Raw genomic sequence first — 110,791 nt, 5'->3', positions numbered from 1 at the left:
AGGTCGTCGACGAGCGCCTCGACGCGCTGATGGACGAGCTGGCGGCGCGCTGGGCGGTGTGAGCCGCACTTGGTGAGCAGAAATGGTCGGGTGCCATGTGGCGACCCGACCATTTCTGCTCACGAAGCGCGCGCGGCTCAGGCGCGCGCGGACAGGACCGACGCGAGCGTCCCCATCGCCGTGCGCAGTTCGTCGTCGGTGACCACGAGCGGCGGGGCGAAGCGGATCGTCGAACCGTGGGTGTCCTTCACGAGCAGCCCGCGTTCGGCCAGGTCCTTCGAGATCTCCTTGCCGGTGCCGAGCGCCGGGTCGATGTCGATCCCTGCCCAGAGTCCGGCGACGCGGTGCGACACGACCCCCTTGCCGAGCAGGTCGTCGAGCAGTCCGCGCAGCAACGGTTCGCCGTCGAGGGCGCGCTGCTGGAACGTGCCCTCGCCGAGCATCGCCACGACCTCGGCGCCGACGGCCGCGGCGAGCGGGTTGCCACCGAAGGTCGAACCGTGCTCACCGGGACGCAGCACGCCGAGGACAGCGCGCGAGCCGACGACCGCGGACACCGGCACGATGCCGCCGCCGAGTGCCTTGCCGAGCGTGATGAGGTCGGGACGGACCCCGACGCGCTGCACGGCGAGGGTGTGGCCCGTGCGGCCGAGTCCGGACTGGATCTCGTCGGCGATGAACAGCGCACCGAACTCGTCGCAGACCTCCCGGACTTCCGGGAGGTACGACGGCGGCAGGATGACCACGCCGCCCTCGCCCTGGATGGGTTCGAGCAGCACGGCGACGACGGTGTCGTCCATCGCCGCGCGCAGGGCAGCGGCGTCGCCGTACGGCACGGTGCGGAAGCCCGGGGTGTACGGCCCGAAGTCGTTGCGCGCGTCGGGGTCGTCGGAGAACGAGATGATCGTGGTGGTGCGACCGTGGAAGTTCCCGGACGCCACGATGATCGTCGCGCGGTCCGCGGGGACCCCCTTGACGCGGTAGCCCCAGGCGCGGGACACCTTGATCGCGGACTCGACGGCCTCGGCACCGGTGTTCATCGGCAGGACCATCTCGGTCTCCGTCAACGCCGCCAGTGCCGTGGCGAACGGCCCGAGCTGGTCGTTCACGAACGCACGACTCGTGAGCGTCACCCGGTCGAGCTGCGCCCGGGCGGCGTCGAGCAGCCGCGGGTTGCCGTGGCCGAAGTTCACCGCGGAGTACGCGGCGAGCCCGTCCAGGTACTGCTTGCCGTCGACGTCGGTGACGGTCGCTCCGGCACCCGACGCGATGACGACGGGCAGCGGGCTGTAGTTGTGCGCGAGGGCGCGGTCCTCGACGGCGAGCGCCGCCGCGGTGTTGACCCCGAGCGACGCTGCCGCCGACATCAGCTGACCCCGAGCGAACGCGCGACCGAGGTGCCGGTGCCGACCGGGTGCAGGTCGAGCGTGCAGCACTTCACGCCGCCACCGCCGAGCAGCAGCTCGGACAGGTCGACGCCGATCGGGTTGTACCCCTTCTCCCTGAGCTGTTCGGCGAACCGAACAGCTCGCGCGGCGATCACGACGTTGTACCCGTCGGAGTAGGAGTTCAGGCCGAGGATCGCGGCGTCTTCCTCGGTCGCGATGATCGCGTCGGGGAAGCGCTCGCGCAGGATCGCCAGCGACGGCTCGTCGAAGGCGCTCTCGAGGTACGCGATGTTCGACCGGCCGGAAGCGTCGGGTTCCGGGTCGAGCACGGCGATGGCGGTGTCGAGGTGGTAGAAGCTCGGGTTGATGAGCTTCAGGGTGACGACCTCGCGGCCGTAGATCGTCGCGAGTTCGTCGTGCGAGGTGCTGTCCGACCGGAAGCCGGTGCCGGCGAAGATCGTGTTGCCGATGAGCAGGAAGTCACCCTCGCCCTCGTTGGTCTGCTCCGGCTCGGCGACGGTCAGGCCGGCCTGACGGAACCAGTCCATGTACGCCGGGCCCTCGGGCTGGCGCTCGGGGTACTGGAACTTCGCGCCGTAGGCGATGCCGTCGAGCACGAACCCGCCGTTGGCCGCGTAGACCATGTCCGGCAGGCCGTCGATGGGGTCGATGTACGAGATGTCGAAGCCGAGCTGCTCGTACACGTCGACGAGCGTCTGCCACTGGGCGACGGCCTTCGACGTGTCGGTCGGCTCCTCCGGGTGCATCCACGGGTTGATCCGGTAGCTCACCGTGTAGAAGTCCGGCTTGCACATCAGGATCGTCCGCTTGGTGGCGGTACGGGCCGGTGCATCGGTGGTCGAGGGTGCGGTGTTCGACATCAGTCCTCCTGAGAAGGGACCGGGGCCCGAGCCTGCCAGGAACCGAAACGGAACGAAGGAGAGGTGCTCCGGCGAGATGCAGGCTCACTCGCCGTAGCGGACCAGGTCGACGCCACTCGAAAGTCTGGCATGAACCGTCCGAAGAGTGCAGTCCCCCATCCGTCGGACCGTGACACCCGTTCGGGTGACGCACGTTTCGTGCGTCCGACCCGCCGACCTCGCAAGAAGTCCGCGTACGATGGGTGCAATGGATTCGCTCGACCACCGCATCCTGGATCAACTCCGGGACAACGCCCGCGCCGGCTACGGCGACATCGAGTCGGTGGTCGGACTCTCGGCATCGGCCGTCAAGCGCCGTGTCGACCGGCTCGTCGGCGACGGCGTCATCCAGGGCTTCACGATCAAGGTCGACCCCGCCGTCGAGGACCGCGGCACCGAGGCCTGGGTCGAGCTGTACTGCCGCGGCACGGTCTCCCCCGACGAGCTCCGTGCGCTGCTCGACACCGTGCCCGAGGTCATCGACGCCGGCACGGTCACGGGGAGCGCCGACGCCGTCGTGCACATGCGCTCGAAGGACCTGTCCGCGCTGGAGGAGGCGCTCGACAAGGTCCGCCTCGCACCGCAGGTGGACCACACGCGCTCCGCGATCGTGCTCTCCAAGCTGGTCAGTCGCGACACCGCGTAACGTCCCACGCATGGGACGGAAGGCGGTCTGGAGGCGCGGCTCGGCACCCACGGGATCGCGCCCGGCCCGGCAGCTGGTCACCGCTGCGAGCGTCGCCTACGTCGCGAACTGCCTCTGGGGCACGGCCGTCGCCGTCCGGTTGATCCGGACGAAGAAGCTCCGCGTCGTGCACCACGGCCTGTTCGTCGTGACGGCGACGCTCACCGGGGCCGCCGCGACGACGCCCTTGTGGACCCGGGACCGTTCGGCGCTGTTCCTGCTGCCCGCAGTCGTCCCGCTCGCGCTCGCGCCCCGCACGAACCCGCGCTCCGGAGCACACTGGAAGATCGCGGTGGCCGCCGCGCCGTCCTACCTGGGGGCGCTGCTGGTGCGGCGTCGACCGTGACGACGAGACACGAGGGGAAGCAGTGGAGCTCTTCGAGGCCATCCGACGCCGCCGGACCACGAACGGGGCGTTCCTGCCCGACCCGGTGTCCGAGGAGCACCAACGGCTGCTCATGGAGCTCGCCGGCCGGGCCCCGTCCCAGCTGAACAGCCAACCGTGGCGGTTCGTGCTGGTCGAGGAGCGCGACACGATCGACCGGGTCGCCGCGATCAGCGGCAGCTCGATGACCCGCACCATGGCCGAGGGGACGTTCTTCGAGCGGTACAAGCCGTACTTCCGGTTCTCGAAGGCCGAGATGGACGAGCGGCGCGACGGCATGCTGTTCGACAAGCTCCCCGGGCCGCTCCGGCCGTTCACGAAGCAGGTGTTCACGAAGCGCGGACAGCTGCTCATGAACACCCTCCGCGTGCCGCAGAGCCTGGGTGAGGAGAACCGGAAGCTCGTCGCCGGGTCGCCGCTGCTGCTCGGGGTGATGCTCGACCGCCACGAGTACCGGCAGCAGGAGCTGTCCGGCTTCTACTCGGTGTTCAGCATGGGCGCGGCGATGGAGAACATCTGGCTCGCGACGACCGAGCTCGGGCTGGGGATCCAGTTCGTGTCCTTCCCGATGGAGACGCCGGGCGCCTGGGCGGAGATCGAAGGGCTGCTCCGGGTGCCCGAGTCGCTCGAGCTCATGGCCGTCTACCGGATCGGGTACCTGCCGCCCGAACGGCGCCGCCCCGCGATCGACTGGACGTCGAGCGAGCGGAAGCGGCCATCGCAGTACGTGTTCCGCGGCACCTGCGACACCCCGCAGCAGGGGTGGGACGACGCGCCCGTCGCGGGCCACATCGAACCGGAGGCGACCACATCGTGACCGACACCCGACCCACCCAGAGCGCCCCGGGCCTCCCGGGAACCGCCCCGGCCTGCCGGGCCGTCCCTGGATCTCGCAGGACTGGCTCGACGTCGTCTTCGTGCACTGGCGCGTCGACGTGTCGGCGGTGGCCACGCTGCTGCCAGCCGGAACGCGACCCGACACGATGGCGCTCGACGGGACCGACGACGGGGTGACCACCTGGGTGGGCCTCATCGCGTTCCGGTTCGAGGACACCCGGTTCCCGCCGCTCGGGGCGCTGGGGCGGACCGGCTCGATCGGCGACTTCGTCGAGGTGAACGTCCGTGTCTACACGGTCGACGAGCAGGGCCAGCACGGTGTCGTGTTCCTGTCGCTCGACGCCGGCAAGCTGCTGCCGACCCTCGGCGCACGCGTGGCCACCGGGCTGCCGTACTGGTGGGCGGACGCCGAGTCGCGGAGCGGCGACGGCCGCGTCGGGTACGCGATGCGACGGCACGGGACGCACCTGCGGTCGATGCTCGACGTCCGCGTGGGCGAGGTACTGGACGAGCCAGGGCCGCTCGAGACGTTCCTGACCGCGCGGTGGGGCATGCACGTGCACCGGGCCGGGCGGACACGGTTCTGGCCGAACGAGCACGACGCGTGGCCGTTGCACCGGGCCTCGGTGGTGTCGCTGCGGGACGACCTGATCGGGGCCGCCGGGCTGCCGTTCGGGTTGACGGAGCTCGAGCCGGACTCGGTGCTCTACTCGGCGGGGGTCACGACGCGGTTCGGTCGGGGGCGGTGAGGCCGGACTCGGGCTCGTCGCGCGGAGCGCGGGCGGCTGCCCGGAACTGGTGAACGGCGACGACGGCACCGAACAACCCGAAGAAGGACCCGGCGACCCAGGCGACGGTCCGGTACTCCGGGAGGCCAGGCGCGGTGAACCCGATCACGGCGAGGGTCGTGCAGATCACCGCCACCGACGCCGAGGCCCACGCGACGACGAGGTGGTCGATGCGCGGGACGACGCGCGCGAACCGGAACGTCATCGGGATCCCGGCGATCGCGCCGAACACCAGGCCGGATGGAGTCCCGACCACCAGGCTCGCCACCGCGACGACCGCCGCGCTCGTCACTGCCACCACCACCCGGGTGACGTGGCAGCGCCACGAGGCCGCACGCGTCTGCTCGTCGTACGCGCGCCAGCCCGTCACGAGCAGCGCGACTGAACCCGTCCCGAACACGACCGCAGCGGCGATGCCGACGACGAGTGCGAAGACGCCCCCGAAGGCGATGCCGAGGGCGACGTGCGCGGCGGCGAGGAGCAGCTCGAGCACCGGGTAGAGCCAGACCTCGAGCAGCCGGTTCGGGGTGTTCAGGACCCAGCCGGGAGGGGCTTCCTCAGCGAGGTCGTCGCTCTCGGGGTCTCGGGTCTCCACGTGGCCATCATGGCCGGTCGGTGTGATCGTGGTTCGGTGGCCGCCGATCCGGGGGACACCGGCTGAGTGGTGCGCGGTCGGCCGCAGGTACAAGTGAGCCATGACTCGAGTGGCAGTGGTGACCGGTGGATCCGCAGGACTGGGGCGTGCGACCGTCCGGGAGCTCGCCGCGCGGGGTGGGACGTCGCCGTCCTCGCCCGTGGACGGGACGGCGTCGACGCCGCGGTCGCCGAGGTCGAGGCCGCTGGGCGTCGCGGGCTGGCCCTGGTCGCCGACGTGTCCGACCGCGAGGCCGTCGAGGCCGCGGCCGACCGCGTCGAGCAGGAACTCGGGCCGATCGACCTGTGGGTGAACGGCGTGATGGTCGGGGTGTTCGGCAAGTTCCTGGACACCGCGCCCGAGGACTTCGAGCGGGCGCTGAACGTGACCTACCTCGGCTTCGTCAACGGGACCCGCGCCGCGCTCTCCCGGATGGTGCCCCGCGGCCAGGGGCACGTCGTCCAGGTCGGCTCAGCACTCGGCTTCCGGGGCATCCCGCTGCAGGCCGCGTACTGCGGCGCGAAGCACGCGATCGTCGGGTTCACCGAGTCCGTCGTCTCCGAGCTGCTCGAACAGGGCAGCAAGGTGAAGGTGTCGCGGGTCGACATGCCCGCCCTCAACACGATCCAGTTCGGCTGGGTGAAGTCGAAGCTGCCGCACCACCCGCAGCCGGTCGCCCCGATCTTCCAGCCCGAGGTCGGTGCCCGCGCGATCGCTGCCGTGGCCGAACGGCCGCGCCGTCGCACCTGGGTTGGCGAGTCGACCGTCTACACGATCCTCGGCAACCGGATCAGCGGGCGTTTCGCCGACTGGTACGCCGCCAAGACGCTCGTCTCCGGGCAGCAGGCGCCGGACAAGGACGGGCAGGAGCTGCAGGACAACCTGTACGAGCCGGTGCCAGGCGACCACGGCGCGCACGGTGTGTTCGACGAGTCCGCGCACGCCTGGTCGCCGCAGACCTGGTGGGTGGAGCACCGCCGGATGGGCAACGGGATCATCGGAGCGGCACTCGGTGCGGCCGGGGCCGTCGCACTCGTGGCCGGACGACGACGATGAACCGCCGCGGATCGTCGGTGCGGGGTGCAGCCGTCGTCGAGCTGGTGTCGGGCTGGACTCGGCCTGTGGCACCTCGGCCGAGCGGCTCGTGGCCACGACCAGGCCGTGCTGCACGGTGTGCTCGGCGTCCGGCAGCTCGTGCAGGCAGCCCTCGTCGCACGCACGGGCTCCGGGAACGCGCACACGCTCAGCGCCGCCGTCGACGCGGTGCACGCCGTGACGATGGTGCCGCTCGCCCTCGACCCACGACGCCGCGGGTTCGCCCTGCAGCAGGTGTGGATCGCCACGGCGCTCACCGTCGCCGAGGTCGCCGTCGTCGGTCGGGGCGGCCGGCGCTGACGGCGGGCGGCGCTGACGGCGGCCGGCGCTGACGGCGGCCGGCGCTGACGGCGCTGACGTCTGTCGGGGGTGCTCGGTAGCGTCCGGGGCATGGGTACCACCTACTCCGTCGCGTCCTCGCTGGACGGCTTCGTCGCTGCACCGGACGACGACCTCGACTGGCTGCTGCAGTTCGGCTTCGAGCCGTTCCAGGAGCACCACGACCGGTTCTTCGCTGGCATCGGCGCGATCGTCATGGGCTCGACCACGTACGAGTGGCTGCTCGAGCACGACGACACCTGGGCGTACCCGGACCTGGCGACGTGGGTGTTCACCACGCGTGACCTGCCGGTGCCGGACGGCGCCGACGTCCACTTCGTGTCGGGCGAGGTCGCGGACCACCAGGCCGACCTCGAACGGGCCGCCGGCGAGCGCGACGTCTGGGTCGTCGGCGGCGGACTGCTCGCGGCGCAGTACCAGCAGGCCGGGCTGCTCGACGAGCTCCGCGTCACCGTGATGCCGGTGGCGCTCGGTGCCGGTGCGCCGCTGCTGCCGGTCGCGGCGCCGACCCCGGTGTTCGAGCTGGTCGGGACGACGCCGTTCACCGGCGGTGCCGTCGAGCTGCACTACCGGTCCGCAGCAACCCCGGCGTAGCGTCCGAGCCATGAGCGACAACGAGCAGACCGAGCCCGTCATGGACGGCGCCAACGAGGCCACGAACCACGAGAAGCTGCACGGCCTGATCGAACAGGTCGACCACGACCACCACGGCGAGGGCGCCGGAGCGATGGCCGACCACCTGCGTGACCGGATGGACGAGACCGGCGTCGAGGACGAAGAAGCAGGCGACACCGAGGACTGACCGAGCCGGCGCCACGCCGCACACTTCGTGAGCAGAAATGGTCGGGTCCGCCGCAGCGCACCCGACCATTTCTGCTCACCAAGCGGCAGGCCGTCAGACGCGCAGCTCCGAGAAGTCCGCGTCGACATCTCCGAACCGGTGAGCGGTGATCGAGACCGACTGTTCCCGGATGAACGGGAGCATCTCGATCAACCCGGCCTCGACCACCGGCGCGTCGTGGATCGCGACGTCGATGCTCGCTCCGAGGGCTTCCTCGAGCGCCAGGGCATCGCCACCGATGAGCCGGATCCGTGCCCCGGGGCCGCCGAACGCCGTGTGCACGGGTCGGTCCTGTCCCTGCGCGAGCATGTCCCCGAGGGCGTCGGCGGGCTCGGCGTCCTCATCGCTCGTCCAGTTCGCCTGGAACACGGCGCCGGACGACGCACGGGCGTGGAAATCCTGGTCGGACTCGACAAAGTGGTCGACGACGTCCAGCGGCGACCGACTCGAGGCCAGCAGCTGACTGAGCGGACCGGGCAACGGGCGGGCGGTGCTGAGCAGGACGTGGGCGCGGGCAGCCGTGGCGGCGACGAGCGCCCGGACCAGGTCACCCGCCGAGGCGTCCTCGGCCTGCCGCACGATGACGGACTGCGGTCGGTGGCGCAGCACGTTCCGCTGCACCACGAGCCCCGACAGGTCGTGCGACCCGCCGTACAGCTCCTCGCGCGCACGGACGTCGCTGAGCGCACCGGCCCGCACCTGGTCGAACTCCTCGAACGACAAGCCGCTGCGTGCGGCCTCGATCACCGAGGTCACGCGCGGCGGGAGACCGTGCAGCTGGATGCTCTTGTGCACCGTGCGCGGGACCGGCTCCACCGGCCGAGCGTCGCGACGTACATCGGTCCGCCCGCCTTCGTGCCGGTGCCCACCGACGACCGCTTCCAGCCGCCGAACGGCTGCCGACCGACGACCGCACCGGTGATGCCGCGGTTCACGTACAGGTTGCCGGCGCGCACACTCGCCAGCCAGTCCGCCACCTCGTCGGCGTCGAGCGAGTGGATCCCCGCCGTCAGGCCGTAGTCGGTGCCGTTCTGGATCGCGATCGCCTGCTCGAGCGTCTCGGCGCGCATGATGCCGAGCACCGGGCCGAAGTACTCGGTCTGGTGGAAGTCGCTGCCCGGGCGGACGCCGTCACGGATGCCGGGTGACCACAGCCGCCCGGAGTCGTCGAGGGCCGTCGGCTGCACGAGCCAGGACTCCCCCGGGCCGAGCTCGGTGAGCCCTTGCCGCAGCTTGCCCTCGGGCTCGGCGATGACCGGGCCGACCTGGGCGGTGGGGTCGTCGGGCCAGGCGACCCGGAGCGTGCGCGTGGCGTCGACGAGCTGCCGACGGAAGCGTTCGCTCTCGCCGACCATGCCGACCAGGACGACCAGGGACGCCGCCGAGCACTTCTGGCCGGCGTGGCCGAAGGCGGACTGCACGATGTCCTGCACCGCGAGGTCGATGTCGGCGCTCGGCGTGACGACGATCGCGTTCTTGCCGCTCGTCTCGGCGCTGAGCGGCAGACCGGCGCGCCACCACCGGAACGACCGCGCGGTGTCGGCCGAACCGGTCAGGATGATGCGGTCCACGGCGGGGTGCCCGACGAGGTCTCGACCGAGTTCGTCCTCGGCAAGGTCGACGAGCTGCAGCAACGAGTGCGGCACGCCGGCGTCCCAGAGCACGTCGGCCAGCAGCGCACCACTGCGCTTCGCCTCGGGTGCCGGCTTGAGCACGACTCCGCTGCCCGCGGCGAGCGCCGCCAGCACCCCACCGGCGGGGATCGCGACGGGGAAGTTCCACGGCGGCACGACGACGGTCAGGCGAGGCGGGACGTAGCGGGCACCCTCGACGTCGCCGAGGCGGCGGGCGCGCTCGGCGTAGTAGTGGGCGGCGTCGACGGCTTCGGTGACCTCGGTGTCGGCCTCGGAGAACGTCTTGCCGGTCTCCGCCGCCATCACCTCGATCAGGTCGGCGCGGCGGGTCTCGAGCTCGTGCCCGATCAGGTCGAGGAGCTCAGCACGGTCGGAGGGGTCCTGCCGCCCCCAGTTGACGCCCGCCTGAGCGGTGCGGGCCATGATCCGTTCGAGCTTGGAGCGGTCGGCCACCTTCGCCCCGCGGATCGTCTGCGCGCCGAGCTGCGAGCGCGGTACCCGGCGCAGGACGTCGAGCGCCCACGAACGGTTGGCGGGGACGGCGGGGTCGGTGTCCGCGGCGTTCCGGAACGCGTCGCGCAGGACGGGGTCGCCGAGTGCCAGGTGGCGGTCCTGGGTGCGGTGCGTCGCGTGCACCGGCTCGTCGAGGGCCGCGACCGACGCCAGGTACCGGCCGTGTTCGCGGTCGAACACGCTGGCGTCGTGGTCGATGTCGGACGCTGCGGCGATGAAGTTCTCGGGGCTCGAGCTCTCCTGCAGGCGGCGGGCGAGGTACGCGATCGCGGAGTCGAACTCGTCCGGCTGCACGACGGGCGTGTAGAGCAGGATCTGTCCGACGTCGGCTCGGACGGCGTCGGCGTGCGTCGATGCCATGCCGAGCAGCATCTCGACGTCGACCGCGTCGGTCACCCCGCGGCGCTGGGCGAGGACCCACGCGGTCGCCAGGTCGAACAGGTTGTGCCCGGCGACGCCGATGCGCACGGCGTCGGTGCGCTCCGGGGTCAACGCGGCGTCGAGCATCCGCAGGTAGGCGGTGTCGGTCTCGCGCTTGCTGCCCCAGGTGGCGAGCGGCCAGTCGTGCACGATCGCGTCGACGTGCTCCATCGCCAGGTTCGCGCCCTTGACGAGCCGCACCTTGATCGGTGCGCCACCCCGGGCACGGCGTTCCTGCGCCCACGTCGTCAGCGACTCGAGCGCCCCTGCGGCGTCGGGCAGGTAGGCCTGCAGCACGATGCCGGCCTGCAGCCCCGCGAACTCGTCGCGGTCGAGCAGGGTCCGGAACACCGCGAGGGTGACGTCGAGGTCGCGGTACTCCTCCATGTCGAGGTTGATGAACTTGGCCTGGCCACCGGACGCCAGCGGAGCGGCCGCGAGCCGGTACAACGGCACGAGCCGGTCGACGACCCGCTCGACCGTCTGGTCGAACGCCCACATCGACATCTGCGGCACGACCGAGCTGACCTTGATCGACACGTAGTCGACGTCGTCGCGGGCGAGCAGGTCCATCGTCCCCTGCAGCCGACGGTCGCTCTCGGCGCTGCCGAGCACGGCTTCGCCGAGCAGGTTCACGTTGAGCCGGGTACCCGGCCCACCGACCTTGGCGAGCGCCGGACCGAGCTTCGCCGTGCTCGCGTCGATCACCAGGTGGCCGGTCATCCGGCGCAGGATCCGGCGAGCGGTGGGGATGACCGCCCACGGCGCCATCGTCGCGAACCCACCGCCGAGCGTCACCGCGCCGCGCAGGTACCAGGCGAGGAAGTCGGGGACGTCGCGGCTGACCTGTTCGAGGTTGCGGGCGGCGACCCGGGGGTCTTCGGGGCGGATGACCTTGTCGACGAAGCTGCGCGTGAAGTCGAGCCCACGCTCATCGCGCAGGGCCTCGGCGAGACGGGCGGCACCGGCGTCCGGCTTCGCCCCGGCGGACGCCGCCAGCCACTTGCGGACCAGCGCAACGGCGTCGTCGGTGCAGTCCTGGAGGCGGGCGCTCGGCATGCTCCGATCGTATGCCGCACCTCCGACCTCACCTTGGAGCGCGCCGCACGTCGGCCAGGAGTCATCCGGACGGATGAAAGACGCGGCGGCGGGGTCGGTCGGCCCCCACGGTGGATACGCTGGTCGGCATGTCGACGCAGGGCAACGATGGCCACGACTGGGCGACGTGGGACGCCTACCACGACGTCTGGCGACGCCTCGACCGAGCGCTCGACCAGGCCGTCCAGGCGGGCGCCGGCATCTCCATCCCCGAGTTCGAGATCCTGATCGGGCTGCAGCGTGAGCCGGACCACCGGCTGCGCGTCCGCGACATCGCCGCCGGCATCGGTTGGGAGAAGTCGCGCGTCAGTCACCAGGTCACACGAATGGTCTCCCGTGGCTTGGTCGGACGCGCCGACTGCCCGACCGATGGGCGCGGCAGCTGGGTGGAGATGACCCCCGATGGCCGCCGCGCGGTGCTCGCCGGCATCCGCGCGCACACCGGTGCGCTGGAAGACCTGTTCTGGAGGCCCGTGGGGACCGACGCGGACACCCTCCGGTCCGTCAGCGCGCGCGTCCAGGACGCGATCGGCCCCGACGTGTCGGACGAGGCCGCCTCGGGCTAGCTGCCCCCGCACGTCCGCCGAGGTTCCACGACTCGCCGCACGGGGACCGCCGAGGTTCCACGGACGACGCTGTGCTGCGCCGAGGTTCCGAGATCTCGGAACCTCGGGAGCAGAGGCTTCGGGACGGGGACGGGGACGGGGACGAGCGGGGCGCGGGGGCGGACGGGCGGTCAGAGGTCGACGACGGCGAGGGCACCCTGTTCGCCGCGGAGCCGCACCTGCACGCTCGCGATGTCGTCGCGCGGGATGTCCGTCGACGCCGACAGTCCCTTCGCGTCCTCGCCGGCGGCCGTCCACGAGCCGACGATCTGCGCGGTGCCGTCGGACCGCACGACGACCAGGTCGTACATGACCGAGCCGTCCGCTGCCCACTCCTTGCCGCCGTACGAGCAACCCCAGTCGAAGCGGGTGCCCCACTGTTCACCGCTGACGGCCAGGTCCACGTCGAGTCCCTGGGCGCCGGTCATGTCGTAGCGGTCCGCGGTCGCCGATGCCGAGACGTCACGTCCGGCCTGCACCGATCCACGGTCCCCCGCCGTGCCGACGGCGAGTCCGCCCAGGACGGCAGCGACCACCGCGAGCCCTGCGGTGGCGGCGACCCAGACCCGGCGTCGGCGGCGACGGTGTCGAACGCGGTGCGCGACGGAGGCGAGGGTGCTCTCGGAACCGGTGTCGGGCCTCCCGTCCGGTTCGGCGATCTCGATCGCCTGGTCGGCCGGCAGCTTGGCGAGCAGACCGGGCAGGCCGACCAGCTCGGCGACGGCGGCCGTGCAACGGTCGCAGGTCTCCAGGTGCTGCTCGTACTCGAGCCGTTCGTCCGGGCTCAGGGACCCGAGCACGTACGCCGCGTCCCACTCTGCGTACCGGTCGTCGCTCATCGGGTCACTCCTCGTTCCTGCAGTGCGAGCCGCAGGGCTCGCAGCCCGTAGTGCAGCCGCGACTTCGCGGTGCCCTCGGGGATGTCGTGTCGTCGTGCGATCTCCGGCACCGTGTGGCCGAGCCAGTAGGCGTCCACGACCACGCGGCGGTGGTCCGGGGAGAGCGAGGCGAGCGCGTCGGCCACGACGATGCGGTCGAGCACGGCGTCGGTGCGGTCCGACTCGGCGCGGTCCACGGGGTGCTCGGTGCCGAACTCCCGGCGGTTCCGAGCCGATCGCGCGTCGTCGACGACGAGGTTGCGCGCCACGGTGAACAGCCAGGCGCGTGCACTGTCCGGCGCGCGTTCCAGCACCGCCGGTCGCTGCCAGGCACGGACCATGGTCTCCTGCACGACGTCCTCGACCGCCGAGCCGTCCCGCGTCAGGTGCCGGACGTACCGGGTGAGCGCGTCACCGTGCTCGCGGTACAGCGTCGCGAGCAGCTCGTCGGCGGAACGACTCGACACGGTCACTTCTGCAGGTCGAGGGAGAACTCGACGGAGCCCTTCCCGTCCACGGTGACGAAGCCGAGCGAGGGAGCCTTCACGCCGTAGTCGGCGAACGTGATCGGCACCGAGCCGGCGACCTGGACGGTGCCACCCGTGCCGACCGCCACCTGCGCATCGGCGGTGACGGCCTTCGTGACGCCGTGCAGGTCCATCGTGCCGGTCAGGGTGACGTCCTGCGTGCTGCCGTCGAGCGCCGTCGAGACGTCGACGGGCTTCGTCAGCGTGAACGTCGCCGTCGGGAACTCGTCCGTCTCCAGCGCGGTGTCCCGGAAGTATGCGTCGCGTGCGGACTCGGGGGTGGTGATCTTCGCGACCTGGACCGTGACCGTCGCCTTCGCGAGGGAGCCGCCGTCGACCTCGGCGGTGCCCTCGACGTCCTTCGTGCGTCCGACCACGTTCACATCATTCCCCTGCAGCACCTCGTGCACCCGGTAGCCGGCGTACGAGGTCTTCGTGCTGGTCCAGGTGCCGTCGGCGTCCGCCGCGTCGAGGCTGGCGGACGACGTCGCCTGCAGCGAGGGTGCGGCGGCGGCCTGTCCGTTGACGGTGTTCGCGTAGATGGACGGACCGGCGATGACAGCGGCGGCCGCGATGACCACGACGCCGGTGGAGATGCCGATGATGACCTTGGTGCGTGTGCGGAGTCCCATACCCGGTCAACGAGGTGGCAGTCTGGATCGTTCACCGTCGACGGGACGACGATGCCGAAGGAGGTCGATGCACGTGGAACTGGTCATGCTGCTGGCGGCCGTCGGCGTCTCGATCGGCACGATCGTCGTCGTGCTCCGACGTACCAGGGATGCCGGATGGGTCCGGGACGCACAGCTGACGATGAACGCGAGTCCAGGCTGGACGGTGGTCTCGCTGGTGTTCCACGGGCTCGGAGCCGCAACGGGGTTCGTCATCGGTTCGGTCTTCATCGCCGGCGGCCACCCGGCGGCCGGATGGGTGTTCCTGTGCTTCGGCGGGATGCTCGGTGTGCTCGTCGGAGTACAGATCTGGGTCGCACGACGGCCGTTCCCACCGGACCCACCGGTCGACGGCCCCGGTCGCTGAACGCGGGACGCGGTCGCTCGGCGCGCGAACGTCCCCGACACTAGAGGGGACAGCAACCGAGCCCGGCCGTGCTCGACTGCCCGCCCACCACCAGCAAGGAACGCACCAGATGCCCGAACTCCCCGTCGTGTTCGAAGTCGGCTCGCTGATCGCGATCGTCGCGATCCTGCTCGCCGACCTGCTCATCGTCGCGCGCCGGCCGCACGTGCCGACGCTGCGCGAGTCGGCGACGTGGGTGGGCGTCTACGTGGGGCTCGCGCTGGTCTTCGCGGTCCTGATGCTCGTGTTCGCGGGCGGCGACTCGGCGGGTGAGTTCCTGGCCGGTTGGCTCACCGAGTACAGCCTGAGCATCGACAACCTGTTCGTCTTCGTCATCATCATGGCGCGGTTCTCGGTGCCGAAGAAGATCCAGCAAGAGGTGCTGATGCTCGGCATCATCATCGCGCTCGTGCTGCGCGGCATCTTCATCCTCGTCGGTGCCCAGCTCATCGAGAACTTCTCGTGGATCTTCTACATCTTCGGCGCGTGGCTGATCTGGACGGCGATCCAGCAGCTCCGCGGCGAGGACGATGCCGACGACCAGAAGGACAGCTTCATCGTCCGGCTGCTCCGCCGTCGGGTGCGCCTCACCGACACGTTCGACGGCATGAAGTTCCGGACCACCCACGACGGCGTGCGGCACTTCACCCCGTTGCTCATCGTGCTGATCGCCATCGGCACCACCGACCTGCTGTTCGCACTCGACTCGATCCCCGCGATCTTCGGCATCACCGAGAGCCCGTTCATCGTGTTCACCGCGAACGTCTTCGCCCTGATGGGTCTGCGGCAGCTGTACTTCCTGCTCGGTGGACTGCTCGAGCGGCTCGTCTACCTGAAGTACGGGATCGCGGTGATCCTCGCGTTCATCGGTGTGAAGCTCGTCCTGCACGCACTGCACGACAACGAACTGCCGTTCCTGAACGGTGGCGAGCACATCGAGTGGGCGCCGGAGATCAACACGTGGGTCTCCTTGATCGTGATCATCGCCGCGATGGCGCTGTCGACCCTGGCCAGTGTCGTGCGGATGCGCCACGACGGCGTCGAGGCGAAGGACGAAGAACCCGCTCGCACCTCGGACTGACGGCGGCGATCAGATGTCGGCACTCGAGACGGAACGGTTGCGCCTGCGGCCGTGGCGGAGCACCGACGCCGCGTTCCACCGTCGGCTCTGGGCCGAACGGGATCCACGCGTGCCACTTCATCGACGACTCTCGGCCGACGGGCACCCAACCGTGTCCGACCTCGAGGAGTGGGCGCGCGGGTACGACCAGACGCCGGCGCCCGGTCTGCTCGTCGTCGAGCGCCGGGACACCGGTGCCGCCATCGGCTACTGCGGCCTCGTCGCGAACGGCGTCGGTGCGTCCGACGAACCCGAGCTGGCGTACGAGTTCCTGCAGGCGTCGTGGAACCACGGGTACGCCACGGAAGCATCCGGCGCGGTCATCGATGCGGCACGGGAGCACGGGTACCGCCACCTGGCGTCCACGGTCCGCGACTGGAACACCGCGTCGCTCCGGGTGCTCGGCAAGCTGGGCTTCGTCGACACCGGGCAGCGTGAGCGCGACCAGGAGCACGGCGACTCCGTGCTGCTGCGGAAGGTGCTCTGAGCGGCAGCAGGCCGGGTGCGGGAGCGTCCACCAGGTGTCCGTGCCAAGGTCGACGGGTGCACAACAACGACACCGTCGTGATCGCCGGCTGCGGCGACCTCGGGACCGAAGCCGGCCTCCGCTTCGCGCAGCAGGGACACCACGTGATCGGCCTCCGACGCCGCGCCGAACTGGTCCCGGCCCCGATCACCGGCCGCAGCGCCGACCTCCGCCACGAGGTCCCCGAGATCCCCGCCGACACCTCTGTCGTCGTCGTGGCCTTCGCCGCGGGCAGCCGTGACGTCGACGAGTACCGCGCCACCTACGTCGACGGCCTGCGGAACGTGCTCGACGGCATCGACGCCTCGGACGCCGATCCACGCCTGCTCGTCGTGTCGTCGACCGCGGTGTACGACGTCGACGACGGCAGCGAGGTCACCGAGGACACCCCGGCGCACGGTGCGACCCCGACCGCCGAGGTCCTGGTCGAGGCCGAGGCGCTACTGCGCGACCGTGCTCCCGACGCCGTGCTCGTGCGGCTGTCCGGTGTCTACGGTCCGGGCCGCGAGCGCCTGATCGACCAGGTCCGCTCCGGTTCTGCGCGGTTGGCTCCGGGTGCCTCGCCGCACACGAACCGGATCCACCGCGACGACGCCGCCGCGGCGCTCGTGCACCTGGCGACCGTGGAGGACCCGGCGCCGACGTACCTCGGCACCGACGACGAACCGAGCCGACTCGACGACGTGCTCCGGTTCCTGGCCGACGAGCTCGGCGTTCCCGAGCCCGTCACCGGTGACGGCGGTGCCCGGCAGTCCGGTGGTGACAAGCGCTTGTCGAACGCGCTGCTCCGGTCGACCGGCTGGGCGCCGCAGTACCCGACGTTCCGCGAGGGCTACCGCGCCGTGCTGGCCGGCGAGGGCGTCCGCCACCCCTGACGCCTGACGACGCGCGGTCACGGCCGGTTGACACCGCCTCCCGGCGCCGGTACAAATACCAGCATGGGGAATATCGGCGGCGTGGTCGCTGCGACCGGATCAGTGTCACTCGCGGACAAGGGGGCTGATCTGATCGTCGCGCTGGTCGCTGCCGTGATCATCGCCGTGTTCAGCCTCGCCGTCGGCGGGAAGGGCAAGTCCGCGAGCGGATCGGGGTCGCCGTTCCAGCAGGTCACGAACAACAGCGGGACGGTCGTCCAGGCCGGACGAGATGTACACGACGTGCACATCTACGACCAGCGGATGTCGATCCAGCAGAACGTGACCGTCCACGCACAGCAGGACCAGCCGAGTTCGGGAGCCGGCGACTGGTGGCCGTTCATCGTCGCAGCCGCTGTCGCCGCGATCGCTGCCCTCGGCTTCGTCTCGTACTCGAACCTCGCGTTCGGACTGCTGATCGGTGCAGCCGCTGGCGGCGCGGTCGGGCTCGTCGTCGCGTCGGCCCGATCAGCGAGACTCGGTGTGCTCGGCGACCGCCGGGTGATCCGCATCATCATCGTCGTCCTCGTCCTCGCGGCCGAGAGCGTGCTGATCGTCACGTTCGCACTGCACCGGACCGTGTGGGGCAGCCATCGCCTGAGCGACTTCCAGGCCCTCGCCGAGAGCGTCAGGGGCAACGACTCGCCCTGGTCGATCCAGTACCCCGCGGAGGTCGCCCAAGCCCTGCACGGGCCGGCAATCTGGTTGAGCGGTCTGCAGATCACCGTGGTCTTCCTGGCCGCACTCGTCGCGGTGCTCTTCGCGATCGTGCAGATCCTCGAATGGCAGAACATGCTCCGCATCGTCGGCGGCACGGTGTCCAGTCGAGCGTCAGCGCGCGCCGAATCGTTCGCCGAGGCGTCGGTCAAGTCCGACTTCGGGTACGTCCTGCTGCCCGCGCTCTTGGTGGCCGTCATGTGGATCGTGAACGCCTTGGCGAACGGAGACCTCGCCGGGGTGCTCCAGTAACGGCCGAACCGCACGCGCACCCCTTCTGCGACAGGACACCATGTGATCACCTGGTGTCGTGTCGCGAAACGGGTGCGGACCGCGGCGGGCCGGCACCCGCGACCCCTCAGTGCCCGCGGTGGTCCTGGATCGTGAGCCGCGGCCCGAACGACGGCTTCCGGAACCCGGAGCCGCCGATCAGCCGCACGACCCGCTCCCGGTGCCCCCGCCACGGCTCGAGCAGATCGAGCATCCCGTCGTCGTCCACCGGTCCCCCGGTCAGCGCCCACCCGACCAGCGCGGGGACGTGGAAGTCCCCGACGCTCGGCGAATCGGGGTCGCCGTGGGAGCGCTGCGCGGTCTCGGCAGCCGTCCACTTCCCGATGCCGGGGATCGACTGGAGCCGCGCCGACACGACCGAACCGCCGCGACCGAGCGTCAGCGTCCGTTCGAGCGCCGGAGCCACACGCACCGCGCGCATCACCGTCGCCGACCGTCCGGGCTCGATGCCGGCCCTGTGCCACTCCCAGCTCGGGATCCGCGCCCACTCGTCGGCCGTCGGCGGCACGATGAGACCGTCCGGCGCGGGCCCCGGCGCGGGCGTGCCGTACCGACGGAGCAGGTACCGCCACGCACCCCACGCCTGGCGCGAGGTCACCTTCTGCTCCATGATCGCCGGCACGAGCATCGCGACGACGGTGTTCGTCCGGAGCAGCCGGAGTCCGGGCTGCCGGTGTCGGGCGGCAGCGAGGAACGCGTGCCCGGAGACGTCGAACCCGTCCCAGTCGTCGCCGCGACCGAGCATCTCCGGCGCGTGCTCGACCGACCACGCAGCACCGTCGCCCCACGCCGAGACCGCGATGGTGTCGCCGGCCGGCCGGATCGCAACGGCAGCGGGGCCGGTGGGCGTCCGCAGGGCGAGCCACACGACCGACCCGACCACCTTGTAGGCGGGGTCGCCGGTGCCGCGCTGCAGGGGCCGCAGGGTCGACGCGACGTTCACCGGGCCTCCCGGTCGGTACACGGTGTCGACGCGAGACGCATCGACGGACGCACCAGGAGCGCCAGACGCGTCGCCGGACGCACCGGTGGACGCGTCGCCGGACGACGAGGCGGAGTCGAGCAGGGTCACACCGGGATGGTAATGCGCAACCACCGTCAGTCATGATGGTCGCAGTCCCCACGACCCCCACCCGCACCACCCGACGACGGAGTTCCCATGCGCATCGGCATCCTCACCTCCGGAGGCGACTGCCCCGGTCTGAACGCGGTCATCCGCGCGATCGTCCTCAAGGGCATCGCCATCCACGGCCACGAGTTCGTCGGGTTCCGGGACGGCTGGCGCGGCGTCGTCGACGGCGACATCGTCCCGCTCGGCCGCAAGGACATCCAGGGCATCGCCAAGCAGGGCGGCACGATCCTCGGCACCAGCCGCACGAACCCCTTCGAGGGCCCGAACGGCGGCGTCGAGAACATCTCGAAGACCCTGGACCGCCACGGCATCGACGCCATCGTCGCGATCGGTGGCGAAGGCACGCTCGCCGCGGCGAAGCGCCTGACCGACGCCGGGCTGAAGATCGTCGGCGTCCCGAAGACGGTCGACAACGACCTGGGCGCCACCGACTACACGTTCGGTTTCGACACCGCCGTCGCGATCGCGACCGAGGCGATGGACCGCCTCCGCACCACGGGCGAGTCGCACTCCCGCTGCATGGTCGCCGAGGTCATGGGGCGGCACGTGGGCTGGATCGCCCTGCACTCCGGCATGGCCGCTGGTGCGCACGCGATCCTGATCCCGGAGCAGAAGACGAGCATGGAGCAGATCGCGAAGTGGGTGCGTGCCGCCTACGACCGCGGGCGTGCACCGCTCGTCGTGGTGGCCGAGGGCTTCGTCCCCGACCACGAGGACAACGCGCACACCGAGCGCGGGCTCGACGCCTTCGGGCGTCCGCGGCTCGGTGGCATCGGTGAGCGCCTCGCGCCCCTCATCGAGGAGATGACGGGCATCGAGACGCGTGCCACGACCCTCGGGCACATCCAGCGCGGTGGCACGCCGACCGCGTACGACCGGGTGCTGTCGACGCGGCTCGGCCTTGCGGCCATCGACTCGGTGGTCGAGGAACGATGGGGCCGGATGGTCGCCCTGAAGGGCACCGACATCGTGCACGTCTCGTTCGACGAGGCGCTCGGCGAGCTGAAGACCGTGCCGCAGGCGCGGTTCGACGAAGCCGCCATCATGTTCGGGTAGGCGCTCGTCGGGGCGCTGGCCGAGGCGCTGGCCGAGGGCGTACCTGGCCGTTTCGGGCGTACCTGGTCGTTTCTTTCGACCCGGTACGCCCGGTTCGGTCAGGCATCGTGGCAGGCACAGCCGGGAGGCCCGGGGTAGCGTCCGGCGCATGACCCGCGCCGTAGTCGTGTCCAGTTCAGCCCCGCCCACCGTCGCCGACGTCGACCTGCCCGATCCGACCGAGGGCGAAGCCCTCGTCGACGTCACGTACTCGAGCGTCAACTACAAGGACGGCCTCGCCCTCGCCCGGAACCCCGGCGTCGCGCGGGTCGACCCGCTCGTGCCCGGCATCGACGTCGTCGGCACCGTGTCGGCGCTCGGACCGGGGGTGCACGACGTGTCGATCGGCGACCGCATCGTGCTGAACGGTGCCGGGCTCGGCGAGACCCGGCACGGGGGCTGGGCGCAGCACGCCGTGGTGCCGTCCGGTTCCCTCGTGGTCCTGCCCGAGGCGATCGAGGACTCGTTCGCGGCGGCGATCGGCACGGCGGGGTTCACAGCGATGCTCAGCGTGCTCGCGCTCGAACGGTTCGTCGAGCCCGGTGCCGGGCCGGTGCTCGTGACCGGTGCGTCCGGCGGGGTGGGGACGGTGGCGATCGCCCTGCTCGCCGCGCGCGGGTACGAGGTGACCGCGTCGACCGGACGGAGCACCAACGAGGCCTCGCTCCGGCGCCTCGGCGCGACCGAGGTCGTGGACCGGGGTGCCCTGTCCGAGCCCGGCAAGCCGATGCAGCGTGCCGCGTGGGCCGGCGCCGTGGACAGCGTCGGCGGGGCCACCCTGGCGAACGTGCTGGCCGGCACCCGGTGGGGCGGAGCCGTCACGGCGTGCGGGCTCGCGCAGGACTCCGCGCTGCCCACGACGGTGCTGCCGTTCATCCTGCGTGCGGTGTCGCTGCTCGGCATCAACTCGGTGGACGCCCCGTCCGAGCTCCGGCACCGGGCGTGGGAGCGGTTGGCGACCGACCTCGACCCGGCGCTGCTGGCGGATGTCACCCGGACCGTCACCCCCGAGCAGGCGATCGAGGTCGGCGCCGAGGTGGTCGCCGGTCGGGTGCACGGACGCACCGTGGTCGACGTGCGCGGCTGATGTTCTGGGATGCTGTTATTCCGCAAACGATTGCATATTGACACGTTAGGGTTTGGATACCAAACGTCCGTGACACGAGGAGTCCGTCATGCCGGTACCCAAGTCGACCGTCGAGAACTCGCCGCGCAAGCTGCTCCGCGACGTGGTCCTCGAGAAGATGTTGGCCGCGATCCAGGACGGCACGCTGCAGGCCGGCGAACGGCTCAACGACGACGAGTTGGTCCAGTGGCTCGGGGTCAGTCGCACGCCCATCCGTGAGGCGATCGCCAAGCTCGTCGACTACGGCTTGGTCGAGATGGAGGCGAACCGGTACACCCGGGTCGCGTCGCCCACCGCCAAGCAGTTCGACGACACCATCCAGGTGCTCGCCGGTGTCACGGAGCTCGCCGCCCGCTGGGCCGTCCCGAAGCTCGACGACGCCGCGGCCACACGCCTCGTCGACACGCTGGAAGCCCTGCGCACGGCCGCCGAGCAGGAGCGGGCCGGCGACGTCTCGACCCAGGTCGGCGCGGTCGTCACCCAGTTGATCGGTGCGGCGGACAACGACCTGCTGGTCCAGCTGTCGACCTCGCTGCTGCCCCGCGCGAACTTCCTCGCCCTGACCCACCAGAGCGGCATGTTCTGGGACGTCAAGCACTTCGTCGACCCGCTCCGAGCGGCGATCGCGAAGCGCGACGGCGAGGCAGCGGCCGCGGTGATCCGTTCGCTCAGCAGCACCGTCGAAGAGCACACCGTGCAGGCCCGCGCGTTCGTCGCCGAGGGCGGCGCGCTGGCGGACGGCACCGAACGGCGCTGACGTCGGCCACGATGGAATCGTGACCGACACCGACCAGTTCCGCGCCGCGGGCGCCCAGTTCCGTGCCGACGGCGTTCTGCTCCGTGCCGAGGGCGTCCGTGTGACGCGCTCCGGCCGCGACCTGCTGCACGACGTCGACCTGACCGTCCGCCGCGGCGAGCACTGGGCGCTCCTCGGACCGAACGGCGCCGGCAAGTCGACGCTGCTCGCGGTGCTCGGCGCGACGGGCCACCCCACGGCCGGCACGGTCGAGGTGCTCGGCCGGCGCCTCGGACGCGTCGACGTCCGCGAGCTCCGTGAGCACATCGGCCACGTCGACCCGCGGCACCGGATGCTCTCCCCGCTCACCGTGCTCGAGACGGTGCTGACGGGCCTGACCGGCACCACCGACCTCATGATGCGGTGGGACCCCACGGCCGATCAGGTCGCACGGGCCGAGCAGCACATCGCCGACGTCGGGCTCGCCGCACGACGCGACGCACGCTGGCCCGTGCTGTCCCAGGGCGAACGCGGACGGACCCTCATCGCACGGGCACTGATGTCCGAACCGCAGTTGCTGCTGCTCGACGAACCGGCGACCGGGCTCGACGTCGCCGCGCGCGAGCACCTGCTCGAGACGGTCGACGCCCTGCGGCACCGACACCCCGAGCTCGGCAGCGTCATGGTCACGCACCACCTCGAGGACCTGCCGGTGTCGACCTCGCACGCGATGCTGCTCCGTGACGGTGCCGTGGTGGCACAGGGCACCGCGGACGAGGTCATCACGTCGTCGGCGGTGTCGCACGCGTTCGACTTCCCGCTCGCGATCCTGCGCTCCGAGGGGCGCTGGGCAGCACGCCGTTCCGCCTGAGACGGCGCGGAGCCGGCGCGGGGGACGGACAGCCGTGTTGCGGCCGTACCGCCCGTGCTTGAATGGTCCCTCAGGTGTCTGCGGCCCGTGTCGGGGAGGGACCCGACGCCGGACGACGGTGTCAGGCCGCGCACTGTGACAAGGGGGAACACCATGACGACCACACCGCCGCCCTACCCGGGGTCCGAGCCGCAGCCGAACGCCGGCCCGCAGCAGCCCGGCCAGCAGCCCTGGGCGCAGCAGCAGCCCGGCCAGCAGCCGTACGCGCAGCCCGCTCACGCCGGAGCCCCGTACGCCCCGCCGCCCAAGCAGTCCCGTGGTAAGCGCGTCCTGATCTCGCTGCTCGGCGTCGTCGTCGCCGTGGTCGTCGCGTTCCTGGTCCGCCAGGCGCTCACCGCCGCGTTCAGCGACTCGACGGAGGAGAAGGTCTCGAAGGCCGTCGTGCAGATCCGCGAGCAGAGCGACCTGCCGAAGCAGGTCGACTCGGTGACCTCGTGGACGGGCGTCGAGGCCGAGGGCAACGCGATCCACTACGACTACACGGTGTCGTCCAGCGTCGACCCCGCCTCGATCACCGAGAGCGCCGTCCGCGATGCGGTCGGCCCGACGCTCTGCTCGAACAGCGACACGAAGGACCTCCTCGACGAGGGCGTCGACATGCGCTACACCTACGCGTTCGACGGCACCTCGAAGACGCTCGACACGACCTTCACCAAGGCCGACTGCTCCTGACCCGTCGAGGGTGGGGCGGTGCTGTCCCCTGTCCCGCCCTCGTCGGTCCGGTCGGTACGCGGTTGTGCGTGGTGCGGTGTGCACCGTACCTGGTGCGACGTGCTGGGCTGCGATGTGCACGGCTCTCGCCATGGCGCTGCCCACTGCGCCGACAGGTGACCGGGTTGCCCGCCGGTCGTCGGGTCCGTACCCGCCCCGGTCCGTCTACCGACGCACCGCCCGCTGCTCAGTCGACCAGGGTGACCTCCCAGTTGGTGCGCTGGACGACCGCGTCGAGTTCGCGGATCTCCTTCGCCAGGGCGTCGGCACGCGACCGGAGCTCGGCGGTCGGCAGCGCGGCGAACGTGCGGAGTTCGCTGCGGAGCTGTCGGTAGCCGCCGTTCGTGCCGGCCGTGGCGTCCGCCGCTCCGGTGACGAGCGCGTGCCGCAGCCGCAGGGCATCGCGTCGGGCGAGCAGTGCGGTGACGGTCTGCCCGGACGCCACGGTGGTGCTGGCGTTCGTCGCGTTGATGCGGGCGAGCAAGACCTCGAGCGCGTCGATCGACCGTTCGGCCTCGGCGAGGAGTTCGCGGGCGTCCTCGTCGGGCTCCTCACCCTCTTGGTAGCGGGCGTTCGCGGCGATGCGGCCGCGCAGTTGCTCGATGCGCTTCTGCAGGTCGGCGCGCTCGATGAGTGCCTCGGCGAGTTGCATGTGGCCAGTCAACCAGCCGAGGCCCCGGCACGGAGCACCGACCCCGACGCCGCCGCGGCGGCTACTGCCTACGCCGTCGCGGCGGCCGCTGCCTTCGCTGCTGCGGGCAGCGCGTCGAGGATCCGCCCGACGGCTCGCTCGTCGTGGGCGGCCGTGACGAACCAGGCCTCGAACACACTCGGCGGCAGGGTCACCCCGGCGTCGAGCATCGCGTGGAAGAACGGCGCGTACCGGAACACGTCCTGCGCCCGCACGTCGTCGTAGTTCCGCGGTGCGGTGTCCGTGAAGGCGAACGAGAACAGGTTGCCGGCGCGCTGCACGGTGTGGGCGACGCCCTCGGCCGACAGTGCGTCCGACGTTGCCGCGGAGATGACCGAGGCCGTGCGGTCCAGCGACTCGTACACCGACGGCGTCGCGGCCCGGAGCGTGGCGATGCCGGCGGCGACCGCGAGCGGGTTGCCGGACAGGGTGCCCGCTTGGTACACGGGGCCGAGCGGGGCGAGGAAGTCCATGACCTCGCGCCGGCCGCCGAGCGCGGCGAGGGGCATGCCGCCACCGATGACCTTGCCGAACGTGATCAGGTCGGGTTTCCACCCGGCGCCGTCGGGGACGACCTTCGACGCCTCGAGGCCCCACCACCCGGCCGACCCGACGCGGAACCCGGTCAGGACCTCGTCGACGATGAGCAGCGCCCCGTGCGCCTGCACGATCTGCGCGAGCGCACGGTTGAACCCGCGCTCGGGAGCGAGCACGCCCATGTTCGCGGCGGCGGCCTCGACGATGACGCCGGCGATGCGCTCGGAGTGCTCGTCGAACGCTCGGCGGACGGCATCGAGGTCGTTGTACGGCAGCACCAGGGTCTGCGCCGCGGTCTCCTCGGTGATGCCCGCGCTGCCCGGCAGGGCCAGGGTGGCGACACCCGATCCGGCCTCGGCGAGCAGGGAGTCGGAGTGCCCGTGGTAGTGCCCGGCGAACTTCACGAGCAGGTCGCGGCCGGTGTAGCCGCGGGCCAACCGGATCGCCGTCATCGTGGCCTCGGTGCCCGTCGACACCATGCGGAGCTTCTCGATGGGGCCGTCACCGTCCACCGACACCCGCTGCTTCACGAGCTCGGCGAGCTCGGTCTCGCCGGGGTCGAGGCGCCGAAGGACAGTCCCCGCGCGGCGGCCTGCTGCACGGCCTCGACGGTGCCGGGGTGCGCGTGTCCGAGGATCGCGGGACCCCACGACGCCACGAGGTCGACGTACTCGCGTCCCTCGGCGTCGGTGACGTACGCGCCCTTCGCCGACACCAGGAAGCGCGGGGTGCCGCCCACCGATCCGTAGGCACGGACGGGCGAGTTCACGCCGCCGGGGATCGCGTTCTTGGCGCGGCCGAACAGCTGGTCGTTCGTGGTCATTCGGGGGCCTTCCCGGTCGAGGCGATGCCGGCGACTGCGGCGGTGGTGCCGGAGGTGCGGAGACCGGCCTCCTGGTTGAGCTTCCGTGCGATGTCGACGGCGAAGTAGGTCAGGATCGCGTCGGCGCCGGCACGCTTGATGCCGATGAGCGACTCCATCGCGGCGGCGTCGCGGTCGATCCAGCCGTTCTGTGCGGCTGCCGTGATCATCGCGTACTCGCCGGAGATCTGGTAGGCCCAGACCGGCACGGGCGACGTCGCAGCGGTCTCGGCGAGCACGTCGAGGTAGCTCATCGCGGGCTTCACCATCACGACGTCGGCACCCTCGTCGACGTCGAGCGCGACCTCGCGCAGCCCCTGTCGACCGTTGGCGGCGTCGATCTGGTACGTCCGCCGGTCGCCGACGAGCGACGACGAAACGGCCTCGCGGAAGGGGCCGTAGAAGGCGGAGGCGTACTTGGCCGCGTAGGCCAGCAGCGCGGTGCCGGTGTGCCCGGCGACGTCGAGCGCGTCACGCGCGGCGGCGATCTGGCCGTCCATCATCCCGCTCAGGCACACCAGTTCGGCACCGGCTTCTGCCTGCGCGACCGCCATGTCGCGGTACCGCAGCAGGGTCGCGTCGTTGTCGACGGAGCCGTCCGCCGCCAGGACTCCGCAGTGACCGTGGTCGGTGAACTCGTCGAGGCACAGGTCGGACTGCACGACCAGGTCGTCGCCGACCTCTTCCCTCGCCACGCGGATGGCCACGTTGAGGATCCCGTCGGGGTCGGTCGCCCCGGATCCGGTCGCGTCCTTCGTGGTGGGCACGCCGAACAGGTTCACGCCGCCGATGCCCTGGCCGGCCGCCTCGACGAGTGCGCGACGGAACGAGTCGAGCGAGTGCTGCTGCACGCCCGGCATGCTCGAGATGTCGACGGCGTCGGTGGCGCCCTCGCGGATGAACATCGGCAGCACGAGCTCGGCTGGGTGCAGCCGGGTCTCGGCGACGAGCCGTCGCATCGCGGGGGTGGCGCGGAGTCGACGGGGCGGACCTGGGGGAAACGGCCGGTCACGGGTGGCCTTCCTGTTCGGGGGCGGTGGGGTTCAGGGCCTCGACGACGGCGTCGAGCAGGGCTTCTGCGGACCGGGTGGGTCCGACGACGTGGACCGGCAGTCCGGCCGCGCGCGCGTCGGCGGCGGTTCCGGGGCCGATGCAGGCCACGAGGGTGCGGGGGTCGAGCGGGGTCATCCGGCGGGCGATCTCGCGGGCGACGCTGCCGCTCGTCACGAGCACCGCGTCGGGCGCCGCGTCGAGGGTGATCGGCTCGTCGCCGGTCCCCACGGTACGGTACGCGACCACGTCGTCCACGTCGATGCCGCGGGCCCGCAGCCCGTCGACGAGAGTCGGCGCGGCGATCTCGGAGCGCGGGAAGAGCACGGTGCCGTCGGTGTCCGGCAGCGCGTCGACGAGGGCAGCGGCCGATGCCTGCTCCGGCACGAGGTCGACGACCCAGCCCGCAGCACGCGCGGCACGGGCGGTCGGCTCACCGACCACCGCCACACGCACACCGGACGGGAGGCCCGCCACACGTTCTGCGAGCACCGTCACGGCCGTCGCACTGGTCACCACCACCCACGCGTACCCGGCTCCGCGGGATCGGTCGCCGTTCACGAGCACCGGGCCGCCGTCCGGGTGCGAAGACTCGCCGTCCGCGAGCTCTCGAGGTTCCGAAGTGCCCCGGTGGACCGCCTCCGGATGCCGAGATCTCGGAACCTCGGGGAGGTGGGCGGCCGGGTGTGGAGCGGCCGGGTGGGCAGCCAAGCGGGCGACGGCACGGTCGAGCGGGCCGCCGTCGAGCGGCGGCTCGGTCGTGATGAGGGGGACGACCCGCGGGTCGAGCCCACGCTGCCGAGCCGCCGTCGCGACGCGCTCGCCCCACGCGCCACCCCGGGGGATGACGACGACGGGAGCGGGCGTGTCCGTGACGGGCTCTACTTCACCGAGTCGGCGAGGTCCGCCAGGTCGCCGGCACCGTTCTCGAGCAGCTCAGCGGCCACGCGGCCACCGACCTCGAGTGCTTCGGCGAGACGGTCCTGCGCGGATCCCTCGAGCACGGCAGCGTGCGACGCCGTGCGGTACTCGGCGCCGTCGGGGCTGTAGACGGTGGCGGAGACGAGCAGGAGCTCGGCGTCCACGACCGCGGTCGCACCGATCGGGGCGGAGCAGCCGGCCTCGAGCTTCGCCAGCACCTCGCGCTCGGCCGACACCGTCAGGCGGGTCGGGGCATGCTCGATCTTGCGCAGCGCGGCGAGCAGGTTCGTGTCGGTTTCGCCGGCACGGGTCTCGATCGCCAGCGCGCCCTGCCCCGGAGCGCTCGGCCAGAAACCGAGGTCGAGCAGTTCGGTGGCGGCCGAGAGCCGGTCGATGCGGGTGAGCCCGGCGGCGGCGAGCACGACGGCGTCGAGGTCGTCGTCCACCCGGCCCAGGCGGGTGTCGATGTTGCCGCGGATGTCGATGACGTCGAGGTCGGGGCGCTTCGCCTTGAGCTGCGCGACGCGACGCGGTGAGCCCGTGCCGACCTTCGCACCCTCGGGCAGGCTCTCGACGGTCGCGCCGTTCCGCGCCACGAGGACGTCGCGGGCATCGGCACGCTTCGGCACGGCAGCGATCGTCAGGCCCGGGTACGGCGCGGTCGGCAGGTCCTTGAGCGAGTGCACCAGGACGTCGACCTCGCCGGCGACCAGGGCTTCGCGCAGGGCGCTGGCGAACACACCGGTGCCCCCCAGTGACGCGAGCGAGGCGCGGTTCGTGTCGCCCTCGCTCGTGACCGTGACGAGCTCGACCGGACGACCGGCCGCCGCTGCCAGGCGGTCGGCGACGTCCTGCGACTGCGCGACCGCGAGCCGGCTGGCGCGGGTGCCCAGCCGGATCGGGGTCGGAGCGTCGGTCACGGGGCGACGCCGGCGGCAGCGGGCTTGAAGCCGGCGCGGACGTTCTCGCAGCAGCCCGGGCGGCAGACGTCGTACCAGGGACCGATGTCGGTCAGGTGCGGACGCTCACTGGTCGGGGTGCCGTTGACGCGCTCGAGCACCAGGTCGACGAGTCCGGAGACGTAGGCCGGGTCGACACCGGGGGTCTGCGTGCGGACCGACCAGAAGCCGAGCTCCTGCGCGGTCTCGGTGGCTTCCTCGTCGAGGTCCCACATGACCTCCATGTGGTCGCTCACGAAGCCGAGCGGGACGATGAGCACGGCGCGGGTCGAGCCGCCCTTGAGCTCCTCGTTCATGTAGTCGTTGATGTCGGGCTCGAGCCACGGCTGCGTCGGGGGGCCGGAGCGCGACTGGTACACGAGCTTCCAGGCGGGCTTGGACGTGCCCTGCAGGTGTGCGTGCTCGGGCTGCTCGAGCAGCTCCGCCCACGCCTGGTCGAGGACGACCTGCGCGACGGCGAGGTGCTGGGCCTCGTAGGCGCCGTGCTCGTCGAAGCCGCGGTAGTCCGGGCCGGACTTCGCAGCGTCGGTCGACGGGATCGAGTGGGTCGAGAACAGCACGTGCAGCTCGGTCGCGACCTCGAGCCCGTCGTTCTCGGCGATGGCCTTGGCCATGCCGTCACGGACGCCGTCGACGAACGGGCGGACGAAGCCGGGGTGGTCGAAGAACTGCCGGATCTTGTCGATCTCGATGGTGCCGAGCAGCCCCGTCTCGTCGAGCACGCGCGCGTAGTCCTCGCGGTACTGGCGGCAGCTCGAGAACGACGAGTAGGCGCTCGTGGCGATCGCGATGAGCTTGTTGTAGCCCTTGTCGGCGGCGTCGGTGAAGGCCTGCTCGAGGTAGGGCTCCCAGTTGCGGTTGCCCCAGAGCACCGGCATGTCGATGCCGCGCGATGCCAGCTCGGCCTCGAGCGCCGCCTTCAACGCGCGGTTCTGGGCGTTGATCGGGCTCACACCGCCGAAGTGCCGGTAGTGGTGCGCGACCTCTTCGAGCCGCTCGTCGGGGATGCCCCGGCCGCGGGTGACGTTGCGCAGGAAGGGGATGACGTCGTCCTGGCCCTCGGGGCCACCGAAGCCGGCGAGCAGGATCGCGTCGTACGCGGTCGAGACCTCGACGTGCTCCGGGCCGGAAGCGGCCGCGGGGGTGGCGGCGAGGACGGGCTGACCGTTCGTGATCAGGCTGGTGTCGGTCATGACAGCACCTCCGGGAGTTCGGCGGTCGTCACGCGACGACCCGTGAAGAAGGGGACCTCTTCGCGCACGTGCAGACGGGCCTCGGTGGCCCGGAGGTCGCGCATGAGGTCGACGAGGTCGACGAGCTCGGGGCTCTCGAGCGGCAGGATCCACTCGTAGTCGCTCAGGGCGAAGGTGGCGATGGTGTTCGTCAGGACGCGGCGGTACTTGGCGCCGGCGATCCCGTGGTCGCGCAGCATCTTCGAGCGCTCGTCCTCGGGCAGGAGGTACCACTCGAAGGAGCGGACGAAGGGGTACACCGTGATCCACGCCTCGGGGTCCTTGCCACGCAGGAACGCCGGGGTGTGCCGCTTGTTGAACTCGGCTTCGCGGTGCATCGCCATCACGTGCCACACCGGCTCGGTGTCCTGGAACAGCCCGGTGCGGCGGATCTCGCGCAGCACGGCCTGGATGACCTGCGCGTCGTCGCCGTGCAGCCAGATCATGACGTCGGCATCGGCACGGAAGCCGGAGACGTCGTAGAAGCCACGGACGGTCACCCCGCGCTCGGCGGCGGACGCGATCACGGCGTCGAGCTCGGCCACGGCGTCGTCACCGACGCGGTGGACCAGGCCGAGCGGCCTGCGGAACACGGCCCAGAGGGCGTACGCCGTCATGAGGTTGGGATCGATCCCCGTCGCGGGGTCGGTCTCGTGCGGAGAGGTGTGCGCGGTTGCAGGAGCGGGCGCGTCGGAACTCATGGGTCCTTTGTCCTATCGGTTGCCAGGGTTGTGGCCGCCCCGCACCCGGTGGACCGCGCTCGGGCGGTCTACCGCCGTCGGAGCACCATCACGACGATACCCCCGACCACCGCTACTCCGGCTGCGAGGCCGGCCAGGTACGGGACCGGCTTCTCGTCGATGCCGCGCTTGACCTTCGACGCCGCGATGCCGATCTGCTTCGGCACGTTGAGCTTGTCCTCGATCGCGTCGAGGGTGTCGAACAGCTGGGCGCGGGTCGCGGCGACGCGGTCTGCGAGATCGTCGTGCGGATCGGTCACGGTTCCTCCGTCGGTGGTGCGGCTGTCGGGGCTCAGAACCGGCCGCCGACGTCCGGCTTGCGGCTGCCGTACTGGCTCGGCGGAGTGGGCTTCTTGCCCATCCCCTTCACCGCGTTGATGTCGTTCTTGACGCTGTCGATCGTGCGCTTCGGCGTGATCGGCAGGCCCTTCTTCAGGCGCTTCCAGCCGATCCACCCGAGGACGGCGGCGACGATCAGCATCACCACGGCGATCACGATCGCTGCGAGCCAGGCCGGCATCACGGTCGCCAGGCCCATCACGGCGGCGGTCAGGAGCACGCCGATCGCGTAGAGCACGATGACGAGTGCACCGACCAGCAGGCCCGCGGCGAGCTCGAAGATCTTGGCCTTCGTGAGCATCTCGGCCTTGAGCAGGTCGATCTCACCCTTGACCAGGCCCTTGACGAGCTTCGGGACGTCGCCCACCAGACCGAACAGCGAACGCGACTTGCGGTCGCGGGTGTCGGTCATGAGGTGGTGGTGTCCTTCTTCTGGCCGACCTTGCGGACGGCCTTCTTGGTCGTCTCACCGATGAACTCGGCGACGTCCGGGGTCTTGTCGGCGATGAAGTCCTCAGCGACGTGCACGCCCTTCTGGACGCCGTTGCTGTTCCAGACCTTGCCGCTGACGGTCTTGATCTGCTCGTACCGCGCCCGTCCGGCTCGCGATCCCAGGACGTACCCGAGTGCGGCGCCGGCGACGAACAGGAGCTTTCCGCGCATGTGCGATTCCTCCGTTGGTTCAGTGTGCGGTGGTCATGCGCCGAACGGAATACGTCCGACGGTCTCACCAACAGTAGCCCCCGGGCGGTCTGGGGTCCGCTCAGGAATCCAGGATCTGTCCAGCGGCGGTGCGGGCGGCTGCGATGATCCCGGCCAGGCCCCGTCCGGTCGCGGCCTCGCCGATGCCGACGACCCCCGCTCCGAGACCGGCAGCGGTCAGGTCCGGACCGTGCCAGCGGACGCGCGCAGCGCCCACGACGTGCGTCGCCGTCAGGGGGACGCCGAGCAGCGTGGCCGCGTCGTGCAGCGCCCGGGTGCCGACGGGTCCGTCCGGGTCGACCGGGAGGCTCGTGGCCGCGTCGTCGGGACCGCTCGCGCCGTGCGCGCTGGTCGCGTCGGCGGGCGTCGCGTAGCTCAGGCGCAGCACGTGGCGGCCGGCAGCCGCCTCGGCGAGCCACGGCCACTTCACCGTCGCGTGCGTCAGGGCCTTCGCCGACACGGCCTGCGCGTCCGGGTGCACGAGCATCCCGGTTCCTCGGGGGCTGCGTCGAGCTCGGGCTGGTCGACGACGAGCGTGACGAGCTCGATCCCGGTCCGGTCCGGTGCCGCGGTGCGCTCGGGATCGGGCACCGACGACAGGGTGTGCTGCGCGGGCAGGCGTTCGACCGTGCCGTCGGCGGAGACGACCTCGACCGCGTGCGCCTCGATCCGGGTCGCCCGGGTGTGCAACCGGACGTCGACGCGGTAGGTCTCCATGTCGGCGACGAGTTCGTCCACGAGCCGGACGATCCCGCCCCGGATCCCCTGCACCGGGGTACCGGCGGCAGCACGGGCCCGGAGCGCCAGGACCGCGCGGGCCAGCGAACCTTCGCGGAGCAGTGCCGCGCGGAGGCCGGGAGCCACCCGCTCCGGATCGAGCTGGTCCGGGTGGGTGGAGTGCACCCCGCCGGCGATCGGGACGACCAGGTCGTCGAGGACCCGCTCCCCCATGCGCCGCCGGACGAGTTCGCCCAGGGACTCCGCCTTGGCGCCGACCGGTCCGGGCAGCAGCGAGTCCATCTGTGCGCGGAGCCCGCCCTTCTGCCCGACGACGGCGAGCACGTCGGCGGCCATCGGGGTGCTCGGGATGCCGAGGAGCCCGGTCGCGGGGATCGGCGACGTCCGGCCGTCACGGGTCATCAACCAGGCGCCGCGCGGGTCCGGGGCGACGACGTCGTTGCCGAGCCCGAGTTCGATCGCCAGGCGGCCGACGGCGTCCGTGCGGGTGGCGAACGAGTCCGCCGCCATGTCGAGGTCGAGGCCGCCGACCGTGTGCCGCCGGATCATGCCGCCCAGCACGCCGGACGACTCGACGAGCACGACGTCCGCGCCGCCCTTCGCCAGGTCACGAGCCGTGACGAGTCCGGCGATCCCGCCGCCGACCACGACGACGTCGGTCACGCGGCAGACCCGTCACCGAGCGAGTGGACGAGTTCGACGACACGCGTCAGCACTGTCGGGTCGGTCTCGGGCGGCACACCGTGGCCGAGGTTCACGACGTGGGCACGAGCGGCCCCGCCACGGCGGACGACTTCGCGCACGTGCGCTTCGAGGACCTCCCACGGGGCCGCGAGCATCGCCGGGTCGAGGTTGCCCTGCACGCTGACGCCGGTGCCGACGCGGCGGACGGCATCGTCGAGCGGGAGCCGCCAGTCGACCCCGACCGCGTCGACGCCGACCGTGTCGGTGCCGAGCGTGGTCATGTCGGCGAGGACCTCGCCGCTGCCGACGCCGAAGTGGATGCGCGGTACGCCCAGGTCGGCCACGTGGGACAGCGCCTGCGCCGAGTGCGGTGCGACGTACCGGACGTAGTCGGCGCGCGACAGGGATCCGACCCACGAGTCGAAGAGCTGTGCGGCCGAGGCCCCGGCGAGCACCTGGGCCCGGAGGAACGCCCCCGACACCTCAGCCGCCCAGGCCAGCAGCCGCGACCAGGTCTCCGGCTCAGCGTGCATGAGGGTGCGTGCGCGGATGTGGTCCTTCGACGGGCCGCCCTCGACCAGGTACGCGGCGAGCGTGAAGGGTGCGCCTGCGAATCCGATCAGCGGGATGTCGCCGAGTTGCTCGACCGTGCGGGCGACCGCCTGCCGGATCGGTTCGAGGGCCGCCGGGTCCAGCGGCTCGAGGGCGTCGACATCCGCCGCGGTGCGGATCGGCGAGCCGAGCACGGGGCCGCGACCGGGGACGATCTCGACGTCCACGCCCGCGAGCTTGATCGGCACGACGATGTCGCTGAAGAAGATACCGGCGTCCACCCCGTGCCGGCGGACGGGCTGCAGCGTGATCTCCGACGCCATCTCGGGGTCGAGGCACGCGTCGAGCATGGCCGTGCCCACCCGGAGCTCGCGGTACTCGGGCAACGACCGACCGGCCTGCCGCATGAACCACACCGGCAGTGTCTCCGGACGGTCACCCCGCAGGGCCCGGACGAGGCGGGACCCACTCGTCCGCCCTGATGCCAGGGGGTGGGAGTCGGGGAGGGATGTGGTCGTCACGTCGGTCACCGGATGATTGTCCCATCGAGCGCGTTACCATTGGCTACGTGCTCATCTGTCTCACGGCGTCGCATCGCAACGCCAGCTTCGACCTCTTGGAGCGACTGAGCATCGCTGCCCCGGCCGCAGCAGGCCACCTCGTGACGGATTCCGACGTCCTGGACGGCGCCGTCGTCCTCGCCACCTGCAACCGTTTCGAGGCCTACCTCGACATCGCCGGCGACGACCGCGACTCCGCCGTCGCCGCCACCGTGCAGGCCGTGGCCGCTGCGAGCGACCTGGACGCCACCGAACTGCGTGATTCGGTCAACGTGCTCGGCGGCAAGGACGTCGTGCAGCACTTGTTCGCCGTGTCGAGCGGGCTCGAGTCCGTCGTCGTCGGCGAGACCGAGATCTCCGGGCAGGTCCGCCGCTCGCTCGAGGACGCCCGGAGCAACGGCACCACCACCTCGGACCTCGAGCGGCTGTTCCAGGAAGCCGCCCACACCTCGCGCGGCGTCAAGACCCGCACCCGGATCGGCGCCGCCGGTCGTTCGCTCGTGCGCCTCGGCCTGCAGCTCGCGTCGTCGCGCGTCACCGACTGGGCCCACACCCGCGTGCTGCTGATCGGCACCGGGAGCTACGCGGCCACCACCATCGCGGCCCTGCGCGACCGCGGCGCCGCGCACATCCAGGTGTTCTCGCCCTCGGGCCGTGCCGCCTGGTTCGCCGCGAAGCACGACCTCGTCGCCGCCCGTGACCTGCGCCACGCGATCGGCACCAGCGACGTCGTGATCACCTGCACGTCGAGCGAGCTCCCGGTCGTCGCACCAGCCGACCTCGACGACGGCATCCGCCGCATCGTCATCGACCTCGGACTCCCCCGCAACGTCGACCCGGCCGCTGCCGGTGTGGACGGCGTCGAGCTGCTCGACCTCGAGACCATCAGCCTGCACGCCCCGATCTCCGAGCTGAACGCCGAGTCCGAGGCCCGTGCGATGGTCGACGACGCCGTGTCCCGCTTCCGGGCGCAGGCGCTCGAGCAGTCGACCACCCCGGCCCTCGTCGCGTTCCGCAAGCACGTGTTCGACATCCTCGACGACGAGATCGACCGCGCCAAGCGCCGCGGTGACGCCGACGGCGAGTCCGCCGAGCACACCGAGCGGGCCCTCCGGCACCTGGTCGGCGTCCTGCTGCACCGCCCGTCGGTCCGCGCCCGCGAGCTCGGCCGCGCCGGCCGTGGCGAGGAGTTCGTCGGGGCCATCGACGCCCTGTTCGGCGTGCGACCCGAGCCCGAGGCAGAGCTGCCGGCGCCCGTCGTCCCGCTCGCCGACCGCACCGCACTGGACCCGACCGTCTCGAAGCGCGCCGACGAGGCGGACGCGAGTTGAGCCTCCCGTCCGCTCCCGCGACCCTGCGTGTCAGCGCGCTCCTGCTGGTGCGGGACCGACGCGTCCTGATGGTGCGCGCGCGAGCGCGCGACGTGCTCTACCTGCCCGGCGGCAAGGCCGAGCCGCACGAGACCGACCTCGACGCCGCCATCCGCGAAGCACACGAGGAGACCGGCCTGCGGGTGACAGCCGATGACGTCGACCCGTTCGGTGTCGTCCTCGAGCCGGCCCACGGGCAGGCGCCCGGCACGATGGTCGCGATGACGCTGTTCCTGGTCCGACCAGGAGGCCCGTTGGACTCCGCCACGCCCGTCGCCTCGGCCGAGGTGGACGAGGTCGAGTGGGTCACCTCGGCGGACGCCGGTCGCTGCCCGCCAGCGGGCGTGGAGACGCTCCGCCGCCTGGTGGCGGCGGAGCGCATCGACTAGTCGTCAGGCCTGGTCCTTGTCGACGTAGTGGCCGGTCTCGCCGTCCTGCGTCGGTTCGGCCTCGCCGGGGATGTCCGACTCGACGTACTCGCCGTCGGGTCCGCTCGACTCCGGGCGGGCCTCGCCCGGGATGTCGCTCGCGACGAACTCGCCGACGGGCTCCGTCGTCGTGACGCGCTCCTCGCCGGGGATGTCGCTGTCCGTGAAGGCGCCTGCGCGGGTCTCGACCCCGTCCGCGCGGCCCTCGTCGCCACGTGCCTGTTCGTGCTTGCCCGTCATGTCCGACCTCCGCTGCTCGGGTTCCTTGCTCCGGAGTGTGCTCGCGGTCCCTGGATGCCGACCGAACCGCGGTCTCCCGGTGGTGGTTGCCTGTGCACCATGCAACGCAGCAGTCGATCGAAGTTCCTGCTCGCCGTCACCGGGCTCGTCGCAGTCGGGGCGTTGGCGGGTTGTGCCTCCGGCGGGGAACCCTCCGCTACCGAGACGGTGACCGCACCCGCGCCGTCGCCGTCCGCATCGTCGTCCTCGTCGGCGGCGTCGTCGTCCGCGACCCCGTCGTCCGGCTCGTCGGCGTCAGCCGGCACGGGTTCCGGGTCCTCCGGATCCGGGTCGTCGGGGTCCGGGTCGGCCGCTGGCAGTCGCTGTGCCGCGTCCTCGCTCGCCGCCAGCATCGAGCCGGGCAGCGGCGGTGCGGCCGGCAGCGTCATCGTGCACCTCGCCCTGCAGAACACCGGCTCGGCGACCTGCACCCTGCAGGGATGGCCGGGCGTCTCGTTCGTCGGCGGTGGCAACGGCAGTCAGATCGGTGCCGCGGCGACGCAGGAGAAGAGTTCACCGCACCCGACCGTGACCCTGGCCGCCGGGCAGACCGCCGTAGCGCCGCTCAAGATCGTCCAGGCCGGGAACTACTCGAAGGCCGACTGCTCGCCGAAGACCCCGGACGGCTTCCGCGTGTACCCGCCGGGATCCAAGCAGTCGCTGTTCGTGAAGGACGCCGACTTCCAGGCGTGCTCGTCCGCCGATGCGTCGCTGCTGTCCGTGCAGGCGCTCGTGCCGGAGGGGCAGGCGACGTCGTAGCGGATGATCAGCGGGTGGTGACCACGAGCTTCCCGGACCGTGCCCCGTCCTCCATGTCGCGGTGGGCCTGCACGATGTCCTCGAGCGGGTAGATCTTCGCGATCGGTACCGTTGTGCTCCCTGCTGCCACGGCGTCCAGGAAGCCCTGCAACACCGGTGCCGGCAGGTCGCTGGCTGCACCGGAGTACGCGGTGAGTCGGACCCCGTTGGGGATGACGTCCATCGGGTAGAAGTCGCGGATGGTCCAGACATCGGAGAGCATCCCGGTGAAGGACACGGTGCCGTGGACGGCGGTGGCCCGCAACGTGTCGGGCAGGGTGTCGGTACCGATGAGCTCCACGGCACCGTCGACACCGGCCGGTACGATCCGGCGGACCTCGTCGGCGATGCTTCCGGTGTCGATCACGACGTGGTCGGCGCCTGCGCGGTGCAGCCGCTCCGTACGGTCCGGGTTGCGACTGGTGGCGATGACGGTCATGCCCCGCTGCTTCGCCAGGACGATGCACGCGAGCCCGACCGACGAGGTGCCGCCACGGACCAGGAGCGTGTCGCCCGGCTGCGCGTCCACACCCACCGTGAGGGAGCCGTGCGCGGTCTGCAGCATCTCGGGGACGGCACCGATCGTGGCCCAGTCGAGGGTGCTCGTGAACGGCACGACGCTGCTGGCCGGAACGAGGGTGTACTCGGCGTAGCCGCCGTCGTGGTCGCGGCCCATCCCTCCCATCAGGGCGGCGACCTGCGTTCCGACCGCGCACTCGCCGCCGGGTGCTGCCACCACGGTCCCCACCGCTTCGATCCCGGGTACCCGCGGGAAACTCCCGAAGTGCCCCATGCCACGGCGGAAGTGCAGCTCGGATCGGTTCAGGCCGAAGGCCTCCACCCGGATCAGCACCAGACCCGGAGCGGGGATGGGTACCGGGACCTCACGCAGTCGGAGGACCTCGGGACCACCGGGCGCGTCGATGACCACGGCGCGCATCGTCGCCGTCATCGCGCACCCTCCAGCGCAGCCTGCAGCCGCCCGAGGGCGGCAGTCGCGGTGGCGATCGCTTCGATGTCAGCAGCGGCGAGCACGGTGTCCAGCGCCGCCTCGAATCGCTCCTGCGCCACGGCGACGGCGTCCCGACCCCGGAGTGAGAGGGTGCTGCGCACGCTGCGGCGGTCACCCGGATCCGTCGCTCGTTCGACGAGACCGTCGGCGGCGAGCCGGTCGAGGAGACGACTGGCGGCGGCGATCGACGTCCCGACCCCGGTCGCGACGTCCTGCACACGCGCTCCCGTCGGCGCCGCGTCGACGACGCGCAGGACCTCCAAGCGGGCCAGGCTCAACACGCCCTCCCCGCGCATCCGCCGCTCCACCGTGTTCCACAGATCGGTCTCGTGCCGTACCAGGGCGGTGAAGTACTCGCGGGCACGAGATCCTCGCTCGTTCCCGGCTGTCTCGCTGCGGGAGGTCGGTTGCATGCTCATGCGGCGATCCTACGCTCGTTGCTTGCTATGTAAAGTAGTCGGCTCACGCACGCTCGCTCCGTCGACAGGACCACCATGACCACCGACACCCACACCGCCATGCAGCGATTCGTCGAGTTCATCAACACCGGCGACGCGTCGATCGGCCGTCAGGTGATCTCACCCGACGCGGAGTTCCTCACGCCGTTCTCGCCGGAGCCGTTTCGTGGCCTCGAGGGGTACCTGCAGATCCTGGCGATCATGCGGAGCGCGTTCTCGGACGTCCAGTGGCGCATCGAGCGGCTCGTCGTCGAGGGCGACGCCGTCGCAGCGCGGTTCGAGCTCCGGGACACGCACGACGGCGACTTCCTCGGGACCGCCCCCACCGGGCTGCCGGTGGCCGTCCACGCGAGCAACTTCTACCGCTTCGCCGACGGCCTGATCGTCGACGAGGTCGGGCAGCCGGACCTGATGGGTCTGCTCGGTCAGGTCGGGGCACTCCCGCAGGCCCTCGAGGTGCACGACGTCGAGCCGCAGCCGCTGCGCTCGTTCGTGCTGCTCCGCTGAGCGGAACGACACCGCACCGACGTGGGACTGCGCCCGCCCGGATCAGCGGTGGGCGGGGGCGTGCACTGCCTCGAGCAGTTCGGTGCCCATGGTCCGCAACGCCTCGATGACCGCGAGGCGCCGCTGCAACGAGGCGTCGTCGAACGTCACCGTCACGGCGTAGCTGACCGACGAGCCCGGGCCGCGGAGGATCCCCGCCTCGGCGCGGACGCCGGTGCTCGATCCGGTGACCGCGACGACCTGCAACCCGTGGTCGAGCGCACGGTGCGCCAGGGGGTCGAGGCCGAACGAGCCGGCCACCAGGTTCAGGTCGCTCGCCAGCGACAGCCAGCCGAGCACCCGGTTCGACACCGCTTCGTCCACGACCTCACCGAGCGCAAGTCCGCGCATCACCCACGCGAGCTCACCCGTCGGGGCCACCGAGGCATCCGGGGCGTCGTCCGGACCACGACGGTCGCGCACCCGGTCGATCAGGGCGGTCCGCTCGATGCCGAGCGACTCCGCACGCTCGCGGACGGCGTCGATGCCGACCGTCGACAGCAGTGCGTTCATCGCCCAGGTGTCACCGGTGGCACCGACCAGGGTCGCCAGGTCGGGCACCTGCATCGTCGGTTCTTGCAGGAACTGCCACAGGCCAGCGCCGGTCGCGGTGTCCCGTGCCATGCGCTGGAGGCGGTCGCCGTGCAGGCGGCCGTCCTCGAGCTGCGCCGCGACCTCGATCAGCAGCAGGACCCGCCCGAGGCTCGCGACGGGCTGCACGACGGTGTCGTCGATCGCCAGCAGGGCCTTGCCGGTCGAGGTGTCGATCACCGACGCACTGACCCCGGCACCGTCGAGCGCGAGCGCGCCGAGGGCCTCGGTCGTGGCGCCGAAGCGGTCGTCGGGTCGACCGCTGTGCCGACCGCGTGCTCGACCGCCACCACCTGAGCGGTCCTCCGGCCGCCGACGGCGTGACGACCGAGCCGCGTCCGGCTCCACCATCACCAGATCGCGACGCGCTCGGCGGGGTCGAGGTACATCGCGTCCTTCTCGGTCACGCCGAACGTGTCGTAGTAGCCGTCGATGTTGCGGACGACCTGGTTGCACCGGAACTCGTTCGGCGAGTGCGGGTCGATCGACAGCAGGCGCGCGGCTTCCTCCGGACGGATCGCCATCTGCCACGCCTGCGCCCAGCTCAGGAAGAACCGCTCGGCACCGGTCAGGCCGTCGACGACCGGGGGCTCCTGGCCGTCGAGCGACAGCAGGTACGCCTTCCACGCGATCGACAGGCCACCGAGGTCGCCGATGTTCTCGCCGATCGTCAGGGCACCGTTGACGTGGCCGTCCGGCACCTCGGTCGGGACGAGCGCGTCGTACTGGGCGATGAGGGCCTTCGTGCGCTCCTCGAACGCCGTGCGGTCGGCCTCGGTCCACCAGTTCTCGAGCTTGCCGTCGCCGTCGTACTGCGAGCCCTGGTCGTCGAAGCCGTGCCCGATCTCGTGGCCGATGACGGCACCGATCGCACCGTAGTTGGCGGCGGCGTCGCGGTCGGCGTCGAAGAACGGGAACTGCAGGATCGCCGCGGGGAACACGATCTCGTTGAAACCGGGGTTGTAGTACGCGTTGATCGTCTGCGGGGTCATGAACCACTCGTCGCGGTCGATCGGCTTGCCGATCTTGCCGAGCTCGCGGTCGACCTGGAACGACGCGACGGCGCGGACGTTCGCGACGAGGTCGTCGGGCACGACCGGCAGCGCCGAGTAGTCGCGCCACTTGACCGGGTACCCGATCTTCGGCGTGAACTTGTCGAGCTTGTCGAGGGCACGCGCGCGGGTCTCGTCGGTCATCCAGTCGAGCGCCGTGATGCTCTGCCGGTACGCCTCGACCAGGTTGGCGACGAGGTCGTCCATCGTGGCCTTCGAGGTCTCGTCGAAGTGCTCCTGCACGTAGATCCGGCCGACGGCCTCGCCCATCGCGCCCTCCACCAGGGAGACGCCGCGCTTCCAGCGCTCGCGCTGCTTCGGCGCCCCGGTGAGTGCGGTGCCGTAGAACGAGAAGTTCGTGGCGGAGAACGCGCTCGTCAGGTACGCGGCCGAGCCACGGATGACCTGCCAGCGCAGCCAGTCCTTCCAGACCTCGAGCGGCTGGTCGCGCAGGAGCTCGGCAAGGCCCGTGATGAACGACGGCTCGCGGACCACGACGGTCTCGAACGCGCCGGCCGGTGCGTCGATGGCCTGCCACCACGTCTGCAGGTCGATGCCCTCGGCGAGCGCCGCGACCTCGGCCCAGGGCAGCTTGTTGTAGGTCTTCTGGCTGTCGCGGGTGGTGACGTTGTCCCAGTGCTTCGACGCCAGGGCCGTCTCGAGCGCGATGACGTGCTCGGTGCGGTCGCCGCCGTCCTCGAACCCGGCGAGCGGGAACATCGCCGCAACGAACTCGCGGTACTTCGTCCGGATGTCGGCGAAGCGCTCTTCACGGTAGTAGGACTCGTCGGGCAGGCCGAGACCGGACTGCTCGAGGAACACGACGTAGGACTCGGGGTCGCCCGGGTCGTTGTCGACGAAGAGCTGCAGGAAGCTCGGCAGTCCCAGCCGCTCGAAGCGTCCGACGGTGGCGATGAGCTCCGGCACGGACTCGATGGCCGTGATCTCGGCGAGGAGCGGCTCGATCGGCGCGGTGGCGAGCTCTTCGAGCCGTGCTTCGTCGGTGAAGGAGGAGAAGAGGTCACCGACCTTGCGCGCCTCGGTGCCGGGTGCGGCCTGCTGCGAGCGCTCGATGATCGCGCGGACGGCGAGTTCGGCGGCCTCCGCCAGCACCGTGAACGAGCCGTAGCGGGCCTTGTCGTCGGGGATCGGCGTCTCAGCGATCCAGGTGCCGTTCACGTGGCGGTACAGGTCGTCCTGGGGGCGCACCGCGGGGTCGAGTTCGTCAGTGTGGATGCCGGAGGCACGTGCGACGTCGGTCATGCCGTCCACGATAGCCACCGACGCCATGTTCGAGCGGAGTCAGTCGCGGTGGGCTGCGCGACCACGGAGGACCCGCGATGCACCGAGACCGGCGAGACCGGCGGTCAGCAGCGCGGCGGCGATCCCGATCGGCGTGCGCGGGTCGTTGCCCGTGTACGCGAGCTGCTGCACGGTGCCGCCGGTGATCCGACCAGCGGCGGCGTGCTGCGCGGCCGGGTGGGTCCCGGTGGACACCCCGGCGTCGGGTCCCTGCCCGGGCGTGGGCGCCGGGCGCGCCGGGATCCGTGGCAGGACCAGTCGCAGGGATCCCTGCTCGACGCCGTCGACACGCTGCCGTGCGACCACGGCGTCCTCGGGCAGGACCGAGCGCGGGACGACGAGTTCCCAGGTGCGCCCGGTCATCGTGGCGACGGGGTGGCCATCGGAACTCCGCAGCGGCTTGCCGTGGTCGTCCTCCAGCGAGACGACCCCGCCGATCTCGCCGGAGCCCGAGAGCTTCACCGAGCCGTCCGGGAGTTCCTCGGCGGTGCCCGTCAGGGCGATCGGCACGGTGACGCGTGCCTCGGTCGTGCCGAGCACCTCGGTGCCCTCGGACGTGGTGACGGTGACCCGGTGGAAACGCGCAGCAGCCGGGTACGGCACCTCGGCGTGCCAGGTCGAATCGGCTGCGGTGGCGACCGTCACGGGCCGACCGTCAGCACCGACCACGGGGCCGTCCTGGTCCGAGAACCGCAGGGTCGTCCCGACGGGGGCACGGCCGGCGAGTGCCACCCGCTCGGTCTCCCGTGACGCCGTGGCCGTGGTGACGACGGCCGCCCCGGAGACCGTGTAGTCCTCGTCGACCCCGCCGTTCTGCGTGCCGTCGAAGTACTGGAAGGCTTCGACGTGGTGCTGCCCGAACGACAGGCCGTGCAGGGTGAACGACCAGCTGCCCTCGGCGTCGACGTCGGCCTCACCCGCGGTCGTGCCGTTGTCCTTGATGACGAAGTGGGCGCCCGGGTAACCCTCACCCTCGATGCTGATGGTGCGGGCGATGCCATCGACGGTTGCGAGCATCCCCGGAGGGGTCAGTGTGCGCAGCTCGACCGGCAGGTCGATCACCGAGCCGGTCACCAGGGACGTGACACGGACGACCCGTTCGCCCCGGCCGACGCGGACCTCTGCCGACCACGCGCCGCCCGGACGGACCTCCGTCGAGACGGACTCGACGCCGTCGCCCGAGATCGCGATGCTCCCGCCGACCGGTCCGGTGCCGGCGACCGTCACGATCCCCAGCCCGTGGTTGATCGACCGCACCCCGGCGGTGAAGTCGGCGGCGGGCGTCGCGGCCGTCGACGCGGCTGCGCCCGGCGCGGCCGTCGCCGCGGACGCGACCGCGACGGGCGACAGGGCCGCCGCAGCGGCAGCGAGCACCGCCAGCGCGATGCGGCTCGATCGGACGAGGGTGTGGGGGCTGACGCATGGCTGCTCCTCCTGTGGTACGTCACACACCATATACAAGTTGTCCACAGCTGGGAACCGCCGAGCGTCACGGGCGTACTGCTGCCGGTACGGTCATCGCATGGGACTTCCGTGGAAGCTGCACGGCGACGGCAAGACCGTCTCCGCGACGACGATCGTGGCACCGGACGAGCGACTCACCTGGGGCCGGACGATCGGTCTCGGCGTGCAGCACGTCGTCGCGATGTTCGGCGCCACCTTCCTGGTGCCGCTGCTGACGGGCTTCCCGCCGTCGACGACCCTGCTGTTCAGCGGCATCGGCACGATCCTGTTCCTGCTCATCACCGGCAATCGGCTGCCGAGCTACCTCGGGTCGTCGTTCGCGTTCATCGCGCCGATCGGCGCCGCGACGAAAATCGGCGGCATCCCCCTCGCCCTGTCGGGCATCATCGTCGTCGGTGCCCTCCTGGCGATCGTCGGGCTCGTGGTGCACCTGGCCGGCGCCGGCTGGATCGACCGTCTGATGCCCCCGGTAGTGTCCGGTGCGATCGTCGCCCTGATCGGGTTCAACCTGGCTCCGGCGGCGAAGGACAACTTCGCGGCCGCCCCGGTGGTCGCGGTTATCACCCTCGCCGCGATCATCCTGGTCACCGTCCTGTTCAAGGGGTTGGTCGGTCGCCTGTCGATCGTCATCGGCGTCCTCGTCGGCTACGTCGCAGCACTGATCGGCGGTCAGGTCGACTACTCCAAGGTCGACGCGGCACCGTGGATCGGCCTGCCGACGTTCACCGCTCCCGCGTTCGACCCGTCGCAGCTCGCGATCTACCTGGCGTTCGTGCCGGTCGTGCTGGCGCTCGTCGCCGAGAACGTCGGCCACGTGAAGGGTGTCGGACAGCTCACCGGCCGCGACCTCACGCCCCTCACCGGCCGGGCGCTCTTCGCCGACGGCATCTCCACCGTGCTCGCCGGTGCCGGCGGCGGCTCCGCCACCACCACCTACGGCGAGAACATCGGCGTCATGGCCGCCACCCGCGTCTTCTCCACCGCCGCGTACTGGGTCGCCGCGATCGCCGCCGTCCTGCTCGGCCTCTCCCCGAAGATCGGTGCGGTCATCTCCTCGGTCCCCGCCGGCGTGCTCGGCGGCGCGACCACCGCCCTGTACGGCCTGATCGGTGTCATCGGCATCCGGATCTGGGTCGAGAACCGGGTCGACTTCTCGAAGCCGAAGAACCAGCTGACCGCTGGCATCGCGCTCATCATCGGCATCGCGGACTTCACGTTCGCGTTCGGCCAGGCGAGCTTCGGCGGCATCATCCTCGGCACCATCGCCGCGATCGTCGTGTACCACCTGATGGACCTGATCGGGCGGGCGCGCGGTACCGACGAGGCGACGCCCGCTGCCTCAGAGGACGCGCACGCCGCCACCGGCGGCGTCCCCGCCGAGCCGCGCGCCGACTGACGCGAGTGGTCGGCCGGAACGCGCGTCCGGCCTGACGACGTGGGACCACCAGACGGGCAGATCGTGCAGTGCCGCTGACCCACCCGTCGGACTGGCCGTTCTGAGCCGGTGTGCTGAGATTGCACGATGAGCACGCACCTCGAGCGCACGCGCACCTTCACCGCGATGCACGTCCCGGGCGCACCGGTCGTCCTGCCGAACGTGTGGGACGTCGCGTCCGCGCGCATCGTCCTCTCGGCCGGAGCGCGTGCGATCGCGACGACGAGCGCCGGCGTCGCCTGGTCAAGCGGCCACCGCGACGGCAACGACCTGACCCGGGACGGCGCACTGGACGCCGTTCGGCCGATCGCGGCGGCGGTCGACGTCCCCTTCACCGCCGACATCGAGCGCGGGTACGGCGAGACACCGAGCGACGTCGCCTCGACCGTGTCCGCGTTCCTCGAGCTCGGCGTCTCCGGCGTGAACATCGAGGACTCCCTCCGGCCGGTGGCGGAACAGGAGGACCGCATCCGCGCAGCCCGCCAGGCTGCGGATGATGCCGGCATCCCACTCTTCGTCAACGCTCGGATCGACACCCACCTGCTGGGCGGGCCCGGCAGCGACGCCTGGGCGGAGGAGACGCTCACCCGTGCGAACGCCTACGCCAGGGCCGGCGCCAGTGGCGTCTTCGTGCTCGGAGCACTGTCGGCCGCCACGATCTCGATGCTCGTGGACGCGATCGAGCTGCCCCTCAACGTCGCGTTCGGGCCCGGGACCCTGTCGGTCGGTGACCTCGCCCGGGCGGGAGCGAGCCGGGTCAGCGCTGGATCGGCCATCGCCGAAGCCGCGTACAGCGTCGCCAGCGATTGGGCTGCACAGATGTTCGGCACGCCGGGTGCTGTCGTCTCGGCACCACCGACGCTCGGCTGGGCCGCGATCAACGAGGTCGTCCGCGACTGAACCCCGGAACCGGTGCCGAGCGTGTGAAACTCGCAGGTTCCGTCCGCCGGGTCCTCCCCGAGGAGGAGGTTCGCCGACCCCACATCTCGTGTCCGGGGAGGACGCCGTGGTGTGGTCACGCTCCCTACCGTTGTCTCGTCGGGATGCGCCCGACGTGGTGGAGGGTGATGATGACGATGACGAACACGCCGGCAACTGTGGATCGCCGTGGGGTGGTGTGGTTCACGTTGGCGGGAGCGCTGACGATCGCATTGGTCGTGTGGCCGGCAGCGATCGCCGGTTGGTCCTCGGGGACGCACCTGTCCGTCGCGGCGCTTCCCGGAGCCGTGTCCTCTGGGTTCGCGCAGTGGGTGGGGTCCGGGCGGACGTCGAGTTCGCCGTTGGCCGCGGCCGTGTCGTTCTGGACCGTGTTCCACGTCGTGAAGGCGATCGTCGCGGTCGCCCTGCTGGTCGTCTTGGTCCCGGTCGGGCAACGTGTCTGGACCGCGTTCGCACAGGCAGGTTCGCGGGGGCGTCGCGTCGGGCTGTTCCTGGTCGGCGTCCTGGGTGCTCCGATTGCCCCGGTCGTGCTGCTGGTCGTGATGGCGAACGTGCAGGGTGCGGTGGCTCCGCTGTCATCGGTGCTGAACTTCCTCCCGATGGACGGCACCTCGGTGCTCCAGGTCCGCGGTGAGCTCGCGTCCGGGACGATGACCCCGCCGTTGGCGGCGCTCATCGATGACTTCCGCCGCTACCACGCAGCACTCGTCGTGACCGCGGTCGCTGCGATCATCGTGGTCGTCGCCGGGACAGCGGCGATCTGGGTGCAGCGGACCCGGACCCCGAAGGCCGATCGGCGTCTCCGCCGGGTGCTCGCCGGCGGCGGGATCCTGCTCCCCGGAATGCTGCTGTTCCTCGGGATCGTGCTCCTGGCGAACCTGTCGACCGTCGCGGACACGGCACCCGCCCTGGCCGCGTTCTTCGACGGCAGCGGGATGTGATGGTCCTGGGTCACGACCGCACGGTACGGCAGTGGTGGCGGGCGCACCCGATCGTCGCGGATGCCGTCATCGCCGGTGCCCTCGCCGTCGCGGTGACACCGCAGCTGGTCTTCCACGCCCGGGCCGGTGACCCGCTGCTCGTGGCGTACGTCACGCTGTCGCTGGCGATGATCGCGCCGCTGACTGTGCGTCGACGATGGCCCGTTGCCGTCTTCTTCGGCATCAGCGTCGTCGCCGCCGTGCAGTGGTCGATCGGGGTGCAGCTCGCTGCGGACGTGAGCGTGCTGGTCGCGCTGGCGACCGTTGCCGCCCACCGCCCGGTGCGGGACACCGCGATCACGGTCGCGATCGCCGAGGTGGGTGCGGTGGCCGCGTCCGCCACGTGGCCGCAGGGGCTCCACTTCACCGAGATGCTGACCGTCCTCACCGTGTTCGTCCTCGCGGCGACCGCGTGCGGTGCCTCGGTCCGCAACCACCGCCGCGTGGTCGCGGTCCTGCAGGAGCAGAGCGCTCGCGCACAGCGTGAACGTGAGCAGCAGACACTGCTCGCGGTCGCCGACGAGCGCAACCGGATCGCGCGGGACATGCATGACGTCATCGCCCACGGCCTCGCCGTGATCGTCACCCTCGCGGCGGCCAGCACCGGCAGGGCGGCTCGGCAACCGGAGCGCGTGGACGAGGCCGTCGGGTTGATCGAACGCACCGCCCGCACGGCCCTTGCCGACACCCGTCACGCGGTCGGGACGATCCGAGCGAGCGATGGACTGCTGCCCACGCCGAGCATCGACGGGGTGCCGGCGCTGCTCGACCTCGTCACCGCAGCCGGCCTGCGTGCCACACTGCAGACCGCCGGCGCCGTCGACCGAGTTCCGGCAGCGATCGGGGTCGCCGTGTACCGGGTGACCCAGGAGGCCATCACGAACACCCTCAAGCACGCGAGCGCGACGACGTTCACCGTGAACATCAGGGCCTCGCGAGACGCGCTCGTCCTCAGCATCGAGGACGACGGCACCGGATGCACGTACGAGACCCGAGCCGGAGGCTCCGGGCTGGTCGGGATGGAAGAACGCATCACCCAGCTCGGCGGCATCCTCGATGCGGGACCGGATGGCACCCGCGGATGGCGGATCGCTGCTTCGATCCCCCTCGCCATCCGGCCCGGAGGAGCACGAGCATGACCATCCGCGTGCTCCTCGTCGACGACCAGGCCCTCATCCGGATGGGGTTCCGGCTCATCCTCGACGACACAGAGGACATCACGGTCGCCGGCGAGGCCCCGGACGGTCGGAGCGCCGTCCGACAGGCGAACGCACTTCGCCCGGACGTGATCCTCCTCGACATCCGGATGCCCGGCATGGACGGCCTCGAAGCCACCGGACGGCTCCTCGCAGAGGACCCCGACGCGAAGATCCTGATCCTGACCACCTTCGACCTCGACGAGTACGCCTACCGGGCGCTTCGTGCCGGTGCCAGTGGATTCCTGTTGAAGGACGCGCCGGTCGCCGAGCTCCTCGCGGGCGTCCGCGCCGTCGCTGCCGGCCATGCCGTGACCGCGCCCCGCATCACGCGGCTCCTGCTCGACCGCTTCGCACCGCAACTCCCCACCAGGCCACTCCGGGCACCAGACGGGCGCGCACTCCCGAACCTCACCCAGCGGGAGAACGAGGTGCTCCTCCTCGTCGCGAAGGGCCAGTCGAACGCCGAGATCGCCGCAGCGCTCGGCATCGGCGAAGTCACCGTCAAGACCCACGTCGCCGGAGTCCTCACCAAGCTCGGCCTCCGCAACCGCATCGCCGCAGCGATCTACGCCCACGAACACCACCTCACCTGACCGACAGCGAGGCGGGCACGGTCTGACACACTCAGTCGGGTGATCGCGCTCGTCTCTGCCCCGACGAATCTCGGCCTGCGGCCACCAGAGCCAGGCGCGGTGCCCGGCACGGCGAAAGCACCCGAGGCGCTCCGCGAAGCCGGCCTCCACCGCCGGTTCTCGGAGCAGGGAGCTGCTGATGCCGGCGTGGTCCTTCCCGGCCGTTACGTCGATGACGACGCAACCCGTGCTCCCGGTGTCGTTCGCAACGAACGCGCCGTGATCGACCACGCGCGGCGGCTCGCCGACCGCATCGACACGGTGCTCGCCTCCGGAGCCGCACCGTTGGTCGTCGGCGGAGACTGCAGCGTGCTGCTCGGCGCCGGCCTCGCGATGAAACGACGGGACGGCGTCGGATTGGTGCACGTCGACGGCCACACCGACTTCCGGAACCCGGGCAACAGCGACGCGTGCGCGAGCGTGGCCGGGGAGGACCTCGCCGCCGCCGTCGGGCACCACTGGCCGTCGCTGTCCGACATCGACGGTGCCGGCCCGTACTTCGATGCTGCACGAACTGCTCACGTCGGCTGTCGCGACGACAACGCCGAGCTCGCGGAGGTCCGCTCGGTGCTCGGCGCAGTCGTCCCGACCTCGGAGTGGCGCGCCCGTGGCACTGCCACAGTCGTCAAGGCCCTGCGGACGACGGCGGGTGCGGCGGGCTACTGGTTGCAGGTCGACGTCGACGTGCTCGACGCAGCGGTGATGCCCGCCGTCGACAGTCCCGATCCGGGCGGCTGCACGCCACACGAGCTGATCGAGCTGCTCCGCGCGCTCGCTCCCCGTGCCGTCGGCGCATCGATCACCGTCTACGATCCGGATCTCGACCCGGACGGCACGCATGCCCGACTCCGCACAGAGGTCCTCACGGCCAGCCTCGGCAGCCTCGGCCGTGAGCTGCAGGAGCCGCGACCTGGGCCGGATCGGTGATCAGGACGCCTGCTCAGCCGAGGCCGAGGCAGAACGCCATGACGGCTTGCTGTACCGGGAGGAGTCCGGCCTTGAAGTCGTGTCCGACGAATGCGGCGTGTTCGACAGCGTCGACACTGACCTCACGGCCGCGCACGAACGGCGGACACGGGTTGAAGCGGACTCCCGGCGGCGCGAGGTCGAGGAGAGCCGCCGTGATCCGATATCGCTCGAGCGCGTCAGCATGCGCACCGGGACCGTCGGTGAGGACAACGTCCGCAGACCGAACAGCGGCCTCGAGGTCGTCGGTCCACGCAGCCCCCGGGGTTGCGAGTTCGGCCGGGCAGCACTGGATGAGGTCGAGTTGCAAGACTCGAGCAGCTTCCTGCCACGCCCTGGCGATGTTGCCGTCCGCGCCCACGAAGAGGAAGCGCATCACGGTGATGTCGCCCCGCTGCCGCAAGGCGTGAAGGTCGGACAGCACCTCGCACGGATGGTTGTCGTCCGTCATCGCGTTCACGACCGGCAACGCGTGAGCCGCGGCCAAGGCGTGGACCACGGCGAGGTCGTGGTGGCGCACCACGACGATGTCGACCCAGTTGTCGAGGTAGCGGGCGACGTCTGCCAGTGCCTCCGGCTTGTCGAGTGTCGTGTCCGGGAACACGATCGGTTCGAGCCCCATGAGCGAAGCGCCCCGCTCGAACGTGGCCCTGGTGCGCAGGCTCGTCGGCGGGAAGAACATGACGGCCGCGCCCTCCGTCACGGGCCCCCGGCCCGCACGGAATGCGTCAGCCAGGTCGAAGACCGCGTCGACGTCAGATGCAGACCAGTCATCGAGCTTGACGAGAGAACGCATCCGAGCAGCGTAGGGGCCCGTGCACCAAGCCATCCAGCAGGACCGGCCAAGTCGACGATGGCGACCATCACCGGGTGTGCGAACGACGCCCGTGCCGCATCCCCGCCAGAATGGCCCGGTGCACCGACCGATGACAGCCGCAGTCACTGCCGAACGGCGTGCGGTCGACCGCGACATCGTCCGGCTGGCGGTACCCGCGCTCGGCGCGCTCGTGGTGGAGCCGCTGTTCCTGCTGACCGACACCGCGCTCGTCGGGCACCTCGGCGCGACGCCGCTGGCGGCCGTCGGACTCGCGAGCGCCGTGCTGTCAACGGTGACCGGCCTGCTGGTGTTCCTGGCGTACTCGACGACGCCGGCCGTCGCCCGCGCGCTCGGTGGCGGCGACCGTCGCGGCGCCGTCCACGCGGGCATCGACGGGATGTGGCTCGCGCTCGTGCTGGGAGTGGTGCTCGCGCTCGTCGGGTGGCCGCTCGCCGGGCCGCTCGTCGACCTGTTCGGTGCGTCGCAGGAAGTCTCGGCGGCGGCGACCGCGTACCTGACGGTGTCGCTCATCGGGCTGCCCGGGATCCTGGTCGTCACCGCCTCGACCGGGCTGCTGCGCGGGCTGCAGGACACGAAGACCCTGCTCGTCGTCGCGACCATCGGGTTCGTCGCGAACGGGCTGTTGAACGCCGTCCTGATCTACGGCGCGGGCTGGGGCGTCGAGGGGTCCGCCGCCGGCACCGTCATCGTGCAGTGGGCGATGGCGATCGTCTACGTCCGGATCGCGGTGCGCGCCGCGCGATCGTCGGGAGCGCCGCTGCGGCCTGGTGCCTCGGGCGTCGTCCGGGCGCTGCGGTCCGGGGCCTGGCTGTTCCTGCGGACCACGTCGTTGCGGATCGCGATGCTCGCGACCGTCGGGGCCGCTGCCGGGCTGGGGACCACCGGGCTGGCGACGACGCAGGTCGGGCTGACCGTCTTCTCGACGCTGGCGTTCGCGCTCGACGCCCTGGCCATCGCCGGGCAGGCGCTCGTCGGGCACGGGCTCGGGGCGCGGGACCCGGAGCGTGTCCGGCTGGTGACGCGGCGGCTCGTACTGCTCGGGATCCTCGGTGGGGCGCTGCTCGGGGCGCTGACCCTGGCCGTGAGCGGAGTGCTCGGGCCGGTGTTCTCCGACTCGTCCGCTGTGCAGGACGCGCTGCCGCTCGTGCTGGTGCTCATCGCCGTCGGGATGCCCGTCGCCGGGTACGTGTTCGTCCTCGACGGGGTGCTGATCGGGGCAGGGGATGCGCGGTACCTGGCGATCGCGGGCGGCGTGAACCTGGTCGTGTACCTGCCGTTGCTGTGGTGGGCTGGTGGGATGCTCGCGGGGCTGTGGGCGGCGTTCGCCCTCGGGTACATCGGGGTCCGGGCGGTGACGCTCGGGCTGCGCGCGCATCGGCGCGGATGGGTGGAACAGGCGTTGGCGCGGTGAGCGGGTCTGGTTCTTCCAGCGGGGCTTCTGTGCCTGTGGCTCCGTCGTCTTCTGTGGCGTCGTCGGCCGTGCTCGCCACGGTCGGGATCGGGGTGCAGGGCGTCGCGAAGCTGCTCGTCACCGTCGTCGTCGGGCGGGTGTTCGGCACCGAGACCCTCGGGCAGACCACGGCACTGTTGTCCCTGTCGGTGTTCGTCGCGCTGCTCTGGCCGAATGCCGCGGGCAACACTGCTTCTCGGTACCTGGCGATCGCACTTCGGGGTCGGCGGTCCGACGCCGCGGTGAACCGGCTGCTCGGGGTCTCGATGCTGGTGTCGAGCGTGCTGCTCGCCGCGGTCACCGTGCCGGTCGCGCTGGCCTGGGGCAACGGCCCCGGGATGGTGCTCGGTGGCGTCGGCGTCGTCGTCGGCTACGGCCTGTACTGCTACGCACGCGGAGCGCAGCTCGGCTACGACCGGGCGCCGCGTGTCGCGCTGTGGGACTCCGTGACGAGCGTCCTGGCGCTCGGGTTGCTCGTGGTGGCGTGCGTCGCCCGCCTCGAGCCGTTCGTGCTGCTGCCCCTGGCCATCGGGTACACGGTGTTCGCGATCGCCTGCTGGCCGCGGGGCAACGGCTTCGCACCGGTTTCGCGCGAACCCGCCGCCGGGGTGCTCGGGTTCGCGGCGTGGAACGTGCTGGCGGTGGTGACGTCGAACGGGTTGCTGCAGTTGACGATGATCTCGGCGCAGGTGACCTCGTCGGCACACGAGGCCGGGGTCTACGCCGCAGCGTTCACCCTGGCGACGCCGGCGTCGATGCTCGGGCAGGCGCTGGGGCAGGTCCTCGTGCCGGCGTTCGCGCACCGGACCGATGGTGGATCGTTGCGGTCTCGCGGAGCGCTGCTGCTCGTCGTCGGGTTCGCCGCTGCTTCTGCCGTCGTGTTCGGCCTGGTCGCGCTGCTCGCCGGGTGGTTCCTGCCGATCGTCTACCCCGCCGAGGGTGCCGCTGCCGTCGCGGACCTGCGGTACCTGATGGTCGCGGTGTGGGTGTTCACCGTCGGGCTCGTGCCGGCGGCGTTGTTGCTCGCATCGGGGAGGTCGCGGCAGGTCGCGCTGGCGTCGGTCGCAGGCTTCGTCGTCGGGGCGGTGCTCATGGCGGTGCTCGGGCCGGTCGCGGGAGTCGCGGGTGGGACGACGGGGTTCTTGGTGGGGAGTGCTGTCAACCTCGTGGCGGTGGTGGGGCTCGGGGTGCGGCGGCGCTGATTCCTCCGCACATGGTGGGCGTCCGCGCTGTGCCTCAGGCCGTCACCCAGCGACGGATCAACACCTCGAGTTTCCGCGCATCGACCGCTGGCGCCGCCGCTCGTCGTGCGCGGAGCTTCATCGCCAGGGAGAGCAGGATCCGACACGCATCGCCTCGCGCACCCGTCGTTCCCTCCTCGTGCAGACTCCAGCCGCCGGCCGCCTCCGCGCCGTGCGCGTCGAGGATGTGGAAGAGGTTCGAGAGGTCGATCGTGTCCCTCGGTGTCTGCGCCCACCGATCCAACCAGGCGTACGCCTTCAGGACCACGGCCGCCTCGACCGCCGGGACCGGCACGTCACAGACCAGCTCGGTCTCGTCCTGCAGCGTCAAGTGCGCGTCGACCATGATCGGCTCGGCGAGTGCGAGGTGGAGCCCGGGCATCGCGTCGAAGCGCCGACCGCCGCGAACCTGGTCGCCGAACCTGCCGGACAGCGTCGGGATCAGCAGGTCGATGACCTGCTCCTCAGGCGGCTCGCCCTTGACGTACCGGTTCGAGTTCACTGCCATGTACCCAGCCGCCGTGAGCGCTTCGTGCATCGTGCCGTCATCGGCCAGCTCCAGCGAGATCCTCACGTCAGCGTCGCCCGTGCGCCGCTCGATGAGGCCAGCGCTGGGGAACGCCGCCGCGAGGAGGCCGACCATGTGGCCGCCGATGACGCGCGCTTCCGCGTGCCCGTCCATGACACTCGCGACGTCGTGCAGCGCCCGGTACGCCGCATCGTCCTCCGGGCCTGTGGCGATGGTGTGCGCCGCTTTCCTCATGCGCCGGAACCCCGGCGCCGCAGTACCGTGTTGCGAACGCGTTCAGCGGCTTCTTGCTGGTCACCGGTCGTACCGGTCGCCAGGACGTCGTACGCAGCCATCAACGGGTCGACGGACCCGCGAGGCGATCCGTACCTCTCCGCAGTCGTGAAGATCGTCAGATCGTCCGGCACCGTGATGGAGAGCGTGTAGTCATCCGGGCTGCCCATGGCGAACCCCAGGGCGCTCGGATCGAGGCCCTTGCCGAGGTACAGCGTGACGTGCTCGGGCTGTCGCCAGGGCGCGATCGCGCGCGCCGCGAGGTCGCCGGAGAGGAGCGCTGCTGCGCGCTTCCCACAAGGTGTGCTTGGTCCTCGAGAGAGGCATCGTGCCACCAGTACGTGGTGATGCCTCCGGGCCCCGGGTACCGATGCACGACGTGCTCCCACAGCGTCAGCGTGTCGGTCGCGACGTAGCCCCCGCCGATTCGATCGACGAGGCCGCCTTCGCCCTTCAAGTGCTTCAAGGCGTAGGACACCCCTGACTGCGGGACGCCGAGCTCGGATGCGATCTCTGCCTGCCGTCGGGGTCGCGGATCGAGCACGAGCGAACGTGCGATCGCGAGACGAACGTACGGGCGGCGCCCCCTCGGGCGGGGCGAAACATCCGGCTCCTCGCGGTGCGCTTCCCGGTTCAACCAGAGCGTCGAGGTCTCGTCGTCCCAGACGATCAGACGGCTGTTGCTGACGACTGCCCGGCGAAGGCCCTGCGACATCGAACGCACCTGGTACAGCATCCAGTCGTCACCGATCTTCTGCAGGTCGCGCTCGACGTCGCTCGGCGTCGGGGGCGGGACTGGAAGCTCAGGAAGATACTGCGCCCCGTGTCTGTGGCGAAGGACCGCCTCGACTCCGGCCAGGCGTTCACACCGGCTGCGGCCAGCTCGCTGAGCACTTTGCTCGTGTCCACCGCGCCACCTCCATCGCAGTTATCAACAGTAACGCGTGTGCTGTCTTTATTGATATTATCGCGCCCTCCTGCCTTCGGAAGCTCCCGCGACCACGGAACGTCGCAGCCCGCTCCCCGATCGCCACTGCTCGCGGGCGGCGTGGTGCTGCTCGTCGACCTGCGCCGTCGACGTGCGTGACGGGCGCCACCACCTGACGGACGGGAGGCGCGGTGCCAGCTGGCACCGTGCCTCCCGTCCGATGCCCACGCGGGTGTCGGGCGACGGCCCGCTCCGTCGGGACGGTGCGGTCAGCGCACGCTGGGCGGCGGCCCCGTCGTGTCCCCCACCCGCAACTCCGAGACGAACGACGCCGGCTGCGGCTCCGCCCCCTCGAGCATCGCCAGCGCAGCTCGGGCGGCGGCCTGTCCCTTCTGGACGAACGGCTGCACGAGCGTCGTCAGGTGCCGGATCGGCGTCCGGTGCAACAGGCTGTCGTCCACCGTGATGCCGTCGAACCCGACGACGCTGACGTCCTCGGGCACCCGCAGCCCGGCGTCGAGCGCGGCCGAGATCACCCCCACGGCGATCAGGTCACTCTGCGCGATCACCGCGGTGGGGCGGGGTCCGTCCGCGGCGAAGAGCTCGACGCCGGCCAGGCGCCCCTCTTCCACCGAGCTGCCAGCAGTTTCGATCGCCACGGCGGAGGGGTAGACCTCGCGCACGCCCCGCAGCCGTTCGAGCGTGGTGAACGCGATCCCCGAGGCGAAGCGGTCGTCGTCGACCGGCCCCCGCCGACGAGCAGCATCGAGCGGCAGCGTCACCACCGTGACCGCAGTGTGGCCGAGCTCCTGCAGGTACTCCGCAGCACGGCGTGAGGCATCGCGGTTGTCGAGCTGGACGGGGACGGCGCCCTCGATCTCATCCGCCTCGATCGCGACGACGGGGATCTGTCGACGCCGCAGCACCGCCACGGCCGGGTCGATCCGGACGTTGCACCCGACGAGCACGACGGCGTCCATCGGGGCATCGACGAGTGGGCCGGCCCCCTGTTCGTCATCGAGCGGACTCCGGACCAGCAAGAGCGAAGCCCCCGCAGCCCCGGCCACCTCGGCGATGCCGTCGAGCGTCAGGACGTTCACCGGATCGCGGAACGCATCGCTCAGGCGCTCGTCCATCACGACGCCGATGACGCCGGAACGGCCTCGGCGGAGCGAACGCGCACGGGGGTCGGGGCCGCCGTAGCCGAGCTCTGCGGCGGCGGCGAGGACTCGGGCCTTGGCGTCCTCGGACACCGGGCCGCTGCCGCTGAACGCGAGCGAGGCCGTCGACGGCGCGACACCGGCGGCGCGGGCGACCGCGGCCAGCGTCGGGCGCGACGGACGGGTGCCGCCGCCGCGGGAAGGCGACGCGCCGAGTGCTGTTGCCGGTTCGTCCATCGCCGGTTAGCGTAGCGGGAACAAGCGGTCGAATCGATTCGATAGCGGCCGACACCGAACAGAACGCGCACCGCGACCACCAGCAACGAAGCACGATGGGACCACCATGACGACGCCGTCCACCCGCACCGTTCCGACCACCAGGGCCTGGATCATCGCGGTGTTCGTGGTGTTCACCCTGTCCGGGCTCGACATCGCGACGTGGCTCGGCCGGATCCCGAGCGTCCGCGACTCCCTCGGGGCGAGCACCTTCGAGATGGGCCTGCTCGTCCTGGGCATGGCCGTCGGTTCGATCGGTGGCCTGACCTTCGCCGGCCACATCGTCGCCAAGCTCGGCGCACGTCGTGGGATCCAGATCGCCGCCGCCTGTCTGGCGCTCGGCATGGTCTTCGCCGGCATCGCGGTCACGCTCGGGTGGGGCTTCGCCGCCATCTGGATCGCCCTGATCGCCTTCGGGTTCGGCAACGGCCTGTGCGACGTGTCGATGAACGTCTCCGGCGCCGCTGCCGAGAAGGCCGGCGGGCGCACGATCATGCCCCTGTTCCACGCAGCGTTCTCCCTCGGCACACTGGCCGGCGCCGGGCTCGGTGCCCTGGCCGAGCGGCTCGAGATCCCGGTCTCCGTGCACTTCATCGTGCTGGTCGTCATCACGAGCGCCGTGATGCTCGTCGCCGTCACGAAGTTCCAGGACGAGCACCGCTTCGCCGAGCAGGTCTCCACCGACACCAGTCCGGTCGCGACGCCGCTCACCCGCATGCAGGTCTGGGCGCAGCCCTCCACGATCCTGATCGGCGTGATCGTGCTCGGCATGGCCCTGGCCGAGGGGTCCGCGAACGACTGGCTGCCGCTCGCGATGATCGACGGCCACGGGCTCGACAACGCCGCCGGCGCCGGGGTGCTCACCGTGTTCCTCGCCGCGATGACCGTCGGCCGCGTCGCCGGCAGCCCTCTCATCGACAAGTTCGGGCGCGTCCCGATCCTGCGCATCAGCGCCGCCGTCGCGGTGGTCGGCCTCGGCATGCTCATCTTCATCGACAACGTGCCGCTCGCGATCGTGGGCGTCGTGCTCTGGGGCCTCGGTGCCAGCCTCGGTTTCCCGATGGGCATGTCGGCCGCCGCCGACGACCCCCGCACAGCAGCCGCCAAGGTCAGCGCCGTCGCCACCATCGGGTACGTGGCGTTCCTGGCCGGTCCTCCGCTCATCGGGTTCCTCGGCGAGCACGTCGGACTGCTCGGTGCGCTCCTGGTCGTCTTCGTGTTCATCATCGCGGCGGGACTCGCGTCGGGTGCTGCCCGTGAGACCGGCGCCGCCGCCCGGCCGACCCGCGAGGGCGGCGACGGACACGGCGGGGGCGAGCCGCGCCTCCCGGCCGACAGCGCTGACCACGCCGACAACGCCGACAGTGCCGAGAACGTCGACAACGCGACGAGCGCTGCCGACGCAACCGGCACTGCCGACGCGACGAGCGCGCCGTCCGGGTCGGGACGCGACGCCCGTTAGGCTTCCCGGGTGCGTCTCGTCATCGCCCGCTGCTCCGTCGACTACGCCGGACGGCTCTCAGCCCACCTGCCGCTCGCGACCCGTCTGCTCATGCTCAAGGCGGACGGCTCGCTGCTCGTGCACTCCGACGGTGGCAGCTACAAGCCGCTGAACTGGATGAGTCCGCCGTGCTCGATCGAGATCACCGAGCCGGACGAGGAGCAGTCGGTCGCCGGCATCACCCAGGTGTGGACGGTGACGCAGAAGAAGACGCAGGACAAGCTCATCGTCTCCCTGTACGAGGTCGTGTCCGACGAGACCCACGACCTCGGCGTCGACCCGGGCCTGGTGAAGGACGGGGTCGAGGCGCACCTGCAGCAGCTCCTCGCGGAGCAGATCGAACTGCTCGGCGACGGCCACACGCTGGTCCGCCGCGAGTACATGACGGCCATCGGGCCGGTCGACATCCTGGCGCGCGACGATGCCGGGGCGAGCGTCGCGGTCGAGATGAAGCGCAATGCCAACATCGACGCGGTCGAGCAGCTCACGCGCTACCTCGAGCTCATGAACCGCGATCCGCACCTGCGTCCGGTGCAGGGCGTGCTGGCGGCGCAGACGGTGGCACCGCAGGCGCGCACCCTCGCCGAGGACCGCGGCATCCGCGTCCTCGTGCTCGACTACGACGCGATGCGCGGCATCGAGGGCGGGCACACCCGCCTGTTCTGACCGCGGTCGCCGCGCGGCGCGTTGGTGCGTTGCTGCGGTTGCCCGCCGCCGCCCGACCGGGAGGCCCGGCGCACGTCCGCCCCGTCGCGCGCGGCACCAGGATGGTCCCGTCGACCGCCGCCGGTAGGGTGGGCAGGACATGACCAGCCCGTTCTCCGCCATCCTGTTCGACCTCGACGGCACCATCAGCGACTCCGCGCCGGGCATCCTCGAGAGCCTGACGCACACCTTCCGCACCGTGGGCGTCCCGGTGCCCGACCACGACACCCTGATGTCGTTCGTCGGCCCGCCGATCATGGACACGTTCCGGGTCGCGATGGGCATGGACGAGGCGCAGGCGGAGCACACCCTCGCCGTGTACCGCGAGCACTACTTCTCGCACGGCGCCCTCGACTCGACGATGTTCCCCGGCATCGACGTCGTGCTCCGGACGCTGCACGACGCGGGGCTGCCGATCTCGACCGCGACGAGCAAGCCCGAGACGCCGGCGACGTACATCCTCGAGCACTACGGGCTCACCGGGGACATCGACATCATCACGGGTGCCAGCGACGACGAGGTCCGGTCGAGCAAGGCCGACGTCGTCGAGGAAGCGCTGCGCCGCCTCGACGCCCGCGGGTTCGACATCAGCCGCCCGGTGCTCATCGGCGATCGGGTGCACGACGTCGAGGGCGCCACGGTGCACGGTGTGCCGGTGGTCTTCGCCGAGTGGGGGTACGGCTCCCCCGCCGAGGCCGAGGGCACCATCGCCACGGCAGCCACCCCGCTGGACCTGCTCCCGATCCTGCTGCCGTGACGGACTGGACCGGCACGACGGACGGGATCGACGCGACGAGCGGCCGCGGCCGGACCGGCGCGACGCGGCAGGGGCTGCGTGCCGCCGCGTGGGTGCTGCCCGCCGCCATCGTCCTCATCGCACTGAACTTCCGCGGGCCGATCGTCGCGACGGCCCCGGTCATCGGCGACGTCCGGCTCGACCTCGGCCTGACGTCCACGATCGCCGGGCTGCTGACGACGATCCCCGTGCTCTGCTTCGCCCTGGCGACACCGTTCGCCAGCTGGGTCATCGCGAAGGCCGACCCCGAGCGTGCGGTGTCCCTGTCGCTCGTCATCGTGCTCGCCGGCACCGTGGTGCGATCCATGCCGTCGTCCGCCGCACTGCTCATCGGCACGGCGGTGATCGGCATCGGCATCACGATCGGCAACGTGGTGATCCCCGTCGTCATCCGGCGGGACACCTCGCCGGAGCGCGTCGGCCTGGTCACCGGCGTCTACACGTCGGCGCTCAACGTCGGGTCGATGATCACCTCACTCGCGACCGCTCCCCTGGCGGCGCTGTGGGGTTGGCCCGTCGCGATCGCGGTGTGGGCGGTCTTCGCGGTCATCGCCGGGTTCGCCTGGACGTACGCGGTGGGTGCCCGGGCCGCGTGGCGCCGCCCGGCGCGCTCCGACGACGACGAGCCCCTGCCGATCACCGGTCCGATCGACCAGGTGCTCGACACCGGGGCGATCCGGACGATCCGCGCCGACCGGGCCGCGGCGGCCGCTGCTGCCACCGCCGCCGAGCCGGTCCGCCCCGCACGACGACTCATCACGTGGGGGCTCACGCTGGCCTTCGGCGGCCAGGCGTTCTCGTACTACGCCCTGACCGCCTGGATCCCGACCCTGCTGCACGACGAGATCGGGTTCTCGAAGGCGTCGTCCGGGGCGAGCTCGTCGGTGTTCCAGATCCTGGCCGTGGTCGGTGCGCTCGGGGTCCCGCTGCTCGCGGCGAAGTGGCGGCCGCGGGCGATCATCGCGCTCGTCGCGTTCCTGTGGCTGGCGATGCCCCTCGGGCTGCTCTTCGCCCCGCAGCTCTGGCTGCTGTGGTCGGTGCTCGGCGGCGCGGCCCAGGGCGGCGGCATCACCGTGATCTTCATCGTGATCGTGCGGATCGTGTCGAGCGACGCCGATGCCCGTCGGATGTCCGCGTTCGTGCAGGGCGGCGGGTACCTGATCGGCTCGGCCGGACCGCTCGTCGCCGGGGCGCTGCACGGTGCGACCGGGGACTGGACGGCACCGCTGCTCGTCGTGCTCGTGTCGGTGCTGACGCTCGGGGTCGTCGGCACGATCGCTGCGCGCCGCGTGTCCTGAGCGGCCCGCTGCGCGTCCATCGAGTGCGCAGGAGACGTCGGGTCCGCTCGTCCGAACCGTCGCCTTCTGCGCAGTCGTCGACCGGGCCTGAGACGGCGTTCCGACTCGGCCCCGGAACCGCTGTGCCACGAGGCCCACGGCCGCGAGTCGTCACAGCGCAGCACCCGGCTTCGCGGCGTTCCGGCGGCGGGGTCCCGGCGCACCGTCAAGCCGGACGGCCACTGTCCAGAGGGTGGACACCGAACGACCGGCACGGTGGCGGGACCAGCCCGTCGCGGCACTGCTCACCCTGCTCGCCATCGCTGCCGGGATGACCGTGCTGCTCGGCTGGAACCTGGGCCGGGGCGGCGACGCCAGCTTCTACGAGGCGTCGGCGAGGTCGATGTCCGAGTCGTGGCCGGCGCTGCAGTCCGGTTCCTTCGACCCCTCGGCGACGGTGACGCTCGACAAGCTCAGCGGCTTCGCCGTGCCGCAGGCGCTGAGCCTCCGGCTGTTCGGACCCTCGACCGCTGCCCTCGCGCTCCCCCAGGTCGTCGAGGGGTTCGTCACCCTGTGGGCCTGCTCGCTCGTCGGACTCCGGTGGGCCGGGGTCGGCACCGGACTCGTCGCGGCGGCAGCGGCTGCCTCGACACCGATCTTCGTGTCGGTGTTCGCGCACCCGATGGAGGACGGCATGGTCACCGCCGCACTCGCCGTGGCCCTGCTGTGCTGGCAGCACGCCGCCCTGACCGGGCGCTGGTGGCCACTCGTCGCCGCGGGCCTGGCCGTCGGCGTCGGCTTCCAGGCGAAGATGGCGCAGGCCTGGTTCCTCCTGCCGGCGCTGCTGCTCGGCACCCTGCTGGCCACGGCGCGGCAGGACGGCGGCCCGCTCCGCCTGGGCATGCGGGTGGTCCGCGCCGGGGTGTTCGGGATCGTCGCGGTCGGGGCGTCCCTGTCGTGGGTCACGGCGCTCGCGCTCACCCCGGCGGCATCACGGCCGTGGGCGGACGGCTCCACCGACGACAGTCCGCTCGCGATGGTCTTCGGGTACAACGGCATCGACCGGTTCCTGCCCGGCGCGGTCCCCGGGTCCGTCCGGTCGTCCGCCGTCCCGCTCGGCCCGCACACCTGGCGCGGCGGTGCGGCCGGGGTCGACAAACTGCTCGGACCGCACCTGGCGTCGCAGGTGGCCTGGCTCCTGCCCGCGGCGCTGTTCGGCGTGGCGATCGCTGCCGTGGTGCTCGTCCGACGGCGAGTCCGACGGCGAGTCCGGAGGGCCGAGCACTCGTCGACGGAGGTGTCGCGCGCCATCGCCGGCACCCCGTTCGGGAACGCCTTCGACACCAGCGCAGGATCCGCCACCCTGGTCGTGCTAGTCGTCTGGCTCGGCACCGCGGCGGCCGTGCTCTCGGTGGCCGCGGTGCCGCACACCGCCTACGTCGCGGCGATCGGCGTGCAGCTCGCCCTGCTCGCCGCACTCGGGTGGCGCGGAGCGGTCGGCCTCGTCCGGGCACAGTCTGCGTGGCTCCGGGCACTCCCGGTCGTCCTCGCCGTGGCGCAGCTCGGGTGGGTGGTGTTCCTCGCGGGGGGCACCACGATGCCGCGCGTGCTCGCCGGCCCCGCGATCACGGTCTCGACGGTCGCCGTCGTCGCGACGGTGGTGTCGGTCTGGTGGCGACCCCGCTGGGAGGTGACGCGCGGACCGGGCCGACACCGGGCCTCCCGGACGGCGATCGCGATCGCGACAGCGGTGGCGGTCGTCACCGGCCCCGCGGCCTTCTCGCTGCAGGCGCTCGACGCGACCCGGGACGGCAGCGGCGTCGACGCCTCCGTCGGGCCGTGGCCTGCGCGCTGGCCGATCCCGGCCGGCAGCCCGGACGTCTTCCACGTGTCGTACCCGGACCCGTGGGGCGGGTCGACGCCGTACCCGGGCGCACTCCGCCGACTCGTCGCGGCCGCGCGACGCGTGGAGGGTACCGGCACGGTGAACCGCTGTTCCTGACCGACACGTGGCGCATCTCCGCGCCCGTGATCGCGGCGACCGGGCTCCCGGTGCTGACGGACGGCGGCTTCTCGGGCAGCGTGCCGGTCTTCACGACGCAGCAGATCCGCCGCAGGATCGCAGACGGCCTGCGCGTCCTCGTCGTCGAGGCCCACGCGCCCCGCACCGATCCGGTCCTGCGCGCCGCTCTGGCCGGAGGCTGCCGCGACCGCACCGGGTTCGTGCGGCACGCGCACCTGCCGGTGCGACTGCGTCAGGCGAACGGGATCACGTGGACCGTGTGGCACTGCGGGCTGCCCGGCCCGTCGGTCGGTCCGCGTGGACCCCACGCCGGCCACGCATCAGCGCGCGGCGAGCACCTCGCGCAGGGACATCGGCGCCCGGCCGGTGATCCGCTCGACGTCGCCGGACACGTGCGCGAGCGCTCCCTCGGCGATCGCCGTGTAGGTGCTCACCCACGCATCGGCCTGCCACGGCTCCGGGTTCCACCGCGCACGTGATGCGTACGCCTCGTCGAGGGTCTCCGGGTGGTAGCTGACCGTGCGGCCGCGGACCTCGGACACGATCGCCGCCGCCTGGGCGAGGGTGATCGCCTCGGGGCCGGTGAGCTCGTACGTCTGGTCGCGGTGGGCGTCCGGGTCGTGCAGCACCGCGGTCGCGACACGGGCGACGTCCGCACGGGCGACCGCCGCCATGGCGCCGTCGCCTGCCGGGCCGCGGATCACGCCGTCCTCGCCGACGAGGTCCTCGACGAAGTCCAGGTAGAAGCTGTCCCGCAGGAACGTGTACGCCGTGTCGGTCGCGCGGATCGCCTGCTCGGTCGCCCAGTGGTCGCGGCCGAGGGTGAAGGTCGCGTCCTCGGCCGCGCCGAGGAACGACGTGTAGACGACGTGCCGCACGCCGGCTTCGGCAGCTGCTGCGACGAAGGTGCGGTGCTGGTCGAGCCGGTCCTCGGCCTCGGCCGCCGACACCATCAGGAGCACGTCGACCCCCTCGAGCGCCGCCCGGCTGGCGTCGGCGTCGGCGAACGTCGCGACCGCGACCTCGGCGCCGGGCAGCTCCGGGGCGCGCGCTGCGTCGCGCACGATCATCCGGAACGGCGCGCCGTCCGCGGCGAGCGCGCGTGCGACGGCGCCCCCGATGTTGCCGGTCGCTCCGGTGATGGCGATGGTCATGGTCGCTCCTTCGATCGGTGTCGCGTCGTTCTGATGGTCACGTCCGCACCGTCCTGGAGGCACGGATCACCGTGGGCGCGACCCTCGCCGCGTTCACGCCGTCGACCTCCACCGCCCACGCGCGCGCGGCGTCGTGGTCGCGTCCGTGACGCATGTGCCGACCGACCAGGCGGTCGACCCGAACCCCGTCGTCGACGGCGCAGAACCAGGTCTCGGTGAACAGACCGCCGAGCGCTGCCCACGGTTCGGCGCCGTCGAGCAGGTAGTTCCCCTCGGAGACCACGAGCCGGGCGGCCGGCGGGACGGCGATGCTGCCGGCGACGGGCTCGTCGATGCGGCGGTCGAAGTCCGGCGCCCACACGGTGGTGTCGGCAGCGACCAGTCGTCGGACCAGGGCGACGTAGCCGTCGGCGTCGAACGTGTCGACGGCGCCCTTGCGGTCGTGCCGGCCGAGGGCGTCGAGCGCCGCGTTCGACAGGTGGAAGCCGTCCATCGGCACCTGCACCGCGGTGCCGGCCCCGAGTCGCTCGTCGACGGCGGCGACCACGCGGCGGGCCAGGGTCGACTTGCCGGCACCGGGAGCACCCGCGATGCCGAGCACTGCCCGGGTCCCCGCCGAGGCCAGCTCGACCGCACGCTCGACGGCGTCGTCGACGCTGCTGTCCGGGTGGCTCACGGCCCCATCCTGGCAGAGCGCGCCGACACCGGACCAGGGTGGTTCACTGGCCGCATGGTCGATGCGACGAAGGCGTTCAGCGGGTTCTCGGTCCGGGACGTCCCGGAGGCGAAGGCGTTCTACCAGGACGTCCTGGGGGTCGAGGTCACCGAGGACCACGGCATGCTCTTCCTGCAACTCGGCGACGGCCACGGTGTCCTCGTCTACCCGAAGGGCCCTGCGCACGAGCCGGCGGGCTTCACGGTGCTGAACTTCCCCGTGCCGGACGTCGACGCCGCGGTGGACGAGCTCACGGCGAAGGGGGTCACGTTCCTGCAGTACGAGGGGATGACCGACGAGAAGGGCGTGAACCGCAAGGGCGGGCCGCTCATCGCCTGGTTCACCGACCCGTCGGGCAACGTGCTGAGCGTCGTCGCCGAGTGAACATGTTGTGTTCAGAAAGCTCGCGCCGGTTCCACTGACCGCCCTACCGTCGTCCCACACCGACGAGAGGACGGCCATGACCGCTGTGGTGGGACGACATTGGACCCGCGAGGAACTCCTCATCGAACGCGCGCGGGTCCGGGCGCAGTGGGACCTCGATGAACGAGAGTTCGCGCCGACCGAGCAGTGGCGCGACCTCTTCATCGACGAGTTTCTGGCACAGGACTGGCTCGACAGCATCTCCTTCCTGCTGGGTGAGCGATGACCGGCAGTGCGGAGTCAGCGGCGCAACAGCAGATGGAACTCGCGCAGGCTCTCCTGGACGCTTGCCTGCCCGGACACGGGGCGCGAGTCGACTACGACCTCGACGTGCCGAGCGGGACGATCGGGACGATCGTCATCCGCTGGTTCGACCACCTCGACGCGCTCGAGGTGAACGAGAGCCGGTTCACCCTGTTCCTCGCAGACGACCGGCAACCGCTGGTCCGTTTCGAGTTCCGAGAAGCGTTGACCGCCACCCCGCAGTCGCACTGGCACCTGCACGCCGAGCGCGGCTCGTTCAGTGCATTGCTGGCCAGGGCGGGCGACAACGGATCAGGGCGTCGCGACGCCGCTCGGCTGTCCTCGTTGCACTTCCCGCTCGGCGGCCCGCACTTCCGACCGAGTCTCGCCGACGTGGTGGAGTTCGTCATCGTCGAGTGCGGAGTCGATTCGCTCCCGACCTGGCGGTCAGCGGTGCACGAGTTCCGGAAGCAGTGGCGCCGAGGTGAAGCGGCCGCGACTGCTCGTCAGTTCCCCGCCGAGACCGCCGGGGCGCTCCGCGCACTCGGGTGGTCCGTCCAGCCGCCGGCACCCGCGGATGTCCCGGCGCAGTTCGCGACGCTGGCCGCCGGATGAGGCGTCAGCGGGTGAGCGCGCCCGCCCACGCCAGCGCGACGGGTACGAGCAGCCCGTGCCGGTGGTGCGGGAGCTCGGCGATGGGCAGCCAGCGCGACTCGTCGGTCGACCCGTCGATCTCGTCGCGCAGTGTGCCGCCGACGACCGTCGCGCGGAACACGACCTGCACGGCCTTCATCGGGCGACCGTTGGCGTGGATCCGGCGCTCGGCGGGGACGACGTGGTGCCGGACGCCGAGCAGGGCGCCGACCTCGGACTCGTACCCGGTCTCCTCGCGGACCTCGCGCACGACGGCCTGCTCGACGGTCTCGTCGAACTCGACGCCACCGCCCGGCAACGTCCACGTGCCGGCTTCGGGGAAGCGCAGCTTCGCCAGGAGCACCCGGTCACCGTCCGTGATCACGCCGTACGCGGCGAGCCGGGTGTCGTAGTCGGTGTACTCCATGGGCCGACCATGCCAGGTGGGCGAGCCGACGCACGCAAGCCGCGCCGTGCCTCCCGTCCGTGCTCCCGCCCGGAGTCCTCAGGCGTCGACGCGCGCTGCTGCCCAGCCGACCCGCATCCGGGCGACGGCGCGGTCGAAGCCGCTCAGCGGCTCGGCGTCGTCGCGGACCATCGCCTGCAGCTGCAGCCCTTCGAACAGCGCCATGAGCTGCTCGGCCGCGTGCCGGGGCGAGGCGCCCCGCGGCTCGCGTGCAGCGACGACGTCACGGACCAGGGCGAGGGTGAGGTCCTCGAACGCCCGGGTGTACTGGGTGCGGAACCACCCGGCTGCCGGGTGGCCGGGGTTCGACGCAGCGCTGAGCACGGCGATCCGGAGCCGGACGAGGGCCGGGTCTGTGATGCCGGCCTCGAGTCGGGCGCGCAGGTACGCGACGGCACCGGCTCGTTCGGCGACGGGCCACAGCGCGAGTCGGCTGCCGTTGTTCCACCGGTCGATGACCGCGACGACGAGGAGTTCCCACATCGGGAACGCTCGGCCGACCTCGGCGACCGGCACCCCGGCGTGCTCGGCGACCTCGTCCGGTCCGACCCGGTGGAAGTCCGTCGCGCGGTACGCCTCGATCGCACCGGACACGATACGTGCACGGAGATCGGCGTCGGGCGTGGGCATGCTGACGATTGTCCGGTCCCGGGGGCGACCACGCGACCGCCAGTTCAGGGGCGCGACGACGGCCAGTGCCGATCGAACGTCAGTGCCGATCGAAGGTCAGCGTCTCGTCGTCCAGGGCGGTGACGGCGCCGGTCCGGGCGAACTCCGCCCAGATCGCACGGAAGGCCCGGCCGCGCCGCTCGACCTCGGGCCAGTCGCGCGCGGGGACGAAGCGGGTGCCGGCCCAGGCCTCGCGGCCGCCGAGCAACAGCGGCAGGTCGCTCATGTGGACGGCGCCGGTCGGCGCGGTCGTCACGCCACGGAGGAGCCGGTAGGACGTCGCCCGCCCACCGGCTCGGCGGTGCCGCGCGGTGAAGCGTCGGACGTCGCGGCCGTAGATGACGTCGGAGAGCGGACGGACCACCCACCAGCGGAGCGCCGGGCGCAGGATCCGTGACCGAGCGACCCGCGACAGACCGCGGACCAACGGCACGTACATGCCGGTCTCGTCCGTCGCGGAACCGATCAGGACGTCGACGTCGGGAGCGACTCGGCTCCAGGCAGCGTCGAGGTCGCGTTCGGCGGGCAGCGGGGCGAACCCGTACTGGGTGCCGAACGGCATCCCGCCCGCCAGTCCGTACGGCGCAGCAGCCCGAGTACCGAGGGCCTGCCGTTCGAGCAGGTCGTCGAGCGGGGTGTCGGCGTGCACGGCACCGACGGCCCGGATCACCGCGCGGTTCATCCGGGACCGACCGCGGGACAACCCGAGCGGTGCGCTCTGGATGATCGCCCGGCGGAACAGCCCGGCCGCGCCGTCGCTGATCATCAGGTGGGCTGCTGCGTCGCCGCCGGCGGACTGCCCGAACACCGTGACGAGGTCGGGGTCGCCCCCGAACGCGGCGATGTTCGCCTGCACCCAGCGGAGCGACTCGAGCAGGTCGAGCAGTCCGAGGTTCGCCGGGATCGACGCCCCGTCACCCAGGAACCCGAGGACTCCGAGCCGGAAGGTCACCGACACCACGATCACGCGCTGCTCGGTCACGAGGTCGCGCGCGTCGTAGATCGGCAGGTCGCCGCCGCCGATGACGTACGAGCCGCCGTGGATCCAGACCATCACGGGCAGCCGCTCGTCGGGCGTCACATCGGCGGGCAGCGTGATCGACAGGCGCTGGCAGTGCTCGTCGACGGTGATGTCCTCGACCTCGCCGAGCAGCTGGTCGACGAACTGCGCGTGCGGCTGCGGCGCCACGGGGGACGGCGTCGACGCGTGCAGTTCGCTCGCGAAGGGCGGCATCGGCTCCGGCGGCGCGAACCGGTCGGCCCGCGCGTAGGGGATCCCGAGGACGCGGACGACGTCGCCGTCCACCGTCCCGACGATCCGGCCGGCCGGGGTGTCGAACGGGGCAGGCGTCGCGTCGAGCATGGGCTCCACGCTACCGAGGGTCGCTGACCCGCTCGTGGGTCGGCTCGGCGACCGGACGCAGCGAGCCGGATGCGGCGAAGGCGGCCACGAAGAGCACGGCGATCAACCAGAGTGCGCTGAGCGCGCCGACCTGCTCCGCGATCGCGCCGATGACGGGCGGGCCGGCGAAGTTCGCGAAGTACCCGATCGACGCGACGACGCTGACCCGGGCAGCCGGGTTCGGGCCGCTCTGCGCCGCTGCCGACATGCCGAGCGGGAACCCCATCGAGACGCCGACCGCCCAGAGGACCACGCCGATGAGCGTGAGCCACCAGGACGTGCCGACGATGAACAGGACGGCGCCGAGGATGCCGAGCGCGGTCGTCCAGCGGACCGTCCGGACCCGTCCGAGCCGGTCGACCACGGGGCCGGCGAAGACGCGCGTCGCGGCCTCGGAGACGGCGAACACGGTGAAGAAGAGTGCGCCGACCGTCGCTGTCTGGCCGTGTCCGTCGGTGGTCGCCAGGGCGAGCCAGTTGTTCGCCGACCCCTCGCCGAGTTCGACGCCGAGCATCACGACGCCGATCAGCAGCAAGCGGACGTCCGCCCAGCCACGTGCCCACTGCCGCAGGCGCTGCCGCGGTGTGAGCGTCGTGTCGTGTTCCTCGGCGCGCGTGCCGTCCGGGATCGCACGCATGGCGATCACGCCGACCACCAGGATGACGACGGCCTCACCGATCAACTGGGCCGAGGGGGTGATGCCCAGCCACGCGCAGAGGGCGGCGATCCCGGCGCCGAGGGCCGCGCCTCCCGACCAGGCGGCGTGCATCAGCGGGAGCAGCGTGCGACCGGCGAGCGCCTCGATCGCCGTGCCCTCGACGTTCGCCATGACGTCGAGCGCGCCGATCCCGGCACCGGCGACGACGAACCCGACGCTTGCGAGCGGCACGGAGTGCAGCGCAGCGGCGATGCCGATGAGCGCCAGTGCGGCGGGGACCAGGACGGCGACCGCCGTCAGGGCGCGTCGGCCGCCCAGGCGCCGGAGCAGCGGGGCGGCACTGAGTAGCCCGCCGATCGAGCCGATGGTGACCCCGCCGAGCATGAGGCCGATGGTGCCGATGTCGACACCGAGTTCGACGCGGAGCTCCGGGAGCCGTGGACCCCAGCCGGCCAGGCTGATCCCACCGATGGCGAACGCGACGATGATCGCGTTCCGCCACCCGGCGAGCTGGCTGCGGTCGACGTCGACCCCGGAGGTGTGCATCCGGCTATCGAACCCGCTTGATGGGGATCACCACAAGGGCACCGACGATGGCGATCGCGCCGGCGGCCCAGCACATGAGCGTGTAGTTGTCGGCGGCGTCGCCCGACCCGATCTTCAGGAAGAACAGTGCGACGGCCGGAGCGAGCGACTGCGGCAGCGCGTTGGCGATGTTGATGACCCCGAGGTCCTTGCCGGGGCGGTCGGCGTTCGGCAGCACGTCGACGACGAGCGCCGTGTCGATGGCCGAGTAGATGCCGTACGCGAAGCCCATGATGACCTCGGCCACGTAGAAGCCGTTCACGGTGTCGGCGTGCGCGAGCACGACCAGGCCGACGGCGAACATCGCCGTCGAGCCACCGACGAAGACCTTGCGACGGCCGATCTTGTCGGACGCCCACCCGGACAGCGCCGCGCTGACCAGGAGCGCGATCGTGTAGAGCAGCACACCGAAGGCGACGGCCGCGGTGGCCTCCTTCGCGTCCTCGATGCCGAGGTGCTTCTCCATGTAGAGCAGGCGGTAGGTCGTGAACATGAAGGTGGCGAAGATGATCAGGAAGCGCGACCACCAGGCGAACGCGAAGTCCGGGTTCTTGATCGGGTTCGTCCAGAACGAGGCGATGAGGTTCAGGAACGTGAACTTCTTCAGCTTGTACGTCGGCAGGTCGTCACGGGCGACCACGGCGTACACCGCGACGAGGATGATCGCCAGGATGCCGGGTGCGATGAACAGCACGGGCAGGTTCGCGACGAAGAACACCGACAGGTAGGTGCCGGCGAGCACGGCGATGTTCTGCGCGAGGGCGATGATGCTCGACGAGCGGCCGCGCTGCAGCTGGGGGACGTTGTCGGCGAAGCTCGCGAGCAGGGTGGCCAGCGTCGCGTTGGCGGCGAGCTGGGCGAGGAGCCAGGCCAGCGTCAGGTTCAGGACGTCGGGCGAGTAGGCGATCCAGGCCAGGGCGATCGCGAACACGACGACACCGCTCAGCAGCCAGGGCCGACGACGACCCCAGCGGGTGCGGGTGCGGTCGGACAGCGCGCCGGCGAGGGGTTCATGATGAGCGCACCGAACGCGCCGATCGGCAGCACCGAGCCGATGACGTTCGCCGCGTCGTCGCCGACCAGGGCCTGCGCCTTGAGCTGCATGCTGACGTAGACCGGTGCCATGAGTGCGACGAAGAGGCCGAACTGCCCGAGGAACAGGGCGATCTGGTAGCCGATGCCCACCTTCACGGTGCTGATCGGCTGGGTGATGCCCTCTTCGGGGTGCAACAGTGCCGGGCTGCCGGGTTCGGGTGTGCTCATGACGCCTCCTTGAGTCGATGCTGGTGGCCAAAACCGTCCTGTGCACGGTTTTGACTGGCTGAGCATACATCGACAGGTGTCGTTCATGTACCGACGTGCGACACGGAGGGACGCAAAAACTACACACCGGGTGGTTTTGGGGTAGCGTCGTCATCGATCTCGCCGTGGAGCATCGCTCCTCGACGGACTGCGACACCCGGTGCTTCGACACCTGGGAGTCGCGACCCCCAGACAGGACCGAAGGAGCCTCTGCAATGCCCACCACTTCTGTGCAGCTGTACTCGCTGCGAGACGCCATCGCCGAAGACCTCGACAAGGCCATCGCCCGCGTCGCCGAGATCGGGTACGAGAACGTCGAGCCCTACGCGTTCGTCGAGCGTGCCACGGACCTCGAGCGTGCCTTCGCCGCGACCGGCCTCACGGCACCGTCCGGCCACGTCGCCGTGATCGACGCCGAGGACACCGCGCCGATCTGGGACGCCGCCGAGCGCCTCGGCATCCAGACGGTCATCGACCCGTTCATCCCGACCGACCGCTGGCAGACCGCCGACGACGTCGCGAAGATCGCCGAGCGCGTCAACGTCCTGACCGCCGAGGCAGCCTCGCGCGGCCTGAAGTTCGGCTACCACAACCACCAGTGGGAGTTCACGAACAAGGTCGACGGTCGCACGGTCTACGACCACTTCGTCGAGCAGATCAGCCCGGAGACGGTGCTCGAGCTCGACACCTTCTGGGCCACCGTCGGCGGCGCCGACGCCCCCGCCGTCCTGCGGGCACTCGGCGACCGCGTCGTCGCCATCCACGTCAAGGACGGCAAGGTCGACGGTGACATCCTCACCGCACTGCCCTCGTCGGAGAGCGCGCTCGTCGTGCCCGAGGCGCTGCAGCGTGCGTTCGAGAACCAGACCCCCGCGGGCCAGGGCGACGTGAATGTGGCGGGCATCCTCGCCGCGGCGCCGCAGGCCATCCGCGTCGTCGAGTTCGACGCCTACTCCGGCGACGTCTTCCAGGGCATCACCGAGTCCCTCGCATGGCTGAAGGACAACGACAAGTGAGCCGCATCGGAGTCGGCATCATCGGTGCGGGGAACATCTCGGACCAGTACCTGACGAACCTGACCCAGTTCGCCGACGTCGAGGTCCTGATGGTCGCCGACCTCATCCTCGAGCGCGCCGCGTCCCAGGCCGAGAAGTACGGCGTGCCCGCGTCCGGCACGGTCGAGGAGCTCCTCGCCCGCGACGACATCCAGATCGTGGTGAACATCACGATCCCCGCCGAGCACGCCAAGGTCGGCCAGCAGATCATCGCTGCCGGCAAGCACACCTGGAGCGAGAAGCCGGTCGCGACGAACGCCTCGGACGCGCAGGAGCTGCTGGCAGCCGCTGCGGCCGCCGGTGTCCGCTACGCCTGCGCGCCCGACACCGTCCTCGGTGCCGGCATCCAGACCGCCATCCGCGCCATCGCCCGCGGCGACATCGGCACGCCGCTCACCGCGACGACGATGTTCCACGTGCCCGGACCGGACCAGTGGCACCCGGACCCCGAGTTCCTGTACGCCCAGGGCGCCGGTCCGCTGTTCGACATCGGCCCGTACTACGTCACGACGCTCCTGCACGCCTTCGGTGCCGCCTCGCGCGTGCAGGCCGTGTCGTCGAAGTCCCGCGAGACGCGTGTGATCGGCTCCGGCCCCCGCGCCGGCACCGAGTTCGCCGTCGAGGTGCCCACGCACCACGCAGCGCTCATCTCGTTCGAGGGCGGCCAGTCGGCCCAGACGACCCTGTCGTTCCAGCACGCGCTGCCCCGCAACGGCTTCGTCGAGATCAACGGCTCCGAGGGCACCATCGTGCTGCCGGACCCGAACGTCTTCGACGGCGACAGCACGCTGTGGACGCTCGGCAAGGACGAGCCGACCACGCTCGAGCACAAGGGCTCCACCTGGGGCCGTGGCACGGGTGTCGTCGAGCTGGCCCGCGCGATCGCCGAGGGCCGCCCGGAGCGCGCCTCCGGTGCCGTCGCGTCGCACGCGCTGGACGTCATGCTCGGCATCCGCGACGCCGCCGAGTCGGGTCAGTCCGTCGAGATCACCTCGTCGATCGACCCGATCCAGCCGCTCCCCGAGGACTTCGACCCCGCCGCCGCGGTCCTCGCCGAGGTCGCGAACGCGTAGTCACGTCGTGCGTCGCGCACCGCGCCGCACCTGGTGAGCAGAAATGGTCGGGTCCCGAACGGGGACCCGACCATTTCTGCTCACGAAGCGCACGCGCCACGCACGCGCCGCACGCGCACGCGCCACGCGCCACGCTCACTCCGGCGGCGCCGGCACGATCTGCTCGAGCAACCGCAGCACCTTCTCGCCGTCGACCGCCTCGGGGTCGAGCAACCACTGCACCTGCAGCCCGTCGGACGCCGCGATGCTCAGCGAGGCGAGGTCGACCGGGTCCAGGTCGCTGCGGATCCGCCCCGCTGCCTGGTCCGCCGCGATCAACGCGGCCAGGTCGGCCCGGAGCCGCGTGAACCGCTCCCGCATGAAGTCACGGGTCGCCGGGTGGCCCTCCTGCACGGCGTCGGCCGCGAGCGTCGTGTAGAGCTGCACCAGGCCCGGCACCGCACGGTTGCGCGAGGCACTGTCGCGCATGTCCCCGATCGCCGACTTCAACCGGTCGGGCGCCCCTGCTCGCGCACCTCGTGCTCGCGGTAGACGGCGAGCAGCAGTTCGTCACGGCTGGGGAAGTAGTGGCGGAGCGCCGCGTGGGTGATCCCGAGGGCCTCGGCCACGGACCGCAGCGACGATGCGTCGACGCCCTGTTCCGCGACCATGCGGATCATCTCGTCGAGGATCTGGGTCCGGCGCTCGGCTCCCTTGCGGTACCCGCCGCGTCGCGGCGGGGCCGCGTCGTCGTCGGCGGGGTGCGTCATGCACCCAACTTACCGCTGGAAGGTTTTTCCGCCACCGTCTGGAGGCCCGCAGCGATCCGGTACCGCGCCTCCCGTCGACGGGTGCTCGCGTCGACCGCCTCGGTCGCGTCGGGCCGGTCGCGTCGGGCCGGTCGCGCCAGCCCCGGGCTCGTCAGCCCTGGTCGTCGACGGTGTACTCGTCGACCGGCGTCGGCTCACCGTCGGCGAGCGCGTCGACGATCCTGGTCAGCGACTCTGCGAGCACGGCGTTGTCGGCGTCGGACAGGTGGTCGAGGACCCCGACCACAGCCTCGTGGAAGCGGGCGTACGAGGCATCGATCTTCTCGGCGGCCAGGTCGGTGGGTTCGAGGACCTGCGCGCGACGGTCGGTGGGGTGCGCGGTGCGGACGAGGAGTTCCTTGTCGACGAGCGCGTCCACGAGCTTCGTGACCGAGGCGTTCGACACGGTCAGCATGACGGCGAGGTCCTTGGGGCCCATGGTGCGGCCGTCGCGGTGGGCCTGGAGCATGTACCGGATCGCCAGGGACTCGTTCTTGCTCAGCCCGCTCTCGATGCGTGCGGACTCGATCTGCTGCTCTTCGGCATGCTGGAGGCGCAGCAGCGCGTCGACGGCGGTCTTCGCAGCCTCGGATCGGGGCTCGTGGGCGTAGAGGTGGACGTGCTCTCGACGGACGACGGTCAACGGCATGTGATCATGCGCTCCTTGCTACGCGGCGGGGACGGTGAAGAAGTCGGCGTACGCCGGCTCGGCGCGACCGGCGAGGAGCGACGGGTCCTCGATGCGGCGCTCGACGTAGGCGTCGATGACGGCCGGGTCGGTCAGACCGATGCGGGTGTGGCTGCCACCGATCCGTGCCGCCCGTGGCATCCCGGAGTACGTGCTGTGCATGTCTGATCCCGCCCTTCTGCGGCCGTTCGTCCCCTGCGGACGCTCGAACTCTTTCACGACGTGAACGTTTTCCGCAACGAACGATTCGCAAACTGTACGTTTCGCGCGCCGAACCGGTTCAGATCATCGCCGCGGCCATCACCGTCACCGCGATCCCCATGGCGAGCGTCTCGACGACGGGGAGCGCGCGGGTCCGACGCCGGATGCCGTCCCGCACCATGTGGGCGGTGAGCAGCAGGTAGCCGGTGGTCAGGCCGCCGAGGACGACCTGCCACGTGACCGCGACCGCACCGCCGTGTCCGTGCATGCCGACACCCGCCATGCCGGTCATGCCGGGGTCGTGCGCCATGCCGACCCCGAGCGCCCCCATCACCAGCAGACCGAGCGCCGCGTGCAGTCGCCCGAACCGACCGTGCGCCGAGGTGCCCCGGACCGCCGGAGCCGACCCGGGCCTCCCGTCCGAACCGGACGCACCGGACGCACTCTGCACCCGGTGCACCGCCGCGACCACCACGGCGAGCAGCGCGAGCACCACGAACCAGAGCACCCCGGGCAGCACGCGCGGACCGAAGGCCCCGTCCACCATCGCGGCCACCATCACCACTGCCGCCACCACGTCGACCGCACGGCCGGGGCGCCACGCCCCGACCGTGCAGCAGGCCCCGGCGGACGCCGGCACGATCGCGGCGAGCCCGAGCAGGTCGGTCACGTCAGTGTCCGTGCCCGTGGTCGTGCTGGTGCTCGGCTGCGTCGTGTGCGGCCCCGACGGCGCCGGAGACGTGGTGCGAGCAGTGCGACCCGGCGGACGCCCCGATGGCCGCCGGCACGTTCAGCGCCGGGTTCCGCGGGAAGAACCCGTACGGCTTGAGCGTGAACTTGGCGTAGTCGACCGGCATGACGGGCCAGTCCTCGGGCCGCGGGAAGTGCGTCGGGCCGAAGGTGTGCCAGAGCACGATGTCCTCGCCGTCGAGCGGACGGTCCCCCTCGACGTACCGGGCGACCCCGTCGCCGCCGGGGTTCTGGTGCACGAAGTCGCCGGCGGCGAAGCGCTCCGCCGGGTCGTACTGCGTGACGTACAGGTGCTTGCGGGCGAACTCGGCACGGGCGGCAACCGAGGACGAGTCGTCGGCGAGCAGCACGGGGGCGTCCTGCGGGTACAGCACGTAGCCGGTGGCGCGGTCGAGGTGGTTGCGCTCCTCGGTGTTCGAGACGAACCACGTGCGTGCCTTGGACGCGTCGGCGAGACGGCCGGACGACGACTCCGACGCGATCCGGGTCACCGACTTCGTGAACGCGTTGCCGTGCTCGTTGCCCGGTCCGACCGGCACCCGCACGGCATCGACCTCGTCCACGGCGTTCGACAGTCCGTCGACCATCATGTCGAGCCGTGCCGAGAACAGGTGCTGGTGGTACGGGGCACCGAGGCCCGGGGCCACCTCGGAGGCGTACGGGTAGTCCCCGCCGTCGACGGAGCGCCCCGGGTACGAGCTGGTGAAGAGCACGCCGGTGAGCTTCGCCTCGCACTCGATCGTGCCGTCCAGGTACAGGTACCAGTAGAAGCCGTAGTCGTAGTTGCCGACGGTGGTGAAGAACGAGATCACCAGGCGCCGGGACCGACGGACCTCCTGCGAACCGGTGTAGATGTCGCCGTGCTTCCAGAGCGTGCCGAAGTCCTCCTCGTGCATGCAGATGCCGTTGCGGATGGTCTGCGGGTTGCCGAGCTCGTCGGCCAGGACGGCGTCGAAGTACTGGATCTCGCCGACGCAGTCGCGGCCGAGCTCGAGCGAGTTCGTGAACCGACCGAACAGGTACTCGCCGGTGTCGAAGTAGTTCTGCCAGAACCGCACCGGAGACGGGTCGCCGTACGGCACGAGCATCTCGTCGATCGAGGCCCGGTACACGATCGGGCGCAGCCGCTCGCCGTCCTGCCACGAGAGCTGGCGGAGCACGAGTCCCTCGCGGGCGTCGAAGCCGACCTGGAACCGCCAGTTCGCCCACTCGACGAACTCGCCGTCGACGCGGAACGACGGCCCTCGGGCTGGGTGATGACGATCGGCTTGAGGTCGAGCGGTTCGCCCTGCATCGCGGGGTCGTCGAAGTTCCCCGAGGTGGTCGGAACGGGCATGTCCGCCACGTCCACGATCCGCGTGACGGCCCGGTTCGCCGCGTCGACGTACGCCGACAGGCCGTCGACGGGGTGCGCCCACACGTGGTCGGCCGGGTGGTCCTGCTTGAAGGCGAGCACGCGCAGGATGCGCCGACCGACCTCCTCCGGGTAGTCGTAGTACCCGGCGGACAGCGGCACGCACTTGACCTCGTCGGCGGACAGGCCGCGCTTCGCCAGGGCGGCGACCCAGCGCTCGTCCGCGTTCGCGATCTCGCCGACGGCGTCGAACTCCTCGATCAGGACGGGCAGCTGTCCGCGGGACCCGTCGAGCACGTCGGTCCGCAGGACCGTGCCGGTGGTGATCGACACGACGCGGTCGGTGGAGCGACCGGTCGCCATGTCGAGCAGCATCACCCGGGCCGTGCGGTCCGGCAGGGGGCCGTCGCCGGCCTGCCACGCCAGGACCTCCTGCTTGTGCGGCTCCTCGAGGCCGACGTAGGCGAAGCGGGTGGTGTCGGTCCAGTCCGGCTGCGCCGTGACGAGGTCGCGCACGGCGGTGAACTCGTCGGGCGTCAGGCTGCCGAGCGGGTGCGTGGTGGTCTGGGTGTCGGTGGTCGGGTCGGTGATCGTCATGTGCGTGGTGCTCCTTGCGCGTTGCGTCGTGCGTGGGGTCAGGTCGGTTCGGCCGGGAGGCGCGTGGTGCGCCCGGCGGGTCAGCTCTCGGTGGCGAGCCGGTCGAGCATCTGCTCGTAGCGGCTCCGACTGCGGCGTCGCAGCACCACCGCCTGCACCACGCCGATGACGGGGACGACCACGACCAGTCCGGTGAGCACGATGCTCACGACGCCGAAGACGCTCGCGCCCGAGGCGTCGACGTCGCCGACGAGCGTCGGGAAGTTCACCCAGATCAGGACGGCGGCGGCGACGAGTCCGAGGAACCCGAGGACGGGCGCGACGATGGTGTTCCAGACCCGCCGGTCCCCGGGGTTGCGGCGGAAGTACACGATGACGGCCAGGCTCGTCGCGGCCATCAGGATCGCGACGCCCAGGGTGGCGACACCGGCGAACCAGCTGAACACCTGCAGCACCGGGTCGAGGCCGAGCACCGCGAACAGCACCATCAGCACGGCGGCGGTGACGGTCTGCACCAGGCTCGAGGTGTGCGGCGACGCGTGCTTCCGGTGCACGTCGCCGAGCCGGCCGGGCAGCAGCGACGCGTTCGCCATCGAGTGCTGGTACCGGGTGATGACGTTGTGGAACGACAGGACGCAGGCGAACATGCTCGTCAGCAGCAGCACGTTGAGCACGGCTTCCCCGGCGCTGCCGATGTACTGCGCGGCGGTGGTGAGGATGAGTGATCCGGGGTCCTTCGCGACCTCGGCGAGGATGCCGTCGGGGCCCCAGGCCATCACGAGCCCCCACGACGCGAGTGTGTAGAAGACACCGATGCCGATCACGGCCGTGTAGGTCGCACGGGGGATGGTCCGCTCCGGGTCCTTCGCCTCGTCGCGGAAGATCGCGGTGGCCTCGAACCCGATGAACGCGGCGATGGCGAACATCAGCCCGACGCCGGGCGACCCGGACATGATCTGCGTCGGCTCGAACGGTGCGAGGGACAGGCCGTCGGCCCCGCCGCGGAACACGATCGCCGCGACCAGGACGAGCACGATGCCGACCTCACCGACGAGCATCACACCGAGCACCTTGCTCGACAGGTCGATGTGCCGGTAGCCGAGCATCCCGACCAGGGCCACGACGACCAGGGACCAGACGTACCAGGGGATGTCCGGTCCGCCGAGACCCGTGACGGTGACGCCGAGCAGGTATCCGATGTAGCCGTGCACGCTGACCTGGATGGTCGTGTACGTCAGGAGCGCCAGCGTGGCGGCTCCCGCGCCGGCCGGCCGACCGAGCCCGTGCCCGACGAACGTGAAGAACGCGCCGGGCCGCGGCACGTGCCGGGTCATCGCCGCCAGGCCCACCGAGAACAGCAGCAGCACGACGGCCGACGCGGCGTACAGCGACGGGAACCCGACGCCGTTGCCGAGCAGCATGCCGAGCGGGGCGGCTCCGCCGACGACGGTGAGCGGGGCGGCGGCCGCGACGACCATGAACACGATCGCGGTGACGCCGAGCGAGCCGCGCATGGTCCGCTGCGGCGCGGGCGCGGCTCCGAGTGACGCGGGGTCCTTCGTGATGCTGGACATCGTGGCCTTCCGGGTGGGTGGAACGGGGTGGGTGGGGATCGCAGGTGGTGGTGCTGGGTGTGACCACGGTCCCGTGCCGCCGTTGCGGTGCCGTTCCACCGGCGTGAAGCCCTGTCGCCGCCGAATGGGACGTGCTCGTCGGAGGCGTCTCATTTGCGTGAGACGCCGCCGAAACACCACCGAGACACGGGCGCAACGGCGCAGCCCTACGGTTGCCGCATGACCGCGCTCGACCGAGCCATCGCCGACCCGCCCCGGGTGCCCGGCGTCGGCACGCGCTCCCCCGTCGACGGGTTGTCGCGGAGGAGCATCGGCCCGGTCGACGTCCTCGCGCAGTCGGTGTCGGCCGTGGCACCGTCCGCTGCCGCGACCACGATCCCGGTCCTCGTCGCGACGGTCGCGGGGCAGGGTGCCACGTGGTCGCTCCTGGCGGCGATGGCGCTGTCGTTCCTGGTCGGGCGGACGGTGAACCAGTTCGTCCGACGCGTCGCCGGCACCGGGTCGCTCTACACCTACGTCTCGCTCGGGCTCGGCCCGGTCGCCGAGGTCGTCGCGGGCGCCGCCCTGCTGCTCGGGTACGGCTTCATCGCGATGTTCTCGCTCACCGGCAGCGGCTACTACCTCGACTACCTGCTGTCCCGCTTCGTGCCGGCCGCCGGCGACGACGCCCTGGTCACGATCGTCGTGGTGCTGGTGATGGGCGCGGCCGTCTTCGCGGTGATCGCGCTCGGGGTCCGGTTGTCGACCCGGCTGACGTTGCTCGTCGAGTCACTGTCGGTGGCGGTCATCGTGGTCCTGATCGTCGCGCTGGTCGCGCGCCTGCACCCGGCCGACGTCTCCGCCGTCGCCCTCGGGCCGACGCAGCCGGCGTCGTTCGCGGTCGGCACCGCCCTCGCCGTGACCGCGTTCGTCGGGTTCGAGAGCGCGTCGGTGCTCGGTGTGGAGGCCCGGCGCCCGTTCCAGGCGATCCCCCGCGCGATCTCGTGGACCGTCCTCGTCGCCGGCGTGCTCTACGTGGTCAGCGCTGCGGCCCAGCAGATGGGGTTCGCCGCCGTGGGCGCCGACCTGGCGTCGAGCGCCTCACCCGTGAACGAGCTGGCGAACGCCTTCGGCATGCAGTGGATCGGGTGGGCGCTCGACCTCGGGATCGCGGCGTCGTTCGCGGCGTGCGCGATCGCCTCGACCACGGCGCTCGTGCGGGTCCTGTTCGCGATGGGCCGCGAGGGGGTCCTGCCCCGGGTGCTCGGCCGGGCGTCGCCACGCTTCCGGACCCCGTTCGTGGCCGGCGCGGTCGCGTGCGGCGTGCTCACGGTGCTGCCGGTCCTGGGCCTGGCGAGCGGGATCCCGACGTGGACGCTGATGGAGGCCGAGCTCGTCGTCGCCGCCCTCGGGTACATCGCCGCGTACGCCCTGACGTGCTTCGCGGCCCCGGTGTTCCTGCGGCGCATCGGCGAGCTGACGGTGGGGGTCGCGGTGGTCGCCGTCACGACCGGGGTCCTGCTCACCGCCGTCCTGCTCACCTACCTCGGGGTCGAGGCCGCGTCGTCCCGTTGGCCGGCAGTCGCCCTCGCCGTCGGGACGGTCGCCGCGGTGGTGGTCGCGTTCCTGGTGGCCACGCGTCGGCGACCCTGGCGGCGGGGTCGGAGCCGCGCCGTGTACGACGTGCCGGTCGAGGCGGACCTGCTGGGGGCCTCCCGTCCGTCCGCCGGAACCGGCCACCAGGCGGAGGTGCGGTGAGCGAACCCGGACTCCGCGCGCGGCAGCCGAAGGCGATCCAGAACGCCCTCGCGGTGCTGGAGGCCGCCGCGCACGCGGGACCGGGCGTCACCGCCCAGCAGATCTCGGACGCCCTCGGGATGCCGCGGGCCACCACGTACCGGCTCATCACCCTGCTCGTCGAGGACGAGTACCTCGTCCGGTTGCCGGACCTGCGCGGTTTCGCCCTCGGCCACAAGGTCGCCGACCTGGCCGGGGTGTCGCCGGCTCCGGCACTCGCACCGCTGCCCCGGGCCGTGCGGTCGGTGCTCGCCGACGTCCGCTCCGCCGTGCGCGCGGGCGTGCACCTGGCGCGCTACGACGCCGCCGGTGTGCGCGACATCGACGTCGACCCGGACTTCCCGCTGCTCGACGAAGCCGCGCTCCGGGCCACACCCGGGTCGAGTGCGATGGGGCGGTTGCACGCCGAAGGGGGTCTCGGACCGGTCCACCAGGTGGGGGCGTTCACGGCGGGTTTCGGGTGCCTGGCGCTCCCGGTCCGCGGCGAGCGCGGCGAGCTCGTGGCGGGGCTGACCCTGTCCGCGCCGGCGGCCCGGGTGTCGTCGCCGGGTGACGCGTTGGTGCACCTGCGCCGGGCGGTGACGCGGCTCGAGCCGCTGCTCGGCTGACCGGCTCGCGGACAGCGGTGCGGTCCCGGCATAGCGTGGGCGCGTGGACCTCGAACTCAAGAACCGTGTCGCACTCGTCGTCGGAGGCAAGGGGTACATCGGTGCCGCCGTCGCCGACCGCCTCCGGGCCGAGGGGGCGACCGTCGTCGTCGCGTCCCGCACGGCCGAGGACTCCGACAGCGGCGTGTCGATCGACACCGCCTCGCAGGAGTCGGTGGACGCCGGCATCGCCACCGTCCTCGAGCGGCACGGGCGCATCGACGTGCTGGTCGTGACCGCTGCCCCGAGCGCGAGCACCCTCGACCCGGCCCGGAAGTCCGACCCCGAGCAGGTCCTCGACGCGATCGACGGCAAGGCGCTCGGGTTCCTCCGCGTCGCGAACGCCGTGCTCCCCGCCCAGCGCGAGGCCGGATTCGGCCGCGTGGTCGTCGTGAGCGGGCAGAACGCCTACTTCTCCGGCAACATCACGGCGTCGCTCCGGAACACGGCGGTGAGCGTCATCGCGAAGAACCTGGCCGACGACGTGGCGGGTACCGGGGTCACGGTGAACGTCGTCAACCCCGGGACCGTGACGGACAACCCGTCCGCCGAGGTCCGGCCGGGAGGCCCCGGCGACTCGACCCCGCAGCAGATCGCCGACCTCATCGCGTTCCTGTCGTCGCCGCTGAACGCGGTGTCCGGCGAGTCCGTCTCGATCGCGCACCGCCAGCGGGGATCCGTCGTGGTCTGATCCCCGAGTACCCGGTGCTCGCCCCTCGCTTCACCCGCAGGGACGAAGCGCTTCGCTCCTGCGCCCGATGCCCCGGCGACTCCGGACCGCGAGTCTGGTGACATGGAGTCCTCGACGAAACACACGATCGCCACGCTGCTGCTCTGCGCCGCGATCGTCGCCACGACCGTCATCGCCCTCGCCGCCATGACCCCGGGCGCGTGACGTCGGTCCGCGCTGCCCGGCGTGGGCGGCATGCGATGATCGAGCCGTGACGGACCGGCGCACGTTCATCCGGCCGCTCGCCACCCGTTCGATCGTCGTCGACGTGGCGTGGGCGGTCCTGGCGGCGTTGGTCTTCCTGCTGCCGCTCGAGGTCGAGCTCGAGCACGCGAGCTTCTTCGCCGTGCTCGCTGCCGCCGGCGCGATCGCGCTCCGTCGGGTGTCCCCGTCGGCGGCGATGCTCATGGTGGTCGTCCTCGGGATCATCCAGGTCGGCGGCGGCGAGCGCCCGTCACTCGTCGACCTCGCCATCTTCGTCGTCATCGGCACCGCGGCCGTCGTCGGGACCCGGACCGAGGTCATCCTCTCCGGAGTGCTCGCGCTCGTCGCGGGCGTCGGCGCGACGTTCTACCTCGCCGTCACCGGCTTCCGGTACCTGGTGCTGCTCAACGGCCCCCGCGACCAGGCGTTCCTCGCGATGGCCGCACCGGTCGCCGCGCTCCTCGGGGTGTGGGCCGGCGGGGTCGCCGTCCGTGCGTTCCGGTCGCGCGACCGCGAGTCCGTCCGCCGTGCCGACGCCGAGGCGGCCGCATCGCGCGCCGAGGCGGTGGCCACCGAGGCCGAGGCGACCGCCACCCGCGCCATCGACGTCGCGGAGTCGGAGCGCATCCGCGCGGACATCGCCCGCGACGTCCACGACGTCGTCGGCCACTCACTCGCGGTGATCATCGCGCAGGCGGACTCCGTGCCGTTCCTGGCCGACGAGGCCCGTGTCCGCGAGGTCAGCGCGACCATCGCGAGCACCGCCCGCAGCTCGCTGGTCGAGGTCCGCCAGGTCCTCGGGCACATCGACGGGTCGGGGTCGACGACCGATCCCGGCTCGCTCGAGGAGATCGTGCAGGGCATCCGCGACGCCGGGGTCGACGTCGACCGCACGGTGCGCGGTGTCCCCGTCCCGCTCCGCCCGGACACCGGCACGGCAGCCCGGCGCGTGCTGCAGGAGATGCTCACCAACGCGCTCCGGCACGGTGCCCCGGGGCTGCCCGTCGTGGTCCGTGAGACCTGGCGGAGCGCCGACGTCGTGCTCGAGGTCGAGAACGTCGTCGGCGACGGCACCACCGGGGGCTCCGGCCGCGGCATCGACGGCATGCACACCCGCCTCACCGCACTCGGCGGGTCGTTCGACGCCGCCGCGCTGGACGACGTGTTCGCCGCACGCGCCCGCATCCCGTTCGACGTCCAAGGGGACCCGTCCGATGACCGAACCGATCAGGATCCTGCTCACCGACGACCAGGCGCTGTTCCGCGCCGGTCTGCGCGTGGTGCTCGACGCGCAGGAGGACATGCAGGTGGTGGGTGAGGCCGCGGACGGCGCCGAGGCCCTCGCCCGCATCCAGGAACTCCGACCCGACGTCATGCTGCTCGACATGCGGATGGCCGGGATGGACGGCGTCGAGACCGTCCGGCAGCTGTTCTCCGGCGCCGTCGAGGGCCCGCTCCCCCGCGTCGTCGTGCTCACCACGTTCGGCCTCGACCCCGCTGCCGCGACCGCGATCCGACTCGGCGCGAGCGGCTTCCTGCTCAAGGACGCCACCCCGACGTTCCTGTTCGCGGCGGTCCGGGCGGTGCACGAGGGCAGCTCGGTGATCGCCCCGAACGACCTCGCGCAGCTGTTCGGGGCCGACGTCGCGAGGGCACCGGCGCCGCAGCCGCCCGAGTTCCAGGCGCTGACCGAGCGTGAGCGGGTGGTGTTCGGCTGGGCGTCCCGCGGGCTCTCGAACGCCGAGATCGCGACGAAGGAGTACGTCACCGAGTCGACCGTGAAGACCCAGATCTCGAGCATCCTCGGCAAGCTCTCGCTGCGGGACCGCGTGCAGCTCGTGGTCTACGCGCACGACCACGGACTGGCGGGCACCCGCGACGCGTCCTAGGCCGCTGCGACCTCGTCGAGGATCGCCTCGACCGCAGCCGGGTCGTGCGCGAACCGACCGAGGAACAGCCCGCTGATCCGCCCTGCACCTCGCGTGAGCAGCCCCGGCCCGGCGCTGCCCTCGTACAGCACGGTGCTCCCGCGCAGCTCGGGTCGCGTGGCAAGGTGATGCTCGATCCCCGCGAGCACCGCCACGATGTGGTCGTCCGGCGCCGGCGCGGGCGCACCGATCGCCCACACCGGCTCGTAGGCGACGGTCATCGCCCCGGCCAGACCGTCCGCGACGGCCGTCGAGACACCACGGTCGAGCTGCGCGGTCACCTCCGCCACCGCTTCCGCTGCACCCGACGGGGAGGCTCGGGTCGTCTCTCCGACACAGAGGAGCGGACGCAGGTGGTTGCGGAAGGCCGCGTGCACCTTCGCGGTGACGGTCGCGTCGTCCTCGTGGAACAGGGAGCGTCGTTCGGCGTGCCCGATCTCGACCAGGTCGACCCCGATCTCCCGCAGTTCGGCGCCGGAGACCTCGCCGGTGAACGCTCCTTCGTCGGCCCACGACAGGTCCTGCGCGGCGAGGAGCACCCCGACCCGGAGAGCACATCGCGCACGGGCACGAGCGCCGGGAACGTCGGCGCCACGAACAGCGAGGCCGCTCCCGACCGGGTCGCGGGGTGCCGCCGGGCGATCTCCGCGGCGGCCGCGGCCCACTCCAGGGTCCGGGCGTGCGAGAAGTACGTCTTCAGCGACACCCCGATGGTGATCACGGTGCGAGGGTCTCCACGATGAGCGCGAACGACACCGCACCGGGGTCCGGTGTGCCGACGGCCTGCTCGGCGTGGGTGCGTGCGCGGCCCATCTTCGGCACGAGCGACGCGGTGGCGTCGGCGGCCTCGCGGGCGGCGCTGACGGCGTCGGCCCAGGCGTCCGCGAGCGACGCTCCAGCGTCGACCCGGGTGCGCAGCACCTCGTCGAACGGCACGAGCGCGTCGACCATGGTCTTGTCGCCGACGGTCGCGCCGAACGCGAGGACGGCCTCGGTGGCGGCGTGCACCGCGCTCTGGACCGTGGCGGCTGACGGACGCTCGTCGTCCCCGAGGACGCGACCCAGTGCCTCCAGGGCGGCTCCCCAGATCGCACCGGACGTGCCACCGGCCTTGTCGGACCACGCGTCTGCGGCGACCCGCAGGACGGAACCGACACCTGCGCCGGAGGTTACTGCGTGGCTGGCTGCGGCCGCTGCGGCGTGCGCGCCGCGCTGCATGCCGATGCCGTGGTCGCCGTCACCCGCGACGGCGTCGATGCGTCCGAGCTCGTCGGCGTGCTCGTCGAGGAGCGCGCGGACGGCGGCGAAGCCGGCCGCGGCCTGCTCGCCGACTGCGCGCGAGTCGTCGCTCGCCGCGCCGATGGCGACGCCCTCGGCGTCCGCCTCCACGGTGGAGGGATCGACACGCTCCTGTGGGACGGCACCGCCCTTGCGGTACGCGGGGGTGTCCGCGGGCGCTGCCCAGAGTTCCTCGAGTTCGGCGTCGAGCCAGAACAGGGTGAGCGAGACGCCGGCCATGTCGAAGCTCGTGACGAGTTCCCCGACCTCGGGCTCGACGATGACGACCCCGGCGTCGGCCAGCCGCTGCTGCACCGAGCGGTAGACGACGAAGAGCTCCTCGTACTTGACGCTGCCCAGCCCGTTGAGGATCGGGACGACGCGCGCGCCGTCGGGTGTCACGCTCTCCGGCAGCTCGTCGAGCAGTCGGGTCACCAGCAGCGACGCCAGGCCGTCCGCGGTGGGCACGTCGGTCTCGTCGATCCCGCGTTCGCCGTGGATGCCCATGCCGATGGCCATCCGCCCCTCGGGCACCGTGAACAGGGGTTCGTCGGCGCCGGGCAGCGAGCACCCGGAGAACGCGACACCGAACGACCGCGTGCGGTCGTTGGCGCGCTCGGCGACGGCCGTGACCTCGTCGAGGCTGCGGCCCTGCTCGGCGGCGGCACCGGCGACCTTGAAGACGCAGAGGTCGCCTGCGATGCCACGCCGTTCCTGCGGGCGGTCCGCGGGCGCACTCACCACGTCGTCGGTGACCCGGACCGTGCGGACCGGGATGCCGTCGGCCTCGAGTGTGCGGGCCGCGGCGTCGAAGTTCAGGACGTCACCGGCGTAGTTGCCGTAGCTCAGCAGCACGCCGCCGCCGTGCTCGGCGGCCCGTGCGACCCCGGCCACCTGCTGGGCGCTGGGACTGGCGAACAGGTTGCCCATCGCGGCACCGGCTGCCAGGCCCGGCCCGACGAGGCCACCGAACGCCGGGTAGTGGCCGGAGCCGCCACCGATCACCACGGCGACCGTGCCCTCGGGGCTGGTGGTGGCGCGGGCGACGCCGCCGTGCACCTTCCGCACCCATCGTCCGTTCGCGGCGACGAAGCCGTCGGTCGCCTCGTCGGCGAAGTCCGCCGGGTCGTTGAACAGTCTGGTCACGCGTTCGTCTCCTTCGACGTCGTGGTGCGGACATGCGAGGTGTCGAGGAGATCATCCGCCTTCGACCCCCGGAAGAACTTCGTGCAGAAGATCATCACGGCCGCGACGAACGCCAGGACCCCGAGCGAGACGATCCCGAACGCACCGCTGTCGGTCGGCACCACCTCGTTGATCGCCGTGCGCATGATCGGGGCGACGAACCCGCCGAGGTTGCCGAGCGAGTTGATCAGGCCGATGCCCGCCGCGGCGGCTGCCCCGGTGAGGAACGCCGTCGGGTACGCCCACGTGATCGGGCCGACGGCCAGGAAGCTCGCGACCGCCAGCGTGATGAAGACGATGCCCAGGATCGGTTGCCCGTTCGCACCGGCCCACGCCGACCCGAGGATCGACAGCCCGGTCGTGATGTAGAACATGGTGCCCCAGCGACGGCGGCGACCGACCGAGTCCGCCTTCGAGCCGACCAGGTAGCAGGCGACGAGTCCGACGAGCCACGGGATCGCGGTCACCAGGCCGACCTGCCACCCGACGTCCTGCCCGAGCAGCGAGGAGACCTGCTGCGGCAGGTAGAACGTCGTGCCGTACACGGCGACCTGCAGGCAGAAGTAGATGATCGTGAAGTACCAGACGCGGCCGCTCGCCATGGCCTTCCAGATGCCGGTCGGACCGTCCGCGCTGCGGGCGGTGTCCTCGCGCGCCATCGCCGCCGTGAGCGACTGCTTCTCGCCCGGCTCGAGCCACTTCGCCTGCTGCGGACTGTTCGTCAGGAACACCAGGGCCGCGATGCCGGCGAGCACCGCGAGGATCCCCTCGCCGAAGAACATGACCTGCCACCCGTGGAACGGGGTCGCCTGGTCGCCGAAGCTCAGCAGTCCGCCGGACAACGGGGCGCCGATCATCTGCGAGAACGGCTGCGCCAGGTAGAAGATCGCGAACATCCGCACGCGCACCTTGTTCGGGAACCACTCCGACAGGTACATGATCACGCCGGGGAACAGCCCGGCCTCGGTCACACCGAGGATGAAGCGCAGGACGATGAACATCGTGTCGTTCGTCGTGAAGGCGAACAGCGCGGCGACGATGCCCCACGTGACCGCGATGCGGGCGAGCCAGAACCGGGCGCCGAAGCGCTTGAGCAGCAGGTTCGACGGGATCTCGAAGATCGCGTAGCCGATGAAGAAGATGCCGGCGCCGAGCGCGAAGGCCGCGTCGGAGATGCCGCGGTCGACGCTCAGGGCCTCTTCGGCGAACCCGACGTTGGTGCGGTCGAGGAACGCGACGAAGTACAGGATGACGAGCATCGGCATGAGGTGCTTCGTCGCCTTGCCGATGGCGGACTTGAGGCCGGGGTCGTTCGTCGACCCGAGCGCGGGGGCAGGGGGAAGTGACACGGGTTCGCTCCTTTGCGAGCACGGTGCGGTTTCGGGGCGTCCGACGGTCGGTCGGCCGGTCGGACGGGAGGCACGGATCGCGTCGCGCGGACGGCGCGCGATCCGTGGCCGGTCGGCTCTAGTGCATGTACAGGCCGCCGTCGACGTTCAGCGTCTGGCCGGTGACGAACCCGGCGTCCTCGCTGATCAGGTACGCGATGGCCGCGGCGATGTCCCGCGGTGTGCCGATGCGCGGCAGCACGCCGTCCGCTGCCATCTCGGTCTTGCGCTCCTCGGTCAGGGTGCCGCCCATGATGTCGGTGTCGATCGGGCCGGGGGCGATCGCGTTGACGGTGACGCCGAGCGGGCCGAGCTCGCGGGCCAGGCCACGGGTCAGGCCGATCACGCCGGCCTTCGCCACCGTGTACGGGGTCTTACTGAAGGTGCCGCCACCGCGCTGGGCGGAGACCGACGAGAGGTTCACGATGCGGCCGTAGCCGTGCTGCACCATCGACTCCGCTGCCCGCAGGCTGGCGAAGTGCACGCCGTCGAGGTTGATCGACAGCACGCGGTGCCACTCCCCCTCGGGCAGGTCGAGGTAGGCGTGCGCGGACGAGACGCCGGCCAGGTTGACGAGGGCGACGACGGGGTCGAGTTCGGCCTCGATCGTGTCGAACGCCGCCCGGACCGCGGTCTCGTCGGCGACGTTCGCGCCGACGCCGACCGCACGGACTCCGTGCTGCTCGCGGATCTCGGTGGCGACCTGTTCGCTGGCGGTCTGGTCGAGGTCGATGATGCCGATGTCCCAGCCGGCCTCGGCCAGGTGGTGGGCGGTGGCGCGACCGATGCCGCGCGGTGATGCCGCTCCGGTGAGGACGACGGTGCGGTCCTGGTTCTGCGTGTTCGTGTTCGTGTTCATGCTCGTCCCCCTCAGTGGATCGGGGCCGGGCCGAGGTCGTCGAGCAGCTTCTGCATCGCGACGTAGGCCTTGTTGCGGTAGGCGACGAGCTCCGGCGTCCGCTCGGCCGGCACCTCGAGGTACCCGGCGCCGGACTTCGTGCCGAGCTCGCCCGCGTCGACGTGCTGCTGCAGCGACGGCGGGGTGGCGAAGCGCTCGGGCCAGCGGGTCTGCAGCGACTCGAAGCAGAACGCGTAGACGTCGAGCCCGGCCATGTCGGCGATCGCGAACGGGCCGAAGAACGGCAGGCGGAACCCGAACGTGGTCCGCACGATGGTGTCGATGTCGTCGGGGGTGGCGATGCCCTCGTCGGCGATCTTCGTGGCTTCCTCGAACAACGCGTACTGCAGGCGGTTCAGCACGAACCCGGTCGAGTCCTTCACCCGCGCCGACTGCTTGCCGGTCGCAGCGACGACGGTCTCGCCGACCGCGATCGCGTGCTCGTTCGTGGTCGGGTGCGGGATGAGCTCGACGCCGGGGATGAACGGGGCCGGGTTCGAGAAGTGCACACCGAGGAACCGCTCTGGGCCCACGACCGCCTCGGCCAGCGACTCGATCAGGATCGTCGAGGTGTTCGAGCCGATGATCGCGTCGGGGCGGGCGGCTTCGCTGATGCGGCGGAGGGTCGCGTGCTTGATCTCGATCTTCTCGGGGACGGCCTCCTCGATGAAGTCGGCCGCGGCGACCGCTTCCTCGATGGAGGCGGCGGCGGTGAGGTGGGCGTCGACGCGCGCCACGGCGTCCGCGGGGAACAGGCCGTCCGCGACGAACTGCTCGGTCTCTGCGATGAGCCGGGCGCGGTTGGACGCGGCGATCTCGGCCGAGACGTCGGCGATCCGGACGGTGTGGCCGGCGAGGGCGAGGACCTGGGCGATCCCGCCGCCCATGTAGCCGGATCCGACGACGGCGATGTCGAGGGTGCTCATCGGGTTGCTCCTTCGGTGCTGGTTGCTGCAGTCGGGGTCGCCGTCGCGTCGAGCTTCGTCGTCGCGAGCACCGATCGGATGTACTGCTGGTTCGTGGCGCAGACGCCGAGGCTGTCCCCGCCGTACTGCTCGGTCATGACGATCCCGCGGAACCCGTCGGCGACGGCGTCGCGCAGGACCTGGCGGTAGTTGATGAGGCCCGTCTCCATGGTGCTCGGCGCGCTCGTCGCCCAGCTACCGTCGCCGGCCTCGTCACGCGTGTAGTTCTTCACGTGCAGGTAGTTCGTGTGCGGCATGGTCTTCGCGAAGAGCTCCCGCCAGTCCTCGATCGGCCGGTGCAGGCGGATGAGGTTCGCGACGTCCGCGTTCAGGCCGACGTTGTCGAGCCCGATGTCCTCGACCAGGCGCACGGCGCTGTCGGCGGTGCCGAGGTAGGTGTCCTCGTACAGTTCGAGGGCCATCGGCAGTCCGACGCTCGCAGCGTGCTCGCCGAGCTCCCGCAGGCGCTTGACCGCCGCGTTCCAGACCTCGGGGTCCTCCGGGTCCTTCGGGCCCTGCGCGGTCCAGAACCACAGCGCGCGTTTCTGGGCCTCGGTGAACGGCTGGTGCAGCCCCGTCGAGAACACCTGCATGCCCCACTCGGCCGCCGCGTCGATGGTGCGGTGGGCGTAGGCGAGGTTGTCCTCCTCGTGCCCGGGCTGGATGACGCTCTTGCGCTGCAGGTGCACGGACGGGATCCCGATGCCGTGCGCCTTCGCGACGGCGAACAGTTCATCGCGACGGGAACGCTCGAGGTCGGCGGGGCGAATGTGGCTGTCGGCGAGTTCGGCGAGCGAGAACCCGGCGGCTGCGATCTGGGCGAACACGTCGTCCCACACCTCGGCCGGGGCATCGTGGAACGCGGCGCCGTCGCGCATGACCTGGGCGAAGCCGTGCAGACAGGCGGCGATCGGCCAGGTGTCCGACGTCCAGGTGGTGGGGTCCCAATCCTGGTCGACCCAGTCCTGCGGTGTGCTCACGGAATGCTCCTTCGCATGTCGGGGTTCGGCGGTGAACCTCTTTCCTATAGGAAAGATACTCGCACCTCGACAGAGCGCAACCCCTGTGGGATCAGCTCGTGTGCGAAGCGTCCGCGCGCGACCGGAGCCGGACGGCGTCGATGTGGTGCCGCATCGCCGCCACTGCTTCGGTCGGCCCGACCGCGAGGGCATCGACGACCGCTCGGTGCTCGTGCACGGCGCGGTCGGTGTCGTCCCCGCCACCCTCGACGATCTGCCGCATCCGGTGCACCCGCGTCGTGATGATCTCGGACATCTCCTCGAGGAACGGGTTGCGCGTCGCGTCGAAGATCAGCTGGTGGAACTGCCAGTCGCTCCGGAAGAACCGGGCCATCAGCTCTTCCGGGGCGTCCGCAGCACCGACCGCCGCGACCTCGTCGGCCACCGCAGCCTGCTCGTCGAGCGCCGTGCCGAGCCGCTCCCGCAGGGCGTCGACGTCCCCGCGGGCGGCGAGCTCGACGGCGCCGCTCTCCACGATGAGCCGGGCGTCGAACAGTGCCTCGAGTTGGTCGCCGGCCAGGGGTGGAGAGACCCGGTAGCCCTTGTTCGCCTCTCGGGTGACGAGGCCGGTGCGTTCGAGCTGCACGAGGGCTTCGCGCACCGGCGTCGGGGAGACGCCGAGGGTTCGGGCGAGCCCGTCGATCGACAGCCGCATGCCGGGTTCGACGTCGTGGCCCATCAGGACCTCGAGCACCCGGTCGTAGACGCGGTCACGCAGGCCGAGCTGCGCGATGCGTTCGGTCCCGAAGCCGGGCATGGTCGTGGACATGGGTCGATCCTAGAGAATCCACGAATCCCGACGCCGTTGCTCCGCTCAGTACAGCGCGGCGATCCCCCGTGCATCGCCGAGCCCGAGCGTCCGCTGCGCCGTGTCGCACACCGTGGATGACGGCTTCATCACGAGCCCCGACTTCTGCGCCGTGTGCCCGAGACCGTACGAGTGCTCCCACTCGTGCGTCGCGATGCCACGCAGGTCGAACCGGTTGTCCGAGCACGTGCTGGTCGATGCCCACCGGTGGCTCGTCGAGTACCGCTGGTCGGTCTCGAAGGCGACCCCGCCCGTGAAGGACCAGATGCACGTCAGCGCCAGGGTCTTCGACGGCAGCTTGCCCCACCCGACGACGCTCGTCCGGTTCGAGGTCCCGCAGCCACCATCGGCGGTGACCGCAGCCTGCTGTGTCGCGGTGCCGAGGTACTCCTGCGCCGCCGTCGACTGGACCGTCTCACCGCACGCCGTGATCGTGCCGGTCCAGGCCTCGGCACCGCGCTGGATCGCTGCGACGTTCGACACTCTGGCCCCGGTCGGGTTGTACCGCCACCGGACCGTGGACTCCCAGTGCGCGCCGGTCAGCACGTACGCCTTGCTCCCACAGCTCGCGGACGTCGTGGCGACGCTGTGCGAGACGGTGCCACGGATCGTCGCTCCGAGCGTTCGGCGCTGCTGGGCTGCGTGTTCCTGCCGGACGGCGGTGGGTGATCCGGCCCACACCTCGTCGACCTGCACCGCGATGCCCGCGGCACCTCGGTTCGCGATCACCACGTCACCGGGGTCGGTGGCCCCTTCGGCGACCGGGGCAGCGGTGAGCGTGACGCCGGCGGCGGGCACCGCGAAGGTCCGGCCGTCCTCGAGCGCGACCACGCCGGAGTCGACGCGGCACCCAGAGGCGAGATCGTGGACCGAGATGCGGTCCCCTCGGCAGCTGGGCGCTCCCGCGATGCCCGGTGCGGCGACGACCGCCGTCAGGGCGAGCCCGAGTGCGACCGCGGCTGCGGCCTTCGACGACGTGCGCACTGCGCCCTCCTTGATCACACCGCACCCGAACCACGGTGGCGGACGGCTGCATCAGTGTCCGAGGGAGCGGAAGAGTCGACAAGCCCCCAGAACGGCCGCGGTGCGCAGAGCGGACCGGGTAACGTGCCGCCATGCAGTGGGGCGACACCGGACTCGACGACCACCAGATCGCATTCGTGCTCCGCACGCTCCCTGATGCCGTCCTCGTGGCGGACGACTCGTGGGGCCTGCTCGACACGAGGGTCCTGCACGTCGTCGACGGCGACGTCGGCTACACCGTGAAGGCCTCGGGCCAGGACAACACCCACTTTCCCCGCGAACTCGACGCGCACCGGACCGTGACCGACGACCTGTGCGCCGCCGGGGACACCGGTGCCCTCGTGGCCGCGGACGAACAGCACCGGGTCCTGATCCTCGAGCGCGTCCCCGGTCACCTCGCCCTCGGGACCCCGGACGAGTACGCCCCTGACGTCCACCGGCAGGCCGGCGCAGTCCTCCGGCGTCTGCACGACCACGGCACCCGGCACGACCCGACGTTCCTGCTGCACGAACAGGCGAAGGCCTTCCGTGCCCTCGATACCCCGCACCGGATCTCGTCCGACGTCGTCGCCCGGACCCGCGCGGCGCTCGAGATCCTCCCCGCCGACCACCCGGACGAGCCCTTGGTCCCGACCCACGGCGACTTCCACCCGCGCAACTGGATCGTCGACGACGAAGGCGACCGCCACGGACGGCTCCGCGTCATCGACTTCGGCCGCTTCGGCTGGCGCCCGGCATCGTTCGACCTCACCCGCCTCGCGGTGCTGCACTGGCAGGACGATCCGGCCCTCCAAGCGGCGTTCTTCGACGGCTACGGCGACGATCCGCGCGAGTCGGACGCCTGGCGCTGGCTGCAACTCCGCGAAGCAGTGGGCACCGCGACCTGGGCATACACCGTCGGCGACGAGGGCTTCGAGGCCCAGGGCCACGACATGCTGCGGCGTGCCCTCGCCGCCTTCTGACGGTCAGGAACGACGGCAGCTCACGGCACCCGCACGAACCGCGGCGCCCCACGGTCCCGCAGTCGGAAGCCGAGGTGCTGGTACAGCCCGATCGCCCCGGTGTTCCCGGCAGCCGCGTGCATGAGCGGCGTCTCACCGCGCTCCCGGATCCCGTGCGCGACGGCGAGCACCAGCCGCCGCCCGAACCCCTGGCCTCGGTACTCCGCATCGGTGCACACGGCGCTGATCTCGGTCCACCCCGGCGGGTGCAACCGCTCCCCCGCCATCGCGACGAGTCGCCCGTCGCGCCGGATGCCCAGGTACGTGCCGAGCTCGATGGTGCGCGGCAGGAACGGCCCCGGCTTCGTCCGCTCGACCAGTGCTGTCATCTCCGGCACGTCGTCGGGCGTCAGCACGACGGCCTCGTCGTCGGGGACCCCCTCGATGGCCTCACCGGTGAGCTGCACGCCGCCGGCGCCCTCGACCAGCTCCCACCCCGACGGCAGTACAGCAGCGGCACCGACGCCGAGCATCCCACCCGATCCGAGCAGCGCCCGGACGTCCTCCCAGTCCTGCGGCGTGGGCTGCGCGGGGACGCCCGTCCACACCGACACGTCGGTCTGGTACCGCACGACCTCGCCTCGGCGCTCGGCGAACCGCGCGTGGTGGCTGTTCAGCGCGGCCATCGCGGGGGCGTCGAGCACCCGCGTCGGCGTACCGTCGTCGGCGATGGTCAGGTCGAGCGTCCGGAGCGCCTCGCGGCGGGCATCGCCGCCGCGGAACCCGAGGTCCTCGATCCGCCGACGGTCGCCGTCCGCCCACCCGGCGGTGTCCGCGACGACCCCGGAGGCGTAGTTGTTCGTGGCGCGTTGGACGACCTGCTCGACGTCCGCTGCCGAGGTCACGAGGACTTCTCCCGGTCGGGGCAGCGCGGTCGAGGTCGGCGCAGTCGTCGTCATCCCATCATTCTCCGCCCGCGGCGAGCGCCGCCACCGCATCATTGCACCCCGTGACGGCGCGGTGCGAGGTTGTTCACCTGGTGCGAGGAAACAACCTCGCACCAGGCGTGGAACCTCGCACCAGCGAGAACCCCGGCGCGCACCCCGCGACGCAGCGCCTCACGCCAAGCGCGACGCCACGAACTCCACCATCCGCCGCACCAGCAGCGCCCGCGACGACGCCCGTCGGTACTCGTGCCCCTCACCCTCGAGCTCCAGGTACTCGACGTCGTGCGACCGCTCCCGCAGCGCCGCGACCACCTGGTGCGCCTCGCCGATGGGGACGTTCGTGTCGAGCTCGCCGTGCACGACGAGCAACGGCGCCGTGACGTCGTCGATCGCCCGCATCGGCGACAGGGCCGCGAGCAGCGCTTCGTCGTCGACGGGGTGCCCGTACTTCGTCGCAGCGGCCGAGGCGATCCACGGTTCGGTGTCCCGGTAGAACGTCGCGAAGTCGCTCATCCCGCACACGGCGACACCTGCCGCGAACACGTCGGGCGTGAACGCCACCGACGCGAGGGTCGCGTACCCGCCGTAGGAGCGGCCCTCGACGGCCACCCGGGAGCGGTCGGCGTACCCGTTCGACACCAGGAACCGTGCGCAGTCCACGACGTCGGCGAGCGCGTTCCACCGCAGTCCCAGGTCGTCGGCGTGCACGAACTCGTGTCCGTACCCGGACGATCCTCGGATGTTCGGGGCGAGGACGGTCACGCCCGCTGCGGCGAGCGCCTGGTGCTGCGGCGAGAACGTGGGTCGTTCCTGCGACTCCGGTCCGCCGTGCAGGTGGACGAGCGCTGCGCGCGGGCCGGGAGGAACGTCCCGCGTCCCGTCATCGGCATCCGCCACCGACACGGCCGGCTCCACTGCCCGGTACAGCCAGCCGGTCAACTCCAGTCCGTCACGCGCGGCGAACCGCTCGAGCGTCGGCTCGACCAGCTGCACGTCCGGCAGCGCGGGGACGTCGGTGACCCGGCTCCAGGTGAGCGCGTTCGTGTCGAGCCGCCAGAGTTCCCGCGGTCGGGTGGGCCCTTCGACGGCGAGCAGCACGCTCCGGCCGTCGCGGCTCAGCACCGGGTCGGTGACGACGTACCCGGGCAGGTCCGGCACCGGGGTGCGCGAGGCGTCGTGGGTGTTGATGAGGTCGAGTTCGCTGCGCCCGTCGACGTTCCAGACGAGCAGCAGCGTGCGGCCGGCGTCGTCGGCGTCGAGGTACTCGAGCTCGGCGTCGGCGCGCTCGATGATCCGCCGGGGTGTACCGCGCCAGCCGTGGGGTCCGACGGGCTGGGCGACGAGTCCGCGGCGGGGCAGTCCGGCCTCGGTGGCGACGTAGGCGACGAGCGGGCTGGTCTCGCTCGCGGGCGAGGGCCGCAGGAACGCGATGTCAGCGGACCCGTCGGGGTCGTCGGCGAACAGGGCGTGGCTCTCGTCGGTCAGCCGGTCGACCACGACGACGAACTCCTGCCCACGCTGCCCGTCACTCAGCACGACGAGGCGTTCCTCCACCGAGAGGTCGAGGATGTGGATGAGTTCGCCGACGGCCAGGTCGTCGCGGTCGCCGGACACCGGGTCGACCAGGTACGAGCGGGCCGGCTGGTCGGCTTCGGTCGAGGGCAGCGTGATGACGACCCGGTGCCCACTGCGGCTCCACGGGCCGAGTTCGGCGTGCTGGTACCGCGAACCGGCGATCTGCGCGGCGTCGGTGCCGTCCGGCCGGACCACCCAGACCTGCTGCTTCACGCCGCCGTCGGTCGCGATCGCCACGGCGAGCCACTCCCGTCGGACGACCACGACACCCGGATCACGGGGTCGTCGGACAGCGCGATCCGGACCGGTTCGGGCAGTTCGCCGTCGACGACGACGTCCTGCACGAACACCTCGGGGGTGCCGTGCCGGTCGCTCACGAACGCCACGCGCCGGGCGTTCCGGGTCATGGTGGGGCCCCACGACCCCCAGGCGGCGGCGAGCCGCTCACCCAGGTCGGCCGCAGCCCTGGTCGTGACCGAGGGACGGACGTCGGCAGACGACGCGACGCTCGCCGCGCCTCCAGTCCGGAGGGAACCCACGTTCACCGCACCCCTGCTGCTGCAGCCACATCTCGATCAGGCCGAGCTGCCAGAGCGCGTTCGCGCCGATCTCGGTCCGCGTGCTGTTCGGGTCCTGGAGCATCCGCTCGACCGTACCCGGGTCGAACAGACCGCGCTCACGTGCCTCGGGCGCGTGCAGTGCCGCGCGCACCCGCTCCAGGTACGGGCCCTCGAGCTGCCGGATCGCGGGCACCGGGAACGACCCCTTGCTGCGGTCGATGACACTGTCGGGGACGATGCCGCGCGACGCTCGCTTCATGACGCCCTTGCCGCCGTCCGACAGCTTGAGCGCGGGCGGGATCGCGCCGGCCAGCTCGACGAACTCGTGGTCCAGGAACGGCACGCGCGCCTCGAGGCCCCACGCCATCGTCATGTTGTCGACGCGCTTCACGGGGTCGTCGACGAGCATCGTCATCGTGTCGCTGCGGAGCGCAGCGTCGACGCTCGTCTCCGCGCCCGGAGCCGCGAACGTGGCGTCCACGAACGCCGACGGGGTGTCGTCGTCACTCTTCCAGCGCTCCCCGAGCAGCTCCTGAAGCGCCGGCCAGCGGCGGTCCATGAACACGGAGCGGTAGGCCTCGGCCGCCTGGTCGCGGGGCACGTCGGCGAGTGGCGGGTACCAGTCGTAGCCGGCGAGCACCTCGTCGGCACCCTGGCCGGACTGCACGACCTTGACGTGCTGCGAGACCTCCTGCGACAGCAGGTAGAACGCGACGCAGTCGTGGCTGACCATCGGCTCGCTCATGGCGGCGACCGCACCGTCGATGCCGTCGAGCAGGCGCGTCGAGGGGATGTGGATGCGGTGGTGGTCGGTGCCGAAGTGCTCCGCGACCTGGTCCGAGTACTCGAACTCGTCGCCGGATTCACCGCCCGCGGCCTCGAAGCCGATGCTGAACGTCGCGAGGTCCTGCTGCCCGGCCTCGGCGAGCAGCCCGACGACCAGGGACGAGTCGATGCCGCCGGACAGCAGCACGCCCACGGGGACGTCGGCCACCATGCGGCGCTCGACCGCGGTGCGGAGCGACCCGATGAACGCCTGCTCCCAGTCGCGATCGGTCCAGTCGGCCTTGCCCGGGTCGCGTTCGAACCGCGGCTCCCAGTAGACGGTGTCGCGGGATGTGCCGTCGCGCTCGATCACCCGGACGGTGGCGGGCGGGAGCTTGCCGACGCCGGACAGGATCGTGCGGGGGCGGGCACGATCGAGTGGAAGCTCATGTAGGAGGCGAAGGCGACGGGGTCGATGGACGTGTCGATGCCGCTGCCGGAGCTGCCCGTTCCGCCGTCCCCCGCCAGGATCGCGGGCAGGGAGCTCGCGAACCGCAGCCCACCGCGGACCTCCGCGACGTACAACGGCTTGATGCCGAGCCGGTCCCGCGCGAGCACGAGTCGACCGCTGGCGTGCTCCCAGATCGCGATGGCGAACATGCCGATCAGGTGCTCGACGAAGGCCGTGCCCCACTCGGCGTAGGCGACGGCGATGACCTCGGTGTCCGACGTCGAGAAGAACTCGTGCCCCTTGCCGCGCAGCTCGTCGCGGAGCTGCTCGTAGTTGTAGACCATGCCGTTGTAGGCGATCGTCAGTCCGGCCCGGGGCAGCACCATCGGCTGCGCACCGGCGGTGGACAGGTCGACGATCGACAGCCGTCGGTGTCCGAGCGCGACCGGCCCGCGTGCCCACAGCCCGTCACCGTCGGGGCCGCGGTGCACCATGCACCCGGTCATCCGTGCCACTGCTCCGACGTCCGGGGCCGTGCCGTCGAACCGGATCTCGCCCGCGAGTCCACACATCAGCGCTCTCCTCGGCCGCCGCCGTCGCGGCGGATCCCACGATCCAGGTGTCCTTGGCGCCGCCGCCGCGCGACGAGTTCACGACCATGCTGCCCTCGGGCGCCACCCGTGTCAGCGCGACGTCGGCCAGGTGCGCGTCGTCCGCTCCGGTCCCGGTCAGGTAGACGAACGCGCGCAGGTCGACGTGCCGTGGGTCGAGGCCCGCCGGTCCGATGGTCGGGTGCGACGACAGCTGCACCACTTCCTGTCCGACCCAACCGGCTGGGTCGGCAGCGATCTCGCGCCGTCGTTCGGCGACCTCCGGGGCACTCGCGCTCGGCCCGATCAGGACCCCACGTCCGCCTTCGCCGTCGACCGGCTTCGTCACGAGTTCGCCGACCCGGTCGAGCACGGACAGCCGTTCGCCCTCGATGCTCGTGCGGTACGTCGGCACCGACTCGAGCAGCGGCTTCTCGTCCAGGTAGTACCAGATCAGGTCCGGCACGTTGACGTACATCGCCTTGTCGTCGACCAGGGCGTTGCCCGGGGCGTTCGACAGGTGGACGTGTCCGGCCTCGGCCACGTCGAGGACGCGGGCGCCCAGCTCCGGCGCGTGGTCAGCAGTCAGGGCCCGCACGTCGCGGTCGATCCGCAGGTACAGCCCGTCGAGCACGTCGCCGGTCGTCGCGTCGACCACGCGTCCGTCACGGACGTCCAGGTCGGACCCGGCCAGGAGGCGCAGCCCCGCTCCGTCGGCCAGCCTGCGGTGCTCGAACCACGCGCCGGCGGCGGGGCCGTCGCTGACGAGTGCGAGCACCGGGTCCGGGCTGCCGGTCACCGCGGTCGCGTTGGTGCGCAGGGTCTCGCGCAGGCGGTCGGTCACGCCGTGCGGGTCGCGCAACAGCGCCGGACGGGGCGCGTCGGGCACGACGGCGTCCATGAGCTCGCGGAGGGCGATGCCGTACGCCACCCCGGAGGGCGAGCGCACGTTGTCCTCGAGCACCCGCCAGCCGCCGAACTCGTTCCGCACCAGGTCGAAGCCGAGCACGGGTGCCCGCACCGCGTGACCGGGCAGGCGCGAGGCGTCGGGGTCCCAGCCGTTCGCCCCGACGAACTGGTGCTCGTCCATGACCCCGTCGGCCACGATCCGCCGCTCGCCGTACACGTCACGCAGGAACAGCTCGATCGCCCGTGCGCGCTGCCCGAGGCCGCGCTCCAGCTGCGACCACTCGTACGCGCTGATCGTCCGCGGCACCAGGTCGCACCCGAAGGCCTGCACGCCGCCGTCCACGACGAAGCCGACCTCGTGCTCGCGGGTCCAGGCGTCGCGCGCGGCGCAGTGCTCGTTCGTGGTGTCGGCGTCCCAGGCGGTGAAGTACGTCGCCAGGTCGCGGAACGCCGGACGGGGACGGGAACCGGGTCCCACCGCTTCGTCACCGGCGCGCACGCGGTAGCCGGGGACCGCGACCGCCGGGTCCTCGTCGCGGCCGGACGGGGTGCCGGCGGTGTCCTCGACCACCAGGGCGACGACGTCGTCGAGCTCCCCGCGCTCGGCGTACGCGGTGCGCTGTCGATCGGTGGAGTTGCCGCGGGCCAGGGTGTCCTCGAGCAGGTCCGTGACGGTGCCCCAGTCGCCGAGCTCCTCGAGTTCCGGACGCAGGCGGGACACCAGTTGCCGGACGGCGACCTCGGCGGGCAGGCGGTCCGGGTGCTGCCCGAGGCCGAGCAGTTCGCCGCTCAGCCCCGTGCGCGCCGCCTGCCACATCGCTGCACGGTGCAGGGGTTCGCTGCGGGGGTGCCACTCGGCGCCGGACTCGACGGCGATCTCGGCCTTCCGCACCGCGGCCCGGAACAGGCCGGCGATGAGCACCGCGTCGTCGACGATCGGGGTGGCGTCGCAGACCCGGAGTTCGAGTGTCGGAGCGTGCGAGGACGGCCGCACGTCGAAGTACGCCATCTTCTTGTCGGCGATCACCCCCGAGGCGATCAGGTCGTCGAGCACCTTGTCGTACTCGGCCGCGTTCGACACCCGCCCGAAGCTGCCGGCCGACGGCCACCGCTGCCAGATGATGCTGCGGAACGACGAGTAGCCGGTGTCCTGCCCGTTCCAGAACGGACTCGACGCGCTCAGGGCCAGCAGCACCGGCAGCACCGGCGCGACCCGCTGGGCGATCTGCACCGCCAGGTCGCGGTCGCTCACCCCGACGTGCACCTGCAGGCCGCAGATGAGCTGCTCGTCGACGAGCATCCGGTACTGCTCCTGCATCCGGCCGTAGCGTCCGCCGCTGGTCAGTTCGAAGTCGGCGTACTCGGACCGCGGCGCGGTGCCCACCGACGCGATGGTCACCCCGGCCGGGGCGATCGCGGCGCTGAGCTCTCGGCGCAGGTCGACGATCACCCGCCGCAGGTCGTCGAGGGTGCGCACCACGGGGGTGTTCGTCTCGATCGTCGTGCGCTGCAGTTCCGCGCCGAAGCGATCGGCGGGCAGCTTGGGCAGAAGGCGCGGGCCTTCGCGGAAAGTCGGCCGGACTCGAGGTCGATGAGGTGCAGCTCTTCCTCGGCGCCGAGCGTCAGCTCTGCACTCATGGCTGGAACCTACGCGCGGCGGCTGTGGTGCGCGCCGCGGCACACCGCCCGACTCGCGTCCGTAACACGGTCGTCGATCGAGCGTCACGAGCACTGGTGGAGCACGACGTCACCCCGTGCGAGGTTGCACACTCCGTGCCTGGTTACGAGCGCGCACCGAGTGGCCAACCTCGCACCAGCCGCGAACCGTCAGCCCCGCGTCCGCGCCAGCCGCCGGTTGAGCGCTCCGTTCAGCAGCGCCACGAGCAACCCCACCGCGAACACGAGCGTCCCGAAGCACAGCACCTGCGGCGGCATCCCGGCCTTCGCGGCTCCGTAGACGAACAGGGGGAACGTGACCGCGGGCCCGGCGACGAACGAGGTGATGACGTAGTCGTCGATCGACATCGCGAGCGCCAGCAGCCCGGCCGCGAGCATGCCCGGCGCGAGCAACGGCAGGGTCACGAGCCGGAAGGCCTGGAACGGCGTCGCCCCGAGGTCGCTCGCGGCCTCTTCGAGCACCCGCGACGTGCCGGAGATCCGGGCGCGGAGCACCACCACGACGTACGCGACGTCGAACGCCACGTGGGTGATGAGCACGGTCAGGAACCCGGTGCCGAGCCCCACCGACAGGAAGAACGACAGCGACGCCGAGCCGACCACGATCGAGGGCGCCGCGATGTCCGCGAACACGACGGCGTTCACGGCACCGCGGCCGGGGAACCGGTACCGCTCGAGCGCCAGGGCCAGCGGCAGCCCGATCGCGACCGAGATGATCGCGGCCAGGAACGCGACGACGACCGAGGTGACGAACGCGGCTCCGAGCCCGGACACGTTGACCAGGTTCGCGTACCAGTACGTCGTGAAGCCGTTCCACGCGAACGACAGCCGGTTCGTCGGGGCGTCGTTGAACGAGTACACGATCATGTAGACGATCGGCACGAGCGTGATCGCGATGGTGACCCAGTAGACGATCGCGAGCCACGGCCCGCGGCGGTTCACGCCGTGGCGGTGGACGACGGGCGACGAGGTGGTCACGGTGGACGGTCGAGACGGTGCGACGGCGGTCATACGAGGTCCTCGAGGTCGTCGGTGCCGGAGACGCGGGCGTAGATGAACAGGATGATGCCGAGCACGACCATGAGCACGGTCGACAGTGCCGCGGCGACGTTGTACTGCTGGTTGCCGGAGTAGGCGTCCTGGATCGCCTGGCCGATCGTGTACGTGTTCGTGCCGCCGAGCAGTGCCGAGTTCACCGGGTCGCCGACGCTGTCGATGAACACGAGCAGGACGCCGGCGAAGATGCCCGAGCGGGACAGCGGCAGCGTGGTGTGCCAGAAGGCCCGGAACTTGCCGGCGTACAGGTCGTTGGCGGCCTCGCCGAGCCGCGGGTCGATGCGTTCGAGCGCGGCGTAGATCGGCAGCACCATGAACGCCAGGTCGTTGTAGGCGTCGCCGAAGATCACCGCGCCGCCGGTGCCGAGGATGTGGAAGTCCTTGCCCGCCAGGCCGATCGCCTGCAGGAACGTGACGACCGGACCCTGCGACGCGAGCACGAACGCCCACATGTCGGTGCGGATGATGAACGACACCAGGAAGCTCACGAACACGAGCATGAGCAGCGGGTTCTTCCACCGCGGGGACACCCGGAAGGCGATGAAGTACGCCACCGGGTACCCGACGATGATGGTGGCGACCGTTGCCGCGGCGCCGTACCAGAGCGACCGGAGCAGGAACGTCAGGTAGGGCACCTGCGGGTCGATGAACAGGGAGCCGTAGATCCCCCAGTTCCACGTGAAGGTGTACCCGTCGTCCGGGTTGCCCGACATGAGCGAGACGATGAGCCCGGAAACGAGCGGGATGACGAAGAACACGCAGAGGTAGGCGGTCCCGACCAACGCGAGCAGGAAGGGCGTGCTGCGACGGCGCCCCCGACGGACCGGTGCCGGACCGGCGCCCGGTGTCGGTGCGGCTCCGGCCCCGGCGACCCCGACGGCGGTCACGACTGCACCACCGCGTTGAAGATGCCGTTCCACTCCGAGTACTCGTCGTAGTTCTCGAACACCCGGAACTCGTGCGACCGGTCGAGCACGTCGGAGTCCGGGAACACCAGCGGGCTGTCCGCCACCGTCGCGTCGTCGAGCTCGTCACGGACGTAGGCCTCGGCGCTGGGGACCGGGCAGACGTAGTTGACCCAGTCCTCGACGATGCCCGCGATCTTCGGCGTGTAGTAGAAGTCCATCCACTCGAGGGCGGCCACCGGGTTCGCCGCCTGCCGGGGGATCATGAGGTTGTCGTGCCACATCATCTGGCCCTCCTCCGGCGTGACGAACTTCAGGTCCTCGAACCCGGACTGCTGCGCCTGGAAGACGTCGCCGGACCAGGCCTGGGTGATCCAGGTGTCGCCGTTCTCGAGCTTGTTGATGTAGCTCTGGTCGTAGAAGCCGGTCACGCTCGGGCGCAGTTTCCGCAACCAGGCCTGCGCTTTCCGCCAGTCCGCCGGGGTCGACGTCTCCGGGGCGATGCCGTTCGCGAGCAGTCCGAGGGAACCGAGCTCGGTGTTGTCGCTCATCAGCCCGACGCGGCCCGCGAACGCCGGGTCGAGCAGGTCCTGGAACGACGTGATCTCGCGGTCGATGTACTTCGGGTTGTAGGCGATCCCGGTGAACCCGGTCTGCCAGACGACGGAGTGCTTGTTGCCGGGGTCGTACGTCGGGTCCTTCACCGAGTCACCCGCGTTCGCCGCGAAGTTCGGCAGCCGCGAGTGGTCGAGCTCGCACACGAAGCCGTTCTTGATCATCTGGGTCAACTCGAACCCGTTGGTCATCACGACCAGGTCGTAGCCGGTGGCACCCTGCGCCCGAAGGATCGGCGAGACGGTCGCGTAGAACGTCGCGTTGTCCTGGATCACCGCCTGGTAGTCGACGCTGATGCCGGTGGCCTTCTGGAACAGCGCGAGCGATTCGGACTTGCCGTGGTCGGAGTCGATGTAGAGCGGCCAGTTCGCGAAGTTCAGGGTCTTGGTCGCCTTCGCGTCCTTCCAGAACGCGGTCCAGTCGACGGCGTTCTCGGCGCCGGAGGCGGCTGAGCCCTTGATGCTGCAGCCCGTGAGCAGCGCCGCGAGCGCGGCGGCTCCTCCGCCGGCGAGCAGGCCGCGTCGGCTGACGCGCGCGGACGTCAGTCCGCGCAGCAGGTCCGGGCCGGGTCCCCCGCCGGTCACGCGAGCGATCCTGCCGTGGCGGGTGCGGACTGGAGGCCCGTGGCGGCGTGGGTGGTGACGGTCTGGTCGGACGCGGGGTGCGCCTCCAGACCGAAACCGTGGTCGACGCCCCACGTGAGCCAGACCTCGGTGCCGGTGGCGATCCGCGGTCCGCCCTTCGAGTTCTGCGCGAAGACCGAGACGCGGCCGGCACCGGGGACGTCCACCAGGTACTGGGTGCTGACCCCGGAGAACGAGACGTCGACCACGCGGCCGGGGCCGAGGATGTTGCGGCCGGCTTCGGGGGTGGGTTCCGAGGTGCGGATCTTGAGCTTCTCGGGACGGACGCCCACGACGACGCTGCCCGAGGTCCGGACGGCGCGGTCGGCCGGGACGGCGATGGTGCCCGCCGGGGTCGCGACCACGAGCAGCGGGCCGTCGGTGCCGCGGACCTCGCCCTCGAGCAGGTTCGACTGACCGAGGAAGTTCGCGACGAACGCGGTGCGGGGCAGTTCGTACAGGTCCTGGGGGCTGCCCATCTGCTCGATCCGGCCGCCGTTCATGACGGCGACCGTGTCGGCCATCGTCATCGCTTCTTCCTGGTCGTGCGTGACGTGCAGGAAGGTGAGCCCGACCTCGGCCTGGATCGTCTTGAGTTCGAGCTGCATCTGGTGGCGGAGCTTCAGGTCCAGCGCGCCGAGCGGCTCGTCGAGCAGCAGGAGTGCCGGCCGGTTGACGATCGCGCGGGCCAGGGCGACGCGTTGCTGCATGCCGCCGGACAGGGAGGCGGGGCGCTTGTCGGCCGAGGCGTCGAGCTCGACCAGGTGCAGGGCCTCGCGCGCCTTCGTCATCGGGTCCGGGATCCGTCGCCGCTTCAGGCCGAACGCGACGTTGTCGAGCACGCTCATGTGCGGGAACAGCGCGTAGTTCTGGAACACCGTGTTGACGGGCCGCTGGTAGGGCTTCGTGTCGGTGACGTCCTCGCCGCCGATCGTGATGGTGCCGCTCGTGGGCTCCTCGAGCCCGGCGACCAGTCGCAGGGTCGTGGTCTTGCCACAGCCGGAGGGGCCGAGCAGGGCGAAGAACGAGCCGGCCGGCACCGTCAGGTCCAGCGCGTCGACCGCGGTGTGCCCGGGGAACGACTTGGTGATCTGCTCGAGTCGGAGATCGGCTCCGGATTCGGCGAACGTGCCGGTCATTGCCATGGTGCCTCCTGCTGCTTCGGAAGGATCGGGGTCAGCCGATGTAGGACATGACGTGCTTGATGCGGGTGTAGTCGTCGAACCCGTACTGGGACAGGTCCTTGCCGTAGCCGGAGTGCTTGAAGCCGCCGTGCGGCATCTCGGCGACGATCGGGATGTGGGTGTTGATCCACACGCACCCGAAGTCCAGGTCACGGGCGAAGCGCATCGCCCGCGAGTGGTCGGTCGTCCACACCGAGCTCGCGAGCCCGTACTCGACGTCGTTCGCGGCGCGCAGTGCTTCGTCCTCGGTCGTGAAGCGCTGCACGGTCTGCACGGGGCCGAAGACCTCTTGCTGCACGATGCGGTCGGTCTGGCGCAGGCCGGACACGATCGTGGCCTGGTGGAAGTAGCCGACGTCGCCCTGCCGCCCGCCGCCGAGCTCGATCGTGGCGTGGTCGGGCAGGGTGTCGACGAAGGACCGGACCTGGGCGAGCTGGTTCGCGTTGTTCACCGGGCCGAAGTACGGGGTGGTCGTGTCGGCGCCGGTGGTCGCGGTCGCACGTGCCGAGGCGGCGAGCGCCGCCACGAACTCGTCGTGGACGCCGTCCTGCACGAGCACCCGGGTGGCGGCGGTGCAGTCCTGCCCGGCGTTGAAGAACCCCGCGGCGACGATGCCGGCGACGGCGGACGGGATGTCGGCGTCGTCGAACACGATCACCGGGGCCTTGCCGCCGAGCTCGAGGTGGGTGCGCTTCAGGTCGCCGGCAGCGGCGCGGGCGACCTCCATGCCGGCGCGGACCGACCCGGTGATGGACACGAGCTGCGGGGTGGGGTGGTCGATCATCGCGGCGCCGGTGGTGCGGTCGCCGACGACGACGTTGAGCACGCCGGGCGGCAGGAACTCGGCGGCGACCTCGGCGAGCAGCAGGGTGGAGAGCGGGGTGGTGTCGCTCGGCTTGAGCACGGTGGTGTTCCCCGCGGCGAGCGCCGGGGCGAACTTCCACACCGCCATGTTGAGCGGGTAGTTCCACGGGGTCACCTGGGCGACGACGCCGATGGGCTCGCGCCGGACGAACGAGGTGTGGTCAGCCATGTACTCGCCGGCGCTGCGGCCCTCGAGGTTGCGGGCGGCTCCGGCGAAGAAGCGGATCTGGTCGACGGACAGCAGGATCTCGTCCTCGACCAGGGTGGCCCGGGGCTTGCCGGTGTCGAGGGACTCGAGGTCGGCGAACTCCGATGCCCGCTGCTCCATGGCGTCCGCGATCCGGAACAGCGCGAGCTGCCGTTCGCCGGGGTCGTGCGGCGCCAGGTCGCGAAGGCGGTGCTCGCGCTGGTGAAGGCCGCGTCGACGTCGGCAGCCGTGGACACGGGGGACGTGCCGTAGACCTGCTCGGTGGTGGGGTCGACCAGGTCGAACCGGGTGTCCGCGCCCGACTCGACGAACGACCCACCGACGAAGTTGCGCACCTCGTGCGTCGTGGTCACCGTTTCCGTCGTGTCCAGCATGGCGGTGATCCTGACACGGATTCCGGCGGCGCGGAAGACGGATTCGGAGGTTGTGGAGAACCGTAACAACGGAAATCGTCGCGAAACACGGTGTTCACAACGGAATCCCTTGCGCGCTCCGAGCCTCGCTGCCATGCTGTCCGGCATGGCGGCAGCACCACGACGTCCGGGACCGATCGACGACACCTCGAAGCGGATCATCGAACAACTCCAGGCGGACGGCCGCCGTCCGTACGGCGAGATCGGCAAGGCCGTCGGTCTCAGCGAGGCGGCGGTCCGGCAGCGCGTCCAGAAGCTCACCGAGACCGGCGTCATGCAGATCGTCGCGGTCACCGACCCGATGCAGCTCGGCTTCCACCGGCAGGCGATGATCGGCATCCGGGTCAGCGGCGACACCCGAACAGTCGCCGATGCCCTCGAACAGCTGCCGGCGGTCGACTACCTCGTCATGACCGCCGGCAGCTTCGACCTGATGGTCGAGGTCGTCTGCGAGGACGACGACGACCTGATCGAACTGCTCAACGACACGATCCGGGCCATCCCGGGCGTCGCCGGCACCGAGACCTTCGTCTACCTGCAACTCCGCAAACAGCTCTACGACTGGGGAACGCGATGACCATCTCAGACCAGACGACCGGACAGCCCACGCGGCTCCACTCCTACGACCCGTTCGCCCCGGTCGACGACGCCGACCTGCAGCGGAAGTCCCGGGACCACCTGTGGATGCACTTCGCCCGACACGGCGCGAACCAAGCCGGTGCCGACGTGCCGATCATGGTGCGCGGCGAGGGCCACCACGTCTACGACAGCCACGGCAAGGGCTACATCGACGGGCTCTCCGGCCTGTTCGTCGTCGCCGCCGGCCACGGTCGGAAGCGCCTGGCCGAGATGGCCGCGAAGCAGGCGGAGACGCTGAGCTTCTTCCCGATCTGGTCCTACGCGCACCCGGCCGCCATCGAACTCGCCGACCGCCTGGCCGAGCACGCCCCCGGCGACCTCAACAAGGTCTTCTACTCGACGGGCGGCGGCGAAGCGGTGGAGACCGCCTTCAAGCTCGCGAAGTACTACTGGAAGCTCCAGGGCAAGCCCATGAAGCACAAGGTCATCTCGCGCGCGGTCGCCTACCACGGCACCCCGCAGGGTGCCCTGGCGATCACCGGCATCCCGGCGATGAAGCAGATGTTCGAGCCCCTGACGCCCGGTGGCTTCCGGGTGCCGAACACGAACTACTACCGCGCCGAGGAGATGGGCTTCCCGGGCGGCACCGAGGAGCAGTTCGGCTTCTGGGCGGCCGAGCGCATCCGCGAGATGATCGAGTTCGAGGGCCCCGACACCGTCGCGGCGGTGTTCCTCGAACCGGTGCAGAACTCCGGCGGCTGCTTCACCCCGCCGCCCGGGTACTTCCAGCGGGTGCGCGAGATCTGTGACGAGTACGACGTCCTGCTCGTCTCGGACGAGGTGATCTGCGCCTTCGGCCGGATCGGCACCATGTTCGCCTGCGACACCTACGACTTCGTGCCGGACATGATCACGTGCGCGAAGGCGATGACCTCGGGCTACTCCCCCATCGGCGCGACCATCATCAGCGACAAGCTCTTCGAGCCGTTCTCCAAGGGCGACACGACCTTCTACCACGGGTACACGTTCGGCGGGCACCCGGTGTCGGCCGCCGTCGCGATGGAGAACCTCGACATCTTCGAGGAAGAGGGCCTGCTCGCGAACGTGCGGCAGAACGCCCCGCTGTTCAAGGCCGAGCTCGACACCCTGAAGGACCTGCCGATCGTCGGTGACGTCCGCGGTGACGGCTACTTCTACGGCATCGAGCTCGTCAAGGACAAGGCCACCAAGACGACCTTCGACGACGACGAGTCCGAGCGGCTGCTGCGCGGGTTCCTGTCGAAGGCGCTGTTCGACGCCGGCCTGTACTGCCGGGCCGACGACCGTGGCGACCCGGTCGTGCAGCTCGCCCCGCCGTTGACCATCGGGCAGCCGGAGTTCCGCGAGATCACCTCGATCCTGCGGAGCGTCCTGTCCGAGGCCTCGTCGAAGATCTGATCGTGAGCGGCTACCGGGGCGTCTCGTTCTGGCTCGACCAGCTCGCGTCCACCGGACGCGACGACCTGGCGCCCCGGCCGCCGCTCGACGGCGACACGACCGCGGACGTCGCGATCGTCGGCGGTGGACTGACGGGTCTCTGGACCGCCTGGTACCTGCACCAGGCCGACCCGGGCCTCCAGATCGTCGTCCTGGAACGCGAGATCGCCGGGTTCGGCGCCTCCGGTCGCAACGGGGGCTGGTGCTCGGCGCTGTTCCCGCGATCCGCCGAGTCCGTCGCGCGCGAGCACGGCCGCGACGCCGCCCTCGCACTGCGCGCAGCGATGCGCGACACCGTCGACGAGGTCGGCCGCGCAGCGGCCGAAGCCGGGGTCGACTGCGACTACGTGAAGGGCGGCACCGTCCTCTACGCTCGGTCCGCCGTGCAGGAACGCGCGGCGCACGACGAGGTCGCCTCGTCGGCCGAGTGGGGCGACGCCATGTCGTGGCGCGCGGCCCGGCCGGCGACGCCGCCGGATCGGCGGGGGTCGCGTGGACCCCGGACTGTGCGCGCGTGCAGCCCGCAGCACTGGTGCGTGGCCTGGCGGCCGCCCTGGAGGCCCGGGGCGTCCGGATCGCGGAGCACACGCCCGCCTCGTCGTGGGATCACGGGCGTGTGGTCACGTCGCGTGGGACCGTCACGGCCGGCGCGGTCGTCATCGCGGTCGAGGGGTACGGCGCACAGCTCGAACAGACGAAGCGGCGGATCCTGCCGCTCTACTCGCTCATGATCGCCACGGCGCCGCTGCCCGCGGCGGTCTGGGACCGCATCGGCCTGGAGCACGGGCAGACGTTCTCCGACTACCGGCACCTGCTCGTGTACGGACAGCGCACGGCGGACGACCGACTGGCGTTCGGCGGACGCGGAGCCCGCTACCACTGGGGGTCCGCGATCACCCCGGCTACGACCGGGTACCGCGCGTGTTCGAGCACCTGCGGCGGTCCCTGGTGGAGTTGTTCCCAGCCGTCGCCGACGCCCCGATCACCCACACGTGGGGCGGCCCGCTCGGCGTGCCGCGCGACTGGTGCGCGTCCGTCACCTGGGACGGGCACGTCGGCACCGCCGGCGGCTACGTCGGTGACGGACTCTCCACGACGAACCTGGCCGGGCGGACGCTCGCCGACCTCGTGCGCGGGGTCGCGTCGCCGCTCACCGCGCTGCCGTGGGTGAACCACCGCTCACCCGACTGGGAGCCCGAGCCGCTCCGGTTCCTCGGGGCGAACGCCGGGCTCGTGGCGACCGACCTGGCCGACCGCGAAGAAGCCCTGACCGGACGGCCGAGCCTGGCCGCGCGG

115 protein-coding genes and 4 pseudogenes (2 of these 119 running past the window's edge) are annotated in these 110,791 nt (G+C 71.4%); 52 read left to right on the top strand and 67 right to left on the bottom strand.

What is annotated here, in order from left to right:
* A protein-coding gene (locus tag ACZZ0J_RS13385; RefSeq protein ID WP_463437334.1) for an SDR family oxidoreductase crosses the window boundary here: on the top strand, positions 1-62 show its 3' end. 931 nt of this gene lie to the left of the window's left edge; the window shows 62 of its 993 coding nt (coding positions 932-993); its start codon lies off the left edge, out of view; it ends in the stop codon at positions 60-62.
* Positions 63-137: 75 nt separating this feature from the next.
* On the opposite strand, the gene rocD is transcribed toward ACZZ0J_RS13385, so the two are convergent.
* Positions 138-1,367: an ornithine--oxo-acid transaminase gene (rocD, locus tag ACZZ0J_RS13380; protein WP_463437332.1), complete on the bottom strand. Its 1,230-nt coding sequence runs from the start codon at positions 1,365-1,367 to the stop codon at positions 138-140.
* The gene (gene ddaH, locus ACZZ0J_RS13375; RefSeq protein WP_123339207.1) at positions 1,367-2,269 is read right to left on the bottom strand and encodes a dimethylargininase; all 903 of its coding nucleotides are present in this window, start codon (positions 2,267-2,269) and stop codon (positions 1,367-1,369) included. The genes rocD and ddaH overlap by 1 nt, the downstream gene beginning before the upstream one ends.
* Positions 2,270-2,516: 247 nt before the next feature.
* Between ddaH and ACZZ0J_RS13370 the strand changes: the two genes are divergently transcribed.
* Genes ACZZ0J_RS13370 through ACZZ0J_RS13355 form a run of 4 tightly spaced genes read left to right on the top strand, consistent with a single transcriptional unit; the run spans position 2,517 to position 4,964 of the window.
* Positions 2,517-2,954: an Lrp/AsnC family transcriptional regulator gene (locus tag ACZZ0J_RS13370; protein ID WP_463437329.1), complete on the top strand. Its 438-nt coding sequence runs from the start codon at positions 2,517-2,519 to the stop codon at positions 2,952-2,954.
* 10 nt (positions 2,955-2,964) lie between these two features.
* Positions 2,965-3,339, top strand: coding sequence for a hypothetical protein (locus ACZZ0J_RS13365; RefSeq protein ID WP_194647144.1), 375 nt, complete (start codon positions 2,965-2,967; stop codon positions 3,337-3,339).
* 22 nt (positions 3,340-3,361) lie between these two features.
* Entirely contained in the window at positions 3,362-4,195 is an 834-nt protein-coding gene (locus ACZZ0J_RS13360) for a nitroreductase family protein (protein WP_463437327.1), read from the top strand.
* 52 nt (positions 4,196-4,247) lie between these two features.
* The gene (locus tag ACZZ0J_RS13355; RefSeq protein WP_463438185.1) at positions 4,248-4,964 is read left to right on the top strand and encodes a YqjF family protein; all 717 of its coding nucleotides are present in this window, start codon (positions 4,248-4,250) and stop codon (positions 4,962-4,964) included.
* Here ACZZ0J_RS13355 and ACZZ0J_RS13350 read toward each other — a convergent pair.
* A complete protein-coding gene (locus ACZZ0J_RS13350) occupies positions 4,936-5,598 on the bottom strand; it encodes a hypothetical protein (RefSeq protein WP_463437325.1) in 663 nt (220 codons plus the stop codon). The genes ACZZ0J_RS13355 and ACZZ0J_RS13350 overlap by 29 nt on opposite strands.
* Positions 5,599-5,691: 93 nt before the next feature.
* Here ACZZ0J_RS13350 and ACZZ0J_RS13345 point away from each other — a divergent pair, with 93 nt between their 5' ends.
* The 4 genes from ACZZ0J_RS13345 (at position 5,692) to ACZZ0J_RS13330 (ending at position 7,873) form a co-directional block, all read left to right on the top strand.
* Complete coding sequence (locus ACZZ0J_RS13345; protein ID WP_463437323.1) at positions 5,692-6,693, top strand: SDR family oxidoreductase; 1,002 nt, start codon at positions 5,692-5,694, stop codon at positions 6,691-6,693.
* Positions 6,694-6,717: 24 nt separating this feature from the next.
* Positions 6,718-7,032 carry a hypothetical protein gene (locus ACZZ0J_RS13340; protein WP_463437321.1) on the top strand — a complete coding sequence of 105 codons (315 nt, stop codon included), beginning with the start codon at positions 6,718-6,720 and terminating at the stop codon, positions 7,030-7,032.
* 90 nt (positions 7,033-7,122) lie between these two features.
* Positions 7,123-7,665, top strand: a complete 543-nt coding sequence (locus tag ACZZ0J_RS13335) for a dihydrofolate reductase family protein (protein ID WP_123294528.1) — start codon at positions 7,123-7,125, stop codon at positions 7,663-7,665.
* A 10-nt stretch (positions 7,666-7,675) separates the two neighbouring features.
* Positions 7,676-7,873: a hypothetical protein gene (locus ACZZ0J_RS13330; RefSeq protein WP_123339214.1), complete on the top strand. Its 198-nt coding sequence runs from the start codon at positions 7,676-7,678 to the stop codon at positions 7,871-7,873.
* Between the two features lie 93 nt (positions 7,874-7,966).
* Here ACZZ0J_RS13330 and ACZZ0J_RS13325 read toward each other — a convergent pair whose 3' ends face one another.
* On the bottom strand, positions 7,967-8,728 hold the full coding sequence (locus ACZZ0J_RS13325; RefSeq protein ID WP_463437319.1) for a hypothetical protein: 762 nt from the start codon (positions 8,726-8,728) through the stop codon (positions 7,967-7,969).
* Positions 8,665-11,538: a proline dehydrogenase family protein gene (locus ACZZ0J_RS13320; RefSeq protein WP_463437318.1), complete on the bottom strand. Its 2,874-nt coding sequence runs from the start codon at positions 11,536-11,538 to the stop codon at positions 8,665-8,667. Before ACZZ0J_RS13320 ends, ACZZ0J_RS13325 begins: the two co-directional genes overlap by 64 nt.
* A gap of 128 nt (positions 11,539-11,666) precedes the next feature.
* Here ACZZ0J_RS13320 and ACZZ0J_RS13315 point away from each other — a divergent pair, with 128 nt between their 5' ends.
* Complete coding sequence (locus ACZZ0J_RS13315) at positions 11,667-12,143, top strand: MarR family winged helix-turn-helix transcriptional regulator (protein WP_123339216.1); 477 nt, start codon at positions 11,667-11,669, stop codon at positions 12,141-12,143.
* 170 nt (positions 12,144-12,313) lie between these two features.
* On the opposite strand, the gene ACZZ0J_RS13310 is transcribed toward ACZZ0J_RS13315, so the two are convergent.
* Genes ACZZ0J_RS13310 through ACZZ0J_RS13300 form a run of 3 tightly spaced genes read right to left on the bottom strand, consistent with a single transcriptional unit; the run spans position 12,314 to position 14,219 of the window.
* Positions 12,314-13,021, bottom strand: a complete 708-nt coding sequence (locus ACZZ0J_RS13310; RefSeq protein ID WP_123937209.1) for an anti-sigma factor — start codon at positions 13,019-13,021, stop codon at positions 12,314-12,316.
* Positions 13,018-13,533 carry a sigma-70 family RNA polymerase sigma factor gene (locus ACZZ0J_RS13305; RefSeq protein ID WP_123294523.1) on the bottom strand — a complete coding sequence of 172 codons (516 nt, stop codon included), beginning with the start codon at positions 13,531-13,533 and terminating at the stop codon, positions 13,018-13,020. Before ACZZ0J_RS13305 ends, ACZZ0J_RS13310 begins: the two co-directional genes overlap by 4 nt.
* Positions 13,530-14,219 (bottom strand): YceI family protein, encoded by a 690-nt coding sequence (locus ACZZ0J_RS13300; protein WP_463437315.1) that lies wholly within the window; start codon positions 14,217-14,219, stop codon positions 13,530-13,532. Before ACZZ0J_RS13300 ends, ACZZ0J_RS13305 begins: the two co-directional genes overlap by 4 nt.
* A 67-nt stretch (positions 14,220-14,286) precedes the next feature.
* On the opposite strand from ACZZ0J_RS13300, the gene ACZZ0J_RS13295 reads away from it, so the two are divergent.
* The 5 genes from ACZZ0J_RS13295 to ACZZ0J_RS13275 all read left to right on the top strand — a co-directional run bounded on the left by ACZZ0J_RS13295 (position 14,287) and on the right by ACZZ0J_RS13275 (position 18,193).
* Positions 14,287-14,625 (top strand): hypothetical protein, encoded by a 339-nt coding sequence (locus ACZZ0J_RS13295; protein ID WP_159573718.1) that lies wholly within the window; start codon positions 14,287-14,289, stop codon positions 14,623-14,625.
* A 109-nt stretch (positions 14,626-14,734) separates the two neighbouring features.
* Positions 14,735-15,745 (top strand): TerC family protein, encoded by a 1,011-nt coding sequence (locus ACZZ0J_RS13290; protein WP_123294520.1) that lies wholly within the window; start codon positions 14,735-14,737, stop codon positions 15,743-15,745.
* A gap of 13 nt (positions 15,746-15,758) precedes the next feature.
* Complete coding sequence (locus ACZZ0J_RS13285) at positions 15,759-16,271, top strand: GNAT family N-acetyltransferase (RefSeq protein ID WP_463437313.1); 513 nt, start codon at positions 15,759-15,761, stop codon at positions 16,269-16,271.
* A 56-nt stretch (positions 16,272-16,327) separates the two neighbouring features.
* Positions 16,328-17,185, top strand: a complete 858-nt coding sequence (locus tag ACZZ0J_RS13280; RefSeq protein WP_131921990.1) for an NAD-dependent epimerase/dehydratase family protein — start codon at positions 16,328-16,330, stop codon at positions 17,183-17,185.
* A 63-nt stretch (positions 17,186-17,248) separates the two neighbouring features.
* Entirely contained in the window at positions 17,249-18,193 is a 945-nt protein-coding gene (locus tag ACZZ0J_RS13275) for a hypothetical protein (RefSeq protein WP_463437312.1), read from the top strand.
* 106 nt (positions 18,194-18,299) lie between these two features.
* Here ACZZ0J_RS13275 and ACZZ0J_RS13270 read toward each other — a convergent pair whose 3' ends face one another.
* A complete protein-coding gene (locus tag ACZZ0J_RS13270) occupies positions 18,300-19,304 on the bottom strand; it encodes a DNA-3-methyladenine glycosylase family protein (RefSeq protein WP_463437311.1) in 1,005 nt (334 codons plus the stop codon).
* Between the two features lie 87 nt (positions 19,305-19,391).
* Between ACZZ0J_RS13270 and ACZZ0J_RS13265 the strand changes: the two genes are divergently transcribed.
* The 5 genes from ACZZ0J_RS13265 (at position 19,392) to ACZZ0J_RS13245 (ending at position 23,924) form a co-directional block, all read left to right on the top strand.
* Positions 19,392-20,420, top strand: a complete 1,029-nt coding sequence (locus ACZZ0J_RS13265; protein WP_111083779.1) for a 6-phosphofructokinase — start codon at positions 19,392-19,394, stop codon at positions 20,418-20,420.
* A 148-nt stretch (positions 20,421-20,568) separates the two neighbouring features.
* Positions 20,569-21,546, top strand: a complete 978-nt coding sequence (locus ACZZ0J_RS13260; protein WP_463437309.1) for an MDR family oxidoreductase — start codon at positions 20,569-20,571, stop codon at positions 21,544-21,546.
* An 88-nt stretch (positions 21,547-21,634) separates the two neighbouring features.
* Positions 21,635-22,342, top strand: coding sequence for a GntR family transcriptional regulator (locus ACZZ0J_RS13255; protein WP_463437307.1), 708 nt, complete (start codon positions 21,635-21,637; stop codon positions 22,340-22,342).
* Between the two features lie 19 nt (positions 22,343-22,361).
* The gene (locus ACZZ0J_RS13250) at positions 22,362-23,192 is read left to right on the top strand and encodes an ABC transporter ATP-binding protein (RefSeq protein WP_463437305.1); all 831 of its coding nucleotides are present in this window, start codon (positions 22,362-22,364) and stop codon (positions 23,190-23,192) included.
* Positions 23,193-23,345: 153 nt separating this feature from the next.
* A complete protein-coding gene (locus tag ACZZ0J_RS13245) occupies positions 23,346-23,924 on the top strand; it encodes a hypothetical protein (protein ID WP_463437304.1) in 579 nt (192 codons plus the stop codon).
* A 226-nt stretch (positions 23,925-24,150) separates the two neighbouring features.
* Here ACZZ0J_RS13245 and ACZZ0J_RS13240 read toward each other — a convergent pair whose 3' ends face one another.
* The 13 genes and pseudogenes from ACZZ0J_RS13240 to hemE form a co-directional block, all read right to left on the bottom strand.
* A complete protein-coding gene (locus tag ACZZ0J_RS13240) occupies positions 24,151-24,615 on the bottom strand; it encodes a DIP1984 family protein (RefSeq protein WP_123339224.1) in 465 nt (154 codons plus the stop codon).
* A 68-nt stretch (positions 24,616-24,683) separates the two neighbouring features.
* Positions 24,684-26,014 (bottom strand): annotated as a pseudogene (gene hemL / locus ACZZ0J_RS13235) (glutamate-1-semialdehyde 2,1-aminomutase).
* A complete protein-coding gene (gene hemB, locus ACZZ0J_RS13230) occupies positions 26,011-27,012 on the bottom strand; it encodes a porphobilinogen synthase (RefSeq protein WP_463437302.1) in 1,002 nt (333 codons plus the stop codon). Before hemB ends, hemL begins: the two are co-directional and overlap by 4 nt.
* Before the next feature lie 49 nt (positions 27,013-27,061).
* Positions 27,062-27,670, bottom strand: coding sequence for a uroporphyrinogen-III synthase (locus ACZZ0J_RS13225; protein WP_323749105.1), 609 nt, complete (start codon positions 27,668-27,670; stop codon positions 27,062-27,064).
* Between the two features lie 314 nt (positions 27,671-27,984).
* Complete coding sequence (gene hemC, locus ACZZ0J_RS13220; RefSeq protein WP_194647159.1) at positions 27,985-28,944, bottom strand: hydroxymethylbilane synthase; 960 nt, start codon at positions 28,942-28,944, stop codon at positions 27,985-27,987.
* Positions 28,941-30,176, bottom strand: coding sequence for a ferrochelatase (locus ACZZ0J_RS13215; protein WP_463437300.1), 1,236 nt, complete (start codon positions 30,174-30,176; stop codon positions 28,941-28,943). Before ACZZ0J_RS13215 ends, hemC begins: the two co-directional genes overlap by 4 nt.
* Positions 30,173-30,916, bottom strand: a complete 744-nt coding sequence (gene hemQ / locus ACZZ0J_RS13210; RefSeq protein WP_463437298.1) for a hydrogen peroxide-dependent heme synthase — start codon at positions 30,914-30,916, stop codon at positions 30,173-30,175. Before hemQ ends, ACZZ0J_RS13215 begins: the two co-directional genes overlap by 4 nt.
* Positions 30,917-30,984: 68 nt before the next feature.
* Entirely contained in the window at positions 30,985-31,215 is a 231-nt protein-coding gene (locus ACZZ0J_RS13205; RefSeq protein WP_111083767.1) for a DUF3618 domain-containing protein, read from the bottom strand.
* A 32-nt stretch (positions 31,216-31,247) separates the two neighbouring features.
* The gene (locus ACZZ0J_RS13200) at positions 31,248-31,706 is read right to left on the bottom strand and encodes a phage holin family protein (protein ID WP_463437296.1); all 459 of its coding nucleotides are present in this window, start codon (positions 31,704-31,706) and stop codon (positions 31,248-31,250) included.
* A complete protein-coding gene (locus ACZZ0J_RS13195) occupies positions 31,703-31,957 on the bottom strand; it encodes a hypothetical protein (RefSeq protein WP_017887727.1) in 255 nt (84 codons plus the stop codon). The genes ACZZ0J_RS13200 and ACZZ0J_RS13195 overlap by 4 nt, the downstream gene beginning before the upstream one ends.
* Before the next feature lie 100 nt (positions 31,958-32,057).
* Positions 32,058-32,483: a hypothetical protein gene (locus ACZZ0J_RS13190; RefSeq protein WP_463437293.1), complete on the bottom strand. Its 426-nt coding sequence runs from the start codon at positions 32,481-32,483 to the stop codon at positions 32,058-32,060.
* The gene (locus ACZZ0J_RS13185; RefSeq protein ID WP_463437291.1) at positions 32,438-33,397 is read right to left on the bottom strand and encodes a protoporphyrinogen/coproporphyrinogen oxidase; all 960 of its coding nucleotides are present in this window, start codon (positions 33,395-33,397) and stop codon (positions 32,438-32,440) included. The genes ACZZ0J_RS13190 and ACZZ0J_RS13185 overlap by 46 nt, the downstream gene beginning before the upstream one ends.
* Entirely contained in the window at positions 33,394-34,491 is a 1,098-nt protein-coding gene (gene hemE / locus ACZZ0J_RS13180) for a uroporphyrinogen decarboxylase (protein ID WP_463437289.1), read from the bottom strand. The genes ACZZ0J_RS13185 and hemE overlap by 4 nt, the downstream gene beginning before the upstream one ends.
* 47 nt (positions 34,492-34,538) lie before the next feature.
* Here hemE and ACZZ0J_RS13175 point away from each other — a divergent pair, with 47 nt between their 5' ends.
* Positions 34,539-35,861 carry a glutamyl-tRNA reductase gene (locus ACZZ0J_RS13175; RefSeq protein WP_463437287.1) on the top strand — a complete coding sequence of 441 codons (1,323 nt, stop codon included), beginning with the start codon at positions 34,539-34,541 and terminating at the stop codon, positions 35,859-35,861.
* A complete protein-coding gene (locus tag ACZZ0J_RS13170; RefSeq protein WP_463437285.1) occupies positions 35,858-36,289 on the top strand; it encodes an NUDIX hydrolase in 432 nt (143 codons plus the stop codon). The genes ACZZ0J_RS13175 and ACZZ0J_RS13170 overlap by 4 nt, the downstream gene beginning before the upstream one ends.
* A gap of 3 nt (positions 36,290-36,292) precedes the next feature.
* Here ACZZ0J_RS13170 and ACZZ0J_RS13165 read toward each other — a convergent pair whose 3' ends face one another.
* Positions 36,293-36,568: a hypothetical protein gene (locus tag ACZZ0J_RS13165; RefSeq protein WP_123294504.1), complete on the bottom strand. Its 276-nt coding sequence runs from the start codon at positions 36,566-36,568 to the stop codon at positions 36,293-36,295.
* Positions 36,569-36,667: 99 nt separating this feature from the next.
* On the opposite strand from ACZZ0J_RS13165, the gene ACZZ0J_RS13160 reads away from it, so the two are divergent.
* Entirely contained in the window at positions 36,668-37,366 is a 699-nt protein-coding gene (locus ACZZ0J_RS13160; RefSeq protein WP_463437282.1) for a DUF4232 domain-containing protein, read from the top strand.
* 7 nt (positions 37,367-37,373) lie between these two features.
* On the opposite strand, the gene ACZZ0J_RS13155 is transcribed toward ACZZ0J_RS13160, so the two are convergent.
* Together ACZZ0J_RS13155 and ACZZ0J_RS13150 are read right to left on the bottom strand one after the other, a co-directional pair.
* Complete coding sequence (locus ACZZ0J_RS13155) at positions 37,374-38,357, bottom strand: zinc-binding alcohol dehydrogenase family protein (RefSeq protein ID WP_463437280.1); 984 nt, start codon at positions 38,355-38,357, stop codon at positions 37,374-37,376.
* Positions 38,354-38,836, bottom strand: a complete 483-nt coding sequence (locus ACZZ0J_RS13150; RefSeq protein WP_463437278.1) for a MarR family winged helix-turn-helix transcriptional regulator — start codon at positions 38,834-38,836, stop codon at positions 38,354-38,356. The genes ACZZ0J_RS13155 and ACZZ0J_RS13150 overlap by 4 nt, the downstream gene beginning before the upstream one ends.
* A gap of 75 nt (positions 38,837-38,911) precedes the next feature.
* Here ACZZ0J_RS13150 and ACZZ0J_RS13145 point away from each other — a divergent pair, with 75 nt between their 5' ends.
* Positions 38,912-39,382: an ester cyclase gene (locus ACZZ0J_RS13145; RefSeq protein ID WP_463437276.1), complete on the top strand. Its 471-nt coding sequence runs from the start codon at positions 38,912-38,914 to the stop codon at positions 39,380-39,382.
* A gap of 42 nt (positions 39,383-39,424) precedes the next feature.
* Here the strand turns inward: ACZZ0J_RS13145 and ACZZ0J_RS13140 are convergent, their stop codons facing one another.
* The 3 genes from ACZZ0J_RS13140 to ACZZ0J_RS13130 are packed head-to-tail and all read right to left on the bottom strand — an operon-like array spanning position 39,425 to position 43,821.
* Positions 39,425-40,363 carry a serine hydrolase gene (locus ACZZ0J_RS13140; RefSeq protein ID WP_463437275.1) on the bottom strand — a complete coding sequence of 313 codons (939 nt, stop codon included), beginning with the start codon at positions 40,361-40,363 and terminating at the stop codon, positions 39,425-39,427.
* Positions 40,363-42,327, bottom strand: a complete 1,965-nt coding sequence (locus ACZZ0J_RS13135) for a M13 family metallopeptidase (RefSeq protein ID WP_463437273.1) — start codon at positions 42,325-42,327, stop codon at positions 40,363-40,365. Before ACZZ0J_RS13135 ends, ACZZ0J_RS13140 begins: the two co-directional genes overlap by 1 nt.
* 39 nt (positions 42,328-42,366) lie before the next feature.
* Entirely contained in the window at positions 42,367-43,821 is a 1,455-nt protein-coding gene (locus ACZZ0J_RS13130; RefSeq protein WP_463437272.1) for a hypothetical protein, read from the bottom strand.
* 67 nt (positions 43,822-43,888) lie between these two features.
* Here ACZZ0J_RS13130 and ACZZ0J_RS13125 point away from each other — a divergent pair, with 67 nt between their 5' ends.
* The 6 genes from ACZZ0J_RS13125 (at position 43,889) to ACZZ0J_RS13100 (ending at position 49,942) form a co-directional block, all read left to right on the top strand.
* Positions 43,889-45,226 (top strand): uracil-xanthine permease family protein, encoded by a 1,338-nt coding sequence (locus ACZZ0J_RS13125; protein WP_463437270.1) that lies wholly within the window; start codon positions 43,889-43,891, stop codon positions 45,224-45,226.
* 126 nt (positions 45,227-45,352) lie between these two features.
* Positions 45,353-46,165, top strand: coding sequence for an isocitrate lyase/PEP mutase family protein (locus ACZZ0J_RS13120; protein WP_463437268.1), 813 nt, complete (start codon positions 45,353-45,355; stop codon positions 46,163-46,165).
* 170 nt (positions 46,166-46,335) lie between these two features.
* The gene (locus ACZZ0J_RS13115) at positions 46,336-47,145 is read left to right on the top strand and encodes a hypothetical protein (RefSeq protein ID WP_463437267.1); all 810 of its coding nucleotides are present in this window, start codon (positions 46,336-46,338) and stop codon (positions 47,143-47,145) included.
* On the top strand, positions 47,145-48,323 hold the full coding sequence (locus ACZZ0J_RS13110) for a sensor histidine kinase (protein ID WP_463437265.1): 1,179 nt from the start codon (positions 47,145-47,147) through the stop codon (positions 48,321-48,323). Before ACZZ0J_RS13115 ends, ACZZ0J_RS13110 begins: the two co-directional genes overlap by 1 nt.
* Positions 48,320-48,976 carry a response regulator gene (locus ACZZ0J_RS13105; RefSeq protein WP_123339245.1) on the top strand — a complete coding sequence of 219 codons (657 nt, stop codon included), beginning with the start codon at positions 48,320-48,322 and terminating at the stop codon, positions 48,974-48,976. Before ACZZ0J_RS13110 ends, ACZZ0J_RS13105 begins: the two co-directional genes overlap by 4 nt.
* Positions 48,977-49,015: 39 nt before the next feature.
* Positions 49,016-49,942 (top strand): arginase family protein, encoded by a 927-nt coding sequence (locus ACZZ0J_RS13100; RefSeq protein ID WP_463437263.1) that lies wholly within the window; start codon positions 49,016-49,018, stop codon positions 49,940-49,942.
* 13 nt (positions 49,943-49,955) lie between these two features.
* Here the strand turns inward: ACZZ0J_RS13100 and ACZZ0J_RS13095 are convergent, their stop codons facing one another.
* Positions 49,956-50,924 carry an ornithine carbamoyltransferase gene (locus ACZZ0J_RS13095; protein ID WP_463437261.1) on the bottom strand — a complete coding sequence of 323 codons (969 nt, stop codon included), beginning with the start codon at positions 50,922-50,924 and terminating at the stop codon, positions 49,956-49,958.
* On the opposite strand from ACZZ0J_RS13095, the gene ACZZ0J_RS13090 reads away from it, so the two are divergent.
* Entirely contained in the window at positions 50,908-52,230 is a 1,323-nt protein-coding gene (locus tag ACZZ0J_RS13090) for an MATE family efflux transporter (protein ID WP_463437259.1), read from the top strand. The genes ACZZ0J_RS13095 and ACZZ0J_RS13090 overlap by 17 nt on opposite strands.
* Positions 52,231-52,298: 68 nt before the next feature.
* Complete coding sequence (locus ACZZ0J_RS13085) at positions 52,299-53,471, top strand: lipopolysaccharide biosynthesis protein (RefSeq protein ID WP_463437257.1); 1,173 nt, start codon at positions 52,299-52,301, stop codon at positions 53,469-53,471.
* A 34-nt stretch (positions 53,472-53,505) separates the two neighbouring features.
* Here ACZZ0J_RS13085 and ACZZ0J_RS13080 read toward each other — a convergent pair whose 3' ends face one another.
* From ACZZ0J_RS13080 to ACZZ0J_RS13070, 3 genes are all read right to left on the bottom strand, one after another.
* A complete protein-coding gene (locus ACZZ0J_RS13080) occupies positions 53,506-54,273 on the bottom strand; it encodes a hypothetical protein (RefSeq protein ID WP_463437255.1) in 768 nt (255 codons plus the stop codon).
* The gene (locus ACZZ0J_RS13075) at positions 54,270-54,647 is read right to left on the bottom strand and encodes a hypothetical protein (RefSeq protein WP_463437253.1); all 378 of its coding nucleotides are present in this window, start codon (positions 54,645-54,647) and stop codon (positions 54,270-54,272) included. Before ACZZ0J_RS13075 ends, ACZZ0J_RS13080 begins: the two co-directional genes overlap by 4 nt.
* A gap of 862 nt (positions 54,648-55,509) precedes the next feature.
* Positions 55,510-56,637 (bottom strand): LacI family DNA-binding transcriptional regulator, encoded by a 1,128-nt coding sequence (locus ACZZ0J_RS13070; protein ID WP_463437251.1) that lies wholly within the window; start codon positions 56,635-56,637, stop codon positions 55,510-55,512.
* A 106-nt stretch (positions 56,638-56,743) separates the two neighbouring features.
* Between ACZZ0J_RS13070 and ACZZ0J_RS13065 the strand changes: the two genes are divergently transcribed.
* The 5 genes from ACZZ0J_RS13065 to ACZZ0J_RS13045 all read left to right on the top strand — a co-directional run bounded on the left by ACZZ0J_RS13065 (position 56,744) and on the right by ACZZ0J_RS13045 (position 62,957).
* Complete coding sequence (locus ACZZ0J_RS13065; protein WP_463437249.1) at positions 56,744-58,138, top strand: MFS transporter; 1,395 nt, start codon at positions 56,744-56,746, stop codon at positions 58,136-58,138.
* A gap of 9 nt (positions 58,139-58,147) precedes the next feature.
* Complete coding sequence (nucS, locus tag ACZZ0J_RS13060; protein WP_017887754.1) at positions 58,148-58,843, top strand: endonuclease NucS; 696 nt, start codon at positions 58,148-58,150, stop codon at positions 58,841-58,843.
* A gap of 139 nt (positions 58,844-58,982) precedes the next feature.
* Complete coding sequence (locus tag ACZZ0J_RS13055; RefSeq protein ID WP_123294473.1) at positions 58,983-59,639, top strand: HAD hydrolase-like protein; 657 nt, start codon at positions 58,983-58,985, stop codon at positions 59,637-59,639.
* Entirely contained in the window at positions 59,636-60,976 is a 1,341-nt protein-coding gene (locus ACZZ0J_RS13050) for an MFS transporter (protein WP_463437245.1), read from the top strand. The genes ACZZ0J_RS13055 and ACZZ0J_RS13050 overlap by 4 nt, the downstream gene beginning before the upstream one ends.
* 232 nt (positions 60,977-61,208) lie before the next feature.
* Entirely contained in the window at positions 61,209-62,957 is a 1,749-nt protein-coding gene (locus ACZZ0J_RS13045; protein WP_463437243.1) for an ArnT family glycosyltransferase, read from the top strand.
* A 341-nt stretch (positions 62,958-63,298) separates the two neighbouring features.
* Here the strand turns inward: ACZZ0J_RS13045 and ACZZ0J_RS13040 are convergent, their stop codons facing one another.
* Together ACZZ0J_RS13040 and ACZZ0J_RS13035 are read right to left on the bottom strand one after the other, a co-directional pair.
* The gene (locus ACZZ0J_RS13040) at positions 63,299-64,132 is read right to left on the bottom strand and encodes an SDR family oxidoreductase (RefSeq protein ID WP_463437242.1); all 834 of its coding nucleotides are present in this window, start codon (positions 64,130-64,132) and stop codon (positions 63,299-63,301) included.
* Positions 64,133-64,169: 37 nt separating this feature from the next.
* On the bottom strand, positions 64,170-64,808 hold the full coding sequence (locus ACZZ0J_RS13035) for a nucleoside/nucleotide kinase family protein (RefSeq protein ID WP_463437240.1): 639 nt from the start codon (positions 64,806-64,808) through the stop codon (positions 64,170-64,172).
* A 54-nt stretch (positions 64,809-64,862) separates the two neighbouring features.
* Here ACZZ0J_RS13035 and ACZZ0J_RS13030 point away from each other — a divergent pair, with 54 nt between their 5' ends.
* From ACZZ0J_RS13030 to ACZZ0J_RS13020, 3 genes are all read left to right on the top strand, one after another.
* Positions 64,863-65,231, top strand: a complete 369-nt coding sequence (locus tag ACZZ0J_RS13030; protein ID WP_463437238.1) for a VOC family protein — start codon at positions 64,863-64,865, stop codon at positions 65,229-65,231.
* 76 nt (positions 65,232-65,307) lie between these two features.
* Positions 65,308-65,496: a hypothetical protein gene (locus ACZZ0J_RS13025; protein WP_148053812.1), complete on the top strand. Its 189-nt coding sequence runs from the start codon at positions 65,308-65,310 to the stop codon at positions 65,494-65,496.
* A complete protein-coding gene (locus tag ACZZ0J_RS13020) occupies positions 65,493-66,128 on the top strand; it encodes a hypothetical protein (RefSeq protein ID WP_463437236.1) in 636 nt (211 codons plus the stop codon). The genes ACZZ0J_RS13025 and ACZZ0J_RS13020 overlap by 4 nt, the downstream gene beginning before the upstream one ends.
* 4 nt (positions 66,129-66,132) lie before the next feature.
* Here ACZZ0J_RS13020 and ACZZ0J_RS13015 read toward each other — a convergent pair whose 3' ends face one another.
* The 6 genes from ACZZ0J_RS13015 to ACZZ0J_RS12990 all read right to left on the bottom strand — a co-directional run bounded on the left by ACZZ0J_RS13015 (position 66,133) and on the right by ACZZ0J_RS12990 (position 71,189).
* Positions 66,133-66,573, bottom strand: a complete 441-nt coding sequence (locus tag ACZZ0J_RS13015) for an NUDIX hydrolase (RefSeq protein WP_123294468.1) — start codon at positions 66,571-66,573, stop codon at positions 66,133-66,135.
* A 78-nt stretch (positions 66,574-66,651) separates the two neighbouring features.
* The gene (locus ACZZ0J_RS13010) at positions 66,652-67,242 is read right to left on the bottom strand and encodes a TetR/AcrR family transcriptional regulator (RefSeq protein WP_463437234.1); all 591 of its coding nucleotides are present in this window, start codon (positions 67,240-67,242) and stop codon (positions 66,652-66,654) included.
* 79 nt (positions 67,243-67,321) lie between these two features.
* Positions 67,322-68,644, bottom strand: coding sequence for a carboxylesterase family protein (locus ACZZ0J_RS13005; RefSeq protein WP_463437233.1), 1,323 nt, complete (start codon positions 68,642-68,644; stop codon positions 67,322-67,324).
* A gap of 10 nt (positions 68,645-68,654) precedes the next feature.
* Positions 68,655-69,887: an MFS transporter gene (locus ACZZ0J_RS13000; RefSeq protein ID WP_463437232.1), complete on the bottom strand. Its 1,233-nt coding sequence runs from the start codon at positions 69,885-69,887 to the stop codon at positions 68,655-68,657.
* Between the two features lie 4 nt (positions 69,888-69,891).
* Complete coding sequence (locus tag ACZZ0J_RS12995) at positions 69,892-70,920, bottom strand: MFS transporter (protein ID WP_463438184.1); 1,029 nt, start codon at positions 70,918-70,920, stop codon at positions 69,892-69,894.
* Entirely contained in the window at positions 70,869-71,189 is a 321-nt protein-coding gene (locus ACZZ0J_RS12990; RefSeq protein WP_463438250.1) for a hypothetical protein, read from the bottom strand. Before ACZZ0J_RS12990 ends, ACZZ0J_RS12995 begins: the two co-directional genes overlap by 52 nt.
* A 254-nt stretch (positions 71,190-71,443) precedes the next feature.
* Here ACZZ0J_RS12990 and ACZZ0J_RS12985 point away from each other — a divergent pair, with 254 nt between their 5' ends.
* Both ACZZ0J_RS12985 and ACZZ0J_RS12980 read left to right on the top strand, forming a co-directional pair.
* Complete coding sequence (locus ACZZ0J_RS12985) at positions 71,444-72,244, top strand: sugar phosphate isomerase/epimerase family protein (RefSeq protein WP_194647185.1); 801 nt, start codon at positions 71,444-71,446, stop codon at positions 72,242-72,244.
* Complete coding sequence (locus ACZZ0J_RS12980; RefSeq protein ID WP_463437231.1) at positions 72,220-73,356, top strand: Gfo/Idh/MocA family protein; 1,137 nt, start codon at positions 72,220-72,222, stop codon at positions 73,354-73,356. The genes ACZZ0J_RS12985 and ACZZ0J_RS12980 overlap by 25 nt, the downstream gene beginning before the upstream one ends.
* A 135-nt stretch (positions 73,357-73,491) precedes the next feature.
* Here the strand turns inward: ACZZ0J_RS12980 and ACZZ0J_RS12975 are convergent, their stop codons facing one another.
* From ACZZ0J_RS12975 to ACZZ0J_RS12940, 8 genes and pseudogenes are all read right to left on the bottom strand, one after another.
* Complete coding sequence (locus ACZZ0J_RS12975) at positions 73,492-73,824, bottom strand: TetR family transcriptional regulator C-terminal domain-containing protein (protein ID WP_463437230.1); 333 nt, start codon at positions 73,822-73,824, stop codon at positions 73,492-73,494.
* A gap of 17 nt (positions 73,825-73,841) precedes the next feature.
* Positions 73,842-74,105, bottom strand: coding sequence for a TetR/AcrR family transcriptional regulator (locus ACZZ0J_RS12970; protein WP_463437229.1), 264 nt, complete (start codon positions 74,103-74,105; stop codon positions 73,842-73,844).
* Between the two features lie 151 nt (positions 74,106-74,256).
* Positions 74,257-74,793, bottom strand: a complete 537-nt coding sequence (locus ACZZ0J_RS12965) for a MarR family winged helix-turn-helix transcriptional regulator (RefSeq protein WP_123671273.1) — start codon at positions 74,791-74,793, stop codon at positions 74,257-74,259.
* Positions 74,794-74,811: 18 nt separating this feature from the next.
* A complete protein-coding gene (locus ACZZ0J_RS12960; RefSeq protein ID WP_123292879.1) occupies positions 74,812-74,994 on the bottom strand; it encodes a hypothetical protein in 183 nt (60 codons plus the stop codon).
* Positions 74,995-75,112: 118 nt separating this feature from the next.
* The gene (locus tag ACZZ0J_RS12955) at positions 75,113-75,703 is read right to left on the bottom strand and encodes a hypothetical protein (protein ID WP_463437228.1); all 591 of its coding nucleotides are present in this window, start codon (positions 75,701-75,703) and stop codon (positions 75,113-75,115) included.
* A gap of 1 nt (position 75,704) precedes the next feature.
* Positions 75,705-77,201 carry a copper amine oxidase gene (locus ACZZ0J_RS12950; protein WP_463437227.1) on the bottom strand — a complete coding sequence of 499 codons (1,497 nt, stop codon included), beginning with the start codon at positions 77,199-77,201 and terminating at the stop codon, positions 75,705-75,707.
* Positions 77,189-77,734, bottom strand: a pseudogene (locus tag ACZZ0J_RS12945) (primary-amine oxidase); the annotation flags it as partial. The gene ACZZ0J_RS12950 and the pseudogene ACZZ0J_RS12945, both read right to left, overlap by 13 nt.
* 80 nt (positions 77,735-77,814) lie before the next feature.
* Positions 77,815-79,308 carry an APC family permease gene (locus tag ACZZ0J_RS12940; protein ID WP_111083738.1) on the bottom strand — a complete coding sequence of 498 codons (1,494 nt, stop codon included), beginning with the start codon at positions 79,306-79,308 and terminating at the stop codon, positions 77,815-77,817.
* Positions 79,309-79,527: 219 nt separating this feature from the next.
* On the opposite strand from ACZZ0J_RS12940, the gene ACZZ0J_RS12935 reads away from it, so the two are divergent.
* The 5 genes from ACZZ0J_RS12935 to ACZZ0J_RS12915 all read left to right on the top strand — a co-directional run bounded on the left by ACZZ0J_RS12935 (position 79,528) and on the right by ACZZ0J_RS12915 (position 84,554).
* Positions 79,528-81,045, top strand: a complete 1,518-nt coding sequence (locus tag ACZZ0J_RS12935; protein WP_463437226.1) for an APC family permease — start codon at positions 79,528-79,530, stop codon at positions 81,043-81,045.
* Positions 81,042-81,692 carry a helix-turn-helix domain-containing protein gene (locus ACZZ0J_RS12930; RefSeq protein ID WP_307860834.1) on the top strand — a complete coding sequence of 217 codons (651 nt, stop codon included), beginning with the start codon at positions 81,042-81,044 and terminating at the stop codon, positions 81,690-81,692. Before ACZZ0J_RS12935 ends, ACZZ0J_RS12930 begins: the two co-directional genes overlap by 4 nt.
* Positions 81,693-81,735: 43 nt before the next feature.
* Entirely contained in the window at positions 81,736-82,422 is a 687-nt protein-coding gene (locus tag ACZZ0J_RS12925) for an SDR family NAD(P)-dependent oxidoreductase (protein WP_463437225.1), read from the top strand.
* Positions 82,423-82,672: 250 nt separating this feature from the next.
* A complete protein-coding gene (locus ACZZ0J_RS12920) occupies positions 82,673-83,983 on the top strand; it encodes a sensor histidine kinase (RefSeq protein WP_463437224.1) in 1,311 nt (436 codons plus the stop codon).
* Positions 83,880-84,554 carry a response regulator gene (locus tag ACZZ0J_RS12915; RefSeq protein WP_463437223.1) on the top strand — a complete coding sequence of 225 codons (675 nt, stop codon included), beginning with the start codon at positions 83,880-83,882 and terminating at the stop codon, positions 84,552-84,554. Before ACZZ0J_RS12920 ends, ACZZ0J_RS12915 begins: the two co-directional genes overlap by 104 nt.
* On the opposite strand, the gene ACZZ0J_RS12910 is transcribed toward ACZZ0J_RS12915, so the two are convergent.
* From ACZZ0J_RS12910 to ACZZ0J_RS12875, 8 genes are all read right to left on the bottom strand, one after another.
* Entirely contained in the window at positions 84,551-85,132 is a 582-nt protein-coding gene (locus ACZZ0J_RS12910; RefSeq protein ID WP_463437222.1) for a triose-phosphate isomerase family protein, read from the bottom strand. The genes ACZZ0J_RS12915 and ACZZ0J_RS12910 overlap by 4 nt on opposite strands.
* 178 nt (positions 85,133-85,310) lie before the next feature.
* Complete coding sequence (locus ACZZ0J_RS12905) at positions 85,311-87,017, bottom strand: dihydroxyacetone kinase family protein (RefSeq protein WP_463437221.1); 1,707 nt, start codon at positions 87,015-87,017, stop codon at positions 85,311-85,313.
* A complete protein-coding gene (locus ACZZ0J_RS12900; RefSeq protein WP_123339283.1) occupies positions 87,014-88,405 on the bottom strand; it encodes an MFS transporter in 1,392 nt (463 codons plus the stop codon). Before ACZZ0J_RS12900 ends, ACZZ0J_RS12905 begins: the two co-directional genes overlap by 4 nt.
* Positions 88,406-88,523: 118 nt before the next feature.
* A complete protein-coding gene (locus tag ACZZ0J_RS12895; RefSeq protein WP_463437220.1) occupies positions 88,524-89,303 on the bottom strand; it encodes an SDR family NAD(P)-dependent oxidoreductase in 780 nt (259 codons plus the stop codon).
* Between the two features lie 11 nt (positions 89,304-89,314).
* Positions 89,315-90,268: a 3-hydroxyacyl-CoA dehydrogenase family protein gene (locus ACZZ0J_RS12890; RefSeq protein WP_463437219.1), complete on the bottom strand. Its 954-nt coding sequence runs from the start codon at positions 90,266-90,268 to the stop codon at positions 89,315-89,317.
* Positions 90,265-91,287: a sugar phosphate isomerase/epimerase family protein gene (locus ACZZ0J_RS12885; RefSeq protein ID WP_463437218.1), complete on the bottom strand. Its 1,023-nt coding sequence runs from the start codon at positions 91,285-91,287 to the stop codon at positions 90,265-90,267. The genes ACZZ0J_RS12890 and ACZZ0J_RS12885 overlap by 4 nt, the downstream gene beginning before the upstream one ends.
* A gap of 91 nt (positions 91,288-91,378) precedes the next feature.
* Positions 91,379-92,095 (bottom strand): GntR family transcriptional regulator, encoded by a 717-nt coding sequence (locus ACZZ0J_RS12880; RefSeq protein WP_463437217.1) that lies wholly within the window; start codon positions 92,093-92,095, stop codon positions 91,379-91,381.
* A 45-nt stretch (positions 92,096-92,140) separates the two neighbouring features.
* The gene (locus tag ACZZ0J_RS12875) at positions 92,141-93,118 is read right to left on the bottom strand and encodes a matrixin family metalloprotease (protein WP_463437216.1); all 978 of its coding nucleotides are present in this window, start codon (positions 93,116-93,118) and stop codon (positions 92,141-92,143) included.
* A 131-nt stretch (positions 93,119-93,249) separates the two neighbouring features.
* Between ACZZ0J_RS12875 and ACZZ0J_RS12870 the strand changes: the two genes are divergently transcribed.
* Positions 93,250-94,119 (top strand): phosphotransferase family protein, encoded by an 870-nt coding sequence (locus tag ACZZ0J_RS12870; RefSeq protein ID WP_463437215.1) that lies wholly within the window; start codon positions 93,250-93,252, stop codon positions 94,117-94,119.
* Positions 94,120-94,139: 20 nt separating this feature from the next.
* Here the strand turns inward: ACZZ0J_RS12870 and ACZZ0J_RS12865 are convergent, their stop codons facing one another.
* The 11 genes and pseudogenes from ACZZ0J_RS12865 to ACZZ0J_RS12815 all read right to left on the bottom strand — a co-directional run bounded on the left by ACZZ0J_RS12865 (position 94,140) and on the right by ACZZ0J_RS12815 (position 107,401).
* Positions 94,140-95,057, bottom strand: a complete 918-nt coding sequence (locus ACZZ0J_RS12865) for a GNAT family N-acetyltransferase (protein ID WP_463437214.1) — start codon at positions 95,055-95,057, stop codon at positions 94,140-94,142.
* 159 nt (positions 95,058-95,216) lie between these two features.
* Positions 95,217-96,857, bottom strand: coding sequence for an alpha/beta hydrolase family protein (locus ACZZ0J_RS12860; RefSeq protein ID WP_463437213.1), 1,641 nt, complete (start codon positions 96,855-96,857; stop codon positions 95,217-95,219).
* Positions 96,830-97,027 (bottom strand): hypothetical protein, encoded by a 198-nt coding sequence (locus tag ACZZ0J_RS12855; RefSeq protein ID WP_463437212.1) that lies wholly within the window; start codon positions 97,025-97,027, stop codon positions 96,830-96,832. The genes ACZZ0J_RS12860 and ACZZ0J_RS12855 overlap by 28 nt, the downstream gene beginning before the upstream one ends.
* 37 nt (positions 97,028-97,064) lie before the next feature.
* A complete protein-coding gene (locus ACZZ0J_RS12850; RefSeq protein WP_463437211.1) occupies positions 97,065-98,318 on the bottom strand; it encodes an N-acetylglutaminylglutamine amidotransferase in 1,254 nt (417 codons plus the stop codon).
* Entirely contained in the window at positions 98,315-98,890 is a 576-nt protein-coding gene (locus tag ACZZ0J_RS12845; protein ID WP_463437210.1) for a hypothetical protein, read from the bottom strand. The genes ACZZ0J_RS12850 and ACZZ0J_RS12845 overlap by 4 nt, the downstream gene beginning before the upstream one ends.
* Positions 98,865-101,375 carry a YbdK family carboxylate-amine ligase gene (locus ACZZ0J_RS12840; RefSeq protein WP_463437209.1) on the bottom strand — a complete coding sequence of 837 codons (2,511 nt, stop codon included), beginning with the start codon at positions 101,373-101,375 and terminating at the stop codon, positions 98,865-98,867. The genes ACZZ0J_RS12845 and ACZZ0J_RS12840 overlap by 26 nt, the downstream gene beginning before the upstream one ends.
* A 347-nt stretch (positions 101,376-101,722) precedes the next feature.
* Positions 101,723-102,583: an ABC transporter permease gene (locus tag ACZZ0J_RS12835; protein WP_123671284.1), complete on the bottom strand. Its 861-nt coding sequence runs from the start codon at positions 102,581-102,583 to the stop codon at positions 101,723-101,725.
* The gene (locus ACZZ0J_RS12830) at positions 102,580-103,515 is read right to left on the bottom strand and encodes an ABC transporter permease (protein WP_463437208.1); all 936 of its coding nucleotides are present in this window, start codon (positions 103,513-103,515) and stop codon (positions 102,580-102,582) included. The genes ACZZ0J_RS12835 and ACZZ0J_RS12830 overlap by 4 nt, the downstream gene beginning before the upstream one ends.
* Positions 103,512-104,732 (bottom strand): ABC transporter substrate-binding protein, encoded by a 1,221-nt coding sequence (locus ACZZ0J_RS12825; protein WP_214546059.1) that lies wholly within the window; start codon positions 104,730-104,732, stop codon positions 103,512-103,514. The genes ACZZ0J_RS12830 and ACZZ0J_RS12825 overlap by 4 nt, the downstream gene beginning before the upstream one ends.
* Positions 104,729-105,916, bottom strand: coding sequence for an ABC transporter ATP-binding protein (locus ACZZ0J_RS12820; protein WP_123292904.1), 1,188 nt, complete (start codon positions 105,914-105,916; stop codon positions 104,729-104,731). Before ACZZ0J_RS12820 ends, ACZZ0J_RS12825 begins: the two co-directional genes overlap by 4 nt.
* 31 nt (positions 105,917-105,947) lie before the next feature.
* Positions 105,948-107,401: pseudogene (locus ACZZ0J_RS12815) on the bottom strand (aminobutyraldehyde dehydrogenase).
* Between the two features lie 133 nt (positions 107,402-107,534).
* Here ACZZ0J_RS12815 and ACZZ0J_RS12810 point away from each other — a divergent pair.
* From ACZZ0J_RS12810 to ACZZ0J_RS12795, 4 genes and pseudogenes are all read left to right on the top strand, one after another.
* Positions 107,535-108,017 (top strand): Lrp/AsnC family transcriptional regulator, encoded by a 483-nt coding sequence (locus ACZZ0J_RS12810; protein WP_463437207.1) that lies wholly within the window; start codon positions 107,535-107,537, stop codon positions 108,015-108,017.
* A gap of 107 nt (positions 108,018-108,124) precedes the next feature.
* Positions 108,125-109,456 carry an aspartate aminotransferase family protein gene (locus ACZZ0J_RS12805; protein WP_248704888.1) on the top strand — a complete coding sequence of 444 codons (1,332 nt, stop codon included), beginning with the start codon at positions 108,125-108,127 and terminating at the stop codon, positions 109,454-109,456.
* 2 nt (positions 109,457-109,458) lie between these two features.
* Positions 109,459-110,339 (top strand): annotated as a pseudogene (locus ACZZ0J_RS12800) (NAD(P)/FAD-dependent oxidoreductase); the annotation flags it as partial.
* A 77-nt stretch (positions 110,340-110,416) separates the two neighbouring features.
* Positions 110,417-110,791 carry the 5' portion of a hypothetical protein gene (locus ACZZ0J_RS12795; protein WP_463438248.1) on the top strand. It continues 30 nt past the right edge of the window, so only the first 375 of its 405 coding nucleotides appear in the window; the start codon lies at positions 110,417-110,419; its stop codon lies beyond the right edge, outside the window.

This window comes from Curtobacterium sp. AC272 (assembly GCF_979258155.1).
The sequence above is the reverse complement of the archived record's forward strand: the minus strand, read 5'-3'. Positions and strand labels throughout refer to the sequence as shown.

Coding starts and splice junctions, on each gene's coding strand:
- ACZZ0J_RS12965 (WP_123671273.1), bottom strand. CDS start 74,793: ATGCCGTTGACCGTCGTCCGTCGAGAGCACGTCCACCTCTACGCCCAC.
- ACZZ0J_RS13135 (WP_463437273.1), bottom strand. CDS start 42,327: ATGACCGACGTCGCACGTGCCTCCGGCATCCACACTGACGAACTCGAC.
- ACZZ0J_RS13140 (WP_463437275.1), bottom strand. CDS start 40,363: ATGGTGGAGCCGGACGCGGCTCGGTCGTCACGCCGTCGGCGGCCGGAG.
- ACZZ0J_RS12890 (WP_463437219.1), bottom strand. CDS start 90,268: ATGAGCACCCTCGACATCGCCGTCGTCGGATCCGGCTACATGGGCGGC.
- ACZZ0J_RS12870 (WP_463437215.1), top strand. CDS start 93,250: ATGCAGTGGGGCGACACCGGACTCGACGACCACCAGATCGCATTCGTG.
- ACZZ0J_RS13115 (WP_463437267.1), top strand. CDS start 46,336: ATGACGATGACGAACACGCCGGCAACTGTGGATCGCCGTGGGGTGGTG.
- ACZZ0J_RS13150 (WP_463437278.1), bottom strand. CDS start 38,836: ATGAGCATGCAACCGACCTCCCGCAGCGAGACAGCCGGGAACGAGCGA.
- ACZZ0J_RS13215 (WP_463437300.1), bottom strand. CDS start 30,176: ATGACCGACACCAGCCTGATCACGAACGGTCAGCCCGTCCTCGCCGCC.
- ACZZ0J_RS12980 (WP_463437231.1), top strand. CDS start 72,220: ATGGCTGAAGGACAACGACAAGTGAGCCGCATCGGAGTCGGCATCATC.
- ACZZ0J_RS13240 (WP_123339224.1), bottom strand. CDS start 24,615: ATGCAACTCGCCGAGGCACTCATCGAGCGCGCCGACCTGCAGAAGCGC.
- ACZZ0J_RS13370 (WP_463437329.1), top strand. CDS start 2,517: ATGGATTCGCTCGACCACCGCATCCTGGATCAACTCCGGGACAACGCC.
- ACZZ0J_RS13020 (WP_463437236.1), top strand. CDS start 65,493: ATGACCGGCAGTGCGGAGTCAGCGGCGCAACAGCAGATGGAACTCGCG.
- ACZZ0J_RS13090 (WP_463437259.1), top strand. CDS start 50,908: ATGACAGCCGCAGTCACTGCCGAACGGCGTGCGGTCGACCGCGACATC.
- ACZZ0J_RS13145 (WP_463437276.1), top strand. CDS start 38,912: ATGACCACCGACACCCACACCGCCATGCAGCGATTCGTCGAGTTCATC.
- ACZZ0J_RS13125 (WP_463437270.1), top strand. CDS start 43,889: ATGGGACTTCCGTGGAAGCTGCACGGCGACGGCAAGACCGTCTCCGCG.
- ACZZ0J_RS13290 (WP_123294520.1), top strand. CDS start 14,735: ATGCCCGAACTCCCCGTCGTGTTCGAAGTCGGCTCGCTGATCGCGATC.
- ACZZ0J_RS13130 (WP_463437272.1), bottom strand. CDS start 43,821: ATGGTGTGTGACGTACCACAGGAGGAGCAGCCATGCGTCAGCCCCCAC.
- ACZZ0J_RS13070 (WP_463437251.1), bottom strand. CDS start 56,637: ATGGACGAACCGGCAACAGCACTCGGCGCGTCGCCTTCCCGCGGCGGC.
- ACZZ0J_RS13015 (WP_123294468.1), bottom strand. CDS start 66,573: ATGGAGTACACCGACTACGACACCCGGCTCGCCGCGTACGGCGTGATC.
- ACZZ0J_RS12990 (WP_463438250.1), bottom strand. CDS start 71,189: ATGAGCACACCCGAACCCGGCAGCCCGGCACTGTTGCACCCCGAAGAG.
- ddaH (WP_123339207.1), bottom strand. CDS start 2,269: ATGTCGAACACCGCACCCTCGACCACCGATGCACCGGCCCGTACCGCC.
- ACZZ0J_RS13000 (WP_463437232.1), bottom strand. CDS start 69,887: ATGCACACCTCCGGGGTCGACGTCGACCGCAGCCAGCTCGCCGGGTGG.
- ACZZ0J_RS13335 (WP_123294528.1), top strand. CDS start 7,123: ATGGGTACCACCTACTCCGTCGCGTCCTCGCTGGACGGCTTCGTCGCT.
- ACZZ0J_RS13260 (WP_463437309.1), top strand. CDS start 20,569: ATGACCCGCGCCGTAGTCGTGTCCAGTTCAGCCCCGCCCACCGTCGCC.
- ACZZ0J_RS13160 (WP_463437282.1), top strand. CDS start 36,668: ATGCAACGCAGCAGTCGATCGAAGTTCCTGCTCGCCGTCACCGGGCTC.
- ACZZ0J_RS13330 (WP_123339214.1), top strand. CDS start 7,676: ATGAGCGACAACGAGCAGACCGAGCCCGTCATGGACGGCGCCAACGAG.
- ACZZ0J_RS13025 (WP_148053812.1), top strand. CDS start 65,308: ATGACCGCTGTGGTGGGACGACATTGGACCCGCGAGGAACTCCTCATC.
- ACZZ0J_RS12835 (WP_123671284.1), bottom strand. CDS start 102,583: ATGACCGCCGTCGCACCGTCTCGACCGTCCACCGTGACCACCTCGTCG.
- ACZZ0J_RS13165 (WP_123294504.1), bottom strand. CDS start 36,568: ATGACGGGCAAGCACGAACAGGCACGTGGCGACGAGGGCCGCGCGGAC.
- ACZZ0J_RS13245 (WP_463437304.1), top strand. CDS start 23,346: ATGACGACCACACCGCCGCCCTACCCGGGGTCCGAGCCGCAGCCGAAC.
- ACZZ0J_RS13190 (WP_463437293.1), bottom strand. CDS start 32,483: ATGCTCGTGCACCCGGACGCGCAGGCCGTGTCGGCGAAGGCCCTGACG.
- ACZZ0J_RS12805 (WP_248704888.1), top strand. CDS start 108,125: ATGCACTTCGCCCGACACGGCGCGAACCAAGCCGGTGCCGACGTGCCG.
- ACZZ0J_RS13080 (WP_463437255.1), bottom strand. CDS start 54,273: ATGAGGAAAGCGGCGCACACCATCGCCACAGGCCCGGAGGACGATGCG.
- ACZZ0J_RS12970 (WP_463437229.1), bottom strand. CDS start 74,105: ATGACGCACCCCGCCGACGACGACGCGGCCCCGCCGCGACGCGGCGGG.
- ACZZ0J_RS12915 (WP_463437223.1), top strand. CDS start 83,880: ATGACCGAACCGATCAGGATCCTGCTCACCGACGACCAGGCGCTGTTC.
- ACZZ0J_RS13010 (WP_463437234.1), bottom strand. CDS start 67,242: ATGCCCACGCCCGACGCCGATCTCCGTGCACGTATCGTGTCCGGTGCG.
- ACZZ0J_RS13105 (WP_123339245.1), top strand. CDS start 48,320: ATGACCATCCGCGTGCTCCTCGTCGACGACCAGGCCCTCATCCGGATG.
- ACZZ0J_RS13055 (WP_123294473.1), top strand. CDS start 58,983: ATGACCAGCCCGTTCTCCGCCATCCTGTTCGACCTCGACGGCACCATC.
- ACZZ0J_RS12855 (WP_463437212.1), bottom strand. CDS start 97,027: ATGACCCGGAACGCCCGGCGCGTGGCGTTCGTGAGCGACCGGCACGGC.
- ACZZ0J_RS12880 (WP_463437217.1), bottom strand. CDS start 92,095: ATGTCCACGACCATGCCCGGCTTCGGGACCGAACGCATCGCGCAGCTC.
- ACZZ0J_RS13065 (WP_463437249.1), top strand. CDS start 56,744: ATGACGACGCCGTCCACCCGCACCGTTCCGACCACCAGGGCCTGGATC.
- rocD (WP_463437332.1), bottom strand. CDS start 1,367: ATGTCGGCGGCAGCGTCGCTCGGGGTCAACACCGCGGCGGCGCTCGCC.
- ACZZ0J_RS13255 (WP_463437307.1), top strand. CDS start 21,635: ATGCCGGTACCCAAGTCGACCGTCGAGAACTCGCCGCGCAAGCTGCTC.
- ACZZ0J_RS12935 (WP_463437226.1), top strand. CDS start 79,528: ATGACCGCGCTCGACCGAGCCATCGCCGACCCGCCCCGGGTGCCCGGC.
- ACZZ0J_RS13005 (WP_463437233.1), bottom strand. CDS start 68,644: ATGCTCGACGCGACGCCTGCCCCGTTCGACACCCCGGCCGGCCGGATC.
- ACZZ0J_RS13155 (WP_463437280.1), bottom strand. CDS start 38,357: ATGACGGCGACGATGCGCGCCGTGGTCATCGACGCGCCCGGTGGTCCC.
- ACZZ0J_RS13365 (WP_194647144.1), top strand. CDS start 2,965: ATGGGACGGAAGGCGGTCTGGAGGCGCGGCTCGGCACCCACGGGATCG.
- hemB (WP_463437302.1), bottom strand. CDS start 27,012: ATGCGACGGCTCGTCGCCGAGACCCGGCTGCACCCAGCCGAGCTCGTG.
- ACZZ0J_RS13315 (WP_123339216.1), top strand. CDS start 11,667: ATGTCGACGCAGGGCAACGATGGCCACGACTGGGCGACGTGGGACGCC.
- ACZZ0J_RS12975 (WP_463437230.1), bottom strand. CDS start 73,824: ATGCGCGACAGTGCCTCGCGCAACCGTGCGGTGCCGGGCCTGGTGCAG.
- ACZZ0J_RS13195 (WP_017887727.1), bottom strand. CDS start 31,957: ATGCGCGGAAAGCTCCTGTTCGTCGCCGGCGCCGCACTCGGGTACGTC.
- hemQ (WP_463437298.1), bottom strand. CDS start 30,916: ATGAGTTCCGACGCGCCCGCTCCTGCAACCGCGCACACCTCTCCGCAC.
- ACZZ0J_RS13120 (WP_463437268.1), top strand. CDS start 45,353: ATGAGCACGCACCTCGAGCGCACGCGCACCTTCACCGCGATGCACGTC.
- ACZZ0J_RS12810 (WP_463437207.1), top strand. CDS start 107,535: ATGCTGTCCGGCATGGCGGCAGCACCACGACGTCCGGGACCGATCGAC.
- ACZZ0J_RS12820 (WP_123292904.1), bottom strand. CDS start 105,916: ATGGCAATGACCGGCACGTTCGCCGAATCCGGAGCCGATCTCCGACTC.
- ACZZ0J_RS13320 (WP_463437318.1), bottom strand. CDS start 11,538: ATGCCGAGCGCCCGCCTCCAGGACTGCACCGACGACGCCGTTGCGCTG.
- ACZZ0J_RS13200 (WP_463437296.1), bottom strand. CDS start 31,706: ATGACCGACACCCGCGACCGCAAGTCGCGTTCGCTGTTCGGTCTGGTG.
- ACZZ0J_RS13300 (WP_463437315.1), bottom strand. CDS start 14,219: ATGGGACTCCGCACACGCACCAAGGTCATCATCGGCATCTCCACCGGC.
- ACZZ0J_RS12940 (WP_111083738.1), bottom strand. CDS start 79,308: ATGTCCAGCATCACGAAGGACCCCGCGTCACTCGGAGCCGCGCCCGCG.
- ACZZ0J_RS12985 (WP_194647185.1), top strand. CDS start 71,444: ATGCCCACCACTTCTGTGCAGCTGTACTCGCTGCGAGACGCCATCGCC.
- ACZZ0J_RS13295 (WP_159573718.1), top strand. CDS start 14,287: ATGCACGTGGAACTGGTCATGCTGCTGGCGGCCGTCGGCGTCTCGATC.
- ACZZ0J_RS12960 (WP_123292879.1), bottom strand. CDS start 74,994: ATGCACAGCACGTACTCCGGGATGCCACGGGCGGCACGGATCGGTGGC.
- ACZZ0J_RS13030 (WP_463437238.1), top strand. CDS start 64,863: ATGGTCGATGCGACGAAGGCGTTCAGCGGGTTCTCGGTCCGGGACGTC.
- ACZZ0J_RS13265 (WP_111083779.1), top strand. CDS start 19,392: ATGCGCATCGGCATCCTCACCTCCGGAGGCGACTGCCCCGGTCTGAAC.
- ACZZ0J_RS12845 (WP_463437210.1), bottom strand. CDS start 98,890: ATGGTGCACCGCGGCCCCGACGGTGACGGGCTGTGGGCACGCGGGCCG.
- ACZZ0J_RS12865 (WP_463437214.1), bottom strand. CDS start 95,057: ATGACGACGACTGCGCCGACCTCGACCGCGCTGCCCCGACCGGGAGAA.
- ACZZ0J_RS13285 (WP_463437313.1), top strand. CDS start 15,759: ATGTCGGCACTCGAGACGGAACGGTTGCGCCTGCGGCCGTGGCGGAGC.
- ACZZ0J_RS12895 (WP_463437220.1), bottom strand. CDS start 89,303: ATGAACACGAACACGAACACGCAGAACCAGGACCGCACCGTCGTCCTC.
- ACZZ0J_RS13275 (WP_463437312.1), top strand. CDS start 17,249: ATGGGGAATATCGGCGGCGTGGTCGCTGCGACCGGATCAGTGTCACTC.
- ACZZ0J_RS13110 (WP_463437265.1), top strand. CDS start 47,145: ATGGTCCTGGGTCACGACCGCACGGTACGGCAGTGGTGGCGGGCGCAC.
- ACZZ0J_RS13310 (WP_123937209.1), bottom strand. CDS start 13,021: ATGAGCGACGACCGGTACGCAGAGTGGGACGCGGCGTACGTGCTCGGG.
- ACZZ0J_RS13040 (WP_463437242.1), bottom strand. CDS start 64,132: ATGACCATCGCCATCACCGGAGCGACCGGCAACATCGGGGGCGCCGTC.